This window comes from Kribbella sancticallisti, from assembly GCF_039530625.1.
In the GTDB taxonomy this organism is placed as follows: Bacteria; Actinomycetota; Actinomycetes; order Propionibacteriales; family Kribbellaceae; genus Kribbella; species Kribbella sancticallisti.
This window is the reverse complement of the sequence record NZ_BAAAOS010000005.1, coordinates 1-115,343: the sequence shown is the minus strand read 5'-3', so window position 1 is coordinate 115,343 and position 115,343 is coordinate 1. Positions and strand designations below refer to the sequence as shown.

Here is a 115,343-nt window from a genome sequence, read left to right as displayed (position 1 = left end):
GGCCGACGACGAGGCAGACGCCGGTCTTCGCGTTGCCTTGATCGGCTACCCGGCGTACGACCCCAGGAACGACCGCCACGACCAAGCCCGGTACTTCAAAGGCTTGTTCGAGGTGAAGCGCTTCGCACCCGGCTTCGTCATGCAAGCACTCGGCGGCCAGGCTGCGCTGACTCATGACTGCACGAGTCTCGGCGGGAACTCGGGCTCTCCCTTGATCAGCCTGGAGGACGGGAAGGTGGTCGGACTGCACTACGCGGGCCTCTACGGCGTCGAGAACCACGCCGTGGGCGTCAACACCCTGCGCAGGCTGGCGACCGGTGAACGGCCGGTGCTGGCAGCAGGATTCGAGGCGTCGTCCGAGCAGCACGCCGAGAAGGCGAGGGACGGCTCACACCAGGTCACCTTCTTCGACGGTCGCACCGGCTACGATCCGGACTTCCTCGGCGAGGAGCTCTCCGCGCCGTGGCCGGGCATCGACGTCGCGGTGCAGGAGTCGTTGGCGCGGCCCAGTGACGAGGACGGCGACCGACCCTTCGAGCTGCGCTACACGCATTTCGGAGTCAAGTACCACCAGCCCCGGCGGCAGCCACTGATGACCGCGGTCAACATCGACGGCGAACACTCGGTGAAGGTCAAGCGGACCAACGACAAGTGGTTCGCAGACGAGCGACTCCCGGCCGAGATCCAGCTCGGGCAGGCCGACTACTCCGATCCGCAGATCGATCGCGGGCACATGGTGCGGCGCGAGGACCCGAACTGGGACACCGAGGCGACGAGCAGCACCGATGTGACCGCCGTGGCGAAACTCGCGAACGCCGACACCTTCCACTACACCAACGCCGCCCTGCAGCACTCGCGGCTCAACCAGGGCAACCAGCTCTGGCTTGGCTTGGAGGACTACATCCTCGAGAGCGCCCGGACCGAGGGCTTCAAGGCCTGCGTCTTCACCGGCCCGATCTTCCGCGCCGAGGACCTCAAGCTCGCGAACGGGCTGGCAGTCCCGCAGGAGTTCTGGAAGCTGGTGGCCATGCCGGCCGCCGGCGGTGAGAAGCTGCACGCGACGGCGTACCTGCTCAGCCAGGGAGACCTCATCCGCGATCTCCTGGAGAGCCGATCGCGGGTGGAGGCGGTCGAAGGCTTCGTCCTCGGCGCCTACCGGACCTTCCAGCTCGCCATCGCCGACCTCGCCGAGGCGACCGGCCTCGACCTGGCCACCTACATTCCCGCGGACCCACTGGGCAACAGCCGGATCGGATCAGAAGCCATCACCGCGGGCGAACCGGTCTTCCTGCCGCTCGACACTCTCGATCAAATCGTGGTCTAGCCCGATACCAGACCCAGCTTGCTCCATGTTCTCGGTGATCGACGCGCCCTAAGGTGGTGAGATGAGGCGTAGGGCGCTTCGGGTTGTCGTCACGGCGTACGACCGGCCTGATGGGCTGGCGCGGTTGGTCGACGACCTCGAGCGTGAGGGGCTGGCTGGGTCTCTGGTGCAGGTGTACGACGACGCTTCGCCCTCCCCCGAGGTCGCGCTGGATCGGCGTCTGACCGCGCTCGGCTGCACCCTGCACAGGTCGCAGGTGTGGCACGGCAAGCGGCGCTGGTGGCAGTGGTGGAACGTCGTCCTGGCCGACCTCAGGGCATCCATCGGCAGCGACGACCTGGTCCTGGTCCTCCAGGACGACATCCGTCTCTGCCGCGACTTCACCCGAAGGGCGCTGGAAGCCTTCGATGACATCGACGACCCTGCGAAGGCTTCCTTGTACCTGTACCTGACCGCCGAACGGTCCGCGCTCGGCAGCACCTGCTGGACTTCGGTCCGGGCGGCGCCGTTCGGGCGGGTGACCCGGACCGGCTGGGTGGACATGGGCGCTTTTCTGGCCCACAGCAGACTTTTTCAAGCCTTGGACTGGCGGCTCGATCCCGTTCCTGACACGCGCTGGGACCTTGCTGAGCGAGGGTCCGGTGTCGGGGAACAGATCAGCCTTCGCGCGCATGCCGCGGGCCTCGGCATGTACCAGGTACGCCGCTCGTTGGTGGTGCACGACGACAGTCCGTCGCGGATGAACGCCGAAGCCCGCAGGCGCTGGCCGATGTCCACCACCAGTTTCGTCGACGGCGACGCCGAGGCGGCGCGGCTCGCTTCGGCCCGTCCCGCCGTACTGGCATCGCTGGCATCGGTCCCGGCACGGGTCGATCGGCTCCGTGACGTCGTGGATCGGCTTCGCCCGCAGGTGGACCGGCTCGCCGTCTACCTCAACGGCTACCCAAAGGTGCCGGACTTCCTCGTCGGCGACGACGTCACCGTGTTCACCAGCCAGGAGCACGGTGATCGCGGGGATGCGGGCAAGTTCTTTCCCGCGGGCGCTCACACCGGCGTGCATCTGGTCTGCGACGACGACATCGCCTACCCCGCCGACTATGCCTCGGCGTTGCTGGACGGCATCGAGCGGCACGGCCGGCGGGCCGTGGTCGGCTTCCACGCCAGCACTCTGCGCGAACCGTTCACCCACTACCACCTGTCGCGGTCGATCAGCCACATGTCCCTGGCAGTCCCTGAGGATCTCCCTGTCCATCTGCTCGGGACCGGGACCGCCGCCTTCCACAGCACGACGATCGCCGTACGGCCGCAGGACTTCCCGGCGCCGAACATGGCCGATGTGTGGTTCGCCTTGCTCGGACAGAGGCAACGCGTCCCTTTCGTGCAACTGCGCCGCAGCGCGGGCTGGCTGAATGAGCTTCCCCACCCGGACGGTGCGACGCCGGGCATCTACGCCGTGCGCCGGCGAAGCGCCGTCGACGGGGGCCACCTGAGTCCCGAGACCGACGCCGTTCGGTCCCACCAGACATGGAATCTCTTCGTGGACAGCGCCTCCGAGGAGATGCGTGAGCAGACCTCGGGCCGCCTGTTGCGGATCCCCGTCCGTGGGCCCCGGCGCGGCGCGGTACTGGCGCTGCCCGAGGGGGACCACATCACCATCGCGATCCAACGACTCGGGACGTACTACGAGCGCGACCTGCTGGACGCCATCCTGGCACTCGATCTGCACGGCACGTACGTCGACGTCGGCGCCCATCACGGCAATCACACGACCTTCTTCGCACTCGAGTGCAACGCCGATCGGGTGATCGCGATCGAGCCCGCGGCCGCCGCGGTCGCCGGGCTGCAGGAGACGCTGGTGGAGAACGGGATCCAGGACCGGGTCCAGGTCCGCCAGGTCGCCGTCCACCCGACCTGGCGCCGCGCCTCGCCGATGCCGATCGCGTGGCGTCCGCGCGGTCCGGCCGCGGCCTCGACCAACACCGGCGCACGGCGGTTCCGGTCCGACGACGCCGGCGAGGTCGCCGCGATGCCGCTGGACGACGTCCTGGAGGGGCTGGAGGGCGTCGCCGTGGTCAAGGTCGACACCGAGGGCCTCAGCGGGGAGGTGCTCGGCTCCGGTCAGCGAATGCTCGAGCGAGACAGGCCGGTCGTGATGGCCGAGGCTGCCACAGAGATCCAACGCACCGCAGTACGGATGGTGCTGGAACCGCTGGGATATCGCGAGACCGCCCGGTTCGGCTGGACCCCCACCTGGCTGTGGTCTCCGGGCGTAGTCCGCACGTAGGATCGACGCGTGAGCCCGGCCCCGGCCGCCGCGTCGTCCGTGCGCTCCGCACCGGTGCGCGCGGCCGCTCCGGTGGCGGAACGGGCCGGTCCGCCCCGCATCCGGCTGACGCCTGTCGAGGCGGGTTCGGTGGAGTCCGGGCGCAAAGCGCGAGACCGCGTGACAACACGCGACCGATTGAGGGCCCAGTTGGCGCCGCTCGACGCGGACACCACTCCCCCGGTGCCATCGGCGGAGGCGGCGGGGATAGGCGAGCCGCTTGGCGACACGGTAGTCACGACACGGGACAGGGTGGCCGCGGGCCTGCGCGAAGAGGCCGGGCACCCGGCGCTCGCGCGTGTGGTCGATCTCGCCGGTCGCCGGCGGCCAGCACCGATATCGGCCGACCCGCGCGGCGCTCGCGCACCGGTCATCCCCCTGGTCCCGCGAGCCGCCGGCCCCACGGCCGACAGGGCGCCACTGGCCGACGTGGCGAAGGCGAAGGACATGTCCGTCGTGCAGCCGCCGGGCCGCGGGCCACCAAGCCCGAGCCAAGCCGTACCGACGACGGCGGAATCGCCGTCCCTTCAACCCGCAGCGGCATCACCTGCCGCTGCCGCACCGGAGCGCCCGGTCGCTCCGGCGAGCAGCACGTCGGAGGAAGCACGCGCGTCTCTTCCGACCGCAAGAGGCACGGCCACCCCTGGCGCAACTACCACAAGTCCCGTGCCTCCTGGTGCCCCGGCCACGTTGTCCTCCGCACCGCTGAGACTGATCCGGGGCGGCATAGCCGCCACGCCAACCGCCCTCGCGAAGCCATCAACTCCCGAGGCGACCGCTGCAGTCCCAACCGGCGCGCGCGCCGCCGACCTGGCACCAAACGTCATCGCGTTCCGAGAGCGGGCTGATGCTCTCGCCACGCGTACCACCTCGCATCGGCGCGGCGCGATAAGCGCGGCCAACGCGCAGGACGCATCAGCTCCTGATGCCGACCGCGACATCCGTCGCCAGGGCGCGACGGCGCGCGTTGAGGACATGGGCCAGCAGCAGCCGGCCGACTTCGATCCGGCCGCGTTCAAAGACGCCGTACGCGTGGCCGTCGAGGCGATCGCGCCGCCGGCAACCCTCGACGAGGCAGACCGGTTCGAGGAAACCGGCAAGGCGAACGAGGCCGCGGGCACGGTCGGCCGCCTGATCAAGGGCGGGCAGCGCAGCAGCGAGCAGCCCATCGCCACCAGCACCGCCGCAAAGCCCGATCTGCGGGGGTTGAAGGCCAAGCAGCCAGGTGCCATGGTCAACGATCCGGCCGGACGGCCGGCTGTCACGATCGGCGCCGCCTCCGTGCTCCCCGGGCCACGGCCCGCCGCCGACGTGGATTTGTCAGCCGGACCGGTCCGGGTCGACGCCGAGATGGCCGCGCGCTCGATCAGCGTGGAGCAGCTCGCCGAAGCCAACGAGCCCACCTTCAGCGCTGCGCTGGACGCACGCCGGACCATGGCGGAGCACGCCGCGACCGACCCGGCGGCGTACCGCAGCTTCGAAGCGGGCGTCCTGCCCGAGGTGGCGGCGACGATCGGCTCCGACGAGGCGTCCGCGCTGACCGGCATGCACGGCACCAGGGTCGGGACGCTGCGGAAGGTCCGGTCGGTCAAGGACCACACGCGGGACGACGATCAACGCCGGCGGGACGGGGTCAACAAGGCGATCCTCGACATCCATCGAGATACCAAGGAATCCGTCGAGGAGCTGCTGCGCGGGCTCGACACGAGCGTCACCAGCATGTTCAAGCAGGGCGAGGAAGACGCGCGGTACACCTTCGAGCGGTACGTCGAGTTCAAGATGAGCGAGTACAAGTCGGACCGGTACGGCGGGCTCGGCGGCGGAGCACTGTGGCTCAAGGATCGCTTCTTCGACCTGCCTGACGAGGTGAACGCCTTCTACCGGAAGGGCCGGGAGTTCTACCTGGCGAAGCTCGACCGGGTGATCGACTCGATCGCAGCCGTGATCGCCGTGTCACTGTCGATGGCCACCATCCGGATCCAGATCGGGCGTGCGCAGGTCCGGCAGCTGCTCACCACCCTGCCCGCGGACCTGCTCGAGCTCGGAACGACGACCGCCGGCCAGCTGGACAACCGGTTCGACCTGCTGGCCAGTGACGTCGAAGGCGCCAAGGACCGTCTCGTCGACGCAGTAGCCCGTTCGTACGTCGATGCGACCGGGCGACTGGATGCCCGGATCACCGAGCTGCAGGAAGAGAACAAGGGCCTGACGACACGGGCGATCGAGTTCGTCGAGGAGGTCGGGAACACCATCGCAGATCTCGGCCGCCTGCTCGCCCGGGTCCTGCTGAAGGCCGTCTCCGTGATCGGCGACATCCTGGCCCACCCGATCAGGTTCATCGAGAATCTGGTCGGCGCGGTCGGCGCGGGTGTGCACCTGTTCGCCGGCCGGATCGGCAGGCACCTGGAGGAGGCGCTGCTCGACCTGTTGTTCGGTGACCTGAGCAAGTCCGGGATCACGCTGCCGAGCGCGCTCGATTTCGCGGGCATCTTCGACCTGGTCTGCCAGGTGCTGAGGATCACCTGGCCGGACATCCGGGCTCGGCTGGTGGACCGGCTCGGTCTGGCCGCGGTCCTGCGGATGGAGCAACTGGTGGACGTGATCCGGCTGCTGGCCGACCGCGGGATCGGCGGTCTGTGGGAACTGGCCGAGCAACGTCTCGCCGAGCTGCCGGATCTCGTGGTGGGCGTACTGCGCAAGTACATCGTCGAGCAGGTGATCACCGAGGGAATCGCCTATATCGTCTCGCTGCTGACGCCGGCCAGCGCCTTCATCAAGGCCTGCCAGGGGATCTACCGGATCATCTCCTTCATCATCGAGAAGGCCCGTGCGATCGCGAGTTTCGTGGATGCCGTGCTGGACTCGATAGCAGCCATCGCGGCCGGTGACGTGACGGCCGTCGCCGAGAAGGTCGACGCGGCGCTGGCCGGTGCGCTCAAGCTGGCGATCGGCTTCCTGGCCAAGCTCGTCCGCCTCGACGCCCTGTCGGACAAGGTTCACTCGGTGATCGCGGCGATCCGCACCCCGGTCCGGCGCACGATCGACTCGATCATCGACGGCGCCGTGTCCCTGTATCAGAGCACGCTCGGGGCCGGCCGTGGCCAGGAGCGAATCTCGACGACCGCGGCGAGGCGCACGGCGCAGACGGGCCCGGCGGCGAGTCGCGCACCGCCGCAGGGCGGGCCCGATGCTGTCCCCGGGCAGCCGCGCCCGCAGACCCCCGCGGGCCCCGCGGCCGCGCAGGCATCGGCGGACCCGCAAAGCATCACCATGACCGTGCCAGTGGTGATGGACGACACCGACCACACCCTGAGATTCAAAGTCATCGACGGCGTACCGCAGGTGTTGATCTCCTCGGGCCGCGCCGAGTACTTGCAGACCGCGACCGCTGCCGCGATCTACCAGGAGGAGCACAGAGACAAGAAGCGGCCCAAGCTGATCAAGCGGCTGACGAGGATCGAGCAGGAGTTGACAGGGCTCGGCTTCGACTGGCGCGCCGCGCACAGCAAGGCCGACACCGAGAAACGGCACGCGATCAGCGTGCGCCTGGGACAGATCGCCGACAACCTGCGCTGGATCGGGAAGGAAAACGGGATCGACGACCTGGAGCACCTCGGCCACGCCTCGAAGTACGTCGAAGGTACGCAGCTCCAGCCGAAGTACGCCGAGGACATCCGCGGCTGGTTCTACCCCTCGGGATACCTGAGTCCGACGAGGCGGTGGCGGCAAGCTGAACGCCAGCGCCTGCTGGACCCGACCGATCCGAGCCAGTTCCGGGACGAATCCGTCACCCCGCACACGTACCACCCCGTCTCCGAGATCACCATCGACCACAAGCCTCGGGTCGTGGAGCACTGGAACGCCACCGGCCGGAACTCGCCTCATCCGCGGCGTGTCGCCTTCTACAACGACGTCGACGAGGCCCATCTCCAGCTCGTTGCGCGAAGCAACAACTCGGCGGACGGTGCGCTGGCCCGGGCCATGGGCCACCTGTACTCGCCGTCCGTGGGCAAGGACTTCAGGGGTCCCGATGACGAGTGAGCGCGTGGCGCGGCAGCCCGCCGCCGTCGCTGCCCCGGGGCCCGTGACCCGGGTGGCCCCGGCGCCGATCGAGCGCCGTACCAAGTCCGAAAGGACACCAACCACCCGCGACCGGCTCGAGGCTTCGCTGACAGAGGCCGACCTCGACGAGCCGAACCGGCAAGGACCCCGCGAGCACCGCGGGACCCCGGTGAGCACCCGCGATCGGGTCGAGGCCGCGAGTCGCCTTCACGAGCCACGCAGGCCAGGCCGTCCCCCGCGACCGCGCTTACCGCGGCCCTACCCCGAGCAGCGTCATCGCGACCGCGTCGCGTCGCAGCGGGTAAGGACGCCGGACCGCCCCACCACCGCCGGACCGTCGAGGCCTCAGCGCGCCAGGGCGCCGCCGCGGGTATTCACCAAGCTTCACGTCACCAGCCCGTCGGACCCGTGGGAGGTCCAGGCCGACGCCGTCGCGGCGCGCGTTCTGCGCGGAGACACCGTTCATCAACAGCACCGAAACCATCGCTGCGGAGAAGGGCTCCCGGTGGCCACCGGGAGCGGACTCGGCACCGCGATGGAAGATCGGGTCGCGCTGCGGGTCGACGCGGCGGTCGCGCGATCCGGGGTGGGCAGCTCGATCCCCGAGTCCGTACGACGCCGGATCGAGCCGCTGCTTGGCGCCGACCTGTCGGGAGTCCGCATTCGCCAGGACGCCGAATCGGGTACGGCGGCCCGCGCGCTCGGCGCCCGCGCCTTCACCGCTGGGAGCACAATCCACCTGGCGCCCGAGTCCTCGCCGCACGACGTCGCGCTGATCGCGCACGAGGCGACCCACGTCGTCCAGCAGGGCATGGCGAATCGCCGTGCCCCGCCTGTCGCGATGCGCTCGATCTCCGACCTCTTGCCGGACGTGTCGGTCGACGACCTCATCCCGGACTGGCTGATCGACGGTATCCGCTCGGTCGTGCGAGCCATCCCCGGCTACGACGCGCTCACCTACGTGGTGGGCGAGGACCTGCTGACGGGCGAGCCGGTCAGCGTCGACCTCGAAGGGCTGCTCGACGCCGTACTGACGTACGGACCGTTCGGCCCGGCGGTGAGCACGGTCCTGCGCGGGCTGGCCATCGTGCAGGAGATCTTCGCGGCCGTGACGGCGCAGTTCGCTGCCCACGACCTGACCCTGGCCCGGGTCGGGCGGGACCTGAGCTCGGCCTGGGACGAGGTGTCCGTCGTCAATGGCATCGACGGCAACGCGGCCATCCTGCGCAGGTACGTCGAGGCCTTCCTGGCCGACCTGCGGTCGATGGTGGACGGGCTGATCGAGCAGGTGCTGATCCTGGTCCGCCGGGCCGTCGTCGCGGTGGCCGAGCCGTTCCTGCAGCGACCCGAGATCGCGCCGGTCTGGAACCTGGCCAAGGAGGTCCTGCACTACGACCCGCTGCGCGGCGTCGAGGTGGTGGTGCCGACCGCGCAGATCATCGCGGACTTCCTCACCTTGATCGGCCAGACGCAGCGGCTGGAGCAGATGCGGGAACGTGGCACGCTGCAAGAGACCGCCGACTGGCTGGACCTGCAACTGCTCACCTTCGTCGGCATCGTCACCGACCTCGGCGCACTGTTCGCCGAGGCCTGGGCCGCGATCCAGCCGCAGAATCTGCCGGATCTGCTGGACACCCTGCCCGCGCTGGCCGACCGGGCGATCGGCCTGGTCCGGCGGATCGCGGACTTCGGCCTGACCTTGATCGGCAAGATCCTCGAGCTGGTCAAGAAGGCTTTGCTGGGCCGGCTGAGCGAGCACGCTCACGAGGTGCCCGGATTCCACCTGATGACCGTGATCATCGGGCAGAACCCGTTCACCGGCGAAGCCGTCCCCCGGACCCCGGTCAACCTGATCCGCGGGTTCATCACGCTGCTGCCCAATGGCGCAGCCATCTACGACGAGCTGGACAAGTCCGGCGTCATCACCGAGGCCGCGGAGAAGATCGAGAGCGCGATGGAGCGGCTCGGAATCTCCCTGGAGATGGTCGTCGCCACCTTCCGCGGGGTCTGGGACACGCTCAGCCTCGACGACCTGCTGGCGCCGGTCCAGGCATTCCGGCGGATCGTCGCGCGGTTCGGCGAACCGCTGGCCCGGCTCGCCGAGTTCGTGAGCGTCGTCCTCGAGGTGGTGCTCACGCTGATCCTCAAGCTGATGAACTTCCCGACCGAGCTTCTCGGGCACCTCATCACGAACACCCTGCAAGCGATCGACGACATCCGCCGGGACCCCGTCGGCTTCCTGCGCAACGTGCTGGCCGCTTTGAAGTTGGGTTTCGTCAACTTCTTCGACCACATCGGCGGCTACCTGCTGGACGGTCTCGTCGCCTGGCTGTTCCGCGGCCTCGGTCAGGTCGACATCAAGCTTCCGACGGACTTCTCGCTCGCCTCGATCCTCGACCTGGTTCTGGGCGTGATGGGGCTGAGCGTCGAGCACCTGTGGACCAAGCTCGGCGAGCACATCGGCCCGGAGAAGGTGCTGCTGCTCCGCGGCGCGATCGACACGCTGGGCAGCGCCTGGCAGTTCGTCGCGGACGTGCAGCGCGAGGGTCTGCCGGCAGTGTGGCGGTTCCTGTCCGGCCAGCTGTCCAATCTGTGGCAAACGCTCCTCGGCATGGCCCTGTCCTGGATCACGAAGACCGTGATCGCATCGGCCACGGTCAAGCTGCTCAGCTTCCTCGATCCGTCCGGCATCATGGCTGTGATCAACAGCGCGATCGCGATCTTCAACGCGGTGCAGTCCGCCGTCGAGTACCTGCGTGACCTGCTCGAGGTCCTGGACAAGTACGTCAGCACGATCGCCGCAGTGGCGGTGGGCAACGTGGTGCCGGGCGCGCAGATGCTGGAGCAAGGCCTCGCCTCGATCATCCCCATCGCGATCGGCTTCCTGGCCAACCAGGTCGGCCTGGGCAACATGCCGGACAGGATCGTCGAGATCATCAAGAGGCTGCGAGAACTGGTGGACCAGGCCATCGACTGGCTGATCGAGCAGGCTCTGCGGCTGGGCAAGGCCGCGTTGGACACCCTCGGGCTGGGCAAGAAGCCCGACCCGACCTCACCGGAAGGGGAGCCTTCGGACGTCATCGACGAACTCGTGCCGGTCGGCGGCGTGACGCATCACCTGAAGAACGACGGCCCGAGCGGCGTACTGGCCCTGCACTCCAGTCCGGTCCTGGTGACGACGATCAAAGACACTGCGCTGGAGGCCCTGGTAGGCAGGTTCAATGCCGCCAAGACGAAGAAGGATCGGCAAGCTGCGGCCATGCTGGTGGCGGACTGGATCAGCACCAACATGCCTGCGACCGGCCCCGGCGGCAGCGCGCCCAACCTCGGCAAGATCGAGCGGCATGGGTCGCAGCCGTCGCGACTCGAGGACGCGGGAGTTCCGCTGTGGTCACTGCGTTCCGAGCATGTCGTGCCCTTCGTCGTGGTCCGTGGTCTGTGGGAGGCGCTCGGCGTCGAGGCCAAGGCGAGGCGGAAGAACCTCAGCACCGAGGACGCGTCCCTGACCACGATCATGATCTACAAGGGAGCGGGCAACGCCAAGGACGTCGGTGAAGGCAGCCGCCGGTCCAGCGGCGCGGCTGACCTCGCCGCGATGACGGCCGTCTACGTGCAGCGCCCGGACGCCGACACACCCGCCGCCGACGCCCAGTTCCGGCAGCAGGTGATGGCCTTCCTGCGCGGCGAGCAGCAGTGGTACCAGGCCTTCACCTGGCAGATGGTGCAGGGCGAGCACGTCACCGCGCAGGGCAACACCACGCACGGCGCGTTGCGCGCCGAGGCTGTCGCGGTGCCCTCGTCCGGCGACATCGGCAAGGCGGCCGGCCAGGAGCTCGGCGACGCCGAGCGGATCCTCGATCACGCGCTGGCCCAGCTTGCCCGGCCGTGAGGCGCGGTCGGTCGCTAGCGCAACGCGCGGTAGAACGAGAGATCGTCGGCCGGCAGGAACTCGGGCGCGGCCACCTCGGACCAGCCGGCCGGACCGCGCTCGGCGTCGTAGTTCAGCCGCCACGAATTCGCCTGGTGCCGCACGAGGATGTAGATGCCGTCGTTGACGATCGGCGCCACCCGGCCGCCGCGCTGCATCACCGCGCGCAGCAGGGCGACCTCCTCGCCGATCGAGCAGTCCGGGTAGCCGCCGGTGCTCCGCCAGGCCGGCCGGGTAAAGGCCAGCGTGCCGGCGACGATCGAGGCGTGCAGGTTGCCCTCGTGCAAAGGTGGGCCGCCCTTGTAGAACCGGAACTTGGGCAGGTCCACCAGGTAGCCCTTGAGGATGCCCGCGATGTCGGCGGACCCGGTCGCCAGTGGCGAGACCTGCCGACTCAGCCGGGTCCGGCCGTACCAGTCGTCGTCGTCCCACTGCACCAGCACGTCACCGTCCGCCGCTTCGCAGGCGATCTGACGCTTGCGGCCGATCGTGGCCCGCCCGTCCAGTCGCAGGTAGCGGATGGACGGTTCGTCGCTCGGCACCAGGTCCTCGACCCGGTCCTCGCCGTCGTCCAGCACGACGAGTTCACGGTTCGGATAGTCCTGCTGCAGGTAGTAGCGGATCGCCCGGGCGACGAAGGCGCGCCGGTTGTACGTCGGCATCAGGCACGACACGGCTGGACGCCACGCAGCGGCCGACGTCGCCGTGACCACCGCGACGGCATAGGTCTCCAGCTCGCTGCCGATCAGCGCGGCCACCTCGGCGAGCGAGGCCGGCTCGCCCTCCTCCTCGATGGGCCCCAGCCGCACGGCCAGCTCACCGCGCTCACCCCGCCGGGCGATGGTGCCGAACTGGTCCCAGGCGTGTCGCCGGGCGCAGAGCGTGACCTGCTCGAGCGTTGCGGGATCGCGCAGGGACCGAGCCTCCCGGGTCTGTGGGTCGTACGCCAGTACGGACGGCGCGACCAACCTGTGGGCGTTCGTCGACAGCAGCTCGCTGACCTGCTGGGCGAGCCGGTCCGGGGCGTACCAGGTGGCCGCGTCCCAGGTGGCGACGACCGGACCCTTCGCCTGCTGCAGCGCGTAACCGGCCCACTCGGCCTCGTCCGCGGGCGGCACGACGACCGTGCGGATCCGGTCATCCACCGGCAACACGCTCGCCGTGACACCGGAAGCGGGCACCAGCACGACCAGTTCGCGGTGCGGCCACTGCTGCTCGGCGAACCGCCGGGCCGCCAGCGACAGCAGCTCAGGGTTCGCCGGCGCCCGGATGACGCAGCTGACCATCGGTGTGTCGTCGACGAACGTGACCCGAGGTAGGGCCTCGACCGCCGGGACACCGAGCAGGTCCCCCGCTCCTGCCCTGCCCTCCAGTTGCGCCAGGACCGGCTCCACGAACGCGGCCACCCGCTGTGGGTCCATGACAGGTCCGCTTCCGCGCTCCCGCCACGCCAGCGCATCGTCCAGCAGCGCCACGTCGCGGACTCTGCCGCGGGCCCACTGGGCCCCGGCCGAGCGCCCGCAGAGCCGGCCGGTGTCGAGGTAGTGCATGCTTCGGCAGGCGTTCAGTACCCGGTACCAGCCGGCCGGGCCCGTCATCCGCAGGTCCACCCGCATGGCGCCGATCATCCAGGCCGAGTCGACGTCGGCGAACACCGTAGCCGCCGCCGGGCCGTGCAGGGCGATCGCGTGCTGCCGGCACATCGCGAACATCAACGCCAGCCGGGCGTCGCCGGGCTGCTCCGCCCCGCCGATCAGTTCGCTGTCGATCGCTGTCAGCGCCCAGGCGACGTACCGCGGGTCCGCCCGCGGCTCGCGCGTCTCGGACTCCGGCACCACCCACAGGTCCAGGCCCTTCACCGACCGGGGACGGCGTACTGCGCGGGCCGCCGCCAGCAACGCTCGCCCGCGCTCGGCCGGCACCCAGTCGCGCAGTACGACGAACAGGTCCAGGTCGCTGCGGCCGGGCACGAACCGTCCGGTCGCACCAGAACCGGCCAGGTAAACACCGAGCAGGTCCCCCAACGTCTCGGCCGCCACCGCCGCGCTGACCGACCGCGCGTAGCGGGTGGCCGCGTCGTCGAGTGCTCCCAGCAGTTCCATCTACGCCTGCCGGGCCAGGACGAACTGTGAGGTGAAGTCCGACGGCTCACCCGTCCCGGCGCCATCCAGTGGCCGGCCCTCGCCGTCCAGCACCGGATCGTCGCCGGCCCCGAGCACGCGCACGGTGAAGACCCGCGCAACATCCAGCGCACCGGGATCCGGCCGCAGCAGGGTCGGGTCGTCCGGGGCGAAGGTGATCCGGGAGACCAGCCGTGGATCGGGCTCGAAGGGATAGGGCTGCATCCTGCCCGGCACCCGCGTGCCGTCGCCGGCCTCGTTCTCCGGCCGGACGAAGACCTGCACCGTGTCCGGCGTCAGACTGTCGAAGCGTACGGCCTGGCTGAAGGAGATCATCACGGCGCCGATCTGCGCGTCCGGGGTGATCCGTTCGGCGTCGGCCGGGGTGACGGATTCCACCCGGGCGAATGCCGGTGGGCCGTCCAGGAAAAACCAACTGTGGAAGTCGCCGCCGCGATTGCCGTCACCGGAGGGCAACCTGAGGTCCACGAACGTCTCGTAGCCGTCATCCTGCAGCAGCCCGGTGGCGTCGCCGTCCAGCGGGCGTTCGCCGGCGCGGTCCAGGATGACGTCGGAGGCGAGCCGCACCCGGCAGCGCACGCCACCGCCGAGGGCCTCGGCCCAGTCGGCGACCTGGTTGGCCTGGATCCCCAACGGGACGAAGGTCCAGGTGTGGCCCGCGACGCTGACCGAGCCGTCGACGATCAGCGGCCTGGTCGACCGTGGGCTTCCGGGTTCGGGCACTTCCAGGGTGACCACGAACGACGACGGGCTGGCCGTAGCCGGGTGCATCTCCTCGGAGAATGTGACGCGCAGGCCCTCGCTGAACTGCGACAGGGGCAACGGCCGGTCGTTGCGCCAGCTGATTCCCTTCCCGGCCACCGTCGGCCAGGTCTGCGTCTCCGGTATCCGGCCGTACAACTCTTCCAGCGCCTCCTGCACGGTGTTGCTGCCGGTGCCGACCCGGTCGCCGTCGAAGGCGACACCGTCGGACTCCAGCTCGCACAGGTGGTCGAACCGATCGTCCAGCCAGGCCAGCAGCTCCCACGGACTGTCGTGGCTGGTGCCCGGAGGCGAGGACTCAGGCAGCCGAAGGAGCGCCAGCGGAGCGAACCGCCGTGCCGGACCGTGGGGACTGCGCTGCCACGGCTCGGGCGGCGCCGTCCCGGTGCGGGCCTGGTACTGCCAGTACTGGCCCGGCCGGTAAGTGCCCGCTCCGGTCATCGTGACCCTGACGCCGTCCTCGAGGACATAAGGGCCCCCGGTCGCGGGGTTGCCGCCGGCAAGCTGCTGTGGATCGAGCAGGCCGTGCCAGCGGCGCAGCTTCATCCCGGTTCGCGCGAGGTCGCCGTACCGGTCGTCCAGCGGCAACTGCACGTTCGCGTCGGCGACCTCGGCGAGCCGGAAGCGCACCGTGTCGTCCCCGGCCTGGCTCGTCACCTCGACCAACTGTCCGAGCTGCCCGACGGCGCGCTGCGCGGGCACGAAGGATCCGGGCGCGACCATCGCGTGTGCGTCGTCCCCGAGGTCGATCACCCCACTCAGCACCTCGACCAGGTCACCGGCCGCGAGCGGCGTACCGGCCTCCAGGATCAGGTCGCCGGTCGTGGACAGGGTGGAGGTGAACAGCTCGCTGCCGTTGTCCCGGGACCACTTCAGCTGCAGTTGGGCCAGCGAACCGCCGCGGTGCACCTCGATGCGGTACAGCCGGTTGTCGTCGCCGGAGTACCCGTCGGCTTGCGGTACCGCGCAGGGGTCGGTCGTGGTGGTGCCGGTCGGCACGCTGACCTCCAACTCCCCGCCGGAGGTCTCGACCGCGTTGAAAGCCCGCATCACCTGGCCGATCTGGCCCGGCACCGGGATCGCCGCGCCGACCTCCGCCAGTTTGACCTGGCCGATCAGCTCGGTGCGCACGCTGGTGTCGGTCTCGCCCAACGCGACCTCACGGATGCCCGGGTCCTCCACCGCAGTGATCAGGCGCTCCCACACCTCCAGGTAGGCGACGGCCCGCTCGCCCGCGGTCGGCACCCACGTCAGGCCAGGCAGCGGTGGCGTCGGGGTCGGGCTGCCCTGCCACGCGAAGCCGTCCGACTCCGGGAACGTCGCCGCCGGGAACCGCCCGCCGCGCGTGTGCACGACCAGACCGTCGACCTGGTAAGTGCCTGACGAGATCGCGAACATGCCGTACGGGCCGACCGGCTGGTACTGCTCCAGCTGATACAGCCACACCTCGCCCTCATCCAGTTCGAGCTCGATCCGGCCGATCGTGCCGCCGGTCACCGTGAAGGTCGAAGGCACCGGGCCACCGCCCGACGTCGGTGCGAGGTCGACCGATACGCCGTTGACCGTGAGACTCGTGGCCGACTCGACGATCGCCCACAACGTCAGCCGGATCCCGGCCGGTCCGGCGACGACGGGCTGGATGACCGGTACCTGCACCCGCACCGGACCGGCCGGCGCCGCGAGGTGCAGCGCTGGATAGCGACCGGCGTACCGACGGCGGAAGTCCACCCACGCGTCGGGGCTGCCGGACATCACCTGGAGGCCGCGGGCGACCCGGGAGAAGATCGTGACCAGGCGGCCCGGAGTGATCAGGTAGCCGAGATCGGTGCTGCCCGCGGTGCAACCGAGCGCGCGGGTGGTCGCCCGGACCTCGTCGAGCAGCGAGTCGACGGTGGCCGCGACGTCGCTGTCCAGCACCGGGCGGCCCTGCTGGAGAAGGACCCGACGGTAGTCGCGCCCTCGAACGCGGTCCGGTTCGTGGCCCCGGGAGAAGTCCCCGTGCACGATGCCTCCTCAGTCGACCCTGATGATGCCGGTCACCAGACCGGCGGGAGTGAACTCGGCCAGCCGCCGGCGGAAGCCGGCCAGACGGGCGGTGAGCTGCGCCGACCCGAAGGCCCCGAGCTCGCCGCCGTCCTGTGCGCCCGCGCTGATCGCGCGGTCGCAGTCCTCACGCAGCCGCCACCACCCGGGGTCGCGGCGGTTGCGCGACACGATCCGCAACGGCACGTCGAAAACCACCCGATGCGCCTGCGGCAGGACCGAGTCGCCGGTCGCACGGGCGTACCGCACGCACCCGTGGAAGCGGTCCTGCACCGTCACGTCGCCGTCGAAGATCACCGTGTCGGCCTGCAGTTCGCGGGTGGTGACGGTGCCGCCGACCGAGACCCGGGTGAGCTCTGCCCTGGCCGACGGAACGTCGATCGCGACGCCCGAGGCGGCATCCACCACGCTGTCCTGCACCGCGAGCGTGCCAGGCCCGGTCAGCCGCAGCCCGGCCGTCTGGCACAGCCGTACGTCGACGCGCCCACCCTCGTCCGGCGTGGTGCAGGAGATGGTGTTCTCGGCGTGCAGCATGGTGGTCAGCTCGATCCGGACCTCACGCGACGGCGGCACGACCGGTCCGGCCCAGCCAGGGCCACCCAAAGCGATCCCGCACAGCGCCACCCTGTCGTAGGTCACGGCCGCGGCCGGTGGTGCCCAGCCGGCCACCTTGTCCACCAGCACGATCGGTCGCTGCCGTTCGGCGGCCTGCAGGGTGAGCCGCAGGGTGACTGAGTCTCGCGCTGCCGGGTCGGCGGGACCCCGTGGCCAGCGCGGGGTCTCGCCGGCATAGGTGGCGTCGTCCTCAAACTGCACCACCTCTTCGAACAGCCGGCCGTTCTGATCGCCGGTGAGGGCGGCCCAATCGGCGGAGATCGCGTTCAGGGCTGCTGCGAGCGTGGAGTAGCGCGGGATGGCGTGCCAGTCCGGCGGGGCGTCCCGGTGCAGGACACCGCTGCCACAGACCAGCCGGGTCGGGCGGGGAAGGCGGCGATCCAGCACCGGTTCGCGGGCGGCGGGCAGTGCGCCTAGGTGGATTGTGGCGCCATCCTCGTAGCCGACCGTGACGGCGGCGGGAACGGGCGGCCCTCCGGGAGGCCCGGGCGGCCAGCTGGGCAGTCCGTCGGCTGCGCTCATGGAGACAAGCCCGTGCGCGACGTCTATGTCGAGGCGGCCGGGCCGGGTCGGAGCGAGCAGCAGCGGCGGTGAACTGGTCGGGTCCTCCGCGTCCCAGGCGCACAGCACGCGGCGGTGCACCCTGCGGCGCTGCAGCGCGACCGGTCCGGCCAGCGGCGCGACCTCGCCGAGCGACATCCGGCGTAGGGCCGTCGACCCGCTTGCCCAGGTCGAGCCGTCCGCTCCGATCCGGACCGGCTCGGTGAGGTTGGAGTACACCGGATCGGTCGGCCAGAACTGCGCTCCGGCAACGGGTGCAGTGTCGAGCTGCGGTAGGTGAACGAGCACGGTGCGGCCGTCGTCCGTGGTCCAAGCCAGCTCGCCCGGCCAGGACGAAGCTCCCGTCGACGAGGACTCGAAGCGGATCGCGATGGCGCTGCGGCCGGCCTCGTCCCTGGCCAGCCGGGCAATCGCAGCGACGCGATCGGCCAACTGGGCAGCCGGTACGGCCAGGCCCGCGTCGTCCAGCACGTCCCAGGTGGCGTCGACCGGGTCCGGACCGATCCAGGCGAGGCGTTGGAAGGGCCGGAACACTGCGCCACCAGGTCGCTCCAGTTGGAGCGCCAGCGTGAGCGCGCAGCGGGCGGACGGCGCGATGCCGGCGTACCCCGCAGCGGTACGGCGCACTGCCCGGACGCCGTGCAGGAGTGCCGGGCCGCGGCCCGGTGCCGGGGCCTGGTTCAGCATCACCGGCTCGGACCGCGCCGCACCTGGTGGCCAGGCGGCACCCGGTCCGGTCGTCGCCAGCGCGGACGGCGCCAGCCGACGCTCACCGTCGACCACCGGGTGGTCGACGAGCGCCCCACCTTCTTCGATCCGATAGATGCTGCCGTCGAGTGCGACCAAGGCGAACCACTCGCCGTGTACCTGGACGGGCGGTACCTGGACGTGCAGAGCCCCGGTGAGGAAGCCCTCGCGGGCCAGGTCGGAGTCCGTGGTCTCGGTGCCGGCGGCCGGACCTCCACCCTCGATCGCCACCGTGGCGCCAGGAAAGAACCGGCCCGCGCCATCCGGGGTGGACAGTCGCAGCATGACGACGCGCACGCCACCAGGGTTGGGCGCGGTACTGGAGAACGACTGCACGACGCCGGACGCATCGAGGTCGATGAAGGCTCGCTGCGCGAACGAGCCTGCGGGCGTCGGATGCCAGGCCGTGCCGGTGCCGGACAACGAGGCCAGGCCGAGCTCCAGCCGGACCGTGCCGCGCCAGCCCCGGCTGGGCCGGTCCAGCATCGTGATCGTGACTGTGCCCTGGGCCAAGGCCCGCGTGGCGGGACCTGTCGAGGGGGCCCGGGCGGCACCGGGCACGGGGCCGGACGGCACCGCGACGCCGGCCGCGACGCCGCACAGCCGGACAATGAACCCGCCCTCCGCGTCGAACCATCGCCCCGGGTCGGCGGCGAAGTGCTGCTCAGGGATGCGGTCGGTGAACGGCCGCCGATCTCCGGTGGGACGCCGGGCTCGCAACGCGCGCCGCGACCCCAGCGGGTCGACGACGTACCGCAGGTCGGTGCCTACCCCGGTGCGGTTCTGCGGCGTGGCGGAGGCCAGCGGGAAGGTCAACGTCGGAAACATCCAGTGCGCCAGATGCCGTGGGTGGTTGCGGCCGGTGCGGGCACCGACAGCGCGAATGTCAACCGCGTGCGCGAGCGCATCCAGCGGCCCGCGGGTCTGCTCGGCGACCACAGCCGGCCGGATGTCGACCGCTGTCCGCTCCAGCCGCAACAGGTTCAGGTCCTGCGCGAGCTGCACCCGTTTCCAGCCCTCCTGCAGTACGACGGCCTGGCCGGTGAGCTCTCCGCCCATCTCCTCCAGGGCTGTCGGCGTGCCCTTGCGCCGCCGCCACCCGACCGTGCCGCGCACGTCCCGCCGGTTGGACGCGGCGTCCGGGAAGACCAGAGCGGTACCGACCATCTGGGCCAGATACGGGATCATCGCGTCGCCGGCGGTGTCCACGAACAGGTCGGCATGCAACTCCTGCACGCTCTGCCGGACCGTGGCCAGCGGGGTCGCCAGCACACAGAGCAGCCGTAGCAGGTCGGCGCGGCCCTGCGGCGGCAGATCGGGCAAGCGGTACATCGCGGGGAGCGCCTCGAAGAGCCGCATCGCCAGGTCGGCGGCGACATCCACGTCGTACGGGTGATCTGCTAGCGCCTCGCCGATCAGTCCGGACGGCACGAAGGGCAGGTGCGCGCCGGCAGTCATCGCGGCCTCGCGGCGACCGTCACGCCCAGGTTGCTCGGCAGCAGGCGCAGCCAACCTTCCAGCGCGGGCTGAACGGCGTCGGCGATCCCGGTCCCGCCCAGCGAGGCGAAACGTGTCACGCGGACGGAGAGCACGCCCGGCAGACCCTCCAGCAGCGCGTAGACCTCGCTCAGGAACCCGGGCCCGGCCAATTGCTCGGCGGGGAAGGAGAACCGAGCGCCGAGGGCAGCCCGCACCGCCGAAGCCACCGCATCGGGCAGCCAGTCCGGATCCGACTCGACCTGGACGACGAGCTCGATGTCGTGCGGCGACGGCCCGCGCAACGTCAACGGGACACCGGTGTCGCGGCGTGCGTCCAGGAAGGCCCGCACCGCGCTCATCGGATTCGGCGGATCGCCCTGCGCGGTCGCCACCACCAGTACGGCACCCTGCCGCTGGTCCCACCGCGCCGCGGCCCGGGCGATGCCGGGCATGGTCAAGGCCAGGTCGGCGAGGTCGGAGACCGAGACGGCCCGGTCGAATGTCCGTATCCGGCGCGTTGCCTGCGACCGGACGTCCTGCGAACTCGGTGGTTCCGTGCCGCCGTGGACCGGAGTCAGGTTCAGCACGTGGTCCAGCAGTGGGTGGGCCCGCTTGATCCGGCTGAGCCGCCCGGCGTCGACGTTGCCCACTGTGCCGCGGCCGACCCGGTAGGTGGCCTCGACCACTGCCCCGGCCGGCGGGACGGCACCGGTCCGCCCGTCGCCGAACAGGACCGCGGTCACTCCCTCGGCGTCAAGGACGATGCGGTAGTGACGGTCGTCCGGGCCGCTGCCGGCGAAGTCGGCCACCCGCGCCCAGCGCACGCCGGCGACCCGCAGTTCCAGCTCGGGCTCGGCACCGGCAGCACCGGGCAGATAGGTCAGCCCCGACTCCTTCAACGGCCTCCGCTGGAACGGCGTGACCCCGTCCGACGACGCCAGCTCCTCGCGTACGGTCCTGCCGTGCGAGACCGCCGCTACATTGGCATGCACCACGAGCCGGTCAAGAGTCCAGGCCTGCGGCGGATCGGGGGTCAGCGGATCCCACTCCACCCGGGTCACGTCGGCCTGCTCGTCGAGCTCGACCCGACGCAGCCGGACCACCTGGGCGGCGCCGCTCGACGGGTCGGCGAAGATCATGGCCCGGCCCGGGGCGAGCGCGGGCAGCACCCCCGGCAGCAGCAGGGGCTGGCTGAGCGTGTCGGAATTCGGCACCGCGGCGGCGAGCGGCGCACGCACCTGCCAGCCCGTCGCCCAATCGGTCTCGACCGGCTGAGCCGCACGCCCGACGGCGCGTCCTTGCTGATCGGTGACCCGGACCACGGTGACGGTGCCGGACAGGTGCTGGGTCCGGGTGACGAACTGCTTGACGGTGGCCGGCGCGACGGTGCTCACGAAGCCGCCGTCCTTCGGCGTGATGGTGACGACAGCCGGAGTGACGTCGACCTGTTCGGCCCGATTCAGCACCACGGTGGCGAGGCCTTCCGCGACGAGTCGGAACACGTCCAGCCCGGCGCCGGTCGATCCCAGTACCCAGTCTTGGCCCGCAGGGCGGGACAGCTGGTCGGCCAGATAGATGTCATCGTCCCGGTACGGCGCTTTGTCGGTGCGCGACACGGTGAACCACCAACGGAGGTTGGCGGTGCCCTCGACGTTCGTGGCGGTGCGGATCGCCGTCGGCGGGTAGAGCACCGGATTGGCGCCCATACCGAAGGATCGGCTGCGTAGCTGCGGATGCGCGGTGACCAGCGCACCGCCGGTGGAGCCGATCTCGTCGGCGACGCCCTGCCGCAGGCGGACCATCGTCTGCCCGGACGACTCCTCAGCCGCGTCCACCACGAGTCCCTGCCAGGAGGTTCCGATCAGGACGATCTGGTCGCCCGGTTCCAGCCTGTGCCCGACCCCGTCGAGCACCAGCGACGTAGCGCCCTGCGGCACGGTCTGGCCACGAGTGGCGTGCACGGGCCGCAGCTCGTTCAGTGTCGCGTCGACGGTAACGTCCTCTCGTGTCTCGTAATCCTGGGCCTTGGCCTCGCCGACCGGGATGCTCGCCAGCGGCTGTCGGGCCGGGATCACACCGCTCACCCCGGCCTTCGTGAACAGGGCTGCGTACCCCGAAGCCGCCAGCCCCGGGTCGGGTTCGGTGCCGAGCCGATGTGCGTGCCGGACCAGACTGGACGGCGCCTGCGCCGTGCTGATGAACGCCTCCCGCGCGAACTGCCGCTGGTAGACCGCCAGCACGTGCCCGACCAGCGCCGAAAGCTGCATGAAGGTGTCCGCCACGTCGGCGGTCCGGTTGGTGCCGCGGCCCAGCGCACGGACGGCGACCTGCTGCTCGATGTTGAGCAGCTCGGCGTACGCCAGCGGCAGGTAGTCCAGCCGATCCTGGGCATCGGTCCGCGACCCGCCGGTGGAGCGGTCCGGGTGTGGACGAGGTGGGCGACTCACGGCGTCACCACTTGCGCCGGGCCTGCGTCCACCAGGAACGGTTCGGCATCGACGTCCAGGCCCAGAGCCAGTACCTCGAGGCTGCCGTTCTCGGGGACCTCGGGATCGGCGTCCATCCGGGCGACCGCACTGCGGCCGAGTGCGATCACGTCGCGCACTGCCGGCCCCGCCACGTCGCCGAGCGGGGCGAACCGAGTGGCCTTCACCGCGCGCACTCCAGGGATGCCCTGCACGTACGCAAGCAGGTCGCCGAGGTGGACAGCGTCGCCGAAGCTCAGCCGGTCGGGGTGGAACCAGCCGGGCCGGGCGTCGCTGCCAGGCCTCAGTTCGGCGAGCACCCGCTCCCGAACGACGTCCGCGGGGACTCCGGCGGCCGCGCACACCTCGAGCGCGACATCGAGTGGCACGTACTGCGCGGCCATCACCACCTGCTCGCGGCCCGCCATACGCAACCGGTTCAGGTGCTCCTCGACGGCCTGCCGCAGGCGCAGGTCGAGCTCCTGCGAACCCTGCGGATCGATCAGGACTGTCACGGTATTGAAGAGCCGACCACCGCCCCGCGCGGTGGCTCGTCCCACTCCGGGCACCTGCATGGCCACCTGCGCGTAGTCCTCCAGGGAGACCGCCCGTTGCAGGTCGCCATGGTGCAGCGCGGCCGGTACGTCCTGCCGGATCCGCTCCAGCGACGCTGGTGGCCGGGAGCCGAGTCCGGGCGTCACGTTGGTCACGCGGACATCGCCGAGCGCCTGAAGCGTCACCTCCTCGTCGGTGCCGGTGGCCGGCGGCACGATCCGGGTCAGCGTGTCGAGGCCGGCGTCGCCAGTCCCCGCGGTACCGAGCCGGTAGGCGATCTCGATCAGCGCGGACGGCATATCCGGCGCCTCCAGGGCGACCTCATGTCCGGAGACGCCGTCACCGAAACCGAGCCAGACGGCACCGTCCTCGTCCGCTTGGGCGGTGTAGTGCAGGTCGTAGGAGCGCGAGGCCCGCAGGTGCTCGACCTGGGTCCATGCCTGGCCGGAGACGCTGACCTGCACCGCCGGTGCCGTGCCCACGCCATCCGGCAGATCGTCGTACGCCACTGGCCATTCGGGCACCCGCAGAGAGCGCAGTTGGAGTGCGCCGGTGCTGCTCCGTGCGGCGACGGTGGAAGGATCGTCAAGCGCGAGACCGACCCGGCCCGATGGCGGGACGCCGGGCGCGCTGGTCGCGATGCGGGGCAGCCCGGCCCGGGCGTCGACGAGGTTGGCGTGCAGCTTCAGCCGCGGCCCCTGCCACGGGCTCAGCGCCCGAGTCAGCGGATCGGTCCAGCTGATCCTGGTCACCCGCGTGGGCTGGTCCGTGAGCGGGTCGAAGTCGTCAGCAGGGTCGGCAACCCACCCCGGCTCGACGAATTGCTCGACCGGCCGGTCCAGCGTGACGACCTGCCAGAACGATCCCTGCACCAAGGCGAGCCGGTCGCCAGTGGTCAGGTGCACGTCGTGGCCGAGGACGAGCAGGCTGCGTGCTCCGGCCGGCAGCTGTGCGTCCGGCGCACCGGGAAACGCTGCGGGCACCAGCCGGTCCGAGGCGTGCTCGGCGGCGACCGGCGTACGGGCCGTGACCGCAAACGCCACAGGGACCTCGTCGGGGCCGGTCGGCATCCGCACGCTCAGCCCTTCCGGCACGAATCCGGAAACGGCTGGGTCGAACGCCAGCACGGTGCTCGCCGTACGGCCGTCGTCCAGCCGCTGGCCCAGCAGCGCGGCGTGCTGGCGCAGCGAGAACCGCTGCGTGGCAGTCTCGATGAACGCCTCGGCGGCGACGCGGTCCTGGTAGTAGCTGGTCAAGTCGCCGGCCCACGCGAGCAGCTCGAGCAGCACCTGCTCGAAGGCGGCCGAGGACAGGTCGGTCACGTCGGGCGCGTTGACGCTGACCCAATCGGTGAGCAAGGCGACGAAACCGGTGTAGTCCTTCGTGAGCAGGTCGACCGCAGGAGGCTGCATCGGCTGCAGAGCGGCCTGCGCGGAGCTCGGTCGGCAGTCCCCGCAGGAGCAGTCGATGGTGAACCAGAAGGTGGCCGTGGCGTAGAACGGGTGCAGCGGCGCTCCCCCGCCGTCGGTCAGCGTGAAGGTGTACGGCGCATGGTCGCCCCAGCCGTCGAACTCGACGCGGACCTCGAGCGGCGCCGTTACCGGGTCCACGCGGACCCGGTACCGCGGCGGCGGTCGGCGCATGCCCGAGATCCGGACCTGGTCGGGCCGCAGCGTGCCGACCGGTTGGTTGAGGTGGGCGACCAGGATCACCGGCGGCGTCGCCGATGTCTCGATCGTGATCGACAGGTGCCGGATCCCCTGCCACGGCGTGCCGTCGAGATGGCCGCCGTCCCACACCAGCGCGGTCACAGCGCGATCTCCAGGGTGCGGGCCGCGCGATCCACACGGCGGGTGTAGCTGATGACGACCAGCAACTCCCCCTCAGCCGGGCCTATCTGGGTGTCGACCGCCCCCACCTCGGCCTCGGCGCCCAGCTCACGGCGCAGGCCCTCGGCGATCCGGAACTCCACCGCCGCGGCGGTCAGGTCGTCGAGCTGCTCGAAGACGGTGCGGTTCAGACCGACTCCGAAGCGCGGGTTGTTCACCCGCTCCCCTGGCGCGGTGAACAAGACCGCGAGCACCTTGTCCCGCAGGTGGCGGTCGGCGTCGTCGATGATCGCGATCGCGCCGCGCTCGTCGCGCAGCTTGAACGGCTGGTGGATGAAGGCCATCACGACACCGGCGCCGGCGGTGAGATGACGGGCGGGAAGACCACGATCGTGGTCAGAGCCAGGGCCCAGACGGCCTGCGCCATCCGGTCGGCCCGGTCGGACGTCGCGGTGTCCAGGTCGGCGAACACACCGGTGAGGGCCGTCTGTGCGAGAGCCGGGCCCAGCGGTGGCGATGCGACACCGGGCCCGAAGGCTTGACCGGCCATATAGGCCACGAGCGCCGTGGCCAACAGCGCACCCGCCGCCTCGGCTCGCCCGGCAGCCAGAGCGGCCCCGGCGCTGGAGGCGAGCTGGCCACGTCGCGCCGTCGCAGTCGAGCACGGGTACGGCCCGGCCGTGGCGTTCGCGAACCAGCTGCTGACCGCTGCGGCGAACGCGTCGCCCGAGGCGGTGGCGCTGTCGGCGTACGGGCCGTCATCCGCCGGCAGCCACCGGTCACGCAGGCTGCTCGACAGACTCGCAGAACTCAGTGCCATCGTCTCTCCCTCCCGCTCACTCGGTGGTCACCTTGGCCGACAGTTGGCTGGACGACATCGCCGTCACGGGCGGCCCCGACGGCCCGACACCGGTGGGATGCGTGTGCGCGTTGAAGAAGGTCATGAAGGTGTCGCCGAGCACCACCTTCTCCGCGGCCGACGCCCCCAGCTTGATCGTGTCGGCGCTCACCACGACGGTGCCGTCCTGCTCGAAGCGCACTGAGGTCTTGCCGTTCCCGTTCTTCAGCAGCACGACCTCACCGTCGTCGTCGAAGGTCAGCTCGTGTCCACCAGCCGTGCGCAGTACCCAGCGGGTCGGCGACGGATCCTGTCCGTCCGACTGCGGGGTCTCGGGACCGGTGGCAGAGCCCAGGTCGTCGGCTCCGCCGGTGCTGGTCGGCGCGCCGTAGAAGCAGCCGCTCCAGATCGGCTGGGAGATGTCTCCCGCCGCGAACTCCATCCATACGGTGGCGCCGACCGACGGCAGGAACAGCAGTCCGGTGTCCTTGGCACCACCCGCAGGCAGGCACGGCAGCGCCCACCCGGTCTGCACGTCCTCGCCGAGGACTGCCGGAACGGTCGACCTGATCCGGCCGATCTTCAGTGGGTCGTCGGTGTCCGCGACCACGCCGTGGTACTTGCCGTAGAACCTCGCCACCGGCCACGCGCCGTCCGGATCGTGGTGTCGTGCGTCCTGGATCACGTGGCGGGCACCTCCTCGGCGGATTGGCCGAAGCGTTCCTGCCCGCTCTGACCGGTGGCGTTGCGCAGCGCCGCGAAGGTCTGCAGCAGTCGGTTGTCCTCCATCGTGGTGCGCACCGATTGCACGTAGTAGACGCCCGAGAAGCGTCGCCCCACACCGCGGACCAGGACAGGACGACGGGCCCGCAGCAGACCGCGGTACAGCGCCGGGTCGAGCTCGGCTCGCAGCTCGACCACGAACCGGGCATCATCGGTGGCCGCTGACGCCGCCGGACCGAGCGCCTCGTCCAGCGGCGGCGGAGCGGTCAGCTGCGCGGTCGCCGTGGCAGCACCGGCGGCAGTAAGGCCGGAGGACACCGGTCCTGCCGCTTCGTCGCCGCCCATGACGTCGCGGACGGGATCGCCCGCGGCCCGGATGATGCGCTTGCCTATCGGGTCGATCGCGGCACCGGCCACCGTGACCGGTCCGGTGGCCAGCAGCTGCACGTCGGCCCAGTTCAGGCAGGCACCTTCCTGCAGCAGGACCACGTCGGGTTGGGGCCGGCCACCCACGTCGGGTGCGGTGAAATGCCCGACCAGGCGGCGGGAGTTTTCGTTGTACTCGAACCAGAAGCGCATCCCGTTGCGGTGCGCCAGGTGCTGCAGGAACCGCCAGTCCGTGGCGCGCTGGGTCAGCCGCTGCCGGTCTTCGTCGTACTGCGCCTGGGTATCGTCGGCCTCGGCCGCGATCTGGTAGCCGGACAGGATCTGGCCGACAACGTCGCTGTCCTTGACGTTGGGCCAGGCCGCGATCTTCTCCTCGGCGTCCAGCACCACCGCGGCATCCATCGCCAGGACTTCGAGGTACGCGTTCTCGGCAGCGGTCTCGAAGTGCGGGCGAATGTGCGTGCAGTAGCCATCGAACAGCCGCTGGAGCAACCCGCCGGGCGGCTCCATCTCGAGGGCGATCGCCGCGCCGGGCTCGAACAAGCTGTCGTCCAGCGGGCCGAACTCACCGTTGGCCCGCTGGACCAGGCTGAAGCGCAGCGCCAGCACGCTCGGATCGCAGTCGCTCTCGCGCACCTCGACGCGCGTGAGCTGCGCGAGCACCCCCGAGTCCAGGGCGGTCCCGGCGACGAGGACGTTGATGCGCGGCGACGGCATGGCGGCCTACTTGTCCGGAGGGATGAGAACCGGACGGCCCGGCACCAGGACGTCGAACGGATCCAGGTCCGTCGCGGCGTCGCAGACCCGCCAGAACCGGGTCGGGTCGCGGTAGTAGCGGAAGGCCAGCAGGTCGAGCCGGTCCGCGTCGGTGGCCACGATGCTCAGCACGCTGCTGGTGGGTGGCGTCTCCCGCAGGTCCAGCACCTGTTCGGTGCCGCCCCGCCCGTCATCGGCGGTCAGCACCGGGGTGTGGGTGTAGCGGCTGCGCCGATCGATCACGCCGGAGTCTCCCTTCTCGTGGTGTTCATCTACAGCGGCAGGATGTTCGAGCCCTGCGCCGAGGTGTTGGCGTAGTACATCTGCGCCAACTCGCGGCGTCGGGACCCGAGGTTGTCCAGCGCGGAGCGCACCGCGAGGTCGGCCCTCGCCTCGGCCTCGCCGAGCACCTCCAGCGCGGCCTCCAGCTCGGCCCGAACCGGGTGCAGTTCGGAGTTGTGCACCGACTCGTCGATCTTCAGTGAGGTGATCCGCACCGGCAGGATGCGCTTGCGGCCCCACACCAGCAGCACAGTCGGCCTCGGGCTGGCCGCTCGTACCGCCTCGGTGCCGTCGGAGCTGGCGTCGGCGTCGGTCTGCGCCGGGTACATCAAGTCCTCGATGGCGGCGATCTCCGGCGCGATCCCGTACTGCTCGTCCAAGCTGTTCACGGCTGGATCGCGGTCGGCGAAGTCGAGCCGGATGTGCACTGTGAAGCTCTCCTTCACCGACGCGGCCGCAGCGTCCGCCGGGGCCTCGCCCGCGGGCGGCGGGACTGCACCGCGCCCGCTCTCCACGCCGGCCGGGCGCTGGCCACTCTCGGCCGCGACCGTGCGCGACAGTCCCTCGGGGTTGAACCGGAACGGGATCACCCGCCGTTTGGTCGGGTATCCGCCCGGCTCGTAAGCGATGAACGCGGCCCGCAGGAACTTGGGCTCGCCGCGCGGCGCGGTCCCGGTCGACAGGAAGTTCACCTCAGCGGTCATCGACGCCTCCCGGTAGGGCCGGCCCGTCCAGCAGCCGGCGGTAGAGATGTTCTGCGAGCCTGTCCGCGGCGCCCGGGCCGCCTAGCCACTGCGGGTCGAGCGGACCGACGTCGAGGAATTCCAGCGCGATCGACGGCGCCGAGCCCGCCAGCCCCAGCGGTGCCTGGGACAGCCGCCCGGCCAGCAGGGCCAGCGCCTTGCGGATCGTCTCCTCGGCCTGTTCCGCACGCTGGTCCTGGCCGATCTCGACCGCGATCCGGTCGATCCGCAGCGACACGTGACCCGCGCCCGCGTTCATCGCGCTCTGCCGTTCACGGGAAGCCCGGACGCCTCGGCGAGCTGGCCGAGCACTCCGACGTCGGCAGGACGGCCGGCCTTGAGCAGCTCCCGCTGTGTGGCCCGGGCCAGATGGGCGACCGTGATCCGCCCGGACGGCGTCGCCGCCGCCAGGTGCGCCGCGGCCAGGCCGATGTTGTGAATCGCCCCGCCGCTGAGCTGGAACCGGTCGGCCATGACGTCGAGCGGCAGGTCTCCGTCCCGCCACCGCTGGGGCGGCAGCGACTGGTCCCAGAGGCGGCGGCGCAGGTCGCGGTCCGGCGCGGGGAAATGCACGATGAAGCGCAGCCGGCGGACGAACGCGGCGTCCATGTTGCCTTGCAGGTTCGTGGTCAGGACCGCGACGCCTTCGTACGCCTCCAGCCGTTGCAGCAGGTAGCCGACCTCGATGTTGGCGTACCGGTCGTGCGCGTCCTTCACCTCGGAACGGCGGCCGAAGAGCGCGTCGGCCTCGTCGAACAGCAGCAGGCCGTGCCCGGCCTCGACCTCGTCGAAGATCTGCGCGAGGGCCTTCTCGGTCTCCCCGATGTACTTCGACACCACCTGGCTCAAGTCGATCCGATACAGGTTCAGGCCGAGCTCGTTGGCCAGGCAGCGTGCGGCGAAGGTCTTTCCGGTGCCGGACTTCCCCGCGAACAGACAGGTCAGGCCGGTGCCGACGGGATCGCCCGCGCCAAGCGCCATGTCCCAGCGCACCCGGTGGCTGGTGCGCTGCCAGGCGATGATCTCCTGCATCTGTACAGCGAGCGCGTCCGGCACCACCAGGTCGGTCATTCGGGCGTCACTGGTCACAACGCTGACGTAGCGCCCCATCCGGCGAGCCCCCTGCGCGCGCACCCGGGTTGCCAGCAGGTTGGCGTCGGCCGGATCGCTCAGATCCTCGACCTCACGGATGGCTGAGCTCGCCTCCTCGATCCCGACTCTGAAGCGCAGGGCCATCGCCTCCGCCTGATCGGCCGGGAGCAGGCCGGACCAGATGCGCTTGGCCGCCGGATGGTCGATGACCGGCACGTCGACCACGGCAAGGTCCGCGGTGTCAGCGCTCTCGTCCACGATCACCACCAGCCCGGAGGTAGCCCGGGCACTGCGGCTCAGTGCATCCAGGACTCCTGGATGCGCGGCGGTCAGCGGGTAGAGGTCGACGACTGGCAGGGCTCCACCGCTCCGGTCCGCGGCGCGGGCCAGCTCGGACGCGGCGGGCAGCCGGACCGGTTGGTCAGCCTGCTGGGTAACGGTGATCAAGGCGGCCGCCCGGCCCTGGTCGGTAGCGACGTCGCAGGCCAGCTGCCGCGCTCCCCGCCGAGATATGCCGCGCAGTACCAGCAGGCCACGTCGCTTGAGCAACAGCCGCGCCGGACCGACGACGTCCTCGGTGAACCCAGTGATTCGTTGTGCCGGGACGACGATCGCCCGGAACCCGTCCAGCTCGCCGCCGGTGTCCGCCGCCGTACCCCCGGCGTCGTGTGCCAGCGCCGCAAGCTCGGCCGCGCTGAGGCGGATCGGTTGCTGGCTGTGTGGCACCCCGGGCGGGGCGTCCTGCAATTCGACCAACCCGAGAGCTCGGGCCTGGCCGCCGCCCAGCACCGCAGCCAACGCCTGCCGGTACGGCGTCTCGCGGATCCCTCGCAGCAACCGTGCTGCAACGGTGGGAGTGGGCAGTTGTAGCCGAGCCTCCTCAGTGAGCAGGCTGACCGCGGCCGCCGCTTCGGGATACAGCTCGACCGCGGCGCACAACATCACCAGCCAGTACCCGGAGGCGCTCAGGCCGAGCTCGTCCATCAGTCGCTGCCGTACGGTGTCTGCCTCCCCCTCATGCTGCTGCAATTTCCGGCGCAGCGCGGCACGTGCCTCAGGCTTCGCCCGCCAGCCGTCCTCCGCGGCGGGCACCTGGTTGTGCGGCTCGGCCAGGTGGCAGGCGGCGGCGAGCAACGCCGCGTCGCGCATCAGCACCATGCCGCTCATCGGCTCAACTCCAGTACCACGTACGGGGTGTAACTCTGCCCGGTCAACCGGGCCGCCAGCCGCCAGGTGCGGATCGGGACGGGCAGAAGCGCCAGACCGGCGTCGGAACGCACGGTGACAGCCCCGGCTCCACCAGGGGTGAACGGCAAGCTGTGCACCTCGGTGGGTGTGGCCACGCCTCGATCCGGCCAGGCGACGATTTCCTGTACGGCGCCCAGTTCGGCGCCGGTCAGAACGAGATCAGTTGCCGGGTCGTGGACCGGGTCCGGCGGAGCATCCAGGGTCGGCGTGTCCGCGATCAACTGTGCGGTCGCCGTACGGCTGGTCAGTCCGGATGCGGCGACCGTGAACGGCTGCATCCCCACCTGCAGAACACTGAGCCCGCCACGACTCAGGTCGAGCACGGCCGCAGTTGTGCCCCTGTCGCCGGCAGGCCCGAGGGTGAGTGCCGGGTCGCCCGCGGGAATGTGCAGTCCCGCAGCCCACACGGCGTCCAGGGCCGCGTCGGTGATGACATCCAGCCGGATCCGTCCGCTCGGCCTCGCGGGCTGTGGGGTGATCCGCACAAGCATGGGTCGCTGCCCCACCGGCTCATCGATCGTCAGGCCACCGGGGCGGACCTGGGGCGCCGCCGGGGCGTCCGGCCGGCGGGAGACCAGTTGCACCGGTGCTACTTCGAACAGCGCCCACGGCTGCAACTGCTGCGTGATCGGTGTCCACACCTTGTCGATCTGGTCCAGTGTGACCGGCACTTGCGTGACGGTGAGCTCCCCCAGGCCGAGGTCCGTGAACACGCCCGGCGGCGATCCCGGATTCGTCGACAGCGGCAACTGCAGGGACTGCACGTCGTGGTACAGCGTCATGATCTGGCCCAGTGCGTGGTGTGCCGCGACCGGGTCGTCGGCATCCGCGCCCGAGGTGGTGACCAGATAGAAGCATGACAGCGATAGCGGCGGCGGGCGGCGGTCACCTCCTGCTCCGGCCTCGGCCGGATCGTTGCGGTGACCAGGCTGCGGCGTCGTGTACAACAGGGTGATCCGGGCACCGGGTTCGGTCGTGGCGCTCACCTCGCGTGGCGCGCCCGCCTGCACGTCCTGGATGCCGGTCTCCTCGCGGATGTGCTCGGTCATCACCTGGGCGACGTCGTGGAGGCCGCTGAACAGCGCGCCCACCGTCACCACCCCCCTGAGCGCAGGCGCAGGCCGGGGTCGATGGCATGCCGTCTGGGCGATATGACTCTGCGAGCAGGAGAGGGCGCCGGCCGGGGTGCAGTGCGGATCTGCACCGCACCGATCTCGATCCGAACGCTCCGCGGCTGCGAGGATGCGGCGATCGGCGGGACGGTCGGGCGGGCTTCGGCTGCCGGCCGAGCGGGCCTGCTGGGGCTCGGCCTGGCTGGTGCCGGGACGACCGCCGGCGCCGCGGCTTCTGTGCGGCTCTCGACGCGGCGGGTGCTTGTGGAGGCCGCCTCGTTGTCGGTGGAGGCCTGGCCGGCAGTGGCGGCGACCGCGACAGCATGGGGCTTAGCGTCAGCCCTGTCTGTGCGGCGTTCCACCGGCCGGTCCTCTCGCTCGACCACCTCGGGCGACACAGCCTTCTCTGCTGCGGCCGGTCCTGGAGTCAGCGGTCGGACCGGCTCAATGGGGCCTTCGCGACGGGCGCTGGCGCGTCGGCCCGGTACGGCGGCCCGGTGGACCGGTGCGACCGTCGGCGGCCCGTCGTCCTGCGGCGGTGCGACCGGCGCGGAGCGCCGCTGCGGCATCCCGCTGCGCGGCGGCGGGGGCGGGCTCGGCGCGGTGGCCGGGCTGACCGGTGCGCTCACCCGATGCGGGACAGGGGCAGGCGTTGCGCGATCTGGCGGGCGCGGCGCTGCCTGAGAGGCGGCGGTGCTGCGGGTCGGCCGCGCCGGTCGCGTCGGCAACGCGGGGCGTGGTGCTGGTTCCGGCCGCGATCCCGGATCAACCGCGGGCGGCGTCATCGATCGCCGCGGTACCGGAGGTGCGGCGGCAGGCTCGGAACCGCTGCCTGATAAGCGATTCGGGGAACCGGTCGGCCGGATCGGCAGCGCGATCTCGACGCCCCGGACGTTGCGGCGAGCAACGACCTGCACCGGCTCGAAACGCGCCGGCCACGAAGTGGCGGGACCGCCGCGCGCGGGGCGCAGTACGGGCGTGCGCTCGCTCCGTCCGCGGTTCGCGGGGCGATGGGGTCGCAGCGGCGGAACCGCCAGCCGGTCGACGGCGACCATCAGCGCGCCTCCAGGTGCCCCGGCGTCAGGACAGCTCGTCGCCCCAGGCGGGGTTGGTCAGCCCGGCGAGCAGCGCGGCGTCCGCCTCGGCCTCGAGCTGCAGCAGGTAGGCGGTGCGACGGCGCAGCGGGAGGTCCCAGATCTGGGGTTCCGACCAGTGGTAGGCCAGCGCCAGCCGATGCACGTCGTGGAGCAGACGCCGAGCCTGCCCGGTCATGGCGAAAAAAAAAGCTGGGTACGTCGAACGGCGCTGTGAACGCCGAGCCGCAATGGACGCATTTCAAGGACATCTGCAGGTCCAACTGCGGGAGATGCTCCTCGATCGCGTGGTCCAGGGCGGCTCGGCGACGAACCGGCATGGCCCGCGCCGCGGCGAGGTCGAGGCTCGCCCCGTTGTCGTCTCGCACGCACCGGGCGAGCAACCAGGTACGACGCTCGGCGGGGTTGTCGATGCCGGCGTCCAGCAGGTCCTCTTGGTCTCCTGCCGTCGGCAGCCTGACCTCGACGACGTCACCCGCGCCGAGGTCGAAACGCTCCGACCGCGCGGGGGCGGTGAAGCCGAGGTCGAGCGCGTCCAAGGAGAAGGTCGCCTCGTTGGACCCGCTGCACGACGGACAGGTGACCTCCGCCTCGACGTCCGGACCGAGCGACATCCGCCTCAGCCGGACGAGTTCGCGGTCCCGCTCGGCCACCAGCAACTGGCGGACTCGTTCCCGTACGTCGTCCCCCGGCTCCGCGCCAGGTGGAACGCAGCAGCGCGCGAGCACCTCGTCGCAGACCCGCGCGGTGTTCGGCTCGTGCTGATGACGCTCCAGGTACTCCTCCTCCCAGCCGGTGAGTTCGCGCAACGGAAGCTCGGCAGGCTCCGTCGAACCTGCAGGCACCGGCGAAGCGGTACCTTCGGTGGTGCGCAGCGGGCTCTCGAGCCGTTCGCGGGCCGACATCGGCTCAGGTCTCGATCAGTTCGCGCAGCGCGTCGGAGACGGAGAAGCCCTCGTACTCGATCTTCAAGGTGGAGATCGCCACCGCGTTGGCGTTGGCGTCCATCTCCGGCAGGGCCTGGAACTCGCTGACCCACGCGCGGTGCAAGGTGAACTCGATCACCGGGACGGCCTGCATGTTGAGCACCTCGACGGTGACTTCCTTGCGGTAGTTCTTCAGCGACATGGCCGCATCGCCGCGCGGAGTGTTGACCTGATCGGCCCAGCTCATCAGCTGCGGGTCATGCGTCAGGCCGACCTCGAAGGTGATCGGCTCGAACTTCGTCCGGCCTGGCATCTTGCGGATCACCGACGGCCCGCCGGCCTCGCGCCACTCGATCGTCTCGGTGGTCCGCTTGATCGCCGACATCTTCGACAGCCCCGCGACGTAGATGTTGTCCCACTTCACCCGGAACTTGAAGTTCTTGTACGGGTCGAGCCGGTGGGTGTTCACCGCGAACTGGACCATGACCTCCCCCTAGCTGCCGTCCGCTGAGTCGTCTGTTATGCCGTCGCCTGAGTCTTCTGACTGAGCTGGACGACCACGAACTCGGCCGGCCGCAGCGGTGCGAACCCGACCAGGATGTTGACCACACCCGCGGCCTGGTCAATCGGCGTCGTCGTCTCGGAGTCGACCTTGACCTGGTACGCCTCGTCGCTGGTCCGCCCGGCGAAAGCCCCCCGCCGGAACTGGGTCTCCATGAAGGCGCCGATCGAGGCCCGCAGGCTGGACCACAGCGGCTCGTCGTTGGGCTCGAACACCGCCCACTGGATGCCGTTGTAGATGCTGGTCCGCAGGAAGATCGCCGTACGCCGGACCGGTACGTATCGCCACTCGCTGCTCGGCATCATCGTCCGGCTGCCCCAGACGGCGCGGCCCGCACCCGGGATCGTGCGTAGGGCGTTCACCCCGACCGGGTTCAGCTCGTCGCTGTGCAGGTCGTTCAGCTGGTGCTCCAGACCGACGGTCAGCGCGAGGGTGGCCTCGGTACCGGCCGGGGCTTTCCACACCCCACGGCGCCCGTCGATGCGGGCGAACACGCCGGCGACGAACGGGGCCGGCGGCAGAGTGATGGTCGGGTTGCGGCCGACGCCGGCGACGTCACCCACCACCACGTGCGGCCAGTACATGGCCGAGAAGTTGCTCGCACCCAGGCTGTCGAACGCCAGCAGAGTCGCCGACGTGGCGATGGATGCCGTCGCCGCGGTGCGCTGTCTCGGCAGGTCGCCGACGAAGAACAGGTCGCGGCGTGGCCGGCCCTCGGCATAGGCCACAAAGGCGCTCACGTAACTGGTGTAGTCAGCCGACTGGCTCAGCAATGCGTCGCAGGTCGCGACGAGCAGGGCTGCGTCGTCCACTCCCTCGAGCTGTTCGGCCAGTAGAGCGCTGTACTGCGCGAAGCCGAGGTCCTCACCGCCACCGACGCCCCCGCTGAGGGCGGTCGCTCCGAGCACGATGTCGCTCTCGCTCGGCGCGGTCGAGGGAGGCGAGCCGAGCAGGTCCAAGGTGGGCGCCGTGACCGGCGTGCTGTCATCCCAACGGATGAAGCCGCTGCGCTGCAGGATGTCCACCACGTAGTTCTCGTCGCCGGGAACCACCGACAACCGGTCCCAGGTCTCCACGACGCGGCGTTCCTTGCCCGGGTCGGGCGAGTCGTAGACGACGACGATGCGGAACCGACTCGCGTCCACTCCGCTGGGAGCGAGGAACGCGACAGCAACGGACTCACCCCACACTCCGGGCGAGCTGGCCACGACGCTCTCGCGGCGGGCCGGTAGACCGGCGTCAGCCCCATCCATAGCGCGCAGAACGTAGGCGGTCGAACCACCGTTGGCGTAGAAGGCGTCCATCGCGTACGTCGTGAGGACGCGTGTCGGCTCGGCCGGCGGACTGGCCTCCCGAGCGCGGTAGTAGCCTCCGAAGAGGCGCTCGTAGTCGGCGCGACTGGTGATCTTGGTAGGCCCCAGCGGGCCACGCTCGGTCTCACCGACGAAGATCGTGGTGCTGGTCGGTGCGCCCTCGATCGAACGGAGACCAGCGGGTATCTCCGTGACGTAAACGCCGGGGTGCAACAGCGTCACCATGAGCCGACGGTAATGGCTGATCGAGGCATTATCTAGGTCCAACCAACAATGGCATCGCCCTTCGTCGGGGGCGGCGAACCGTGGCGAGGTGAGCATGGCCGGGCCGAACGACACGCATGAAGTACGCGGCGGGCCCGCGATCGCTGTACAGCAAGGGGTTTCGGAAGAAAGCCGCACTCAACTTGTCAGCTGCCTGTGTGTCACCGAAAGCCGTCGCGCCTTCTGGCCGTGGCTGTGGTGGAACTTCGAGAAGCAGGATCACCCACACCGCGAACTGGTGGTCGTCGACAGCTCGCCTGAGCCGATACCTGTGGCCGATCCGCGGGTGCGCGTGGTGGCTGCGATGCCTGGCTCGACGGTCGGCGCGAAACGCAACATCGCCGTCCGGTCCGCGCGCGGCGCGATGATCGCGTGGTTCGACGACGACGACTGGCAGCATCCTCGTCGACTGTCGATCCTGGTCCGCGCATTGGCCACCCATCGACTGGCCGGTGGACTGGAGAGCTGGTTCGTGGAGCCGGCCGGACGCCGCGCGCGCCCCTACCACTCCCAGCTCGATGTGATCTTCAACGGGCTCGGGGTGCGCAAGGACGAAGTCGCACAACTGATCTTCGACGAGCACAAGCCGCGCGCCGCCGACACGGCCTGGGTGCGCGAACTGTCCCGGCGGGTGGGCGGAGACATCGCCATCGTGCCCGAGGTCCTGACCTGGTGGCTCTGCCACCGCCGCAACATCAGCAACCCGGCCACGAAGTACATGTTCGCCCAGTCGCTGAGCATTCCCCGGGCACGAATCGGCGAATCCGATTGGGCGGACACCGACGTACACCTGGACGCTCTGATCTCGCGCCTACTCACCTGACGGCTGGATCCGACTGCGCCTGCCGTGACCATCAAGATCCAACGCCGAGCCAACGACACCGACCCATGATCCACAAACCACGCCAATGATTGACACCGTGCGTCCCCGCCTACACCAAGCGAACTGGGACTCGAAGGCTCTTTGCCCGACTGGTTTCTGGCCAGCAAACAGTGCTGAGTCTCGTGGACCCCCATACTCGACCGCGCAGGTCTCACTTGAAACACACCGCCAGGGCATCCTTCTCCTGAGAGATCGGCCCGTCAGGGGCGGTGGTTGATGGCCGGGTACGCCGATCTCGCGTCCGCTGGCGATCAGAGAGTGATGCCGGCGGTGAAGAGTTGGGGCCAGATTTCGGATTGGTCTATGACTTCGACGCCCAGTTTTTCGGCTTTGGTGAGTTTGGAGGCGCCGACGTCGGCGCCGGTGATGAGGTAGTCGGTGCTCGCTGAGACCGACGAGGCGATGGTGGCGCCGGCCTTCTCGCAGAGGCGCTGGAACGCGGGGCGGGCGACCTTCTCGCCGGAGCGGGGGTCGCTGATGGCGCCGGTGACGACGAGTGTTTTCCCGGCCAGGGGGGCACCCGCGGCTACGACCGGTGGGAGGTCTTCTTCGCGTACGTCGAGGGACACGCCGGCTTCGCGGAGGCGTTCCAGTTCCGGGCGGAGGCGGGCGAGGTGCTCGACCAGAGAAGCCGCGACCTTCGGTCCGATGTCGTCCACGGCGACCAGGCCGTCTTCGCCGGCCTCGGCTACTTCTTCCAGGGAGCCGAAACCCGCCCGGCACAGACGGGCTGCGGTGCCTTCGGAGGCCATTGGAATGGCGAGCCCGATGAGGGCTCGGCGGAGGCCGACCTGGCGGCTGGTGTCAATGGACTCGATCATCCGGGCGGCTGAGATCTCGCCGATGCGGTCGAACTCCAGCAGCCCTTCCTTGGTCAGGTGGTAGAAGTCCGACGGGTGTTCCAGGATCCCTGCCTCGGCCAGCCGCTCGATCCACACTCCACCGATCGCGTCGATGTCGGCCGCCGCCCGTGAGGCCCAGTGGATCAGCCGTCGTACGGTTTGGGCCGGGCATGCGACGTTGGTGCAGAACAGTTCCCGGCTGTTCCCCTGCTCGGTCAAAGGCTGCTCGCACGACGGGCAGTGAGTGGGCGGCACGATGTCGCGCTCCGCACCGGTACGCCGGGACGCGTCGAGCACGCCGGCGACGAACGGGATCACGTCACCGGCTCGGCGCACCAGCACGGTGTCGCCGATCTTGATGCCGCGGGCCCGGATCACTTCCTGGTTGGCCAAGGTCGCGCGGGTCACCGTCGTACCGCCGACGAAGACCGGTTCGAGCCAGGCGACCGGGGCGATCTTGCCCGTCTTGCCGACATCCCAGACCACGTCGGCCAGCACGGTGGTCTTCTCCTCGGCGGCGAACTTGTACGCCAGCGCACCGCGCGGCGAGCTCGAACGGGTCCCGGCCGCGGCGAAGGCGTCGCGGTCGGCCAGTCGCAGTACGGCGCCGTCGAGGTCGTAATCCAGGTCGTTGCGCTGTTGCTCGATCGTGGTGATCACATCCTGCGCCGCGGCCGCGTCGTCGCAGTGCCGCATGTCGGCGACGGTGAACCCGAGGGTCCGCAGCGCCCTGTCCAGGTCGGAGTCCGTGCTGTCGAGATCGGTGTGCAGATCGAAGGCGAGGAACTGCAGACGGCGCTCAGCGACAGTGGCCGGGTCCTTCGCGCGCAGCGTGCCCGCGGCGGCGTTGCGCGGGTTGATCAGCGGCTTGTCCGCGTGGGCGGCGTTGTAGGCGGCGAAGGTGGAACGCAGCATGACCGCCTCGCCCCGAACCTCGACGCGACCCGGTGCGTCGACCTTGACCGGAACACCGTCGGCCAGTGCCTTCACCAGCGGGGTCACGTCGTCACCGGTCGTCCCGTCGCCGCGGGTGATCGCCCGGGCGAGCTTCCCGTTCTCGTAGACCAGGGCCAGGCTCAGGCCGTCCAGCTTCGGCATAACTACGACCGACCGGCCAGGGAAGCGCTTGAAGAAGGCCTCGACCTGCTCCGGGCGAGTCGCCTTCTCCAGGGACAGCATCGGGCGCGAGTGCCGGACCGGCGCGTGCAGCACGGTGGGCGCGCCGACCTGGTCCAGCGGGTTCGGATCCGGCGTCAGCTCCGGATTCGCCTCGATCAGCCCACGCAACTCGTCCTCGATCGCGTCGTACTCCGCGTCCGCCACTGCCGGCGCACCCCGGTAGTAGGCGTCGCGCAACAGCACGATCTGGTCGGCGAGCTCCTGAATCCGTTCTCCAACGTCCACGACCAGGACGCTACCGGTGGACACCGACAAACACCGACGCCGCCTGCTGTTCCACCGGAGACCGTGGCATGCCGTAGGTACGTGGCATGCCACAGATAGATGTCACGGGCCTGGCCGCCTGCACGGCCACCCCCGGTTTCGCCACCGTGTTGATTGTGCGCAGGCCGCCTCTCAGGTCGTGTCGTCCACCTCAACCCTGTGGTGGGACGAGGCAGTAGGCCATCGGGTGAGAGTCCGAGGCCTCCTGGGCGAGCGCGCGCCGGCCCGAGGTCTCCCAGGTGAGGAAGCCGGCTTCGCCCTCTTCGCGGTTGGGGGGCAGGCCGAGCTTGAACAGGGTCTCCTCCGGGGTGTCGTACCAGGTCCCGATCTTCATGATGTCGCGGGCTTCCTTGGCGGTGGCGATCCGGCGGCCGTAGGCCTCGGAGAGGCGGACCATCTGCTCGACCTGCTGGACGGTGGTGAACCGCTCGCCCTTGACCCGCCAGATGTTGTCCTCGTTGCCGACCCGCACGTTGATGCCCAGGATCACCGCCATCGCGGTCATCGGGATCACGCCGCGCATGATGTTCTCCCAGGTGAGGACCGATCCCTGGGGAGACCGCCGCAGGTATTCCATCCAGTCGAACGGATTGCGCCCGCTGGCGCCGCCGCCGATGGAGACCAGGCAGTGATTGAGTGGGCCCATGTACGCGCCGTGCCGGATCAGCCGCTCCACGATCTCCAACTGGTGAACGTGACCGAGCATGAAGTACGGCTGGATGTCGTGCTCGCGGAGGCGCTTGAGGTGCTCGATGTAGAACGCCGGACCGGCGTCGGCCCACAACCCGGCCCAGGCCTCCTGGACCTTGGGATCCATCAGGTGAGTGCCTTCGATGTCGTCGCGGCTCATCATCTGGATCACGTCCATCATGGCGGTGCCGACCGCGATCGTGACCTGGTCGGGCGCCGGATCCAGCTCGGTGAGCATGTGCCGGGTGTCGTAGCCCAGCCACTCGGCCTTCTTGTCCTCGCCCTTGGGTGCGAACGAGATCGAACCGCCGACCGAGAGAATCATCTCCGGTACGGCGTCCTTCAGCAGGCCGATCAGGTAGTTGAAGTGATCGAAGTCCACCGACAACTGTCCGGTCTGCGGGTTGCGGACGTGGACGTGAAGATGTGTGGCGCCGGCGTTGTAGCAGTCGACCGCGGCCTGGACCGACTCATCCCAGGTCACCGGGATGTCGGCTGCGTCGCCGGGCAGCCACTGCGGCCCGTACGGGGCGGCGGTGATGATCAGCGGCTCCTGGTTCTCGGGATAGAGCGCGTCGTCGGTGTAGTACATGACTCTCCTCCTCCATGAAGCACAGGCCACGGCAGCGCCGCGGGCTACAACTCGGGCCGCAGTACCGGGAAGGCGTCCGGGTCGGACTGCCACAGCGCGAACACGTTGCCTTGGGGGTCGGCGACCACCGCGTACCAGGCGGTTCTCGGTATGGCCGTCTTCTCCCGAACCACCGATCCGCCCAGCTCGGTCACGCGGACCAGGGTGTCGTCCAGCGATTCGACGCTCACGTAGTGGACCCAGCTGCGCGGCTCGGGAATCGCCCGCAGAGTCAGGCCACCGCTCAGCTGGGACACGCCATCCGACCCCGTGTCGATGGTGAAGTAGTCCACCCCGGCGGCTTTCTCGATCTTCCAGTCGAACAAGCTGCGATAGAACCCGGCCAGCGCAGCGGCGTCGTCGGCGAAGATTTCGAAGTGGGTGAGAACGTTCGGCATCGTTGGTCCTCCATCCTGTGTCGCTGAGTTCACCAACAACCCGGGCGGGCCACTTCACCTGTTTAGGGCGACTCGGTTTCTTGGCTGTCGGGGGATTCGCGGTGTGCGAGGGCGGCGCCGAGTTGGGCTCCGACCACTGCCGAGACGACGATCAGGAGGGCGAGGATGACGAGCCACGAAATCAGTGCGATCGCCACGCCGATGACGCCGTACCGCTCGGTGTTCCGCTCGATCAGGTGCGGCACGTACACGGCCCCCGCCGAGCTGACCAGCACCTGGGCCAGCGCGCTGATCACGGCGCCTGGCAACAGCAGATGCCAGGCGACCCGGTGACTCAGCAGCAGGCGGGTGCCCAGCCACCAACCCGGTACTGCGACGCAGGTCTGCGCGATCATCGCTACGACGCCGCCGCCGGGGAGCTTGTCGGCCAGGCTTGCGAGGTAGCCCAGAGCGGCCAGGGCCAGGATCAGCAGCAAGGCGCCCTCGAGACCGTTGAGCGTTCTGTGCAATCCCTGCGCAGGCAGCCGCCACGCCGCCTCATAGGTTCGCTGGATCGACCGGGCGAAGCTGCTCACGGACACCAGGACGGTGATCACGCTGACGACGGTCAGACCTCCGGACGCGGACGGCGGGCGGCCGAACAGCGACACGACCGCGTCGGCCGACGCACCGCTCAGGGAGAACCTGTCGATCAGGAAGTCGCTGATCGCCAGGGCGTCGGAACTGCTGAGCAACGTCGCGAGCACGATCAGGAGCGGAACCAGGGCGATGAAGGCCTGACCGGCGATCGTCAGGGCCCGGTCGTACAGCCTGATCTCGGTCACCTCGAGGACGATGCGCCAGACGAGGCTCTGCCGAGTCCGGTCCACCACCCGCCGTACGCGTGGGTGCTCCGCCCACGTCCGGTTCATGCTGTCCTCGGGATCTGGCGCGTGCGTTCGACGTACGACGCTAGGCGGCTCACCGGTCGGCGTCCTCACCCAGCACGGGTGAGGGCCGGCGGCAGCGCGCGGTCGATCCTGGCAGCGTGACCCAACGCGAGCCGCAGGGCGGGGCCGGATGGCGGCACCCCATCGCCACGTTCGCCGGGCTCATCGTCGCCTACTACGCGGTGCCGATCGGACTCAGGTCGAATGCCGGGTTCTTCATCGGCCTGGCCTTCACGGCGGCCGCCCTGGTCGTCCTCGGCTGGGCCATCACCGGCCAGGTACGCCGTCAACTGCGTGGCGGTACGGAGGTCGCGCTGCAGAGCCTGGTGACCCTGATCGAGCTGGTCGTCGTCGTCTTCGCGTACGGATTCTTCACGCTGGAGCGGGCGGATCCCGGTCAGGTCGCGGACCTCGACACCCGCACCGACGCGTTGTACTTCACCGCGACGACGATGACCACCGTCGGCTACGGCGACATCCACGCGGAGGGACAGTTCGCCCGGGCGATGGTGCTGGTTCAACTGTGTTTCAACGTCGTCTTCGTCGGCGCCCTGGCCACGATCGTGAGCGGCGAGATACGCAACCGCACCACCCGCTGACGGACCGAGGGGTCAGTGGATGAGGATCTCCAGGATGACGATGAGCACGCCGAAGATCCCATTGAGTACGCCGGCCGTCGCCGCCACCGCCCACGACCAGTGGTGTCGACGCGCATAGGTGACACCCCATCCGATCAGCTGCGCGACACCGATCCACAGCGAGAGGGTGACCGCGGCACCCGGGTCCAGCAGGCCGAGGCTGTCCATCCCGAGCGGCAGCAGGCAGGGCAGCGGGCCTAGCAGCAACGGCACCTGATCTGCCATCGCGGCCCGGATCGCGGGCAGATCCAGCCGCCTGCTCCCCTGCAGGTGGTGAGCCAGCGCATCGGCGTAGACGTGCGCCAACCAGAACACGCACAAAGTGCTGAGGGTCAGCTCCAGCGCACGTCCTCGGGTGGGATCGTGCGCGGCGCTCGCGATCACTGCCATCGCCACGATCGTCCCGTAGATGGCCCCGGCCGAGTCCGAGGCAGCGACCAGCCGCGGGCCCGAGTCCTCTGTTGCCTCAGACATCGATACTCCCTCGGCTCTCCTCCCACCGGCATTCATTCTTGCCGGGCCTCGCCGATCTCCGGTCCCCCAAGGAGGGTGATGTCAGCGGGCCGTCGGCGCGGAAGAGTCGAACCCGACGGGGCTCGCGAAAGGGGCGGTACATGGTCAATTACGTCATCCGGGTGAAGGGCCGGTTGTCGCGTGAGCTGACCGACGCCTTTCCGACCATGACGGCCAAGGCCGAGCCGGCGCAGACCGTCCTGCACGGGTACCTCGACGACCAGGCGGCGCTGTCCGGCATCCTCAGTCACCTCGACATGATGGGCATCGACATCCTCGAGGTGATGCAGGTCCCCGAGGCAACCGGGCAACGCCCGGCCGAGGCGTCAAGACCCTCGGTGAACCGGTCACCGCGCGACGACGGCCGCACGAAGGAGACCGGCACCGATACGCCGTGACACAACCCGACGCCGACGGCCGACCGACGCCGACGGCCGACCGAGGCCGGCGTACGGACGATCCCGGCGTACAGACGATCCGGCGTACAGACGATTCGGCGTACAGGCGATCCGGCGTACGGGCCGTCAGGACCTGACCGGTACGGCGGCCCAGGCGGTCGGCACGTCCGCACCGCCCTCCTCGGCCAACCGGGCGCCGAACCGTACGTACCCCGCGTGCGACGCGAGCTTGCCGGCGACGAGCGCCTCCCCCTGCCCGAAGGTGCTCGCGCGCTCGATCAGCCCGCCGGGCACGAACGAGAACACTCCGCGCAGGAACTCCAGGTCCGCCGCCGAGTTCATCCGCATCAGCAGCAGGTTGTCGCACTGCGACAACGCGTTCTCCTGGAGCTTCTGCGGCCGCTGCGTCGAGAGCAAAAGGTACAACCCGAACTTGCGTCCTTCCGCGGCGATCCGGATGACATGCTCGGCGGCGATCGCCGTCACAGCGTCCCGTGGTTCAGCCGGGCAGACGTTGTGCGCCTCGTCGATGACAACCAGGACCGGCACCCGGCGAGCCCGGAGCCGCCACAGCGTCGACAGCACCGCCTCAGCGACCAGAGCCTGCTCCTGTTGCGTGTCGAGCGAACCGAGGTCGACCACCAGACACCGGCGCTCGCCGTGCTCGAGCTCCTGCAGCAGCGATCCCGGATCGTCACGAGCCCAGACCGACCAGTCGAGTACGCCGAGGTTCGCCGCCCGGAGCCCGAGTGCGTGGGCGCCGGGTTGTTCGGAGGTGAGCAGCGCGTTGAGACTGGTGTTCAACTGCCTGCCTTCGACCTGCGTCTCGAGGATCGAGGACAGGGCGGCGTACTCCTTACGGTCCGCGATCGGATCTAGTCCCAGCAGAGCCGCCCGGCTGATCGAGTCGAGCTCGGCGAAACGCAGCCGGATCCGGTCCTCCCCCGCCCCGCCCCGGCGTACGGCGACGCCACGAGCGGCCTCCGCGTACCGCGCGGCAAGGCCGGGATCACCGCCGGCTCGGCCCTCACGGAGCCGGACATGGTCCGAGTTGGGGTCGAGGATGACGATCCGCAAACTGGTCTCGAGCAACAGCCGTTCGAGCACCAGGCCGAGCGAGTACGTCTTTCCCGAGCCGGACTGGCCGCACAGGAACGTGTGCCGGTCGAAGCCGCCCGCGTCGAGGCGCGCAGGTACGCCGGTCGCGAGCAACTGCTCCCCGATCTCGAGACTGGCGCGCCGCGGCTGGATCCGCTCCAGCCACGCCTGAACCTCGTCCGGGCGGGCGGGACGGACAGCCGCGTCGTGGAACGGGGCCGCCGCACCGTCCAGTACGACGCCGTCGCCGCTGGCCGCCCGGACGTGCAGTGACAGGTCGGCAGCGCCCAGCTCTGCGCTGTCCACTCCGGCGAGTCCCAGAGTGAGGATCTGCCCGAGCCGGTCGTCACCGAGGACCACGTACCCACCTGCCTGCAGCCGCAGGTCGTACAGCGACGCCTGGAACGCGAACCGGTGCCCGTCGACCGAGCTGGCGAGCGGGAGTACGCCGCGCTCGATCTCCTCCCGCACCGCGCGGTACGCCGCGAGCCGTTCACCCGAACCGGCCGCCGTCATCTTCTTGCCGCTCCCCCGTCATCAACGATTGACCGGAGCACTAGGCCAGGGCCTTTGCCTTCAAGGTGTCGAACTCCGCCTGGGAGATGGTGCCGGCACTGAGGAGCCGGTGTGCCTCGGAGATCTCGCCTGCCGACGAGGACGAGGAGGAGGTTTCCGCGACCGATCTGATGTACTCGTCCTGCGCCGCCCTCGCCTGGGCGAACGCCGCCGACTGACGGTCGGCCATGCCCTGGCCGCGGGCGACGAGGTACACGATGGCGGTCAGGAACGGGAAGATGATCAGACCGATCATCCACCCCGCCTTGGCCCAGCCGGAGGCGGTCTTGTCGCGGAAGAGGTCCGTGATGATGTTGAACATCACCATCAGGTACGCGATGAACGCGAAGCTGATGATGATGAACCAGACGATGTCCCAGAAACTCATGACTGCATCCCTTCCTACCGCTGCTACCGCAGCTGCTGCGCCTCCCGGCCGTGGACGACGAGGGCGTAGATCACGAACACGTCCAGTGCGATGACGATCGTCGACCAGAGCGGATAGGCGGCCAGGAACCCGAAGTTCACGATCGCGCTGACCGACGCCAGCACCACCCCGACCACCCGGGCCCAGGTCTGGCCCGTGAGGGCGCCGATACCGGCCGCGGCCACCAGGACGCCCAGCAGCAGATGGACCCAGCCCCAGGCGGTGAAGTCGATGCTGATGACGAGCCGGTCGGACTGGACCAGGTAGTACCTGTCCTTGAACAGAGCGACCAGGCCCGCGATCGCGCTGAACGAGCCGTTGATGAGCATGATCACGCCGGCGAAGAGAACCCAGCCGACCCAACCGGTCACCTCGGTGCTCTGGTACTCCTCGCCGCCGTCTGCCGTGCCGGCGCTGTGCCGCATCTCGGTCATGGGTGCTCCCTGCCATCCCTGGTGATGCTGACCCCAGCGTCGGGCGAGTGTGGCCGGGCTGCTTCCCCCAGAACGGGTGAGCGTCCTCGCCCGCCCGCACCCTCCCGCAGCGCCGTACTGCGGGTCGTCGGCGGGCCGGCGCGCGGCCCCTGCCCGGATCACCCGACTCGGGTGATGAATCGACCGCTCGTGGTGGTCAGGCTCGACAGGTGTCGTGGCGCTGCGCGCGGGAGGACGGCGAATGAGTGACGTGGTCCGGAACGAGCCATCTGGCGGCCTTGCCGCGGACGAACGGGCCGAACTGGCCCGGCTGCGCGCGGAGGTCGCCTCGTACCGTCGTGACCACGACCGTGACCAGCGCGGCGGGCGGGGCCGATGGCGGTCGGTCGTGGCGGTGCTGCTCATCGTCATCGGCTGCCTGCTGATGCCCGTGTCGGTGGTCGGTGTCTGGGCCCGCAACCAGATCACCGACACCGAGCGGTACGTCGCGAACGTGGCCCCGCTGGCGTCGGACCCCGACGTCCAGAACGCCCTGACCGACCGGATCACCGCCGAGGTCTTCCGCTACGTCGACGTCGCGGCGATCACCAACCAGGCGGTGGATGTCCTGGCTGTCCGTGGGCTGCCTCCCGTCGCCGCGAACCAGCTCCGCGGGCTGTCCGGAGTGATCGCCGCCGGCGTCCGCGGCTTCGTCCGCGACAAGGTCGGCGAGGTGGTCGCGAGCAACCAGTTCCGCGATGCCTGGGTGACGGCGAACCGCGTCGCGCACGCGCAGCTGATCAAGGCGCTGAGCGGTGAGGGCGGTGCGGCGGTCAGTGTCAGCGAGGGCCGGGTGAGCGTCGATCTCGGAGCCTTCGTGGCCGCGGCGAAACAGCGTCTGGTGGAGGCCGGCTTCACCGCCGCCGAGCGGATTCCCGCCGTCAACCCGCAGTTCGAACTCTTCGCGTCGCGCGACCTGGCCCGGGCGCAGACCGGCTACCGGCTGGTCGAGCGGCTCGGCACGGCGCTGCCGTTCGTCGCGATCGGACTGATCGTTCTCGGCGTGTACGTCGCCCGCAACCACCGCCGCGCACTGGTCGGTGCCGGTCTCGGCGTCGCTGCCGCGATGCTGCTGCTCGGCGCGGGGATCACCGTCGGCCGGACGATCTACCTCGAGCGGATCCCCGAGGACGTGCTGTCGACGACCACCGCGGCGACCGTCTTCGACACCCTGGTCCGATTCATCCGGGACGGCCTGCGGACCGTGCTGGTCGTGGGTCTGGTCGTGGCCGCCGCCGCGTTCGTCTCCGGTCATTCGGTCACCGCTGTCCGGACCCGCCATGGCTTCACCACCGGGATCGGCTGGCTGCGAAGGACCGGCGAGGCAGCCGGGCTCCGAACCGGCCCGGTCGGCAGTTGGGCGCATGCCAACCTCACCGTGCTCCGGATCGTGGTCGTCGGGCTCGCCGCAGTCGTCTTCGTCTTCTGGGACCGGCCGACGGGCAAGACCGTGCTGCTGCTGGCCGTCTTCGTCGTGGTGGCGCTGGCGGTACTCGAGTTCCTCGCCAGACCTCCCCACGCCGGCGAGCCCGCCGTCTAGACGTCGTACAAGGTCCACGCCCCGGCCGATGCGGTTCTTCCGCTGGATTCTCGCGCTGGCTACGGCCGCCGGAGCGTTCCTGCCCTTCGCGGCCGGTGGAACGTTCGGGGCCAAGCTGACGACCGCGCTCATCAACGTGGCCGTGGGGGTGGCGATCGGGACCCTCCTGGCCGGTACGGCGCGCAGTGCGACGCGAGTACGCCGGCCCAGCCGGTGATCGCGACGCTCAGCCCGCGAGGATCCTTGCCTTCTGGGCGGTGAATTCCTGCTCGGTCAAGATGCCCTGGTTCTTGAGCTCGGCCAGGGCCTTCAGCTGCTCGATCGGATCGGCCGCGGGTGGCGTCGCGGCCGGCGGCGGCGGTGTCGGCGGCGGGGCGGCGACCTGTTCCTGGTACGCCCGGTTGCGCTCGGCCGCGATCCGGGCGTCGCGCTCGGCGAACTGCTCGGCCTGGCGACGCGCGACGCGGCCGCTCACCGCGGTCGCCGTTCCTGCCACCGCGGCTGTTCTGGCGATTCCTCGCAGTAGTCCGGGCATCGCACGTCTCCTCAGCTGATCGGTTCGAGCTGGTCCAGGACGTCGCTGACGTCGGCGGCCGGGATGCGGGAGGTTGCGATCATCTGGCCCCCACCGCTACCGGCCGCGGCGACGAAGGGGATGGCCCAACTGTTCTCGTACACGATCACCGCGGCCACGGTGCCCGGCAGCATCGCCGCCCCGGCCTCGAGCAGATCGTCGTCCCCGAGCAGGCCCGAGTGGGCTCCGGCCAAGGACCTGAAGGCCTCGGCGCCCGGGGACTCGGCCAGTTCCAGCGTCTGGACCGCTCCGTCCTTGTCCTTGCTGATGACCATCAGGTCGTAGAGCCGAACGACGCCGCGCTCGACGAGATCCAGCAGGGCCTGACCGGTCTCGGCCGGTACCCGGTCCCCGGGAAACTCGATCATCAGGAAGTCGATGGGGCCGTGCACGTCGGAAACCGTCATGAACACTCACTCCCGGCCGATTGGTCATCCAGACTGGATCCCTGAATCAGACAACCTTCCGGTACGAGACGGGCTCACCTGGTCCGGGTGAGTCCGCGCCCCAGCGACGAGTGGACTCACCCGGACCGGATGAGCTCACCGCGGGCCCTTCGGACTGATGGTCAGCGATCCGGGTCCGACGTACCGCGGCGCTGCTGGACCGCCCACGTCTCTGCCGCTCGGAGAGCTTGCTCGGTCGACTCCCCCACCAGTTCGGTGGCCTCGAAAATCCCGACCGGACCGGAGACGTCCACGTGTCCGGTCCGACGCAGCAGGTCGGCGACCTCGCGGTCGACGCCGCTGAGGTAGAGCCGGCCGCCGACCGCTTCGAGGGCGGCGGAGTACTCGGCCACCACCTTGACGAAGGTGGCGCCGAGGGAGGTGCGACCACGCAGCCGCAGTACCACCGTCGGCGCCTCGGCTCCGACCGGGTCGGGCAGCCGGACCTGCAGCGTGCGCGAACCGGCGTAGAACAGGCTGCCGTAGACGTCCAGCACGGTCACCCGATGGTTGGGCAGTCGCTTCGGCGGTGGCTGTTCCTTCCACCGATCGCCGGGCGCGGGTGACAACTGGACCACCTTGAGATCCATCGCCTCCTGGTTGAGCTGCAGCAGCAAGGACAGTGCCACACCGATCCCGACGGCCGCTGCGACCGGCAGGAACAGCGTTGCGCAGAAGGTGGTGACGACGGCGATCTGGGACGTCAGACCCGTGCGCAGGATGCTGGTGACCTCAGCGAACCTGAGTGCTCTCACGGCGGCGAAGATGAGAACGGCGGCGAGCGTGGGCATGGCGACCAGCCCCACCACGCCGGAGAAGGCCGCCAGAATGGCCAGCATCCACAGACCCGACCAGATCGCCGCCCACCTGGTGCGTCCGCCCGCCGCCCGGTTGATCGCGGTCTGCCCGACCGAGCCGCCCACTGGCTGGCCGCGGAACAACGCGGACACGATGTTGCCCGTCCCCTGCGCGATGAAGTCCTGGTTCGGGTTCGAGGCGGTGCCGTCCCGGTTCGGGGCGGCCTCGGCGACGCCGCTGCCCTGCACGAGGACGATGGCCGCGACGGCCAGCGCACCCGTGACCACCGACGCGGACAACTGGCTCAGGTCGGGCAGTTGCGGCAGCGGGATACCTCTCGGGATGTCGCCGGCATCCTTCACCCGCGCGACCCGGTCCGCAGCGGCGATGATCACGCCTGCGGTCGGGATGGCCAAGGCGACCAGCGCACTCACCGCCGACAGCCGCGTCCGGGACAGGCCGATGAGGATGCCCAGCGCAGCCAGGCCGGTCACCAGGGACGCCAGGTCGATCCGGGACGGATGGGCCACGACGTCGATCGCCTTGGCGACGGCGAACTCACCCCCGGCCTCCGCCCCGGTGAGATCGGCGAGCTGACCGAAGACGATGTTGACCGCGATCCCGGTCAGGAAGCCGATCATGACCGAGTGCGACACGAACCGGGTGTACCGGCCGAGACGTGCCACCCCGGCCAGCACCATCACGGCTCCGGCGATGACCGTCAGCAGGAACAGAGCTTGCGGCCGCTCTGCCGGATTCACATCCTCGATGGCCGAGCCGGCCGCCAGTGACGCCGCCCCTGTCGTCGTGATCACCATCAGCCTGGTGCTCGACGTCAGGCCGCCCCCGACCGGACCGGCGAAGCTCGCGTACAGCCCGTGGATCGGGTTGACACCGGCAAGGACGGCACAGGCCATTCCGTCGGGGACGCTGCTGATCGCCCCGGGCAGCCCGGCCACCGCGTCGGCGCGCAGGTGCCGCCGCTCCGGGCGCACCGACCCCAGCCAACGCAGTACGGATCGTGCGCTCATTCCCAGAGCTGTCAGGCGTTGTAGCGGACGTTGACGTTGTTGATCCGGCCGCTGAACGGGAACGGCGCCCTGTCGTAGTAGTCCAAGGAGACCGGCGCACCGAGGCAGGTGCCGATGTCGAGGCAATCGTTGGCCGTGAAGAGCAGCGGTGCGCTCACGGGTACGACGCCTGAGCCGAACCGTTCCCCGTTGACGGTCAGGGTGATGTCGAGCGGGCCCGCCGGACGCGCCTCGGCGTACGCGGTTGTGATCTCGATCGTGGCCGGCCCGATCGGCAGTGGCCGCTCGGAGCGGATCTTGGTGCGCATGATGATGAACAGGTTGTACTCGTAGCAGAGGACGCCGTCGTCGACGTAGCAGGTGAGTCCGCCACCCGAGCCACCCAACGCGTAGAGAACACCGTTGGCGTCGGCCGGAACGTCGAGGTCGATGGTGACGGTGTTGGCGCGGTTGCCGAGGGCCGGCGCGCAGACCTCGGGCATCCGGACGATGTCACCGCTGAAATCCCACTCCCGGTACGGGCTGGTCATCCGGAACTCGGGATGGAACAGCACAATCCAGAGCCCTCCGCCCACCGGGTACACGCTGTTCCTGGCCGCCTCGATCGCGAAGGTCTCCTTCAGCACCGCCAGTTTGTCGGGCATCTTCTCGGCAAGATCCGTCGCCTGCGACCAGTCCTCGTCGAGGTTGTAGAGCTCCCAGGAGTCCTGGTCAGGGGTCCAGTCCGCGATGCCGGGCGGCAGTCCCGGAACCCACGGAGCCCGCGGCCCGAACGCCGAGGCCATCCAGCCGTCGTGGTAGATCGCCCGGCTGCCCATGATCTCGAAGTACTGCGTCCGGAGTCTTCCCGGCGCGTCGGGTTCGTCGAAGGTGTAGGCGAAACTCGTGCCGTCGATGGAGTCCTGCGGAACGCCGTTGACGACCCGCGGCGGGGTGATCCCGAGGACCTCGTAGATCGTGGGAACGAGGTCGTTGCAATGGTGGAACTGAGCTCGCGGCCTCGCATCCGGCGTGATCCGGGCCGGCCAGCGAACGGCCATCGGATTGCGCGTCCCACCGAGGTGCGACGCGAGCAACTTCATCCCCTTGTACGGCGTACTGCCTGCCCAGGCCCAGCCGGCGTGGTACTGGTTGTCGACCTTCGGGGAGCCGAGCGCGTCGAGGCCACCGAGGTCCTCGAGCGCCGCCATGTGCATGTCGACCGTCGACGGGATGCCGTTCTGCGCGAGGAGTTCGCTGATCGTGCCGTTCTGTCCCTCGCCCGACGAGCCGTTGTCGCCCCAGATGTAGAAGATCAGCGTGTTGTCGCCGTACCCCAGCCGATCGACCTCGTCGACCAGGCGGCCCACCTGGACGTCGACGTGCTCGGCGAAGCCCGCGGCCACCTCCATCAGGCGCCGCTGGAAGGGCCGCTGGTCTTCGGGAATGTCCTCCCACGCCGGCATGGTGGGATCGCGCGGGGTCAACTCGGCGTCCGGTGGAATCCAGCTCTTCTCCTTGGCGCGGGCGAAGACCCGCTCCCGGTAGGCGTCCCAGCCGTCGTCGAACTTGCCTGCGTACTTGTCGGCCCAGGGCTTCGTCACCTGATGCGGAGCGTGCAGGCAGCCGCTGGCCCAATACATGTAGAACGGCTTGTCGGGATCGAACGCCTTGTGCCTGCGCAGCCATCCGATGGCGTCGTCGGCGAGGTCCTCGCTGAGGTGATAGCCCTCCTCCGGTGTCCTGGGAGGCAGGACGGAGGTGGTGTTCCGCACCAGATTCGGCTCGTACTGTGAAGCCTCGCCGGCGAGGAAGCCGTAGAAGTACTCGAAACCGACGTTGGTCGGCCAGTTGTGGAACGGACCGGCAGGCGTGGTCTCGTTGACAGGAGTGTTGTGCCACTTGCCGAACGCGGCAGTCGAGTAGCCGTAATGGTTCAGCACCTCCGCGGCCAGGGCACTGCTCTTGGGGATCTCGCCCGCGTAGCCGTCCCAGTCGTTGGCCAGTTCCGAGATCTGCCCGTTGCCGATCCGGTGCTGGTTACGGCCGGTCAGCAGCGACGCTCGGGTAGGAGAACACATCGCGGTGGTATGGAAGCGGTTGTACCCGATCCCGTCGCTCTGGATCCGGGTCAGCGTGTCCGTGCGAACCTCCCCGCCGTACGTGGCCGGAAGGCCCGGGCCCGCATCGTCGATCAGCACGATCAGGATGTTCGGTGCGTCCTCGGGCAGCCGCTTCGGCCGAACCCGTTGCGCGTAGGTCGAGTCCTGCATGGTCCTGCCCGCGACACTCGCAGACGGCGTCGGCGGGAAGGGCAAAACGTCCGAGGGTTCCACGGGATCCTCCTTCGACGTGGGTACACGCTCACCGCACGATAAGGACGTGCCTGTCGGCGGCGGCTCACCCGCGGCGGGGGATGCCGGACCCGGCGAGTTCCGATTTGACTGCAGCCATCGGTGTGAGTGGAAGGAGTGTCCGATGGCCACGTTGACGGTGTGGAAGTTCCCGACCGCGAAGGGCGCGGAAGAGGCGGAGCAGACGCTCGGGGTGCTGCAGAAGCAGGAGTTGATCCGCGTTCATGACGCCGCGGTGGTCTCCTGGGCGGAGGGCGCGAAGAAGCCGAAGACCCGCCAGTTGCACAACCTGGCCGGCGCCGGAGCCCTCGGCGGCGCGTTCTGGGGAATGCTGTTCGGCCTCATCTTCTTCGTCCCGCTGCTCGGAGCCGCCATCGGTGCGGCCGCCGGCGCCGTGGCGGGTTCGCTCGGAGATGTCGGGATCGACGACGGCTTCATCAAGTCGGTTCGATCGAAGGTGACGCCGGGGACGTCGGCCTTGTTCGTGATGACCAGCGACGCGGTCATGGACAAGGTGCAGGACGCTTTCAAGGGACTGCAGGCCGAACTCATCCACACCAACCTGTCCACCGACCAGGAGGCCAAGCTCCGCGAGGTCTTCAGCGAGTGATCACAAGAGGTGGACACTACGGGCGACCCGTAAGGCAGCGGAGCGCTTCTCCACGCCGAGCTTGCGGTACAGCGCCATGATGTGGGTTTTGACGGTGTTCTCGGTGACGAACAAGGCCTGGGCGATCTCGGTGTACGAGCTACCTAGTGCGAGCTCGTCGAGGACATCCGCCTCGCGCGCGGTCAGCTGGATCCTGGCGCCGTTGATGACGGCGTCGAGCCGTCGAGGCGGTGGTTCGGGCGGCGCTACCGGGCGAGTCCGGTCGAGCATGGTGCTACCGCCGGCTTCACTCCACCCTGGCCGGTAGTCCGAGAGCTTGGTCAGCGCCGTGGACGCGAACGGGTGGGCCTTCAAGGCTTGGGCGTGCCTGCGCAGCAGGTCGAGGAACGCGGGCTCGCGACCCGCCGCGGTGAGCGCGAGGAACGTTCGCTGCGGCGCGACCCGGTTCAGGGCGTCGACCATCGCGACCTCGGCGGCGGTCTCGTCGCCGCTCCTCAGCAGCAGGACCGCTCGCACGGCCACCGCCGAGGCGGCCAGCACCGGATGAACCGTCGGCCGTGCGAGCGCGGCATCGATCGCTTCGATGGTCGCCTCGTTGTCACCCTGCAGGATCGTGCTGAGAGCCCGGATCAGCTCCGCCTCCGAGTCGTTTCCCGTCCTGTCGAGTGCGTCCAGCTGAGCGGCGACGGCCCCGGGGTCCCCGGTGAGGACGGCCACCGCGAAGCGCAGCAGGGCCAGGTCGCGAGCCAGGAACGACGGCAGCGGGCCGGCCGACGCCGGATCGGAGGCCAGCTCGGCCCGCGCCTCGTCGAGGCGGCCGTTCTCCATCAGGATGACCGCACGCAACATCACCCGCAGGACGTCGACAACGGTGTCGGCAGCGCCCACGTCAGCGGACTCCACCAATCGGTACCACCTCGGCGCGGCGGCGACATCGAGCTGGACGACAGCGGCGAGACCCAGCACGACGTGCGCCCGCACGCCGTAGTCCTCGACCATCTCACTGTCCCCGAAGGCATCGAGTGCTGCCAGCGCCGACCGCTCGGCGGTGTGCACCTGACCGCCGACGAACTCTACGACGGCACGATGGGCCAGTCCGCTCCCGATCAGTTGCCGATGGCCGGCCATCCGCGCGCTGACGAGCGCCTCGCCGAGGTGACCGAGCGCGGCCTCGAGCTCACCGGCCCACGTCTCCGCCGCGGCGAGCTCGATCAGCAGCCACGACAGCCGCTCCGGCCCCAGGATCGCCTTGTGCTGCCCGACCGTCGCCGGGCGTTCGAGCACCAGAACCTCTCGGGCCCGGGCGATCGCGTCGTGAACGTCGTACCAGCCGTACCGTGACCGCCACAACCGCAACAGCAGGGCGTCGGCCTCGAGCGCGTCGTCGTCCGGTGTCGCCGCCTCCGACGGAGACGCCGCCGTCGCCTCGTCGGCGGACGCCGCGTCCATCACAGCGCCGGTCATGTCACCCGTGAGCCGCCGCCGCAGCCCGCGAACACCGAGCAGGTGCGGGTGGGTGGCCACGTAGCCGTCCGGAAGGGCCTCGAAACCGGCGGCGACCAGGTTGAGGTCACCACCTGCCATCACGGCCGGGCCGTGGCTGACCAGCACCCGGGCGACCAGCCCGGCGTCGTCCGACGCGATCGCGTTGCGCAGCGCCTCGTCACCCTGCCCGCGATCCTCGTAGTACACCGCCGCTCGATGATGGGCCGCCGTCACCAGCCGGCCGTCCCCGGGGTTGCCGACGACGCGGCGCCGGAGCAACTCGACGAGGAGCGGGTGGAACCGGTACGTCGGCTCGCTCCCCGGGTCGGCGTACATCGTCACCAGCAGGCCGTTGCCGGCGAGGTCTTCCAGCATCGCCCCGGCGTCCGCATCGCCGCTCAGGACCTCGGCCAGATGTCCGGTCACGGACCTGGCCCGGAAAGTGCTCAGCAACACGGCCTGGATCCGATCCTGGAGCTTGCCCAACGTCTCGCCCAGGAGCAGATCCAGCACCGGTTGCTCCGTCGTCAGGATCGCCGCACTGGCTGCCTTCGAGCCGGCAGGACCGGCGATCGCCCGGGCCGCGAGCACCAGGGCGGCCGCCCAGCCGGCCGTCTTCCGCTGCAGCATCGCGACATCCTGGTCGGTGGCGTTCTCCGCATGCGCGTGGACGAGCGCGGCCGCCTCGCTGTCGGTGAACCGCAGGTCGCGGGAGCGAAGCGTCGACGCCTGACCCTTCAACTCGAGCTCGAGAACGGGCAACGGGAGGTCGTGCCGGCTCGCCAGCAGCAGCCGAATCGTGTGCGGAGCGTCGGCGAGTACCTGGGCCAGGGTCGCGACCGTCGCCGCAGGCAGCAGGTGGGCGTCGTCGACGACGACCGGGTCCGGCGCTGCCGCGGGATCCACAGCGTCCACCAGCGCATCCACCAGCGCGCTCGCGGTGTCCGGCTGCGCGGGCCGTCCTGAATCAGGTTCGGCTCGGTTGGCACCAGCCGCCTTGAGCAGCGTCTCCTCGACCGCGCCAGGTTCCTGTGCGGCCACCCACAACACCGCATGACCAGCCGCCCTGTACCGCGCGGCCCAGTCCGAGAGCAGAACCGTCTTGCCGGTGCCCGCGGGCGCGACCAGCATCGTCAGCGCTGAGCGAGATCCCCGATCGAGCGCTGAATAGAGCCGTTCACGGCGCACCAGCATCTGCGGCGGTCTCGGTACTCGCCTCGCGGCCGGCCGCCGTTCGTGCGCATAGCCTGGTGTCGGTATCGCCACCCGCCGCCCCTCCCCCGGCCGACGTGCCCCAGCCTTGTCGCTCCTCTGACTCGTTGCTCCGTGAGTTCCCGTTCCCCGGAAATCAGACTAGGCGGTTTGCGCCCGTTCCGGGAGGATCCACCGCTCGCGCCGACACGGCCCTGCCCGAGCACCATCGGTGGACGTCAACCTGCGACATTAAGCGCCAGTCACCGGCCGCGGCTCACCTGAGACGGGTGAACCGGCCGCGGATCCACCGGCGAACACTGGGCACGACTGCGGGTGCGGTCTCACCGGATGGGGGTGCGGTCTCACCGGAAGGGAGGGTCGGTCCGGATGACACACTCGCTGAACGGGCGGCGGTCCCCCATGAACTGCCCGGATCCGCGCGTACGGGCGGGTATGGCGTTCGGCGGCTACTCGCCGAAGATCTCTCGCAGCCTCGCTTCCTGGTCGGTCGACAGGTTGGTGTGGATGAGCTCGGCCTGCAGTCCCTTGAACACATGAACCCTGATCAACTCCTGCCTCTGCAGCACCTCCAGCGTCCGCTCCGCCTCTTCCGCGCCCTTCGCGCTCGGGAACTTCCACACCGTCAACGTGGCCATCTGGTGCTCCTCCCGCCGGTGACGACCAGAGCAGTCAATCCGCGCCGGCCCGGTGCGGCATCCCCCGCGTCGGGTGAACGGATGGGCGGTCGGCGGCTCAGGTGGCCGGCCGGACTCCTGGTATCGACGCTGGCATGCCTGTTGTTCGTACCTTCTCCGGCATCCGCCGGCATCTCCGACGAGCAGCGACTGGCTGAGCGTTTCGCCCCCGTGGTGGCCCTGGTACACCAGGACACGGAATGCGGGCCGGGCGAGCCGTACCAGCCGAGCGATGTCGACGCTTTCCTCGGCAACGAGAGCGTCGCGCTCCGCGGACCGTGGGACCGCGACGACCTGGTGAAGATCGCACCGACCACCGACGACCTGAGCAAGGGGCTCGCCGGGTATCACCTCGACTTCCCCGGGAACCCGCTCAAGCCGGGCTGTGACTACGAGCTCTGGGCGCGCGTCGCGACAGCCGGCACGCCACCGACGGTCTATGCCCACCTGGCGACCGAGACCGGGCGGAATGACCGGCTCGCGCTGCAGTACTGGTTCTACTACCCGTTCAACGACTACAACAACAAGCACGAGAGCGACTGGGAGACGGTCCAGCTGGTCTTCGCGGCGCAGGACGCGGCGGAGGCGCTCACGCAGCAACCCGTCGAGGTCGGTTACAGCCAGCACGAAGGCGTCGAGGTCGCCCGATGGGGAGATCCGAAGCTCGAACTCGTCGACGGCACCCATCCCGTCGTCCGGGTGGCGTCCGGATCGCACGCGAACTACTACGACGCGGCGCTGTTCCTCGGCCGGTCGTCCCAGCAGGGGTTCGGCTGCGACGACACCCGCACCCCGGCCGATTCGGTCCGGCCTGCGGTCAAGCTCATCCCCAGCGATCCCGCGGCGGCACGCGCGGCCCTTCCGTGGATCGCCTACGAGGGTCGTTGGGGCCAGCGCGAACAGGCCTTCTACAACGGGCCGACCGGTCCGGGCACGAAGGAACGATGGACCAACCCGATCAGCTTCGAGGAGGAGCACGGGCGCGACCGCAGCTACGCCGTACCGGCAGGCGGTCTGCTCGGCACCACAGCGACCGACTTCTTCTGCAGCGGCGTCGCCGACGGCTCGGATGTCGTCCGTAAGCTTGCTGACGACCCGACTCCCCTGCTGATCGGCGCGGGCCTGCTCATTCTCGTGGTCAGCTACCTCATTCGCCGGACCAGCTGGCGCCCGACCGCACCACTCCGCCTGGCCCGGCGTCGCGCGGGCGGTCAGGTCCTCGCGGCCGCGGCTCGCATGTACGTCTCCCGCTGGACGCTGTTCGTGCCGATCGGCCTCGTCGTCATTCCGGCCTTCCTGCTGGCGGGTGCCCTGCAGAGTCTGATCGTGGGGACTCCCAGGATCGCGGGCATCGCCGCGGGGGGCGAGGCCGGCGGGCTCCGCGTCACCGTGGCCGCACTCGTCAGCTACGTCATCGTCGGCATCGTCATCGTCGCGGTGCTGGGCGCGACCACTCGAGCCCTCGTTGAGATCGACGCCGAACGCGAGGTCGGGCCGCGCCGCGCGTACCAACTCTCGTCGGCGCACTGGCGCCGCGTGGTCGGCGCCCTGCTGGTCTCCACGATCCTCGTCGCGCTTCTCAGCCTGACGATCGTCCTGCTGCCGGTCGCGATCGCGTTGATCGTCGCCTTCGCGCTCTTCGTACCCGTGGTCGAACTCGAGGGTGAGTCCGCACCGGGGGCGCTGCGCCGCAGTGCCCAACTGGTTCGGCACCAGATCCTCAAGGTCGCCGCGCTGCTCGCGCTGTCCATCCTCCTCGCGACGGCGGTCGGCCCGCTCCTGGGCACCCTGATGATCCTGGCGACCAACGCTCCGTTCCCCCTGGCCAACGTGATCGCCGGACTCACGTTCGCGTTCCTGATGCCGTACGTCGCCCTCACCATGGCCTACGTCTACTTCGACACCCTGGTACGCGAGCAACTGCGCCGACTGGAACCGGCCGCCCCGCCAACCCTCCCGGCAGAGTTGGTCTCCTAGGCGTTCAGGTCGCGGAGGGCGTTGCTGACTACCTCGGTGAGGGCTGGGTGGATCCAGTAGGGCTGCTCGGCCAGGGTGCGGGCGTCGATGTCCAGTGTCATCGCCACCACCAGCGGCTGGATGAGGGTGGCGGCCTGCGGGCCCAAAATGTGCGCGCCGAGCAGGCGACCGGTGTCGCGATCGGCCAGCACCTTGCAGGATCCGGTGCTGTCCTCCATCGCCCAGCCGTACGCGACCTCGGCGTACTGGGTGCTTGTGGCAACATAATCGCGGCCCGCGTCCCGGCAGTCCTGCTCGGTGGCTCCCACCGACGCGATCTGCGGACTCGTGAAAACAGCCGCCGGTACGGCGTTGTGGTCCGTGGCGCGCAGGTCGTCCGGGTTGCGCAGGTTGTGCGCGACCACCTCGGCCTCCCGGTTCGCGACATGCTTGAGCGGGTACGGCGTACAGATGTCGCCCAGCGCGTAGACGCCGTCCACCTCGGTTCGCTGGTACTCGTCGACGACGATGCGGCCGTCGTCGTACGTGCTGATGCCGGCCTTCTCGAGATCGAGGTTGTCGCTGTTCGGAGTACGGCCGACAGCCACCAGCAGGGTGTCCGCTTCGATGACCGACCCGTCGTCGAGGATCAGCCGTAGCGCGCCGGGCTCCCCTTCGAGACCGGTCAGTTCGCGGCCGAGGTGAAGCTCGTAGCGGTCACTTACCAGCTCGGTGAACGCCTGGCAGATCGCCTCGTCCTGCGGCCCGAGCAGTTGGTCCGCCTGCTCGACGATGACGATCTCGCTGCCGGCCGCGGCGAGCACGTGCGCCAGCTCGATCGCGACGTACCCGCCACCGAGCACGGCCAATCGACGCGGCGGGCTGTCGATCCGCATGATCGTGTCCGACGTCTCGTACGGCAGGCCCGCCTCGGCCACCGGCGGCGGAACACTCGGGCGACCGCCGGCGGCGATCACGATCTGATCGCCTTCGACGGCGATCGATTCCTCGCCCAGCTCGATCTGGAGCTTCTTCGGACCGACGAACCGGGCGTGGCCGGAGTACACGGTCACGAAGTCGCTCTGCTCCCGGCCCGCGCGCCCCTCGGCCTCCTCGGCGTCGAGCCGCCGGAAGACCCGATCCCGCAGTTCGGTCCACCGCACCCCCCGCAGCTCGGCATCGACGTCGTACCGGCCTGCCCCGCGCACCGAGTCAGCCACCTCGGCGGCGTAGGCGAGCATCTTCGAGGGGATACACCCGACGTTCAGGCAGGTACCGCCGAACAGGTCCTCCTCGACGATCGCCACATCGAGGCCCGCGAACGAATCGTCGACCACCATGTTGCCGGAGCCGGTGCCGATGACAATCACGTCGTGATGCCGCATGAACCGGAGTCTACGGACCCGCCTCGCAACAGCCCTTCGACCGCGATTCGATTGCTCGTCGCAGGCCGTTCCGCTGTCTCCTCACAGTCACCGTCGCCACCACACCGAACGCGAGCCGGTCCCCAAAACAAGAACCATGACCCGACTCGGGGCGTTCTGCAGATCGGCCACTCGAGCCCGTCGAACGTGGCGCGGGTGGGATGGGTGCGGGAGACTGCTTCGATGGCTGCTGAGTATGTCCAGAGTGATCAGTTCCGTGGTGCGCGCATTCATCTGTGCGAGCTTGCCGGGCTCGAGATCCGCGATTGCGAGGTCAGCGGGCTGAAGATCGTCGACTGCTATGGCAGCGACGTCTATCTCGGTGGGGCTTTCGAGCGTGTGGTCGTCAACGACATCGACGTGACTGCCTACGTCGAGGCCGAACTCGACCGGCAGCAACCCACACGAGTGCTGGCGCGTGACGCGACCTCCCCCGACGACTACCGGGCCGCTTGGGACGCCATCGAGGGGCTGTGGGAGGCGACGCTCGAGCGCGCCAGGCGGCTGCCCGAGGCCAAGCTGCACGAGCAGGTCGACGGCGAGTGGTCGTTCGTCGAGACCCATAGGCACCTGCTTTTCGCCAGCGATGCCTGGCTCGGCAACGCCGTGCTCGAGGAGGAATCGCCGTACCACCCGTTGGGCTTCCCGGCCGGCGGGATGCCGCCCGACGAGGCGGCGAAGCTCGGCCTCACCCTCGAAGCCACCCCGACCCTCGACGACATACTCGCGCTGCGGTTCACCCGCATGGCCACGATGCGACGCGTCGTCGACGGCCTCACCGAGGCCGAGCTCGACCGGATCTGCGGTCGCAAGCCGGCGGACCCCTACCCCGACCAGGAGTACGTCGTACGCCGCTGCCTCAAGGTCATCCTGAAAGAAGAAGCCGAACACCACCGCTACGCCGTCCGCGATCTCGCCGTCCTCGAGGCCGACGCGTGAGCGAGTGAGGACGCCAACCCGCCGAACTTTTCTCGAAGAGCAGGCGTCTGACCTCGCACGGTGCCCCTTCCGGGGGCCGTTGCCATTTCGTCTGGGGGACGTACATGATTCGAAATCTGGTCGCCGTCGCGGCCACCGCCACGCTTCTCGTCACAGCGCTTCCGGCCACCCAGGCCGCAGCCGCCGGCCCTACCAGCCGGGCGAGTTGCACGAAGCAAGTTCTCAACCTTCCGGCCGACTCCCTGCCCGGGTCGAGCAAGGCTCGCACAGCGGATCCGTCCGGGCGCTACATCCTCGGCGAGGCGAACCGGGAGGGACGCATGCACGGTCAGGCCGTGCTCTGGGTGGACGGCGTACCGCGCTGGCTCGCGTCCCAGCCGGAGGGTGAGTCGTTCGCCTACTCGGTGATCAAGGGTGGGCTCGTCCTCGGCACCACCAGCAGCGAAACGAGAACCGACTACTGGATCTACTCGGTCGAGACCGACTCGTACCGGATCCTCGAACTGCCCGGCAACCTGCAGATCTACCTGCTCACCGGGATGAACCAGAACCAGGACATCCTCGGTACCGCCTGGGACGAGACGCTCGGGGAGCAGGTCCCGTTCGTCTGGCCGGCGGGCGGTCAACCGCGGCTGCTGCCCAAGCCGAGCGGCCAGGTCGTCTACGCCATGGACGACATCTCCGACGACGGTCTGGTCATCGGACGGCTGTACCTCCCGGACGGCCGACACACCAGCTACCTCTGGACGTCCTGGAACGCCGAGCCGACCCGGCTGTCCGGAGTACGCCAGAAGACTGTCTGGGCACGCGACATCGAAGGCCGTTGGATCGCCGGTCAGGAGACCGACGGTGACAACACCACCGGCTTGATCTGGAACACCCAGCACCCCCGCATCGTCAAGCTCGAGGACGGCGTGATCGACCTCAACAGCTCCCGCGACGCGGCCACCGCGGGCCTCTTCGGCCCGCTCGGCGACTACCCGTCCACGATCATCAAGAGCGACGGCACGAAGATCACCTTCCCCGAGGGCACCCTCCTCGAGCACATCTTCGAGCGCGGCACCCAGTGGACTGCCGCCGGGTACGACGTCAGTTCGGGCGTACTCGAGCCGATCGTCTACGCCTGCGAGTAACCACCAGAAACAAGAGCTACCCGCCTGCCCACCGGCCTCCCGGTGGGCAGGCGGCTTGGTTGTGGAGGCCCGCTCAGACGAACGACTTACCTCGTTGCCTCTTCCGGCACCGCCCGAAGGCAGCACGATGACCGATGCGCCGGTCCCGGCTCCGCCGTAACGTCGAGGCATTGATGCCGAGGAGTTGACGGAGGCGAAATCCATGGAACTGGGGATCGGTCTACCCACGTACGGACCGACGGCCGGCCCGGAGGCGATCGGCCGGGTCGCACAGGAGGCGGAACGGATCGGCCTGGGGTCGGTCTGGACGGGCGAGCGGCTGCTGCGGCCAACGGAGCCGATGATGCTGGGCGTCGGGCCGATGCCGCTCCCGGACTTCAACGGGAGCGTGTACGACCCGCTGGAGACGCTGAGCTACGTCGCGGCCAAGACCAGCAGGATCCGCCTGGGCACGAGCGTGTTGGACGCCTTGTTCCACCCACCACTCGTCCTGGCTCGCCGGCTGAGCACGGTGGACCAGCTGAGCGGCGGGCGGCTGATGGCCGGACTGGGGCAGGGCTGGATGGAGCAGGAGTTCGCCGCCGTGGGGGTCCCGGTGAACCGGCGCGGAGGGGGATTTGCCGAGCACATCGAGGCGATGCGCAGCCTGTGGAGTCCGGATCCGGTGAGCTTCGCCGGGCGCTTCTACCAGATCGCCGAAGGCGAGGCCGGACCCAAGCCGGTACGGCCGGAAGGGCCGGTACTGCTGGCGGGCGCGGGTGCGCCGGCCGCGGTGGAACGGGCTGCGCGGATGGGGCTCGGCCTCACCACGGTCTTCTTCGGGTGGGACGCGTTGCGCGGCACCGTCGAGATGTTCCGCGCCGCTGCCGGAGATGCCGCCTTGCCGATCGTGGTCCACGTCAACGGAGCGGTCACGACGAAGCCGGTCGGCGACCGGATGCCGCTGACCGGGGAAATCGACCAGGTGGCCGGGGAGCTGGCCGAACTGGTCTCGCTGGGCGTCGACCACGTCTTCTGGACCTCACCCGACACCGATCCCGACGAACTGCTCGAGGCCCTCGCGCAGTTGCAGGCACGCTGAGGAGAACAGAAATGCCGAAAGTCGTCGCGACCATGTCGATGTGGCCGGACGGATTCGTCGCCGACCCCGCCGACGGGGTGGACACGATCGCGACCGGTGAAGGTCTTCGGTCAGCCGGTGGCGAGGGGGCCGCGGAGGGCTGAGATGGGCGGGGCGAAGAAGTAGCCGCCGCCGGTCGGGGTGACGAGGTCGTCGGCGAGTTCGATCGTGGTGGTCGAGCCGTCGGCGGCCGGGAGGGCGACCGTGCGCCGGCGGTCGCCCCGCAGGTCGCGCTGGCCGATGATCGGGTCGACGCCACCGACGTTGGGCTGTACGGGCGAGTTGGCCCAGCGCCGGGTGACGAACTCGAACTGATCCTCGATCGACGCCATGTACGCGGCGAACAGCAGGCCGCGCTCGGCCGCCTCCAGTTCGGGAGACGGGTCCGCGACGCCGGCGATCGGTTCACCGTACGGGATGCCGCGGCGGAGCATCAGCCGCAGGAACGTGTCCGCGGGCGTGCCGAAGTCGGTGCCGCTGTCCCGCGGGTGGACCTTGCGGATGTGGGCGGCGAACGGACACACCTGGCCGAGCAGGTCCCCGGTCGCGGGCTGGTGCGTGTCGCCGGGGTATCCGGGGAGATCGACCAGCGCGGACGGGCGGGTCTCGTCGTCGAAGAGGAAGTGGTTGTTGGCGAATTCGTCGCCGGCCAGGGCCGCGTCGTCGGCATCGGGCGAGCGCAGGAGCGGAGCCCCGCTCGGCCAGCGACCGACGAGCATCGACGCGAGCCTGACCGGGGTCGTCCCCATCGCCGCGGCGGCGGTCGCCGCCATCTCCCAGAAGCCGACGACGTCCTGGTCGAGGCGTCGGCACACCAGGTACGAGCCGCGCCGGGCCCACTTGGGGAACGCCTTGGTGGGTGGGGCAGGGATCGTCGGGTCCTGATGGTGCTGGCGGGGCTCGCCGAGCAGGAACTGACCGGGCCACACCAGCGGCTGGCCGGGCTTGGCGAAGAGCTCAGCGTGGGGGTCGTCGGCGTCGAGGAAGCGGGGCGTGAGGTGGTCGTCCGGCGAGGTCGCCCGTCGGCCGCGCACACCCGGCTGGGAAATGCCGTCCTTGAACCCGAAGTGCTCGTGGCCCTGCAGGTTCCCGGGCAGAGTGTCGCCGCGCTGGCCGTGGAGCAGCGTGATGCCGTGGGCACTGGCGTGGTCGAGGATCTCGTCGACCGAGGCGGTCAGGTCCTCCGGGTCATCGGCAGCGACGATCACCAAGGCGTCTGCCTCGTTGTCCGGGCCGCCCACGACCCAGTTGGCACGATGACCCCGGTGAGCGGGGTCGGTCGGGTCGCCCAGGTAGGTGGACCGCTCGGCCAGGCCTTGCCGGAAGCTCTGTTCGCCGAAGGTGCGCGCATCGGTGTCGCCGGCGAGCGCCGTGATGGCCGGGAACGAGAACGCGACCGCCGTCCAGGTGGCGCGGAGTCCGGGTTCGCGAACGCCGAGGCGTAGGCGCAGCGCGCGGAACTCGCGCCGGAAGTCCAGCACCTCGTCCATCGCGGTGATACGAGGCGCCAGCCAGCCCACCCACTCACGGGCGCCGTCGACGTCCCCGAAGCGCAGGAACAGGAACTGCTGGTGGTCCTTGTTGAACCCGGGCACGATGTTGCCCTGGATGTCAGCGGCGGCCTCGGCGTCGTAGACAGGCTCGCCGGCCAACGCCCGCGGACGCCGATCGCCGGCGGCCGGCGTCGTCTCCCCCGCCGCCTCGGCTCCCTCAGCCCCGACCGCCTCGGCGCCGATCGGCTCGGCCGCGGCCCGGCCTAGCCGCGCACCCGCACCACCCGGCGAGGCACCACCCGGGGAGGCTTCGATCGGCGGCGTCGCCGGAGCACCGCCGCTGCTTGCGGGGAGTTCGATGCCCGACAGCAGCGCCGTCTGGGTTTCGCCGAGCGCGGCCAGAGCGTTGGCCGCGTCGCCGTTCACAGGGGACCCCGATCGATGACGCCGTGGGCCGACATGATCACGTGCTCGGCGATCTGGCCGCCGTAGGCAATGGGGCGGCCGCCGATGCGGATGTCTCCGACCCGGTACCCCGCTGCCGGCGGCACCTCGTAGACCAACCGCAGCGCCGCGCCCCGCTTGCCACGGACAACAGTCCAGTGGTCATCCACGGGATCGCCGCCGGGATCGGTCCACCCCGAGTCGTCCCAGTCGATGATGAGCGGACCGGGCGGGTCGTCGGTGGCGACAGCGAATCCCTTGCGGTTGATCGACCAGAGGTCGAGGTTGATCCGGGCGTCGGCGCCGGTCTCGCGGCCGTACGGCAGTGCGTCGTAACCGTCGAGCGCGGTGCCGGTGCGCTCGGCCTCCTGCGAGACGCCGAGCAGGTCCTTCATGGAGTTGATCGGCATGATGTAGTGCACGATGCCGTGGGTGGTGTTCCAGCGGTTCCTCGGGTTGTACTTGCCGTGGGCACCGAACAGGTCCTTGGGCCGGACCGCGGGATCGACCAACTCCTGGTACAGCGCCACGACCCGGTCGGGGTCGACCGCGGCGAGCGCCTTCCAGTACTCCGGTGTCTCGGTCGTGAACGTGACCCGCACGATCACGCCGCTGGGATCGCGATCCACGTGCCACTCGAGGTACTCGATCTGGGTGGACCGGTCCTCGCCCTTGGCGAACGCTGCCTCGCGGTCGTCGCGGTGCTGCATCAGCAGGGGTCGCGAGAAGCCGGTCCAGGTGTAGGCCCGGGTGGCGGTGACGTCCAGGTCGCGCTCGCTGGGATCGACGTAGGCGCCGGATCCGCTGAGCGGGGTCGACGGTGCGATCAGGCCGCCGATGGTGGCGTGCCAGCGGTCGAACAGTGGCGAGCCGGCCGGGACGTCGTGGAGCGACCCTGGCGTGCCGAACCTGTCCACCAAGCTCATGGCCCGAAACCCTATGCCAAGTTGGTCACTGTCGGTAGGGGCGTGCCGCGACCGGCTCGACGTGTATCAACGGCGAGTGGCCGGCGGCTCTCGGAAGGAGAGGTGACGACGACCGGCGACGAAGGCGGCACAGATGTCAGAACAGATGTCCAGGTCCGATGTGGAAGTCGAACTGCTCGCGATCGGCGCCGGGCCGTCGAATCTCGGGCTCGCGGTCGCACTCGAGGAGTTGGCGCCGGACCTCGCGGAGAACTCCCTCCTGATCGACCGGAACCAGACGATCGAGTGGCAGCAGGGCATGCTGATGTCCTGGGCCACCAGCCAGGTCTCGTTCCTCAAGGACCTGGTCACCCAGCGGGACCCGCGCAGCAAGTTCTCGTTCCTGAACCACCTGTACGAGACCGGCCGGCTGGACGAGTTCGTCAACATGAGCACCTTCACGCCCTACCGGGTCGAGTTCGCGGAGTACCTGCGCTGGGTGGCGGGCTCACTCGGCAAGGTCCGGATCGAGCTGGGGCGCGAGTGCGTGGGAGTACGGCCGCGACGAGACGAGGCCGGCGCGGTGACGGGCTGGGTCACCACTCTCGCCGACGGTACCGCGATCACCAGCCGGTACCTCGTGTACGGCGGCAGCCGGGAAGCGAACATCCCGCCGGTGTTCGCCGACGTACCGCGCAACCGGATCGTGCACAGCACCGAGTACCGCCAGCGCGTGACCCAGATGTCCGGGGAGCTGCCGTACCGGGTCGCCCTGGTGGGCAGTTCGCAGAGCGCCGCCGAGATGTTCCGCGCACTGCGCGACGACCTGCCCGACAGCGAGGTCACCTGGCTGATGCGGTCCATCGGGCTGAGCTCGGACCAGTCCAGCAAGTTCACCAACGAGTTGTACTACCCGTCGTTCGTGGACGAGTTCTACGACGCCCCGCCCGCGGCTCGCGAGCAGATTCTCCGGGAGCTGTACCGGACCAACTACTCCGTCGTCACTCCCCCGATGCTGGAGCATCTGTACGCCGACCTGTACCTGGACCGGTTCAACGAGCGCACCGAGCGGCGACTCGTCCCGATGGTCGACATCACCGCCGCCCGCGAGGCCGGCGACGAGGTGGTGCTGGAGCTCACCGACCGGCGGACCGGTGCCGTCACCGAACTGGCCCGCGACCTGGTCTTCCTGGGCACCGGTTTCGACACCCGGATGCCGCGGCTGGTCCGCGACCTGGCGAGCGATCTCGAGCTGGACCGGATCGATGTCTCCCGGCAGTACCGGCTGGAGCTCGGCACCGACAGCGCCGCGGCCTGCTACCTCCAGGGCGTCAACGAGGACACCCACGGCATCTCCGACTCGCTGCTCAGTGTGCTGGCCCAACGGGCCGAGGAGATCTGTCGCGACATCGTCGCGCACCGGGAGCGAATCCCGGCAGGGGCTGTATCAGCCGAGGAGTCGGCGACGCTCTAACGGGTGGGAAGCGCCCAGCCTGGAGGAGAACCGGATGACAATGCTCGAACTGGATCGTCCCCCGGCCGACGACGTCGCACGGGCCCGGGACCAGGCGTTCGCAGGTCTGCGAGCAGCGATGCCGCCGGACATCATGGCCGAGGCGTTGCGCTGCAGCGCCCAACTCGTGGCCGAGTTGCCGAACCCGCTGGAGCTCGAACGCAACCTCGTCCTGGTGGCGTTCGGCGGCGGCAAGGACAGCGCGTACACACTGGCCTTCGTCCGCGCGATGCAGCTGATCCTGGACAAGGTGCACGGCCGCACGTTCCGGATGCGGGTGGCGACCAACCGCCATGCGGGCATGCCCCGCGCCGTGCTGGAGAACATCGACCGCGAGTACCGCGCGCTGCGGCTCACCGACGACCCGGACTGCGAACTGCTGCTGGTGGACGGCGACGAGATCAGCGAGTTCGACGTCGACTCGCCGCAGCGCGAGCAGGTGATCCGGCGCAACCGGCTCGACATCCTGATGACCGGCCACCGGACCTTCGCCGACGGACGGCCGACGTTCTGCAACTCCTGCAACCTCAGCGTCTTCAACGCGTTCGGGCTGGCGGCGTCGTACGGCGAGGGCGCCGACGTGCTGATCACCGGCGACTCACCGCAGGAGCAGCGCCAGTACACCTTCTGGGTCGGTCGGCTGGCCCGCCGGCTCCGGACCGGGCCGACCGCCCGGCCGCGCGAAGGCCAGAGCGGGTTCGGCCGGGTGCTGGGCCAGCTCGACGGCATCGCCCAGTCGTACTTCGCCGACATCCACGGTCCGGAGGCGGCCGGCGCGATCGCCGATCGCCGGGTCAGCAGCGACGTACCGGACCGGCTGCGGTTCTTCTCCATCTACGGCGAGACCGCGTACGCCGCCGGCGACCACTTCGAGCTGCTGACCGGGTTCCTCGGCTTCCAGTTCGACGACCTCGCCTTCAGCTTCACCGAGTCCGACTGCGCGAACCCGGCGCTGATGGCCCACCTGCGCGGGCTGAAGGCGGAGCGCCTCTTCCAGCGCTCGTACGACGAGGGCCTGGCCGAGTACGTCGAGTTCGCCCTCGGCCTGATGCGCAAGAAGGACATCCCCGAGAGCTTGGTGGAGATGATGCGCGCCCGCTACGACAGCCCGGACGCGCTGAAGCGGATGCGGGTCGCCGCCGAGGAGTACGCGCTGGAGACCTTCGGGATCACCGAGGACCAACTGGTCTGCATGACCTACTCCCCCTTCGCCGGACAGGGTGAGGGACTCGAACAGTTCCTGGAGCGCGAGCACCCGAAGCTGGCCGGCCGGCTCGCCGAGATCCACCACCTGCTGGCCGGTGAGGCGGCAGATCCGGACCTGCTCTCCGAGCTGGAGCGGATCAGCGGCCTCGAGACCAGCCAGTTGCGCGTGCTGTACAGCCGGACGGTGCAGGCGCCCGGCGGCGGCGGCACGATCGACCTGATCCTGGCGGGCGACCCGCACAAGGCCGTCATCGAGACCCGCCACACCCACGACGGTCCGAACACCTTCGAGCAGATTTCGGGACGGTAACCATGGTCGTACACATCTCCCGGCTGGATCGCGACAACCTCTTGCACGAGTACGGCGTGGACACCCAGCGGCTGCAGCCGTGGCCGGTACTGAACGCCCCGTTCGAGTTCTCGTACGCGGTCTGCCGGGCGGGCACGGTCTCCAAGCTGCACACCCATCACGAGCAGGAGATCTTCGTCGCCGTCGCCGGCGAGTGCATCCTCGAGTGCGGCGGCGAACAGCAGCCCTTCCGGGCCGGCGACGTCACCTACTTCACGCCCGGCCAGCTGCACCGGGTGCACAACCACAACGACGAGGACTTCGTCTTCTGCAGCATCTGGTGGGACCCGGAGATGACCCACCGGTTCCTCGCCGAGCACGCCGGGTCGGAGACCGAGGCGCTCGCCGCGAAGGCGGCCGCGAACGTCGCCGAGAACGCCCAGGCCGCCGAGGCCATCGAGACCGCCGAGCGAGTAGGAGCCAGCGAATGACCCGACTGCTGCCGTCCGACGACGACCGTCCCGTCCTCGTCCTCGGTCCGAACCCGACCCCGAACGGCGGGATGCACCTCGGCCACATCGCCGGCCCGTACCTGGCCGGCGACGTCTACGCGCGGTACCAGCGAGCCCGTGGCCGCAACGTCATCTTCACCTCCGAGACCGACGACAGCCAGACCTACGTGGTGGCCTCGGCGGGCCGGGAGGGCATCACGCCGGAAGAGCTGTGCGAGCGCTCGACGGCGAAGATCCAGGCGGCCCTGAGTGCGATCGGCATCTCGATCGACGGGTTCGGCCCGTTCGACCAGACCTACCGCGCCACCGTGCTGCAGTACTTCAGCGCCTTGCACGCCGCCGGCGTGTTCCGGCTGAAGACCGTCCGGCTGCCATACCTCGAACGGACCGGCGAGTTCATGGTCGAGGGCCTGATCGAGGGCGACTGCCCGGTCTGCCTGACGACCAGCCGGGGCGGTCTGTGCGAGACCTGCTGCCACCCGAACAACTTCGACCAGTTGCTCGATCCACATTCGACGATCGATCCCACCGACAAGCTGACCTACCGCGAGGCCACCATCATGGTGCTGCCGCTGGAGGAGTACCGCGACCGGCTGACGGAGTACCACGAGAAGCTGGCCGCGCACCGCCGGCCGCACGTCCGGCAGATGATCGCCGAACTGCTGGCCCGGCCGCTGCAGGACGTGCCGATCACGTTCCCGCTGAACTGGGGCATCGAGGCGCCGTTCCCGGAGACTCCCGGGCAGGTGCTCAACGCGTGGCTCGAGCTGATCCCGGCCGGCATGTTCACCACGTCCTACGCCGCGATGAAGCTCGGCCGGGACACGGTGCCCGGCGAGTTGTGGCGGACGGCCGAGAACCTGCGGATCGTGCACTTCCTGGGCTTCGACAACGCCTACTACTTCTGCCTGCCGCACATCGCGATGCTGATGGCGCACGGCGACAAGTACGTCTGGCCGGAATCCATCATCAACAACGAGTTCTACGAGCTGGAGAGCACGAAGTTCTCCACCAGCAAGGGCCATGTGCTGACACCCGAGGAGCTCCTGAAAGAGGTGCCGCGCGATGTCGCCCGGCTCTACCTGGCGCTCACGGCACCGGAGTACCAGCGGTCCACCTTCAGCCGGACCGGCCTGGACAAGATGGCCGAGGAGCGGCTGGTCGGTCCCTGGAACCAGCTGGCCGGGACGCTGGCCAAGGCCGTCGCGAACGCCGGCGACGACAGCACCCCGCTGCCGGTCTCGCCCGCGGCGAGGGGCCGGGTCGCCACCATGCTCGAGCGGTTCGACCTCGGCTACGAGATGCCGACGTTCAATCTGAACCGTTCGGCGGACACCGTGCTGGTCCACATCGACCGGTTGCGGCGGCGTGCGGCCGTACTCGACGAAGTCGGACTGGACCAGGAGCCCGAGGCTTGGGGCGACCTGTTCTGCGAGGTGAAGGCGCTGCTGGCGCTCGCTTCGCCGATCCTCATCGACCTGGCCGCGGCAGCGCGCGAAGCCGGCGGCTTCGACGACTTGCCCGACGCCGGGACACTGGTCACCGGAGCTTTCGACGTCACCGAGGTCACGCCGTTCGCTCCGCCACTGCTGCCGGCCGGCCCGACCAGCGGTGACCTCGCCGGAGGCGAGTGATCCCAGATGCGGATCACCGTGGTCGGCGCTGGGGTGATCGGACTGCTCACCGCGATCGAGTGCGCCCGCACGGCCGGCGTGGACCGGGTCGATCTCGTCGACGCCGGTCCGATCCCCTCACCGTCGGCCACCTCGAACGACCGGCTCCGGGCGGTTCGCGCCCTGCATCGCGGCGAACCGGCGTTGACCTCGGCGGCCGTCCAGGCGCAGGCCGGCTGGATGGAAATCGAGAGCCTGGTCGGCTCGCGGTTCTACCATCCGGCCGGGGCTCTTACCGCGATGCCGACGCTGGACGTCGCGACGGAGCTCGCCCTCCTCACCGCGGCCGGTGCGAAGGCCTCAGCGCTGTCGCCGGAAGACCTGGCGAGCCGGTACCCGCAAGCGCGGTTCGCGGCCGGGACCGGTGCGGTGCTGGAGGCCACGGCCGGCGTCGTCCTGGCCGACCACGCGCTGGTCGCGCTGGCGCGCTGGCTGGGCAGCCAGGCTCGGGTCCGGCTGCACCCGCACCGGCGGGCTGTCGAGGTCTCCCAGAACGACCGGGTCGTGATGATCCGGTACGCCGACGGCGGGTCCCATACCGCCGACCGGGTGGTGATGGCAGCCGGTCCCTGGTCCCGCGAGCTAGTACCGGCCGCCATCGCTTCCGACCTCACGCTGTACCGGCAGAGCATGCTGTCGTACCAGCCGCCGACCGGGCGGGATTGGGCCCGAATGCCAACGTTGCTTGGACTCGGGCCGGCCCGCGACGCCTGGCTGATGCCGACGGTGCCGCAGTCGGACGCGCCGATGCGGCTGAGTGCGGCGAGCGCCTGCCGGCCGGTGGCCGAGATGAGCGATCGGGGCACTCCCGACCAGTGGCGCGAACACCTGGTCGGCGTGTTCTCCGAGTTGCTGCCAGGCTTCGATCCGGCCGCGGTGGTCGACTCCACCGACGGCTACTACCTGGCCGAACGCACGCGCGGCGGACCGCTGCTGGCGACGTACGGCGGGGGCAGCGTCCTGGCGTATGCGGCCTGCGGCGGGATGTCCTTCAAGTTCGCGCCGCGGATCGCCCGGACGATCGCCGATCGCGCCGTTGGCACCCCACCCAGCCCGACCGGCCTTGACTCGATCGACAGGCCGCGACAGCTCGCCGCGGTCGGTGAGGAGTAGACGACCATGAAGCTGCTCGCACTCGAAGCCGTCCAGAACGCCGGCTACTACCAGTCCCGCTACCGCCAGGTCGAGGAGTTCGGCGGCACCCTGTTCGTGCTCAACGGCCTCGGCGAACCGGACTACTGGCCGGCCCCGCGGTACCGGATCGCAGGCTCCAAACACATCGACGACATCATCGCTGCCGCCCGCGACTGGCACGCCGCCGAGCGGTTCGACGGCGTGCTCACCTTCTCCGAGTCAGGAGTCCTCACGGTCGCCGCGGTGGCCGAGGCACTCGGGCTGCCCGGTGTGGGCCTCGAGGCGGCCAGGATCAGCCGGAACAAACTGCTGATGCGGGAGGCCCAGTCGCGCGGCGGCGCTCCGGTGCCCCGGTTCCGGCTGGTCCCCGACGTCACCGCGGCGCTCGCGGCGGCGGCGGAGTTCGGCTACCCGATCATCCTCAAGCCGACTTTGGGTGCCGCGAGCAACTTCGTGTTCAGGATCAACGGTCCGGACGAGTTGCGGACCCGGTTCCCGCAGGCGCTCGACGGGATGGCGCGGATGTCGTGGTTCCAGATGGAGGCCGACGGCCTCGACCCCGGGCCGTACGGGCTGCTGGTGGAGTCCTTCCTGGACGGGCAGGAGATGCAGATCGAAGCCGTCGCCTGGGACGACGAGGTGTACCTGGGCTCGATCGTCGACCGGATCACGATCGAGGGCGACACCTTCGACGACGATGCGCACCGGGCGCCGACCACGCTCGCGCCCGGTGACCTGGCCGCCGTGCACGAGGTCGTCACCACGGCGGCCCACGCGCAGGGACTCCGGCGCAGCGTGATGCACGCCGAGGTCCGCTTCCACCAGGGCAGGCCGCACCTGCTGGAGATCGCCGTACGGCCCGGCGGTGGCGGGCTGGACTACTTCGCCAGGCTGAGCACCGGCTACTGCCCGATCCGCGGCGCGATGGCCGCCGCTGCCGGCGTGAAGCCCGACGTCCACCACTACCGCCCGACCGGTGTGCATCTGGCCGGCACCTGCCTCATCAGCGGGCCCGGCCGGATCGAGGAGATCACCGTGCCGCCGGCAGTCGCCGAGTCCGACCGGGTGTTCTTCCTGAAGATCACCGCGAAGCCCGGCGACGTGATCCGGCGGCCACCGGACGGCAACAACATCCTCGGCTTCCTCTGCACCCGCGGAGCCACGTTCGACGAAGCGATCCGGACGGCGTACGAGTTCGCCGGGCAGATCGACGTACGGCTGGCGCAGCCGGCCACAGCCTGACTGACTCATTCCGACGAGAGGTGACCTGGATGTCCACTGCGTTGACCGACCAGCAGTCCGACAAGCCGTCCGAGGACGGCCGGCCGATCAAGGGTGGCACCGTCACCTGGGCCTGCAACCCCGGCTTCCCGCCGGCAGCCATCTTCCCGTTCACGCCCCGGGAACGGATCGGCATCCGGAACCTGTACGAGTTCCAGGTGCTGATGTTCCGCCCGCTCTACTGGCTCGGCTTCGAGGGCCGGCCCGAGGTGGACCCCGACCAGAGCCTGGCCTACCCGCCGGAGTGGAGCGAGGACGGGCTGAGCGTCACCATCACGCTGAAGCCCTGGCAGTGGTCCAACGGTGAGCCGATCTGCGCGGACAACGTGATGTTCTGGGTGAACATGATGGCGGTGAAGGGTGACCGGCTCGGCTACTACGTGCCCGGCTACTTCCCGGACAACCTGACGTCGTACGAGAAGGTTGCCGAGGACAAGGTCCGGTTCACCTTCAACGAGGTGTATTCCAAGACCTGGATCGAGATGAACCAGTTGTCGCTAATCACGCCGATGCCGAAGGCCTGGGACCGGACCGCCGACGGTCCGGCCCGGGCGTCGTTCGGCAAGGACGACATCCCGGCCGTCTACGACTACCTGGTGGCGGAGAACGGCGACTGGACCGAGGAGGCCAACCTGCACCGCGGTGACTGGGCCGACAGCCCCGTGTGGAGCGTGGTCAACGGTCCGTGGAGGCTGAAGAGCTACACCGTCGAAGGCCTCGTCACGTTCGTCCCGAACGAGCAGTACTCCGGCCCGAACAAGCCGCACCTGGACGAGTTCCGGCAGGTGCAGAACGACACCGACGAACTGATGTACGAACGGTTGCTGGCCGGCCCGGACGCACCGGACGGAATCCAGATCGGCTACCTGCCGCCCGGGATGGAGGTCACCGACGGTGGTCCGGACCCGTTGGCGGACAAGTACCGGGTGGTGCCGCAGGACGTGTTCGTGGTCCGCTACATGCCGTTCAACTTCGACAACGACTCCACCGCGGCGAAGATCTACCAGCATGCCTACGTCCGGCAGGCGCTGCAGATGTGCCTCGACCAGGACCGGGCGATCCGGGAGATCTTCAATGGGAACGCCTACCGGATGGACGGCCCGGTGCCGCTGTCACCGCCGAACCCCCACGTGTCGCCCAAGCAACGCAAGGACCCGATGCCGTTCGACCCCGCGGCCGCCAACGAACTGCTCGAGGCGCACGGCTGGGACACCAGCACGCTGCCGGCCGGCTGCGTGCAGCCCGGTGAGGTGGCCGGCTGCGCCGGCGAGGGCGTCGAGATCGGCGACCGGATGACCTTCGCGATCCGCTACGTCGAGGGCAAGTCCGCGCTGCTGCGGATGCTGGAGATGTTCAAAGAGGACGCTGCCAAGGCGGGGATCGAGCTGAGGCTGGAGCCCGTCTACGGCTCGGTGATGGTGGCCGAGGACCACGCCCCGAACGTGGCGAGCAAGCGGCTGTGGGAGATCAACACCTGGAACGGCGGCTGGTCGTACTACGGTCACCTGACCGGCGAGATGCTGTTCCGCACCGGCGGCGGCAGCAACTTCGGCGACTACAGCGACCCGAAGGCCGACGAGTTGATCGACCGGACGGTGCACAGCGACGACCCGGAAGCGATGTTCGAGTACCAGGACTACATCGCCGAGCAGGTGCCGGCCATCTGGTCACCGGGCTTCCCGAACCGGATGTTCGAGGTCGCGAAGAACCTGCGCGGGGTCGAGCCGGTCAACCCGTACGGCCTGATCAACCCCGAGGACTGGTACTACGTCGAGGAGTGACCCACTCCCCCGGCAACGAGAACACCGCCCCGGCCGAGTCGGCCGGGGCGGTGTTCGTCTGTCTGGGCGGTGTTCGTCTGTCCGGGCCGATCAGGACCTCGGCGGAATGGTCGCGGCCGGCAGGTGGTGCATACCGCGCAGCAGCGTGCTGGGCTCCCACTCCAGGTAGCTCGCGTCGGACGTCATCCGCAGATCCGGGAAGCGTTCGATCAGCCGGGTCAGCGCGATGTTCGTCTGCATCTTGGCCAGCGGCTGGCCGATGCAGAAGTGCGGACCGTGGCCGAACCCGAGAACACCGTTGGGACGGCGGTCCAGGTCGAGCTTGTTCGCGTCCGGGAACTGCTCGTCGTCGCGGTGCGCCGACAGGATCGACAGCGCCAGGATGCTGTTCTCCGGGACGACGGTGTCGCCGATCTCGATGTCCTCCAGCGAGAACCGGAAGGTGGCGACGCCGACCCCACCGTCGTACCGCATCAACTCGTCGATCGCCTGCGGCATGATCGACAGGTCGGACCGCAGCCGCCGCATCGCGTCGGGGTTGGTGAGCAGGCTGAGGATGCTGTTGGACAGCGTGTGCTGCGAGGTGATGTGGCCGGCCACGGTGTAGAGGAAGATCATCGCGACGAGCTCGTCGTCGGTCAGCTTGTCGCCGCTCGGCGATCCTTCCAGCATCGCGCTGACCATGTCGTCGCCGGGGTTCTTGCGCTTCATCTCGATGATCGCGTGCCCGTACTCCATCACGTTCTTCGAGGCGTTCTCGACCACCTCCGGCGGGTGTCCGGCGCCGACCAGCTCGACCGCCCACTGCTGGAACCGTTCCCGGTCCTCGAACGGGATGCCGAGCACGTCGCAGATGATCACGATCGGCAGCGGCTGCGCGTACTCGCCGACCAGGTCGATGTCGTCGCGGCCCTCGAGCTTGTCCAGGTACTGCGCGACGAGCTCCTCGATCCGGTCCCGGAAGTTCTCCATCCGGCGCAGCGTGAAGGCCTTGCTCACCAGCGAGCGCAGCCGGGTGTGCCGGGGGGCGTCGGTGTTCAGCATGTGCTGGGACAGCTCGTCGTCGAAGCCCACGTCGGGCTTCTCCTCCTCGACGTAGGTGCCGGTGTGACGGGCGAACATCTCGTTCATCCGCGTCCCGTCCTTGCTCACCCGGGGGTCCTGGAGCAGGGCGCGTACGTCGGCGTACCGGGTGACGAGCCAGACGTCGGCTCCGTGCGGGAAGACCACGTGGTGCACGCGGCCGGCCTTCCGGTAGGGCTCGAGGATCTCGTACGGCCTCTGCATGAAGTCGTCCGGGATTCGATCGAGGTCCCGGTGGATGTCGATGGTCATATGGTCCGATCCTCCTGCCTGCAGGGCATGTCGACAGGGGCGCACGTGCGCTCCGTTACGCGTCGCCGTCACTTCAACAGAGGCAGGGCCGGGCCGGCTCTGATACGCCTTGTTTTGATGCGTTCGAGGTCTGTGCGTGAGCCGGTCGGCGCGGTAGCGTGCGGGACCAAATGTCCACCGGCAAACAGCCGGAACATCTCGTCTGCCCGGATCAAGGGGTGAAGTGTGCGATGAGTGAAGACCTCGACCGCGAACCGGCCTCGGCCGAACAACCGGGCGCCGGGCTCGGCGCGATCGCCACCTGGCGCCAGACGTCGGTCACCTCGAAGGCCCTGCTGTTCGGCGTCTTCGTCAACCGGCTGGGCGCGTTCCTGCAGATCTTCCTGGTGCTGTTCATGACGCACCGCGGATTCACGGCCGGCCAGGCCGGTTTCGCCCTCGGCATCTACGGCGCCGGCCACGTGCTGGGGTCGTTCGTCGGCGGCTGGCTCACCGACCGGCTGAGTGCCCGGGCGGCGACCTTGATCAGCATGCTCGGCTCGGCCGCGCTGATCGTCTCCATCCTGTACATCGACGTCTACTGGGTGATCCTGCTCGCGATCCTCACGGTCAGCACCGTCAGCCAGCTGAACCGGCCGGCCGCGCAGGCCATGCTGGCCGAGCTGACCAAGCCCGGCCAGTTGGTGATGACGATGGCGATGTACCGGCTGGCCATCAACCTGGGCACCGCGGTCACCCCGATCGTCGGCGTCGCCCTGGTCTCGGTCTCCTACAGCCTGCTGTTCTGGGCCGAGGCGTTCGCGGCCGTCCTCTACAGCGCGATCGCCTGGAAGTTCCTGCCCGGCAAGGCCGCACCGGACGCGGCGGCCGACGCCGCCAAGGCCGCGGAACCGAAGCAGGGCTATCGGGCGGTGCTGGCCGACTGGCGCTACGACTTCTACCTGGCCGCCGTGTTCCTGGTGACCATCGTCTACTGCCAGTACATCGCGGTCCTCCCGCTGGCGATCGTCGACCAGGGCCTCAGCCTGTGGTGGTACAGCCTGGTCGTCTCGGCGAACGCCGTCGTCGTGGCGGTGTGCGAGGTGCCGGCGACGAAGTACGTGCAGAAGTGGCCGTTGCGGATCACCGCCATCGCCGGCTTCGGCCTGGTGGCCGTCGGCTACGGCGTCTACGCGATCGCGCTGATCCCGGTGCTGCTGATCCTCGGCACGATCATCTGGACGGCGTCGGAGATCATCGGCGCGCCGACCACCTTCGCCTACCCGGGCATGGTCGCGCCGCCGCACCTGCGCGGCCGGTACTCCGGCGCCATGCTGAGCGTCTTCGGCCTCGGCAACGCCGTCGGTCCGGCCGTTGGTGTCTGGGTGTGGTCCCACATCGGCCAGGCCTTCTGGCTGTGGGCTGGGGCGGTCGCGATCCTGTCCGCGGTGTGCGCCCGGATCGGGATGCGCCGGCCCGACGAGCAGCCGGCCACTGCCTCGGCCGCGCCCGAAGCGGCAACCTGAGCAAACGAAAAGCCCGGCACGGCGTCGCTGATCGCGGCGCCGCGCCGGGCTCTTTCGTGCCCGGCTCGGCTTACTGCTTCCGTACCGGCAGTGCGGTCCCCGGCTCGACGTCCGAGTCCTCGGGCAGGACGTGCAGGCAGCAGCCGACCGAGGCACCGGTGACCAGCCCGACCACCTCGAGGTCGGACTCGACCGACAGCGCCCGGGCGAAGACGCCGCCGTAGCCGTTGACGACGGTGAAGACGCCCCAGTTCACGATCCACGGCTCCGGGTCGCCGTCGGGCATCGGGAAGAGCTCCGGCACCGGCCGGATCCGGCGCTGGACGACCCAGGGGCCGTCGAGTGCCTCCCGGGCGCGCTCCTCCCACAGCTCCGCGCCGGTGTCGTCGCGCCAGCCCAGCAATACCCCTTCCCCAGCGTGACGTGAGGTCGGCTTGAGGACCAGGTCCTCCTGATGGCTGAGCACGTAGTCGAGCAACTCGGCCTGGCTACCGTCCTCCAGAGTCACCGGCCCCGAGCGCACCATCCGGGTCCACGGCAGGATCCGGTCCAGGCTGACCAGGGTCTGCTGGTCGAAGTACTGACGGTTGGCCTCGTCGGACAGCATCGCCAGCGCACCCTTGCTGGCGAACATCTCCGAGTCGAGCGGGGTGAAGATCTTCACCTCTCCGCGAGCCGCGGCGTCCAGGATCGGATCCATCAGCGCCGGCGCGTCCGGGTATTCGAGCAGGTCCTCCAGCATGAACAGCCGCTGGATGATGTCGACCTTCACCTCGCCCAGCCAGACCCCGCCGTCGCGGACCTCGAGCTGCCCGATGTGGCCGACGTGGGCATCGATCCCCATCTCCTGCAGGCGCGTCGCGAAGTGGTGCATGTACGGCTCGAGGGTCTCGTAGCTGCTCGGCCAGTCGACGGTCGCCAGTACCGGCCGCGACCCGTACTCGAACCCGCACTCGACGAACATGTTGTTGACCTGTTCGCGCATCGTGTCCACGTAGCCGAGGCGATGCGTCTGCGCGAACTCCGCCAGCACCGGCTGGTCCAGCAACGCCCGGGCCATGTCGGACTGGTCGATCCCGCCGAGTGCGCTGCCCATGTTGAACTCGAGCAGCTTGAAGCCGGACTCGTCCATGTACAGGTCGGCGCGGCTCTGCTTCGTCACCGACGCGCCACGGCTGCGCAGTACGGCCGAGGTCTGGACGTCGTTCATCCCGACGGAACGGGCGAACGCGGCCAGATCGCCGCCGTACAGCTTGTCGGGAAGGCTGGTCAGCGCGGCGTGCATGGTCAGGATGTCGTTCGCCAACTGCTCGCACTCCTCGGTACCGATGAACAGCGGCCGGGACAGCCATCGGCCGCCGTAGAAGGACCGCAACCCGACGGACTCGGGTTGGGTGCTGACGAGTTCGCCGGCAGAGATGCCGCGTCGCTTGACCTCGTCCAGGTATTGCGCGGTGAGTTCAGCTCGGCTCAAGCGGGTAGACATATCAGACCCTCCGGTGGGCAAGGCGGAGTCAGAGCGCTCCTGCTCGGACAGAGACCCGCACCGGACGCCGGAAATACACTGACCCAGGCAAGTATCTGATCGCGGTCCCCGCGCGCTCTTGTCGGCATGGAACTCATCTCCGAGGTCGGCACCTCGATCGCAACCGCCGAAGCGCCGTACGACGCCGCGACCCGGCGGAGCACCACCCGCCGGTACCTGATGTGCCCCCCGACCCACTTCGACGTCACCTATTCGATCAACCCGTGGATGAATCCCGGCAAGCCGGTCGACCAGCCGATCGCGCTGGCGCAGTGGCAGCGGATCCACGACCAACTGGTCGAGCTCGGCCACACCGTGGACCTGATCCCACCGGTGCCCGGGCTGCACGACATGGTGTTCGCCGCGAACGGCGCCACCGTCCACGGCGACCGCGCACTGGTGGCCCGTTTCCGCCACCCCGAGCGGGACGCGGAGTCGGCCGCCTACCTCGACTTCTTCAGCAGCCGCGGCCTGCAGGTCCGGCAGGCGTCGTCCGCCAACGAGGGCGAGGGCGACTACCTGACCGCCGGATCCTGGCTGCTGGCCGGCAACGGGTTCCGCACCGACCGCCGGGCCCACGTCGAGAGCGAGCAGTACTTCGGCCGCCCGGTGATCGGCCTGACTCTCGTCGACGACCGGTACTACCACCTGGACACCGCGCTGGCCGCGCTGGACGAGCAGACGGTGATGTACTACCCGGCCGCTTTCACACCGGGCAGTCAGGCGATCCTGCGCGAGCTCTTCCCGTCGGCGATCATCGCGTCCGCCGAGGATGCCGGTGCGTTCGGTCTGAACGCCGTCTCCGACGGCCGCCACGTGCTGATGCCGACCGGTGCGACCCACCTGGCCGCGAAGTTGCGGGAGGCGGGTTTCGAGCCGATCGGTCTCGACGTCTCGGAACTGCTCCGGGCCGGTGGTGGGGTGAAGTGCTGCACGTTGGAACTGCACGGTCCGGCAGGTGGCTGATGATCGACTACGACGGCAGGAGGTTCTCCCCTGCCGGGCACGACGCCGGCGACGGCGAGGTACCCGTCGCGTCGTACCGGCAACGCGGTGACCTGCTCTGGGCCGACTTCAGCGGTGGCCGCGTCCGGCGTGGATCGCTCACCGGCGTGTGCCGTCCGGACGACACGCTGGAGTTCGGCTACACCATGGTGCTGGCCGACGGCTCACTCATCGCGGGGCACTGCGAAAGCACCCCCGAACTGCTGCCCGACGGCCGGATCCGGCTGCACGAACGATGGGAGCGGTACGGACCGCAGGCTGCCACCGGCGTCTCGCAGCTGGATGAAATCGGCCCTCGGTGAGCGGCCGCGGGTGGCTGTGTGTATCAGGCCACGGTGGATCGGCGCTCTGCTTGTCATGGATCACGCCGCCGCCGTCGCCGCGGGCCGGGACGTCAGCGTCGGCGACCTGTCCGTTGTGGTGACCAGCGTTTCGTCAGACTCGCACACCTGGAACCTCGTCGTCCTGCAGCTACTGCTCGAGGAGCTCGGTCACCGGGTGCACAACCTCGGCGCCTGTGTGCCGGACGAACTGCTGGTCTCCGAGTGCCGTCGCCTGCGTCCCGACCTGATCGTGGTCAGCAGCGTCAACGGGCACGGCTTCCACGACGGACTGCGGGTGGTCCGTCAGCTCCGCGGCCACGCGGAGCTGGCGGACACCGCGATGGTGATCGGCGGGAAGCTGGGTATCGCCGGCCCCGGCTGTGACCGCAGCCGGGGCGAGCTGACGGCCGCGGGGTACGACGCGGTCTTCGAGGACGGCACCGGACTGACCGCCTTCCGGTCGTACGTCGGCCGGCTGACCACCGGCGAGGCTTCGTGAGCGTCCCGGACACCGGCTCGTTCGGTGACTTCGTCGCGCGCGCCCATCAGGCCGGCCGACTCGTGGTGCAACCGCGGATGGGGGTCAGCGATCCCGGCGCGATGCGGACCGGACTCGTGGCCACCAGCAGGGCGGCGGCGACCGCGGTCGGGACGATCACGCTCGACAGCTACACCCGGATGGGTGACAACGCGAACGCTCGCGCCGCGCTCGCGGCCGGGGTCGAGCTGAACGGCTATCCCATCGTCGCGCACGACGTGACCACCACCCGGGCGGTGCTGGACGGCATCGTCGGTCCCGGCTTCCCGGTGCAGATCCGGCACGGATCGCCCTGTCCCGAACCGATCGTCAGCGCGCTGATCGACGCCGGACTCCACGCGACCGAGGGCGGGCCGGTCTCCTACTGCCTGCCCTACAGCCGGATGCCGCTGGCGGACTCGATCCCGAACTGGGCTCGCAGCTGCGATCTCCTGGCGGAGGTCAGGGCAACCGGCGCCGAGCCGCACGTCGAAAGCTTCGGCGGCTGCATGATGGGGCAGCTCTGCCCACCCGGCCTGCTGGTCGCGCTGAGCGTGCTCGAGTGCCTGTTCTTCCGCCAGCACGGCATTCGCAGTGTCTCGCTGAGCTACGCCCAGCAAACCAATCCTGATCAGGACATGGAAGCGCTGCTGGCGTTGCGCCGGCTGGCCGCCCAGTGGCTGCCGGACATCGACTGGCACATCGTCGTCTACACCTACATGGGCGTGTATCCGCGGACACCGGACGGTGCCACCCGGCTGCTCGAGGAGGCCGCACGGCTGGCTGTCCGGGCCGGCGCGGCCAGGCTGATCGTGAAGACGGTTGCCGAGGGCTACCGCATTCCCACCTTCGCCGAGAACATCGCCGCCCTGGAGACCGCGGCGCTGGCCGCCGATCGGTGCATCACGATCGCCGGCGATGTCGTCGACACCGGCATCCATGCCGAGGCCGGCGCCTTGATCGAGGCGGTGCTCGCGCTCGGTCCGGACCTCGGCAAGTCGCTGGCCACCGCGTTCCGGCGGGGCTATCTCGACGTGCCGTACTGCCTGCATCCGGACAACGCCGGCCGTGCCCGCAGCTACCTCGACAGCGCCGGGCGGTTGCAGTGGGCCTCCATCGGCTCGATGCCGATCCGCGGCGTGGTCGGGCCGACCGGCTCGACCAAGTTGACGGCGGCGGGCCTGCTGTCCTCGCTGTCGTACGTGGAGCGGACCTACGACAACGCCAGCCTCGAGCACGAGTACCGAGCCGCGACCGCGGCAGGGCAAGTCCCCACCCCACCGCCCCGGTCGGGCGACGAACCAGGGAGCACAACAGATGACCGAGACCCGGATCCCGGAGACCGATTCCCGGCTGCCCGCCAGTCCGCGTGAGCACCTGACCTCACCGGTCACCCGGTCGGTGCTCACGATCCAGAACCGGATGCTGGCCGCTGCCCGCGAACTCCTCGGCGGCCGGGGGTTCACCGAGTTGCTGCCGCCGGTTATCGGCCCGGTCACCGACCCGGGTGCGCGCGGAGCCAAGCAGGTCGACGTGGACTACTACGGCCACCGCTACAAGCTGATGACCAGCGCGATCCTCTACAAGCAGGCGGCCCTGACCTCGTTCGACAAGATCTTCTTCATCGCCCCGAACATCCGGCTGGAACCGCTGGAGACCGCGTCGACCAGCCGGCATCTGGCCGAGTTCCACCAGATCGACGTCGAGGTGGCGAACGCGTCCCGGGACGACGCCATCCAGCTCGCCGAGGACCTGGTCCAGTACGTCGTACGGCGGGTGGTGGAGGACCTTCCCCACGAACTGGAAGCCCTCGGCCGGGACACCGGCGAGTTCGCCGAACTGCTGAGTGAGCCGTTCGGGCGCCGGACGCACGCCGACGCGGTCGCCGACCTGCGGGCGATGGGGCACGACCAGAGCCCGGACGCCGAGCTCGACTGGGTCGGCGAGGCGAAGCTGTCGGGCAAGGCCAGCAAGCCGTTCTTCGTCACCGACTACCCGAAGGGATCGCGCGGCTTCTACGACCGGGAGAGCAAGGACCAGCCCGGGATGCTGCGGAACTTCGACCTGGTCGCCGCCGAGGGGTACGGCGAACTGTGCAGCGGCAGTGAACGCGAGCAGGACTACGCGACCATCGTCGCGCGGATGCGGGAGACGGCCGAGAACCCGGCCAAGTACGCGTGGTACCTGCAGATGCTGCGAGACGGCGTACCGCCCAGTGCGGGGTTCGGTCTCGGCCTCGAACGGTTCACCCGCTACGTCGCCGGGCTGGACTCGGTCTGGCAGGCCAGCGCGTTCCCGAAGGTGCCCGGCATCGCTTCGCCCTGACCGCCGGTTCGGGCGAAGATGTCCCGCATGGTGAACCCAACCTCGGCACCGGCCGGCCGGCTCGGCCTCGGACAGGGCACGGCCTTGTACGTCGGAGCCGTGCTGGCGACCGGCGTGATCGCGTTGCCGGCACTCGCCGCCGAGGTGGCCGGCCCAGCGTCGCTGCTGGCCTGGCTGGGTCTCGCGGTGGTGTCCGCTCCGCTGGCGGCGACCTTCGCGGCGCTCGGTGCGCGCTACCCGGACTCCGGTGGCGTCGCGACGTACGCGCGGCTGGCGTTCGGCGACCGGGCAGCGGCGGTGGTCGGCTGGTGCTTCTATCTGTCCGTCCCGGTCGGCGGTCCGGCGGCCGCCCTGTGGGCCGGTGGTTACGTCGAAGCAGGGCTGGGCGGAGGCGAGGGCACCGTCTTGGCGACCATGCTGGCGCTGATGGTGGTCGTGCCGGCCGCCAACGCGTTCGGCATCCAGGTGACCGGCCGGGTCCAGATCAGCCTGGCCGGGCTGCTGACGGTCTTCCTGGTCGCGGCGGTCGCGCTCTCCTTGCCGCATGCCGACCTGGCGAACCTGCAGCCGTTCGCGCCGCACGGCTGGCAGGCGATCGGCCCAGCCGCCGCACTGCTGGTCTGGAGCTTCGTCGGCTGGGAGACGGTCACCTACCTGACCGGCGAGTTCCGCCGGCCGGCCCGCGACGTGCCGCGGGCCACTGCCGTCGCCGTGATCGTCGTCGGCGTGCTCTACCTCAGCGTCGCGTTCGCCACCATCACCGTGCTCGGCCCGCGGGCCGCCGAGACCGACGCCCCGCTGGGCGATCTGCTAGCGATCGGCGTCGGCGGCAACGCCCGGGTCCTGGCCGCCGTCGCGGCGCTGCTGCTCACCTTCGGAGCGATGAACGCGTACTACGCCGGCGCCGCCAAGCTCGGCGCCGCGCTGGCCCGCGACGGCGCACTCCCTGCCTGGCTCACCCACGGCAGCTCGGCCGGAGTGGTGCCACGACGCAGCCTCGCCGTGCTCAGCGCGATGTCCATGGTGACCGCCGTGGTCGTGGCGGCGGCAGGAGTCGGACCGCGCTCTCTGGTCCTGCTCACCACCGGGCTGTTCGTGACCGTCTATGCCGTCGGTGTCGCGGCGGCGGTCAGGCTGCTGCCGCGGGGCAGCAAGGCACGGCTCGCCGCGATAGTGGCGCAGGGGGCGGTCGTGATCCTGCTGCTGATGGCCGGCCCCTACCTGCTCTGGCCGGTGGTCGTCACCGCGGCCGCCCTGCTCTACCTGAGGCTGACCCGCAGAGGTCGCTGAGCGCGGACGTATTTTCGGCGTACCGTCGCGGCCTCTTCCGGGCAGAAGGCCGACCGAAGGAGCGCATCCTGTACGCCGAAGGATTTCCCGAGGCAGCGATCCGCAGCCGCGCCCGAGCCGGTGCTGCCGACGCGTTCCCGCCCGCGGGCGACTACGGAACCGCGTTGTTCGGCGCCGACTGTCCTGACGCACATCCGCCGGCCGATCCGATCGACCGGCTGCGACTGGTGCCGCCCGTTTTCGTGCCGCAGCGGCTGGAACGGCTGGTCGAGCTGGCCCGGGAGCCGGTGTACCGGGACGTGGAGCTCGAGACGACGATCGGTGGGTTCCGGTCCACGGTGCCGCTGTACGTCTCGGCGTTCGGCTCGACCGAGACGGCGAGCACCGCCCTCGGCATCGCGGCCGGCCGCCAGGCCGGGCGACTCGGCATCCCGATGGTCGTCGGCGAGAACGTGATGCCGGTGAACAGCTACGGCCGGCTCGAGGCCGACGCCGAACGTTCGCTGCTCGGCCGGATCATCGCCTACCAAGCCGAAGCGCTGGACGGGTACGGCGGAGTGGTCGTGCAGCAGAGCACCGAGGACGCCGACGCCGAGGTGTGGAACCTCGTGTACAGCGACCCGAACGTTTCGCCACTGCTGGAGTCCGGGCGGCTGGCGTTCGAGCTCAAGGTGGGGCAGGGCGCCAAGCCCGGCCTGGGCGGCATGACGCTGGTAGCCGCCGGCGCGGCCGAACGGCTGGCCGACGCCTACCTCATCGACCCGGTTCTCGGCGGCGACCGGGTACTGCGCAGCAGCAGCCCCGGCACCTTCACCGAGGAGATCCTGCGTCAGCAGATCCGCCTGATGCGCAACAACTACCCGCGAGCCCGGGTCTGGGTGAAACTGCCACCCGCACGGGACGTTGCGGCCGCGGCGCAGGTGGCCTGGACGGCCGGCGCGGACGCGGTGTCGGTCGACGGCGCCGAGGCCGGCACCGGCTGGGCTCCACGGGCGTTCCTCCACCATGTCGGGCTGCCGCTCGGCGAGTGCCTGCAGCGGATCGGCCACGACCGGGCCACGCCAGCTCCCGGGCCGGATCCGTCCTGCCTGCTGGTGTCCGGCCGGATGTGGGAAGGCGCGCGCGTCGCCAAGTGCCTGGCGCTGGGCGCGAACGCGGCCGGCCTCGGCCGGGCCGCCCTCATCGCGGTGGACACCGACCCTGATCACGGCCTGATCAACCTGGTCGAGTGCCTGGCCCTCGAGCTGCAGTTGCTCGTCAGCGCCCTCGGCAAGTACCACGTCGAGGCGCTCGGCTCCGAGGACCTGTGGAGCCCGCCGGAGCGGTGAGCGGATCGCCGAGGGCGAGACCGGGCAGATCACCAGCTTCGAGCCGTGGATCCTGCCGGGTGGCAGGATCCACGGAGCAGAGCTAGGAGACTCGACCTACGCCAGGGTCCCGCCGGTGCGCCAGGCCCCTGTTCCGGTCCAGTCCGAGCATGCCGGACGCATGCCGGCGCGCGTCCAGTCCGGTCTGCCGGCTGCGGACCAGATCCACCAGTTCCGCGGTCGGCTCGACACCGAGCTCGTTGACCAGACTCCCCTGGAAGAACTCGAGCCGGCGGATCGCCTCGACCACGTTGTCCTCGGCCAGGTGGACCTCGATCAGCACCCGGGTCGCGCTCTCCCGCAACGGTTCCAGCCGCACGGCCGCCATCGCTGCCTCGATCGCCTCGGCATACCGGCCGGAGCAGGTCAATTGCTGAGCAGTCATCTCGAGCGCGTGCAACTGGAGCTGGCGCAGGCGTTCCCGCCCGAGCAGCACCCAGTCGTCGTACCAGCCGGGCAGCAGCTCTCCCATCGCGGCGAGCGTCGGCAGCAGTCCCTGGTCGGCTCCGCACTCGCCGTCGTTGATCACCCGGCGGATCGCGGTCACCAGTGTGTTCACGTCGACGTCGACGGACTCGTCGACGCGCAGTGTCTCGTCACCGGTGATGAGCTGGAGTGGAGTCAGCTGGCGCAGCCTCCACAGCGCCGTCCGCAGGCAGGCCTGGGCCTTGGAGTCCGATACCTCCGGCCAGAGCGTGCCGGCCACCTCAGCGCGGCTGGAACGTCCACGCAGCGCGACGAACGCGACCACGCGGCGCGCACTGAGCGGAATGGACAAGGTCTGTTGGTCCGCGACGACCCGGAAGCCGTCGAGCATCCGGAGCTTCACCGATCGGTGATCTCCATCGAACCGGGCCTCGGAATCCGGATCCGGATCCTCCGCCGGTACTGCGCCTGCACGCATCTGTCGATCTCCCCCACTGTGAACGAAATCCTCACTGCCGCCGGCGATCGGCGACATTCCGTGACCGCGAGAACGTCGGGCGGACGGGTCTCCCGGTACAGGCATCGGCGACTCCTCTTTGAGTGACTCCCGAGCTACATCCCGTGAGTCTGAGCCGTCAACTACCTGAGTACAAGTCGTTGGCACGACCAGATGCGGGCAGTTCCGAAGCGGTTCGGTGTATCACCCGCGACGGGTCGCCTCCTCTCGTTCGATAGTGCCGACCCGGGGAGGCTGTGCGTGGACGACAACACCGAGGGTGTCGTGCTGCAGTTCGGTAGCGGCTTCCAGCCGTACCGGGAGTATCTGATGCAGGGCGCGGCGAAACGCCGGCCGCTCTGGCTGATCGACGACGAGCCCGCGACCTGGCAACAGCCGTACGTCGCCGGCAGTTCGGTGGTCGTGCCACTCGAAGGGGCCGGTCTGGTTCTGGACCACGACGGTCTGCTCGCAGCCGCCGAGTCCGTCGCCCGTAGCCATCGCGTCCGCGGCGTCTTCACGTACGACGAACCGTCGGTGATCGCCACCGCGCTGGTCGCGGACCAGCTCGGCCTGCCGGGTCTGACCGCCCAGGGTGCGCAGGGTTGTCGCGACAAGGCGCGGACGAGGCAGGCGCTGACCGCTGCCGGGCTGCCGCAACCGCGGTTCGCGGTGGTCGCGACAGCCGACGAGGCCGCCACCGCCGCCGCGGACATCGGCTATCCGGTCGTGGTCAAACCGCGCGGCATGGCCGCGAGCATCGGCGTCGCCGTGGTGGACGGCAAGGCCGGCATCACCGATGCCTTCGACCGGGCCGACAGCTCCAGCCGCAGCGGTCCGGCCGAGTACCACGGTGGCGCGCTGATCGAGGAACTGGTCGACGGTCCGGAGATCAGCATCGACGGTGCGGTGGTGGCGGGCGAGTACCGGCCGTTCTGCATCGCCCACAAGGAACTCGGCCCACCGCCGTACTTCGAGGAGGTCGGCCACATCGTCGACGGCGACGACCCGTTGCTGGCCGACGCCGAGTTGCGCGAACTGCTCCGGGTCGCGCACGAGGCGATCGGCGCCCCGTACGGCATCACCCACACCGAGATCCGGTTCAGCTCCCGGGGACCGGTGGTGATCGAGATCAACGGCCGGCTCGGCGGTGACCTGATCCCGTACCTGGGCAAGCTGGCCACCGGTATCGATCCCGGCACGGTCCTGGTCGACGTGGCGCAGGGCATCCGTCCCGAGCTGGAGCCTGATCACCGGACCTGCGTCGGGATCCGGTTCTGTTATCCACCCGAGGACTGCCGCGTCGTGGCGATCGCCGTACCGGAGCCGGGGTCGGTTCCCGGCCTGGTGGAGGCCCATCCGATGGTCGCCGCCGGGGCGACGGTCCGGCTGCCGCCGCGGGCCCACCTCGGTCGGTACGCGTACGTCGTCTGCACCGCGGACGATGCCACCACCTGTGCCGACCGGCTGACCGCCGCGGCAGACCTGGTCGAGCTGACCTACGACGCAGTGAACGAGCCCGAGTATTCCGGACGGCCCTGGTGAGCCGCGACCTTTTGGAGCCCGCATGACGAACCGTGAGGTCGAACTGCTCGCCATCGGCGCCGGGCCGGCGAACCTGGCCCTCGCCGTCGCGCTCGAAGAACTCGGCTGCGACGGCCTGGCCGAGAACTCGCTCGTGATCGAACGCAGCCACGCGATCGAGTGGCAACGCGGTCTGCTGCTGCCGTGGGCGAAGAGCCAGGTGGCGTTCGCCAAGGACCTGGTGACGCTGCGGAACCCGCGCAGCGAGTTCACCTTCCTGAACTATCTGCGCAGCGTCGGCCGGCTCGACGACTTCATCAACATGGGCAGCTTCACGCCGTACCGGATGGAGATCTCCGGCTATCTCAGCTGGGTGTCGGAGTCGCTGCGGAAGGTGCGGATCCAGCTCGGCTGTGAGTGTGCGTCGATCGAGCCGGTGCGCAATTCGGCCGGCACTCTGACCGGGTGGCTGACCCGGCTCGCCGACGGCGGCACGATCTCCAGCCGCTACCTCGTCATCGGCGCCGGGCGCGACCCGTACGTTCCGCCGGTACTGGCCGATCTGCCCGCCGACCGGTTGATCCACAGCACCCGGTACCGCAGCCGGATCGCGGACCTCGACAAGGGCCAGCCGCACCGGGTCGCGGTGGTCGGCGCGGCGCAGAGCGCGGCCGAGATGTTCCGGGCGGTGCAGCTCGACCTGCCGAACAGCGACGTGAGCTGGGTGATCCGATCGATCGGGCTGCGCGCGTACGACACGAACAAGTTCACCAACGAGCTCTACTACCCGTCGTTCATCGACAAGTTCTTCGAGGCCAGGCCGGAGGGCCGGGACCAGATCCTGCGGGAGATGCACCTGACGAACTACTCCGGCGTCGAGAGCGACCTGTTGCAGGACCTTTACACCGGCCTGTACCTGGACCGGCTCGGCGGGGTCGAGCGGCGACGGCTGGTGCCGATGACCGACATCACCGGTGCCCGGATGGACGGGGACGAGGTCGTCCTGGAGCTGATCGACCGCAAGACCGGCGCCGTCAGCGAGCTCCGTCGGGATCTGGTCTTCCTCGGCACCGGCTTCATCCGGGAGATGCCCGCTGTCGTCCGTAACCTCGGCGCGGCCATCGGACTGGACCGGATCGAGGTGAACCGGCAGTACCGGTTGAGGCTCGACGAACCGTCGGACGCCGCCTGTTATCTGCAAGGCGTGAACGAGGCGACCCACGGGATCGCCGACTCGCTGCTCAGCGTGCTCGGCAACCGGGCCGCCGAGGTCACCCGGGACGTCCTCGCCCGCCGGGCCGGACAGCGAGTCAACGGGGTGCACCGGGCCACGGCGGAACAGCTGGCTACTGTTCCGCTGTCCGCCGACGGTGCGCTGCGCACCTGAGGCGGCGCTGCCCGGATGCCTGCGCCGGACGGGCCGTTGCTGCCCACCCCCGGCCGAGCGCTGGCGGTCGCTGCCGGTCTGGTCGCCGGCGCGGTCGCCCTGCTCGGTCTCGCCTACGCCGCCGGCTGGCTGACGCCGGAGAGCACCGCCACGGCAGCGTCGGTGCCGCCGGCCGCCGGACCGACGGCGGCCCAGCTGATGTGGCGCCTGCTGCTGGCGATCGCGGTGGTCTGCGCGCTGGCGACCCTGTGCGGCCGGCTCGCCCGGCTGATCGGGCAGCCCGCTGTGGTCGGCGAGATCGTGGCCGGGATCGTGCTCGGACCATCGGTGATCGGAGCGGTGTGGCCCGGGCTGCTCGACGCCGTGCTGCCGACCGAGGTGCGGGCCGATCTGAGCCTGTTGGCGCAGGCCGGGCTGGCCGTCTTCATGTTCACCGTCGGCGCCGACTTCGGCCGTGACCGGATCGGTCGCGACCACGGTGCGATCGCCGCCGCCAGCCTCGCGGTCATGGCGGTTCCGTTCGCCTTCGGCGTCCTCGCGGCGATGCCGCTCTACTCGGCGCTGGCCGGTCCGGCGGTGGACCGGCTGCCGTTCGTCGTCTTCGTCGGTACGGCGCTCAGCATCACCGCGTTCCCGGTCCTGGCCCGGATCGTGCAGGAGTGCGGCCTGGAGGGCAGCCGGCTCGGATCGCTGGCCATGTTGTGCGCCGCCGCCGCCGACGTACTGGCTTGGTGCGCACTCGCGATCGTGATGGCGATGATCCGGCCGGCGGGTGCCGGCAATGCCCTGCTGGCGCTGGCCCTGACCGTGCTCCTCGGCGCCGGCTGCCTGCTGGTCGTCAGGCCGCTGCTGCGACGACTGGCCGCCCGGTACGCCGCCTCCCTGCCCACGCCGATCCTGGTACTGCTGGTGCTCGGTCTGATCCTCGGCCTCGCCGCGGCGACCGACCGGATCGGCGTACACGCGATCTTCGGTGGCTTCCTGGCTGGTCTCGTGCTGCCGAAGGACAGCCTGCCGGTGGCGCAGGTGGCGCAACAGATCGGCGGCCTGAACCGCGCCCTCCTGGTGCCGGTCTTCTTCGCCTCGATCGGCCTGCAGACCGACATCACCGCGGCGGTGACCCAGCCGCCGGTGCTCGCGGCCGGCGCTCTGCTGCTGGCCGTAGCGGTCGCCGGCAAGCTGTGCGGAGCCGTACCGGTGGCCCGGGCCGGCGGTCTGCCGGTCCGGTCCGCAATCGGGCTCGGTGTCTTGATGAACGCTCGTGGGATCACCGAGATCGTCGTCCTGTCCGCCGGACTCGAGGTCGGCATCATCAACCACAGCGCCTTCACGGTGATGGTGGTGATGGCGCTGGTCACCACCTTGATGGCCGCACCGTTGCTGCGCCTGCTCGGCCCGACCCTGCGGAATCCCAGCGCGACCGACCGGTTACCGACGGGTGCGTATGCGAGCGGTGACGCCACACGCATCGTTTCGTGACGGATCGACTACGCCTACGTGACGGCACCGGTGATCGAATAGGCGCCGAAGGCAGCACGGACGGCTACCGCGGGGGACGTGGTGAGGCACAGGGTCGTCCAGCTTCTGCCGACTGGGGGTTTTACCGAGCCCGCTGACAGCGTGGGCTTTCGGCCGGTGGTCCGCCACCACCGGCCGACTATTCCTGTGCCTTTTTGCTCGCCCATCACCGCCATCAGGGGATCAGCGAAAGGACGTGGAGCGTGTCGACAATCTCGCTGCGCAAAACCGCACGGCCGGCCAAGGGAAATCGCCATCACAACGATTCAGGACCCTCGCTGGAGGTCCTTCTCGGCCGGGCACTCAGCTCTGACTGGACGGCCTGGAAGGAGTTGGAAAACCGCTACCGTCCCCTGCTCCTCCACACCGCCCGCGGCGTCGGCCTGAGCCACAGCGACGCCGCTGACGTCGCCCAGCTGACCTGGCTGCGGTTGTGGCAACACGGTCGCCAGATCCGCGACCCCCAGTGCCTCCCGGCCTGGCTGGCCGCGACGGCCCGGCGGGAAGGTCTGCGAGTGGCGATCAGCCGGAAGCGGTACCTGCTGTACGCCGACCCGACGGCCGAGCACAGCGACGGCCACCGCTCGGCCGTGCTCGACGTCTACCCGGTCGACGGCGAGTACGAACCGTCCACGGAGCGGGCCCTGTCCCGGCTGCCCGGGCGGTACCAGAGGCTGATCCGGCTGCTGATGTCGGACAGTTGCCCGTCCTACACGGAGATCGCCGAGACCCTGAACCTGCCGATCGGCAGCATCGGACCTATGCGGATGCGAGCGCTGCAGATGCTGCGCCGCACCCCGGAACTGGCAAGCATCACACGCTGACACGGAGCGGGCGGGGCGACCTCCAAGCCATTCAAGCTATGGCAGTCCCCCGCCCCTCCTCCAACAACTCGACCTCGCCGCACCTGATACACAAACTGCGTCAGGCCTTTCCAGGACTCGCCTCCCCGGACATGGTCTAGCTGTTCAGATGGTCAGCGGGCGGTGAGGTCGTCGGAGTGGCCTGCTTCCAGGCGGGACCATTGGGCGATCGGGCGGCCGTTGGTGGAGAGGATGTGCGGGATCAGCGACATGTCCCACTCCTGTGGCCAGCCGGCCGGTGAGTCCTCGTACGGCTCGCGGCGGCCGTACACGGTGAGGTCCATCAGGTGATAGCTGTTGTCCATCACCTCGACGCCGCGCAGGGTGGTCCAGTAGGTCTCGAACACGCGATCGCCGTCGCGGACGTAGCAGACCAGGTACATCTGACCGATGGTGCGTCCGACGAGCAACTGGTCGAGGGAGCCGACCGCGGAGTACCAAGGCATCGTCCAGCCCATGAAGTCGCGGTAGCGGCGGCTTTCGTCGTACGGGCCCTGGCAGAAGACGGCGTACGTGATGTCGCGGGAGTGTAGGTAGGACAGTTCGCCCACCGCGCCGTTGCACCACGTGCAGCCCGGGCACTGCTCAGCAGCCGGGTGCCCGGTGTGCCACATGTGGTAGTACGCGATCAGCTGCTTGCGGCCTTCGAAGGCGTCGAGCAGGGTGACCGGTCCGTCGGGCCCGGTGACAGTGATGCCGGCATCCACCTCGACCATCGGCAGCCGTCGCCGGGCCGCGGCGATCGCGTCGGCTTCCCGGCTGTGGGCCTTCTCCCGGACCCGCAACTCGTCGAGCTCGACCTCGAAGTCCGCTCGGTCGGCCACCGAAGGCATTGCGTTGTCAGTCATGGCTGATCTCCTTTCCGCCGAGAACGTCGGAACCGTATCTCCGGACTCGACAGCCCCCCGATCACGCCACCGAAACAGGCCGCACTGTATGAGTCTTCGGGAGGCGTGCGCGCAGGCCGCCGACCAGGCACAGCCCTACCCCGAGCGCGAGCCAGCTGACCAGGACGATGACCGAGTGGGTTGCGCCGCCGCCGTCGAAGAACGCGGTGGAGCGCAGCAACTGGCCTCCAGCCCCGGGTGGCAGCAGTTGGCCGAGCGTGCCGGACCAGCCGGGCAGCATCTCGGGCGCGGTCGCCGTACCTGACAAGGGATTGCCGATGAGCATCATGGCGACGCCGCCCAGACCGAAGCCGGCGTACCCGAGCAGTGACTCCAGGCCGAGGATGCTCAAGGCGATGGCAGCGATGCTCAGGGCGATGGCGCCGGCGTTGGCCGGGTAGGAGCCGTTGAGCGAGCCGAACCAGAACTGCAGGATCGCCGCGACGGCCAGGCCGCCGGTGATCGCGAAGGCGAGCGCTCCGGTGACCCGGCGGGCGGAGCCGCGTACGAGTCTGGTCAGCAGTAGCGCGGCGAGCAGACCGCCCATAACCAGTGGAAGTGCTCCAGCGGCCAGGCCGGCGCCGCGCGGGTCGTCGGCCGGCAGGGCGGCGAGGTCGCGTACTGCGGACTGCGCGGTGCCGGTGCCCTGCGCGGTGCCGGTGCCCTGCGCGGTGCTGTTGCCCTGCGCTTGGCTGAGCCCGGTCGCGACGCTCTGCAGGGTCTGGGCGACCGCTGCGCTGGCCGCGGAGGCGGTGATGACCTGTGGGGTGCCGGAACTGACATCGATCGCGCCGTACACCTCCCGGTCGCGGATCAGCTGTTCGGCTGCGGCAGTGTCGGCGACCTCGGTGATCTCGAAGGCGTCCGGCAGACGTTGGTTGAGAGCGCCGCTGAGCTGCTCGACTGCGGCAGCCGGCCCGGCCACTGCGATTGGCACGTCGTGCACCGACGATCGCACCGACGGCCAGGCGAAGGCGGTGAGCAGCAGGCTGATAGCAGCCGTGAGCAGAACGACTGCCCCGGCCACCGCCGGCCAAGATGACGGCGATGACGTGCTTGCCTCAGTAGCCATATCTACTCCTCTACGTGGTGACGTGGCGGAAGGTCGACCACAAGACACCGCGCGAGCGATGATCCTGACACCATGTGAGCGAGGTCACTCCTGAGACCTGACGGCCTGACTTCAGGTCTGAGGGAGTCGGTGCGCTGCCGGGATCTGTCCGGTGTGGGCGTTGCGGAGTAGGAGGACGCCGACGGCGGACCAGGTTGCGAACATGCCTACCAGGGCGACGTCGTGCCACGGGTCGGCCGGGATCGCGATGGCTGCGAACGCCGCGGCCCCGGCGAGTACCAGCAGTTGCCAAACGCCGGGTGCCGGCGAGTGTCGACGCAGGGTCAGTCCCCACATGATGGGGCCGATCGACAGCAGCAGCATGCCCAACGCGAAGAGCAGGAACGACAACTCGAGCGGCGCATCGAGGATCACGCCGGTGACCAGGGCGACCAGACCGAACGCCGTGAGGAGCCCGGCTCCGACCAACGACAGCACGGCCCCGATCCGGGCCGGCCTCGTACGGCGGGCTGATTCTCGTCGCAGGCCGCGCACCGCGACGGTCAGCAGCGCGAATCCGAGCGTGCTCAGGGTCAGCAGCAGCGCGAACGCCGGAGTGTTCGTGACCGTTCCATCGTCGCGCTGAGGGTCCAGCAGCCACTCACCCTGGATGCCCGCCGTCATCAGGACACCGGCCGCGGCCGCTGCCCGCCCGGTGGAAACAACAGTCGGCAACATGATGAAACTCCTTTCGCTTCCGGCGTCCGTCGCCGGTACTCCGACGCTAGGGATCGGAGGCACCTACGGTCGTCGGCCGTGATGGGGTTTCCGTGGTCAACCGTGCGGTGGACGGGAAGGCTCCACGCCTCCACCTCACTGTGGATGTGCGACCGCGACGGAGTCGCTACCTTCGAGATATGCCGCGCGCTCGTTTGCTTGTACTCGCCGACCTGGTGGTCGTGCTGGTACTGGCGCTGTCCGCGCTTGCCGAGCTGTGGACCTCCCCATCCGGCGATCTCCAAGGTGGCCGTGGCGTGCACACCCTCCTGGTGGTGGGCTGCACCCTGCCGCTGATGGTCAGGCGTCGCTTCGCGGTCGCCGTCTTGGCGATCGTGGTCGCCGCCGCCTGGCTTCAGTTCGAACTGGGCGGTGGCCTGGGGCAACCATTCTTCGCGGCGATCCTCGCGCTCTACTCAGTGGGAGCCCAGGCCGCGTGGCCAGTGACGCTGGCAGGACCGGGGGTCGTTGCCTTGATGGCGGTGTTCGTCGACGGCCCGCGTCTGCGGGACGGAGAGCCTTGGGACCAAGTGGTGCCGGCCTGGTTCATTCTCCTCGGTGTCTGGGGATTCGGTCGCTGGATGCGCCGTCGGGTGCGGGAGTCCGCCGCGCTCAACGCACGTGCGGAGGCGGCCGAGCGGGACAAGGAGCAGCAGGCCGCGCGTGCGGTGGCCGACGAACGAGCCCGAATCGCCCGTGAGCTGCACGATCTCGTTGCCCACAGCATGGGTGTCATCGTCATCCAGGCCCAGGGCGCCCAGCGAGCGATCGACAGCGCACCCGAACAAGCTCGCGCCGCGCTGTCCTCGATCGAGACCGCGGGTCGTACCGGGCTCGCCGAGATGCGGCGGCTGCTCGGGCTGCTCAGCACGGAGCCCGAGGACGCCGGCACGACTCCACAACCGACCCTTGAGCAGGTACCCGACCTGATAGCCCGAGTGCGAGAGGCAGGCCTCACCGTCGACCTGAAAGTCGAAGGAGCCGTCCGTGCCCTACCTGCAGGTGTCGAGTTGACCGGCTACCGAGTGGTGCAGGAGGCAACGACCAACGTCTTGAAGCACGCCGGAGCGGCCTCGGTCGACGTCCGGCTGCGCTACGAGCCCGACTGCCTCGACATCGAAGTACGGGATGCCGGCTGCGCGAACAGCAACAGCGCCGACGGCGCGGAGAGCGGCGGCCACGGGCTGATCGGAATGCAGGAACGAGTCTCCCTGTACGGCGGAACGCTGCGCGCCGGCCTCCACGCCGATGGCGGCTTCGCCGTGCACGCACGGATCCCGGTGGACGGGCGACAGACATGATCCGCGTACTACTCGTCGACGATGAGGAACTCGTCCGCACCGGGCTGCGGATGATCCTCGACGCCGAGCCCGACATCACGGTGGCCGGTGATGCCGCCGACGGGGCGGCCGCGCTCGCTCGCCTCGAGGAGCTCGGTCCCGACGTAGTACTGATGGACATCCGGATGCCACGGATGGACGGCCTGGAGGCGACCCGGCGGATCTGCGCCGACGGCTCGGGGGCGAAAGTCATCGTCCTGACCACGTTCGACCTTGACGAACACGTGTACGCCGCCCTGGCCGCCGGCGCCAGTGGGTTCCTGCTCAAGGACGCGCCCGCCAGCCAGTTGGTGCACGCCATCCGGGTGGTCGCCGGTGGAGAAGCGCTGCTGGCGCCGAGCGTGACGCGCCGGCTCATCGCGCGGTTCACCGACCAGCCCTCCACAACCCGGCCGAAACTCCCGACCGACCTGACCCCGCGCGAGACCGAAGTACTCGCCCTGCTTGCCGAGGGCCTGTCGAACACGGAGATCGCGGAGCGACTGGTCGTCGGTGATGCCACCATCAAGACCCACGTCGGCCGCGTGCTCATGAAGTTGGGCGTGCGTGACCGCGTCCAAGCGGTCGTGATCGCCTACCGCTCCGGCCTGGTCAGCTGAAACAGGCTCCGTGCGGGCTGTAGGTTGAGTGCGTCGACGCAGCGAACCCGGAGCGGAGGTCAGTCTGGTGACTTCCGAATCAGCTCAGGGGCTCCTGGTGTGCATCGGTGATCTGGTTGAAGACGTCGTGGTCTGGCCGGACGGTGCGCCGCGGTCCGGGACGGACAACCCGGCGCGGATCCAGCGCGTACGAGGTGGCGCCGCGTCCAATGTCGCCGTTTTCGCAAGCAGCCTTGGTACTCCGGTCCGGTTCGTCGGCCGGGTCGGGAACGACCCAGCCGGCGAGGCACTGGTAAGTGAACTGGTCGCGGCGGGCGTCGATCCCAGGGTTTAGCGACAGGGCCGGACCGGCACGATCGTCATCCTGGTGGATGCTTCCGGAGAACGCACGATGTACCCCGACCGAGCCGCCGCGGCCGAACTCGCCGATGTTCCGGACGCGTGGCTCTCCGGCGCCGCGGTCTACCACCTCTCGGCGTACTCGCTCACCGGTCCGTCACGACGCGTCCTCTGCCGGGCCGCGGAGATCGCTCGTGCGGAGGGGGCGATCGTCACCATCGATGCGGCTTCTGTCGCTCTCATCGATTCCGTTGGAGCCGCGGCCTTCCGTGCCTTGATCGGCACGCTGCAACCGACGTACGTCTTCGCGAACGGGGTCGAAGCCGACCTCGGCTCCCTGCGAGAACTCGCCGGTCCCGGCACGACGGTTGTGGTCAAGAACGGCATGGAGCCCACCGAGATCCATGCCGCCGGCAACAAGTTGTCGACCGTCCGGATCGCCCCGGCCGACGAAGTACGTGACACGACCGGCGCCGGTGATGCGTTCGCGGCCGGCTTTCTGACCGCAATACTCGACAACGCCGAGCCTGTCGAAGCGGTGAAAGCCGGGCACAGCCTCGCCAGAAGGGCTCTCACGCAACCTGGCGCCACTCTGACCACTGATGAAGAGGGAGTTGTTCGTGACTGACAACGCCGGGGCCGTTCTTTCCGATGACGTGGCGCGGGCCTTGAGCGAAGGCCGGCCGGTCGTCGCGCTCGAGTCGACCATCTTCTCGACACTCGGCCTGCCCGCCCCAGCGAACGCCGACGCACTCGAGGTCTGCAAGCAAGCGATCCTCGACCACGGCGCCACCCCGGCTGTGGCCGCTATCCTCGACGGCCGGCCCCATCTCGGGCTCTCGCCGGACGAAGAGAAGAGAGTGCTGCAGGGCACGCGGAAGGTCGCCGAGCGGGATTTGTCAGTGGCGCGGGCCCAAGGGTGGGATGTCGGCGTCACCACAGTCTCGGCGACGGTTGCGCTGGCCCATGCGGCCGGCATCTCAGTCTTCGCCACCGGCGGCATCGGTGGTGTCCACCGCGGAGCCGAACTCAGCGGGGACATCTCGGCCGACCTCGACGCCATCGCCAACCACCCGGTCATCACCGTCTGCGCCGGCGCCAAGGCCTTCCTCGACCTGCCCCGAACACTCGAGTACCTCGAGACCGCCGGCGTCCCGGTCCTGGGCTGGCGGCACGACTGGTTCCCCGCCTTCTACACACGGTCGAGTGGTCTGCCGATCCCCCACCGGGTCGACGACGAGCAAGTGGTCTGCGACGTACTCCGGTACCGCGCGCGGCCGACCACCGGCGTACTGCTGACCGTCCCGATCCCCGTCGAAGACGAGATCCCGGAGTCACGAATCACCGCCGTACTCACTGCCGCCCTGGCGGCGAGCACCAGCGCAGGAGTCACCGGCCCTGCCGTCACGCCGTACGTGCTGGCAAGGATCGAGAAGGAAACAGACGGCCAGAGCATCCCGGCCAACCTCGCTCTGGCCCGGAACAACGCCGGCATCGCAGCCAGAATCGCCGTCGCACTGAATTCTTGACGGGGTTAAGTAACTCACCGTACGGTACCGGACATGCTCCGCTACGAAAGGTGACCCCCGCCATGTCCACCGCTCGTCTCCTTCGCCGCGCACTCGCGATGGCGACCGCCCTCCCCCTCGTACTGACCGCCACATTCGTGTCCACCAGCGCACCGGCGCAGGCCAAGAGCGACTTCAGCGTCAAGCCGTTCATGGGCTGGAGCAGCTGGAGCGTCCAGTCCTCGAGTCACCCCGACTATGGAACGAAGTGGCTCACCGAGGAACACATCAAGAACACCGCCGACTCCATGGCGGCGAACCTCAAGCACGCCGGGTACACCAACGTGAACCTCGACGCGGGCTGGAACGCCAACTGGAACTGGGAGTTCCGCACCGACGCCAACGGCATCCCCGAGGCCGATCCGGAGCGTTTCCCGAACGGCATCGCCAGCCTGGCCGACTACGTCCACGGCAAGGGCCTCAAGCTCGGCCTGTACGGCGGCGCCGGTCTGCAGAAGGCGATCTACGACAAGAACGCCCCGATCGTCGGCACCGACTGCACCACCCAGGACATCACGGTGATGCCGTTGACGCCGACCAACATGTGGGGCGGCGACTGGAAGATCGACTTCACCAAGCCGTGCGCGCAGGCCTACTTCGACTCGATCGTGGACCGCTTCGCGTCCTGGGGCGTCGACTTCCTCAAGGTCGACGGCGTCACCACCGACAACGTCCCGGACATCGAGGCGTGGTCGAAGCGATCGACCAGAGTGGACGCAAGATGTGGCTGACCGCGAGCGCCTGGCCGGTACCGCGGGAGGCCGGCGAGGGCCTGCGGCCCTGGGCGAACAGCGTCCGCGTCGACACCGACGTCGAGTGCTACTGCAACACCGTGTCGACCTGGACCAGTTCGGTCGACAACCGGTGGGAGGACCTGCCGAAGTGGCTCGACGTGGTCGAGCCGAACTACTGGCCGGACCTCGACTCGATGCCGATCTCCAACAACACCGGCGCCGGCATCCAGGACGGCATCGACGACACCGAACGGCAGAGCGTGATGACGTTCTGGTCGATGGCGTCGTCCCCGCTGTACGTCGGCGGCGACCTCGCCAGGATCGACGCCAAGGCGGTGTCGATCCTGACCAATCCCGAGGTGATCGCGGTCGACCAGGCCGGCGTGATCCCGACCCAGGTCACCGGTGGAACCCTGCAGGTCTGGAAGAAGCGGCTGCCCGACGGCCGCCTCGCGGTCGCTGTCTACAACCTCGGCAGCGAGACGTCCGACATCACGGTGCCGTGGAAGCAACTCGGCGTCAGCGGCAATCGGAAGGTCCGCGATCTGGTCAGCAGGCAGAACCTCGGCAAGTCCAACAAGTCCTGGACCGCCAAGGGCGTGCCGGCCCACGGCTCCCGCCTGATCACCCTGTCCTGACCCGTCGCGTATCGGTACGGCTGTCAACGGTGCCACGACTGCGTGCACAGTTGACAGCCGCACCAAGCGGCATGCGGCTTGCTACACCAGCGGCCTCGCGCGCGTTCCGGTAGTCCAGCGCCATCCGCCTTGCCGACCGGCCCAGCGATGTCTCGAGGCTCGGCGGGCGGGTGCGACGGAGTGAAGCCGCGGCAGCATCAGCAAGGCGTCAGCGGCCTCGTCGTCCGGGTTGCTCCGGATATACCGGTGAGGCCTGACGCCGACAGCATGAATCCGCGGCCCACGACTGCCGTCCGGCTCCTGGACGTACGCCACACCGGCAGTCCGGTCGAGCCATTGGAGGAGGTCTTCGATCGAGCTCTCTTCCAACCCACCGTGAGGACTCGCCCACTCAACGCGAGCGATGCCGCGCAGGTCCTCGCGTCCCTGCGACATCGCGACCGCAGTCACCGACAACGCCGTATAACTCGCGAGGCTCATCGATCGACGCACGCTTTCTGGTAGCCAGCCCTCGCATGGTGACACTTTCGCCGCCGAGTCGGAAGAGGTAGACAACCAAGTCATCCACGCCACCGACGCGGTATGCCTCCCCTCCGACCGGGCGACGATCGTCCATCAGATGTCTAGCCGGCTCGGTAGAGCGAGCCGCCGCCGGAGATGGCCACCGCGGTGCGTTGGCCGCCGACGTTCAGGCTGATGATGAAGGTCGTACCGGACCATCGGGTGGTGTAGGTGACCGAACCGGTGGACCGGACCGGGACGACGAACGACAGGATCGACGCGCTCGTACCCGATCGTGCGAGCATCAAGGTCGGTGCTGACTTGCGGACGTAGCTGCTCGGGTAGTACCAGCCCTGGATGGGGCTCGTCTGGGCCTGCTTGAGCAGGGTCGCGCCGGCAGGGAGTGCCTGCTCGAACGGGACCTGGAAGAGGATGGTCCTGGTCGTGTCACCGGGCGCCATCGCGACCGCTGTGGTTCGCGAGTAGACGGTTGCCCGTTGGTCCGGCGGCAAGTGCCACAGGGTTTGGAACGCCTGAGCGGTCTTCGCCGACGCGCGGTCCCACGTGACCAGCAGATCCGGGTCCTTCAACACCAGAACCGACCGGACGCGGCTGATCCCGCTGCCCGGAGCATCGACGAACTGGTACGCCTCCGCATTCGTCCGCACCGACGACGCGGTCAACCTCGTTGCCGGGTTCAGGTCTTTCGAGAGCGGGGTCGTCATCACACTGTGCGCGCTCGGGCTGACGGTCCACGCGCGCCACACGCCGGCGGAGTAGGCGGCGTACCCACCGTCGATGACGATCTCGCGGCCCCTGGCGGTGTACGTGATGCTGGTGTGGTCGCTGTGCCCATGGAACGCCCGCGACGGACCGAACCTGATGCTGTACGTCGATTCGCCCGCGAATCCCCTGGTCGGACTCGTCCCCCAGCCGGTACGGCCGAAGACATAACCGGCCGAGTAGATCCCGACCCGCCACGGTGGCGCCGTGCCCTTCGTACCCAGCGAGCCGGCGTACTCCATCGGCGTGCCCGGCCACGGGTACGGCGCCTGGAGTTCGGTGTCACCGAGTTGGTGCAGCTTGCCGAGCGAGTTCGTCGCCAGCGCCAGCCACTTGGCCAGCAACGCGCGCCGGGTCGACATCGTCGTACCGGGATCGACGCCACAGTTCTGCAGTACGGCGATGGCCCGGCCCCAGAGCGAGTAGTTGAACGCCGCATAGCCGGTCGATTGTTCGTTGGTCGATCCCTGGGCGTCGATCGAGGTGGTGATGCCGGCTCCCAGTCGCTGCTGGGCGAGGTTCTTGTAGTCCGTGCGGTTCAGCGTGCAGCCGACGCCGAACAGCGCGATGCTCTCGTCGGTGCCGTGGTTCCAGGCGCCGCTCCAGTTGTAGGTCAGGAACCGCGCGTGGCTCAGCAAGGCCGCGTCCAGCCACGCGTAGCGCGTCGGCAGCGTCGTGACCTGGAGCCCGGACAGGATCGCCTGCCGCAGGCAGATCAGCACGTTCGTCCGGTGCATGGTGGACTCCCAGGCGCCGACGTTGCCCTTCCACGAGTACGGGTTGTCGCGATGCCAGTCGTACGCGATCGTGTTCACCCGGGTCAGCGCGGTCAGATCACCCTTGCCCGCCGCGATGATGCCGTGGCCGAGCCAGCGCAGCGAGTGGAACCACATGTACCAACTGGCGTTCTTGTACGGGTTCGCCAGCCAGTTGATGTTGCCTCCGCCGTTGCCGACCGTGTACGGCGCATAGGGCCCCCAGGCGAACTGATCCTTGTACAGGTTCGCCAACGGGTTCGTCCGCTCGATCCCGCTGAAGCCCGGACACGCGTAGAAGGGCGCTGCCAGCGTCTGGACCTTGTTCACCCCGATGTCCGTGGCCGGTGGCGCGGTCGTCGGTTCGAAGTTGGTCGCGCCAGGCACGAACTGTGCCTCTTCCGGTCCCGGTGGGGCCGGCACGATCGTGATGCCCGGCGTGGCCGCCGGCGTTCGAGTCCCCCCTGTTGCGGCTCCCGCCCCCAGCACCAGAACGGCGATCCCCACGGCCACACCGGCCGTGCTCTTGTATCGCATGAGGTTGTCCCTCCCCCACGTCGCCGGACAGCGACGTCACGAGGCTCTGGCCGTCACTCGCCAGAGCCGAAGTCTGCGACCTGGGCGGGGTCCCCTCGCCTCCGCCGGGGCCAGATCCGGACAGGACGCTGCCGCCCCACCCAGGGGTCGGCCGTACACGCACCGCGCTCGGAGCGCCACAGCCGGCATTTCTTCCATAGTTGGCTTGATGCGCCCAAGGCGCCAGATGTTGCGCCCAGTTGGAGGAAGTGGCCGTCACCAGGCTTCAGCGTCGACGCCCCGTCAACGGTTGTTGAGGTGGGACTGGGCATCCCGGGTCGTCGGCAGGTAGCCGCCGGTCGTGTAGTACCGCTGCCCGGCGACCAGCAGATCCTCGGCGGGGAACTTGGTGATGACCTCGGCGCCGTCGGCAGTGACGACCAGTTCCTCCTCGATCCGGGCCGCACCCCAGCCGTCCTTGGCCGGCCAGTACGTCTCCAGGGCGAAGACCATGCCCTCCTCGATCACCTCCGGGTGGTCGAGGGAGACCAGCCGGCTGAAGACCGGCTTCTCCCAGATCGACAACCCGACCCCATGGCCGTACTGCAACGCGAACGCCGCCTCCTCGTCCGGAAAGCCGAACTCCTCGGCCCGCGGCCACAAGGTGACGATGTCCGCGGTGGTCCGACCCGGCTTCACTGCCTCGATCGCGACGTCCATGTACTCGCGGCAGCGCTTGTAGGCGTCGACCTGGGCGGCGGACGCACTCCCCACGGCGAAGGTCCGGTAGTAGCAGGTCCGGTAGCCCATGAAGCTGTGCAGGATGTCGAAGAACGCCGGGTCGCCGGGCCGGAGGAGCCGGTCCGAGAAGACGTGCGGGTGGGGCGCGCACCGCTCCCCCGAGATCGCGTTGACCCCCTCGACGTGCTCCGACCCGAGGCTGTAGAGCTTGTTCGCCACCAGCCCGACCGCCTCGTTCTCCCGCACTCCCGGGCGGAGGAAGGCGTACAGGTCGTCGTACGCCGCGTCGACCATGGAGGCGGCCGTCGTCAGCAGAGTGATCTCGTCGCGGGTCTTGATCCGCCGCGCCTCCAGGAACACCTGCTGTCCGTCGACCACGGTGAGTCCCCGGGCCTCGAGCGCCTTGAGCACCGGAATCTCGGCGATGTCGATCCCGATCGGCTCGCCGGTCAGGCCGAAACGGTCCAGTTCGGCGAAGATCTTGTCGGCCAGCGACTCGGCGATCCCCGCCTGCGGGTGGAACGCTCCGCGCAGGACCGAGATACCGGCCCGTGAACCGCTGAAGGCGCGGACCGCGTCGCTGAGCGATTCGTCGGTCCGGTGGTCCAGCCAGGGCGCGTACAGGTCGTGGTGGCGGGCCGCGGACCCGAAGTCCCACAGCACCGGCTTGCCACCGCGCGGCAGGAGCGCGAAGCGGATCAGCTTGTCCATCGCCCAGGTGCCGATATGCGTCCCGGTCATGTACCGGATGTTGTGGAAGTCGAAAGTCAGCAGCGCACCGAGATCCGAGGAATCCAGCTGCTGTTCCAGTCGCGCGAGCCGCTCGGCGCGCAACCGCTCCGGGACGACACGCTCCTCCCAGTCGACGACGTTGATTCCGAAGGTTGCCGTGCCCATCGTTGAGCCTCCGAGCTGCGAATGTTCAGCATGAGTGAAGTCCCGTCTGAAGCATGTACAGCCTAACTGAACACGAGGAGGCTGGGAAGGGCCGCCGGATCAGCCGCGCGCGGACTCCGCGGGCGGGTCGGCTGCGAGCCCCAGGTCGGTGAGGATCCTCGCGACGCCGTTCGCGTCGTCCGCACCGTCCGCGGCCTGCCCGACTTCGTCGCGCTCGCGATTGTCGACGAAGAACACGGCCTTGGCGTCCTGGTCCGTTTCGTTGGAGTAGTAATGCGGCCGGGTGGAGTCGAACGCGATCGAGTCCCCCGGGCCGACCTCGTGAACGTCGAACTCGAGGTGCAAGGTGAGCACCCCGGACAGGAGGTACGCGTACTCCACGCCCAGATGCTGCGTCCACTTGCCTTGCAGGCTGCTGGATGCTCCCGGCGCGTAAGTGACCAGGATCGGCTGGATCGAACGATCGCTGGTGACGATGGCCAGACGCTCCCAGGTCACGCCGTTCTCCATCACCAGCTTCGGATTCTCCTGGGCACGCTGCACCGCCGCACCACCGGGTGCGTGCGCCTGCGGGCGCCGGCTTTCGGCAGGCCTCGGCCGGCCAGTTCCGCTCGGCTCGGGGCCTGCCCCGCTCGGCTCGCGACCGGTGAGCACGGCGTCCATGGAGACCCCGTAGAAGGTCACCAGGCCGTAGAGGGTTCCGACGGAGGGCTGGGTCTTCCCGTTCTCCACCTGCGACAGCAGGCTCGGCGAGATCGCCAGCCGCTTGGCCACCTCGCGCAGGGTCAGCCACTTGCCCTGGCGGATGTCCTTCAACCGGGCGCCGACAGCGATCGGGAGACCACCCTGCTCGCCGGAAGATCCTGTGGCCACGGTGAACTCCCTGCTGGACGCGATGGTCGTCGGTGAACACAATCTTCAGTAGGAGTGTACGCCTTGACCCGGCTCAGGTGCGCAACGACGCGAGGATCAACTGCCGCGCGCCGCTCGCCGAGCAGGAGCCGAGCAACTGCTCGAGAAGCTCCCCACGGGCGGCGAACGGATGGACGGGCCGGCCGCACGACCTCAGGATGCTCGCGAGGTCGTCCCGGCTGAGCAGCCGACCCAACATTGCGGCGTCGTGCGCCGGTTGCGCCACCGGTTGCCGGATCGGCGCGAGTACTGCCCTGCCGGCAACGTGGCCGACGGAGTACACGCCGTACTGCGTCGCGGAGCTACCGACGGCATCCGCGACCGATCGCTCCGGCACCACCAGAGTCACCTGATCGAACACCGCCGCGAGCGCGCCTGCCGCCAACTGGTCGGGATCCGGTCGATACCGGACGAGCCAGGCGCTGGCGCGGCCCGTCTCGATCACCACCACATCGCAGCCCTCCAGCAGTCCGCCGAAGCACTCGCCGGGCACGGTCCGGTGGTGAGCGAGAAGCTCGCGGAGCGCGCGGCGCGCGTCTCGCCGCCATCGCCGGTACTGCGAACTGGTCCCGCTCATCTGCCCGGGTCACCAGTCCGTCGACACGTACTTCTCCTCGGTGAACTCGAGCAGTCCCTCGTGCCCGCCCTCCCGGCCAAGACCGCTCTGCTTGGTCCCGCCGAACGGAGCGGCCGGATCGGACACCACGCCGCGGTTCAGCCCGATCATGCCGCTGTCGAGCGCCTCGCCGACCCGCAGGCCACGGGCCAGATCCCTTGTGTACACGTAGGAAACGAGGCCGTACTCCGTATCGTTGGCGGCGGCAACCGCCTCCTCCTCGGTCCGGAAGGTGACCACCGGAGCGACCGGCCCGAAGATCTCCTCCCGCAGGATCGGCGCGTTGCCGCGAACATCGGCCAGCACGGTCGGTTCGTAGAAGAAGCCGGTCCGATCGGGCCGGCCACCGCCCGTTGCCACCCGTGCGCCGAAGTCGACGGCGGCTGCGACGAGCGAGGCGACCTTGTCGCGGCTCTCGGCGTTGACCAGCGGCCCGAGATCCACGCCGGGTTCCAGCCCGGAGCCGATCCGTAGCGCGTTCATCCGGGCGACGAGGGCGGCGGTGAAGTCGTCGGCGATGCCCGACTGGACGTAGAAGCGGTTGGCCGCCGTGCAGGCCTCCCCACCGTTGCGCATCTTGGCGATCATCGCGCCGTCCACGGCGGCCTCCAGATCGGCGTCATCGAAGACGACGAACGGCGCGTTGCCGCCGAGTTCCATCGCACAGCCGGTGACTGTCTGCGCTGCCCGGGCGAGCAGCAGCCGGCCCACCTCGGTAGATCCGGTGAAGGAAAGTTTGCGGACTCGGGGATCGTCGAGCATGGCGCCGACCACGGCACCGGACCGCCTGCTGGAGATCACGTTGACCGTCCCGGCCGGAACGCCTGCCTCTTCGAGGATCCGGGCGATCGCCAGCGCGGACAGCGGAGTCTCGCTCGCCGGCTTGAGCACCACTGTGCACCCCGCGGCGAGCGCGGGCCCCAGCTTCCGGCTCGCCATCGCCAGCGGGAAGTTCCACGGAGTCACCAGCAGCGAGACGCCGATCGGCTGGCGGAAGGTGAGGATCCGGTTCGCGCCACCCGGGGCCCGCTGGACGGTGCCGACCAGGCGGACGCTCTCCTCGGCGTACCAGCGGAAGAACTCGGCGGCGTAGGCCACCTCGGCCCGGGCGTCCGCGAGAGTCTTGCCGTTCTCGATCACGCAGATCCGGGCCAGCTCCTCGGCCCGCGCCGTCATCAGCTCGAACGCCCGTCGCAGTATCTCGCCCCTTTGCCGGGGCGGCGTTCCGGCCCACCCGGGCAGGGCATCGTGGGCGGCGGCGACCGCGGCGAGCCCGTCAGCGACCGAGCCGGCCGCGACGGTCGCGACCGTCGCTTCGGTGGACGGGTCGGTGACCGCGATCTCTTGACCGGCTTCGCCCTCCACCCAGCGTCCGCCGATCAGCAGCCCGCGAGGTACGCCGGACAGGGCGTCGATCGTGGTGGAGGCCTGAGTCTGTGTCATGGCTCTTCCTTCTTTCTGTGATCGCTCAGCCGTGCGCGTGCAACGGCTTGCCGGCCAGGGCGAGGAACGCCTCACCGATCGCTTCGTTCTGGGTCGGATGCGCATGCACCAACGGGGTGACGTCGTCGGGACGGGCCTCCCAGGCAACCGCGAGCTGGGCCTCCCCGATCAGTTCCCCCGCCCGCGCGCCGACCAGGTGGATCCCGACGACAGGGCCGTTCTTCTCCCGGACCAGCTTCACGAAGCCGGTCGTGCCGAGGATCTGGCTCTTGCCGTTGCCGGCCAGGTTGTACTCGACGCACTCCACCTGATCGGCGCCGAGCGTCTCCTCGGCCTGGGACTGGGTGAGACCGACGGAAGCGATCTCCGGGTCGCAGTAGGTGACGCGCGGAATGTGCGCCTCGGCGACGGGCGCCGGATCGAGACCGGCGAGCTCCTCGGCGACAAAGATCCCCTGCTGGAAGCCGCGATGCGCGAGCTGGAGTCCGTCGACGACGTCGCCGACGGCGAAGACGCCGGGCACCGCGGTCCGGAGCCGATCGTCGACCTTGATAAACCCGCGATCCAGCACGACGCCGGCTTCCTCATAGCCCAGGTCGGCCGTCCGGGGACCCCGTCCGACCGCGACCAGCAGGACATCGGCCTCGAGAACGTCCGACTCACCGGCTTCGAGGGTGATCGAGACCTGCTTCTCGCCCTGCTCGACCTTGCCGACCCGTACGCCGGTACGAACGGTGATGCCGCGTCGCCTGAAGGCACGTTCCAGCGCCTTGCCGCAGGCCCGGTCCTCGTTCGGCACCAGGCCCGGGAGCGCCTCGACGACCGTGACGTCGACGCCGAACGAGTGCCACAGGCTCGCGAACTCCACCCCGATCACGCCACCGCCGAGGACGATCGCCCGGCGCGGTAGCTCCGGCAGACAGAGTGCCTCCGACGAGGAGAGCACGCGGCCGCCGTACGCGAGGCCGGGAAGGCTGCGGGCCATGGATCCGGTGGCGAGGACGACCGCTTTCCTCGCGGTGTAGGACTGATCGCCGACCTGCACGGTGGATGGCGAGGTGAGGCGACCGTGTCCCTGGACCAGAACGATCTTGCGGCTGGCAACGAGTCCTTGCAGGCCCTGGTAGAGGCGGTCGACAACGCCGTCGCGGTAGGCGTACACGGCGGGCAGGTCGATGCCCTCGAAGGTCGCGCGGACTCCGATCGTCGCGGCGTGCCGCGTCGCGTCGGCGACCTCGGCCGCATGGAGAAGCGCCTTGGTCGGGATGCAGCCGCTGTGCAGGCAGGTGCCGCCGAGCTTGTCCTGCTCGATCAGGGCGACGCTGAAACCGAGCTGGGCCCCGCGCAACGCGGCCGCGTAGCCGCCCGATCCGCCGCCGAGGACGACCAGGTCGTACTCGGTGCTCATAGCAAGATCCTGAGCGGGTGTTCGAGCAGGTCGACGTACGCCTTCATCCACTGGGCGGCGGTGGCGCCGTCCACTGGACGGTGATCGACCGCCAGTGTCAGGCGTAGTACCGAAGCGACGATGACAGCGTCATCCTCGACGACCGCCTGCGGACGGATCGCGCCCACAGCCAGGATCGCCGCCTGCGGCGGATTGATGATCGCCGCGAAGTCCTCGGTGCCGTACATCCCGAGGTTCGTGATCGAGATCGTGCCGCCCTCCAGTTCGTCCTGCCGGAGCCGGCGGTCCTTCGCGCGAGCGATCAGGTCCTTCGTCGCCGCAGCCACGCTACTCACGGGCAGGCTGTCCACACCGCGGACCACCGGGGTGACCAGACCGCCGTCGGTCGCCACCGCGACGGCGATGTCGACCTCCCGGACGTGGCGGATCGACGTGTCGTTCCACTGCACGTTCATGGCCGGGACCTCGGCATGGGCCCGCGCGATCGCCTTGACCAGCAGGTCGTTGACCGACACCTTGACTCCCCCGCCGGCGTTGATCTGCCGGCGCAGGTCCATCAGGGCGTCAACGCGTGCGGCGGCTCGCAGATAGAAGTGCGGGATGCTCTGCTTGCTCTCCGTCAGGCGCCGGGCGATGGCCATCCGCATCCGCGAGTTGGGCACCTCCACGACTCCCGGCGCCTCGACCTCAGCGCCGGCGCTCGTCGTCAACGCCGCGTCCCGATCAGCCGCTACTACATCCCAATCCGCCGGTACCGCGTCCCGATCCGCCGGTACCGCGCCCCGATCCGCCGGTACCGCGCCCCGATCCGCCGGTACCGCGTCCCGATCCGCCGGTACCGCGGCGAGGGCCGCCTCGATGTCGGCGCGGCGGATCCGCCCGTTCGGGCCGCTGCCGGGGACGGCAGCCAGGTCCACCCGGGACTCACGGGCGAGGCGTCGCGCGAGCGGGCTCGCGAAGATCCGCTCACCCTTGCTCGGAGCAACCACTTCCGGCACGGCCGGACCAGCGGCAACAGCCTGCTCCGGATCGCCGGTCAGCGACGCCACCAAGGCGTCCACGGCGGACTCCGGCTCGTCCGGTACACCCCAGATCGCGATCGGCGTACCGACCGCGACGGTGGCACCCGCGTCCACCAGCAGGCGCAGGAGGATGCCGTCGGCCTCGGCCTCGACGTCGACCACGGCCTTCTCGGTCTCGACCGTGACGATCGGATCGCCCGCCGAGTAAGGGGTTTTCACCTCGACGATCCAGGACTCCAGGATCCCTTCCGCGGTGTTCGCCGCGACCTCCGGCATCCGCAGGATCTCAGCCATGGAGCCGCTCCTTCGAGAGTTCACGGAGCTTCGCGACGACTTCCTCGGTGGACGCGAACGCGGCCCGCTCCAGCACCTTGCTGATGCTCGGCGACGCTTCACCACCCGTCACCCGCTCGATCGGGGCGTCGAGCCAGTCGAACAGGCGGCGCTGGATCTCGTCCGCGAGCCAGCCGCCGTACGACGTACCGACGGCGCCCTGTTCGGCGATCAGCACGTTGTTCGTCTTCGTCACGGACCGGGTGATCGTGTCCCAGTCCAGGCTGGCCCGGTCCAGCCAGCGAAGATCGATCACCTCCGCGTCCATTCCCGTCTCCTCGACGGCGGCCAGGACCGCGGGCGTCATTGCGAGGTAGGTGATGATGGTCAGCGCCGCGCCCTCACGCCGTACGGCGGCCTTGCCGACCGGGAGGTGGTGGTCGAGGTTCCCCTCCAGCCCCGGACCGGTCGAGTTGTAGAGGTCCACGTGCTCGAGCACCACGACCGGGTCGTCACAGGCCAGCGCGGTGTTCATCAGGCCGACGTAGTCGAACGGCGTCGACGGCGCGACGATCCGCCAGCCCGCCGCCGTCGCGAAGATGCCGGCCGGGTCCATCGAGTGTTGTGACCCGTAGCCCGTGCCGGTGGCCACTTTGCTGCGCAGTACGAACGGCACCTTGCTTTCGCCGCCGAACATGTGCCGCGCCTTGCCGATCTGGTTGAACAACTGGTCCGCCGCCACCCACATGAAGTCGGCGTACATGAACTCGACGATCGGCCGGAAGCGGCCGTCCAGCGCGAGTCCCCCGCCCAGCCCCGCGAACGCGTTCTCCGAGATCGGAGTCCCGAGCACCCGGTCCGGGAAGGCGTCGCTCAGCCCCCGGGTGGCGCCGTTGGTGCCGCCGTTGAGCTGGTGCACGTCCTCGCCCATCACCACGACGCGGGCATCGGTCTCCAGCCGGCGGCCCATCACGGCGGCCACAGCCCCGATGAACTTCACCTCGGTCAGCTCGCCGGCGAAGTCCTCGGCATCGGTGAACTCGATCCCGGCCAGCTCTGACAGATCGCCGCGGATGCCCTGGTCGACGAACGCCGGGTCCGGCCACTCCGACGGCACGATGCGGCGCTCGCCCGGTTTGCCGCCCGGGCGAGGCTCCAGAATCACATCGCCGATCTCGGACATCAGGGCCTTGGCGCGTTTGATCGTCTCCGCGACCGCCTTCTTGGTGAGGATTTTGCGGCGTACCAGGTGCCCCGCCGTGACATCGATCGGATCACGCGCGCGCCACCGCGCTTCCTCTTCCTTGCTGCGATACCGGAACGCCGAGCCGGGGAACGGGCCGTTCTGGTGGAAATAGCGGTACACGTCGGCCTCGATCATGACCGGCCCCTTGCGGCTGCGCAGGTGGGACAACGCCTCCTGTGTGACGAGGTACACGGCCAGTGGATCCATGCCGTCGACCTTCCAGCTCCGGATGCCGAAGCCGGGGCCGCGGCCGGACAGCCTCGGCTCGGCGGTGACCTCGGAGACGTGGGTCGAGACGGCGTACAGGTTGTTCTCGACGAAGAAGCACAGCGGTAGCGACCAGGCGCCGGCCAGGTTGAGGGTCTCCAGCGTCGAGCCGATGTTGGTCGCGCCGTCGCCGAAGAAGGTGAAGGCCACGGCGTCGGTGCCGGACTTCTTGTGGGCCCACGCGGACCCTGCCGCCAAGGGCACGCCGCCACCGACGATCGCGTTGGTGCCGATCGCGCCGGCCTCGTGCCACTGCAGGTGCATGCTGCCGCCCCGGCCGTGGCTGAACCCTCGGTCCAGGCCGCAGATCTCGCGCAGGCTCCGCAGCAACACGTCCCGTACGTCGTCCGGGAACGGCTTCGCCGGGTCGATGCCCTTCGGATGCAGGTGGGCGAGCACCTTGGCGAGGAACTGGTGATGGCCGCGGTGCGACCCGTTCACCGTGTCCTCGGAGGTGAGCGCGAAGCAGGCGCCGACCGCGCCGCCCTCCTGTCCGATGCTCGAGTGCGCCGGGCCGTGGATCAGCCCGTCCGCCGCGAGCTCGAGGACGTACTCCTCGAAGGTCCGGATCAGCACGAGCTGGCTGAACATCCCGGTCAGCAGTTCGGGCGCGGCGGCGTCCCAGTCGTCCTGGGTGACGGCGAACTCCGACCAGTCGGCACTGGCTTCGAGTGGATGTTCCGCAGGCATCGAGAGCCCCCTTCAGAGGATCGGAATGCCTTGAACCTTGCCACATGATTGGATCCATTTTCAAGTGCCTCTCGACACTACTGCTGTCCATCACGCATGATGATGGAACTTATTGGATCCAATGAGAGGAGTGATTGTGACTCTGCCCGGCCTGACCCGCCTGGACCACATCGGCTTCACGGTGCCGGACCTGGAGCAGGCACACGCCTGGCTCGTGGACGTCCTCGGCTGCGAGTACCTGTACTCGCTCGGCCCCTTCAGCTCGGCGGACGACTGGATGGCCGAGCACCTGAACGTCGACCCGCGAACGGTGATGCGGCAACTGCGCTTCTACCGGTGCGGCGGCCAGGCCGTGTTCGAGGTCTTCGAGTACCAGGCGGATCCGCAACAGGCCGTTGTCCCGCGCAACAGCGATGTCGGCGGCCACCACCTCGCCCTGTACGTCGAGGACCTCGACGCGGCCGTCTCGTACCTGAGGGACCGGGGCGTTCCCGTGCTGGGTGAACCGACCGCGAGTTCAGGCCCGTCGTCGGGGCAGCGCTGGGTCTACTTCGTGGCGCCGTGGGGTATGCAGTTCGAACTCGTGTCCTATCCCGCCGGCAAGGCGTTCGACCATGACCCGGCGTCGTTCAGAGGTGACCACTGACCGCTCGGGCGGTGAGCAGATCGATGACCTCGTCACGAAGCCGCGTCATGGTCTGCTGGTCGGCCGCTTCGACGTTGAGGCGGAGCAGTGGCTCGGTGTTGGAGGGCCTCAGGTTGAACCACTCTCCGCCCGGCAGGGTGATGGTCAGACCGTCCAGTTTGTCGGCAGTCGCGCCGTTCGCCGTGTAGAGCGTTTCGACCCGGTCCAGGACGGCAGGGATATCGGTGACGGTGCGATTGATCTCGCCGCTGGCCACGTAGCGGGAGAACTGAGCCGCCAGTGCTGACAGCGGCCGGTCGGTCTGCCCGAGGGCGGCCAGTACGTGGAGCGCGGCCAGCATGCCGGTGTCGGCACGCCAGAACCGCCGGAAGTAGTAGTGGCCGGAGTGTTCGCCGCCGAAGACCGCGTCGTGGTCGGCCATCACCTGCTTGATGAACGAGTGACCGACCCGGGCACGGACGGGTTCGCCGCCGTGCTCGACGACCTGCTCGGCGACAGCCTTGCTGGTGATGACGTTGTAGACAATCGCCGAGCCGGGGTGCCGGGCGAGCTCGCGGGTGGCGATGAGACTGATGATGTCGTTCGCTGAGACGGCGTCGCCGTGCTCGTCGACGAAGAAGCAGCGATCCGCGTCACCATCGAAGGCCAATCCGATGTCGGCTTCGTGCCGGCGGACCGCTGCGCGCAGGTCGACCAGGTTGGCCGGTTCCAGCGGGTTGGGCTCGTGGTTGGGGAAGGTGCCGTCGAGCTCGAAGTACAGCGGCACGATCTCGAAGGCGGGGTTGTCGAGCACGGCGGCGGCGGTGTGTCCGGCCATGCCGTTGCCGGCGTCGACCACGATCTTCAAGGCGCGGCTGCCGTCGAGGCTGACGAGACTGCGCAGATACTCGGCGTACGACGGCAGCAAATCCTCGGACCGCACGGTCCCCGACGGGCCGTCGTACTCCGGCAGCCTGGTTTCGAGCAGGGTCCTGATCTCGGCGAGACCGGTCTCTCGCCCGACAGGTGCCGCTCCCGCGCGGCAAAGCTTGATGCCGTTGTACGCGGACGGGTTGTGGCTGGCGGTGATCATCGTGCCGGGCATCGCCCGCGCGCCGGTGGCGTAGTACAGCATGTCGGTGGAGGCGAGCCCGATCGCGAGCACATCGGCGCCGCGGCTGGTGACGCCGGCGGCGAAGGCGTCGGCCAACTCCGGCGAGGAGACGCGCATGTCGTGTCCGACGGCGATCTGTTCCGCACTGGTGAGGTGCGCGAAGGCCGCACCGACCTGGAAGGTCAGTTCAGCGTCGAGTTGGTCCGGGACCGTACCGCGGATGTCGTTGGCCTTGATCAGTTTGTCGAGCAGGGACTGACGGGAGGTGATCATGGCAGTCGGTCCAACCGGGCTACGCCGATCTTGGCGTCGGCCATGCCGTAGAAGACGTAGTGCACGCCGTCCACCTCCTCGATTGCGGTCGGGAACACGACGTTCCCCACGGTGCCGATTCGTTCTTCCTCGGTTTCCGGGACGAGGATGGGCTCCGCGGTCCGAGCCAGCACTCGGGTGACGTCCGCAGGATCGAGGAGCAGCGCCCCGGCGGAGTAGCTGACCTTCTGCGTGGTCGGGTCGAAGCCCTTGGGCTGCTCCCCGGTGACGCCGTGATGGATGACGAGCCAGCCCTCCGGCACCCGAAGCGGTGCGGGCCCG

General features: G+C 69.5%; 90 protein-coding genes and 1 pseudogene (1 of these 91 running past the window's edge). 41 read left to right on the top strand and 50 right to left on the bottom strand.

The window, feature by feature from the left end:
- The 4 genes from ABD255_RS01595 to ABD255_RS01580 form a co-directional block, all read left to right on the top strand.
- Positions 1 to 1,324, top strand: the 3' portion of a protein-coding gene (locus tag ABD255_RS01595) for a DNA/RNA non-specific endonuclease (protein ID WP_344208932.1). 662 nt of this gene lie to the left of the window's left edge; the window shows 1,324 of its 1,986 coding nt (coding positions 663–1,986); its start codon lies beyond the left edge, outside the window; it ends in the stop codon at positions 1,322 to 1,324.
- Between the two features lie 61 nt (positions 1,325 to 1,385).
- The gene (locus ABD255_RS01590; RefSeq protein WP_344208930.1) at positions 1,386 to 3,608 is read left to right on the top strand and encodes an FkbM family methyltransferase; all 2,223 of its coding nucleotides are present in this window, start codon (positions 1,386 to 1,388) and stop codon (positions 3,606 to 3,608) included.
- Between the two features lie 1,014 nt (positions 3,609 to 4,622).
- Complete coding sequence (locus ABD255_RS01585) at positions 4,623 to 7,688, top strand: phage tail protein (RefSeq protein WP_344208928.1); 3,066 nt, start codon at positions 4,623 to 4,625, stop codon at positions 7,686 to 7,688.
- 526 nt (positions 7,689 to 8,214) lie between these two features.
- Complete coding sequence (locus tag ABD255_RS01580; protein WP_344208926.1) at positions 8,215 to 11,598, top strand: eCIS core domain-containing protein; 3,384 nt, start codon at positions 8,215 to 8,217, stop codon at positions 11,596 to 11,598.
- 14 nt (positions 11,599 to 11,612) lie between these two features.
- Here the strand turns inward: ABD255_RS01580 and ABD255_RS01575 are convergent, their stop codons facing one another.
- From ABD255_RS01575 to ABD255_RS01495, 17 genes are all read right to left on the bottom strand, one after another.
- Complete coding sequence (locus ABD255_RS01575) at positions 11,613 to 13,739, bottom strand: glycosyltransferase (RefSeq protein WP_344208924.1); 2,127 nt, start codon at positions 13,737 to 13,739, stop codon at positions 11,613 to 11,615.
- A complete protein-coding gene (locus tag ABD255_RS01570; protein WP_344208922.1) occupies positions 13,740 to 16,544 on the bottom strand; it encodes a DUF6519 domain-containing protein in 2,805 nt (934 codons plus the stop codon).
- Between the two features lie 9 nt (positions 16,545 to 16,553).
- On the bottom strand, positions 16,554 to 19,964 hold the full coding sequence (locus ABD255_RS01565; RefSeq protein WP_344208920.1) for a hypothetical protein: 3,411 nt from the start codon (positions 19,962 to 19,964) through the stop codon (positions 16,554 to 16,556).
- A complete protein-coding gene (locus ABD255_RS01560; protein WP_344208918.1) occupies positions 19,961 to 22,432 on the bottom strand; it encodes a baseplate J/gp47 family protein in 2,472 nt (823 codons plus the stop codon). The genes ABD255_RS01565 and ABD255_RS01560 overlap by 4 nt, the downstream gene beginning before the upstream one ends.
- Complete coding sequence (locus tag ABD255_RS01555) at positions 22,429 to 24,816, bottom strand: baseplate J/gp47 family protein (protein WP_344208916.1); 2,388 nt, start codon at positions 24,814 to 24,816, stop codon at positions 22,429 to 22,431. The genes ABD255_RS01560 and ABD255_RS01555 overlap by 4 nt, the downstream gene beginning before the upstream one ends.
- Entirely contained in the window at positions 24,813 to 25,178 is a 366-nt protein-coding gene (locus tag ABD255_RS01550; protein ID WP_344208914.1) for a GPW/gp25 family protein, read from the bottom strand. The genes ABD255_RS01555 and ABD255_RS01550 overlap by 4 nt, the downstream gene beginning before the upstream one ends.
- A complete protein-coding gene (locus ABD255_RS01545) occupies positions 25,178 to 25,654 on the bottom strand; it encodes a hypothetical protein (RefSeq protein ID WP_344208912.1) in 477 nt (158 codons plus the stop codon). Before ABD255_RS01545 ends, ABD255_RS01550 begins: the two co-directional genes overlap by 1 nt.
- Positions 25,655 to 25,670: 16 nt before the next feature.
- Entirely contained in the window at positions 25,671 to 26,357 is a 687-nt protein-coding gene (locus ABD255_RS01540) for a phage baseplate assembly protein V (RefSeq protein ID WP_344208910.1), read from the bottom strand.
- Positions 26,354 to 27,499, bottom strand: a complete 1,146-nt coding sequence (locus ABD255_RS01535) for a phage late control D family protein (protein WP_344208909.1) — start codon at positions 27,497 to 27,499, stop codon at positions 26,354 to 26,356. Before ABD255_RS01535 ends, ABD255_RS01540 begins: the two co-directional genes overlap by 4 nt.
- Before the next feature lie 6 nt (positions 27,500 to 27,505).
- Positions 27,506 to 27,781 (bottom strand): hypothetical protein, encoded by a 276-nt coding sequence (locus tag ABD255_RS01530; protein ID WP_344208907.1) that lies wholly within the window; start codon positions 27,779 to 27,781, stop codon positions 27,506 to 27,508.
- A gap of 29 nt (positions 27,782 to 27,810) precedes the next feature.
- Positions 27,811 to 28,524, bottom strand: coding sequence for a hypothetical protein (locus ABD255_RS01525; RefSeq protein WP_344208905.1), 714 nt, complete (start codon positions 28,522 to 28,524; stop codon positions 27,811 to 27,813).
- Positions 28,514 to 28,822, bottom strand: coding sequence for a hypothetical protein (locus ABD255_RS01520; RefSeq protein WP_344208903.1), 309 nt, complete (start codon positions 28,820 to 28,822; stop codon positions 28,514 to 28,516). The genes ABD255_RS01525 and ABD255_RS01520 overlap by 11 nt, the downstream gene beginning before the upstream one ends.
- A complete protein-coding gene (locus ABD255_RS01515) occupies positions 28,819 to 30,822 on the bottom strand; it encodes an ATP-binding protein (RefSeq protein ID WP_344208900.1) in 2,004 nt (667 codons plus the stop codon). Before ABD255_RS01515 ends, ABD255_RS01520 begins: the two co-directional genes overlap by 4 nt.
- Positions 30,819 to 32,003: a Pvc16 family protein gene (locus ABD255_RS01510; protein WP_344208898.1), complete on the bottom strand. Its 1,185-nt coding sequence runs from the start codon at positions 32,001 to 32,003 to the stop codon at positions 30,819 to 30,821. Before ABD255_RS01510 ends, ABD255_RS01515 begins: the two co-directional genes overlap by 4 nt.
- 1,066 nt (positions 32,004 to 33,069) lie before the next feature.
- Positions 33,070 to 34,014 (bottom strand): T4 family baseplate hub assembly chaperone, encoded by a 945-nt coding sequence (locus tag ABD255_RS01505; RefSeq protein WP_344208895.1) that lies wholly within the window; start codon positions 34,012 to 34,014, stop codon positions 33,070 to 33,072.
- A 4-nt stretch (positions 34,015 to 34,018) separates the two neighbouring features.
- Positions 34,019 to 34,519 (bottom strand): phage tail protein, encoded by a 501-nt coding sequence (locus ABD255_RS01500; RefSeq protein WP_344208893.1) that lies wholly within the window; start codon positions 34,517 to 34,519, stop codon positions 34,019 to 34,021.
- Between the two features lie 35 nt (positions 34,520 to 34,554).
- A complete protein-coding gene (locus ABD255_RS01495) occupies positions 34,555 to 36,135 on the bottom strand; it encodes a phage tail sheath family protein (protein WP_344208892.1) in 1,581 nt (526 codons plus the stop codon).
- A 94-nt stretch (positions 36,136 to 36,229) separates the two neighbouring features.
- On the opposite strand from ABD255_RS01495, the gene ABD255_RS01490 reads away from it, so the two are divergent.
- Entirely contained in the window at positions 36,230 to 36,997 is a 768-nt protein-coding gene (locus ABD255_RS01490) for a glycosyltransferase family 2 protein (RefSeq protein WP_344209075.1), read from the top strand.
- A 311-nt stretch (positions 36,998 to 37,308) separates the two neighbouring features.
- Here the strand turns inward: ABD255_RS01490 and ligA are convergent, their stop codons facing one another.
- The 4 genes from ligA to ABD255_RS01470 all read right to left on the bottom strand — a co-directional run bounded on the left by ligA (position 37,309) and on the right by ABD255_RS01470 (position 41,972).
- Positions 37,309 to 39,303 (bottom strand): NAD-dependent DNA ligase LigA, encoded by a 1,995-nt coding sequence (gene ligA, locus ABD255_RS01485; protein WP_344208891.1) that lies wholly within the window; start codon positions 39,301 to 39,303, stop codon positions 37,309 to 37,311.
- A 190-nt stretch (positions 39,304 to 39,493) separates the two neighbouring features.
- On the bottom strand, positions 39,494 to 40,624 hold the full coding sequence (locus tag ABD255_RS01480) for a beta-keto acid cleavage family enzyme (RefSeq protein ID WP_344208889.1): 1,131 nt from the start codon (positions 40,622 to 40,624) through the stop codon (positions 39,494 to 39,496).
- A gap of 44 nt (positions 40,625 to 40,668) precedes the next feature.
- On the bottom strand, positions 40,669 to 41,061 hold the full coding sequence (locus ABD255_RS01475; protein WP_344208887.1) for a VOC family protein: 393 nt from the start codon (positions 41,059 to 41,061) through the stop codon (positions 40,669 to 40,671).
- A 62-nt stretch (positions 41,062 to 41,123) separates the two neighbouring features.
- Entirely contained in the window at positions 41,124 to 41,972 is an 849-nt protein-coding gene (locus ABD255_RS01470) for a YhjD/YihY/BrkB family envelope integrity protein (RefSeq protein ID WP_344208885.1), read from the bottom strand.
- A gap of 116 nt (positions 41,973 to 42,088) precedes the next feature.
- Here ABD255_RS01470 and ABD255_RS01465 point away from each other — a divergent pair, with 116 nt between their 5' ends.
- The gene (locus tag ABD255_RS01465; protein ID WP_344208883.1) at positions 42,089 to 42,589 is read left to right on the top strand and encodes a potassium channel family protein; all 501 of its coding nucleotides are present in this window, start codon (positions 42,089 to 42,091) and stop codon (positions 42,587 to 42,589) included.
- 12 nt (positions 42,590 to 42,601) lie between these two features.
- Here the strand turns inward: ABD255_RS01465 and ABD255_RS01460 are convergent, their stop codons facing one another.
- Positions 42,602 to 43,102, bottom strand: a complete 501-nt coding sequence (locus tag ABD255_RS01460; RefSeq protein WP_344208881.1) for a hypothetical protein — start codon at positions 43,100 to 43,102, stop codon at positions 42,602 to 42,604.
- A gap of 140 nt (positions 43,103 to 43,242) precedes the next feature.
- Here ABD255_RS01460 and ABD255_RS01455 point away from each other — a divergent pair, with 140 nt between their 5' ends.
- Positions 43,243 to 43,539 carry a hypothetical protein gene (locus tag ABD255_RS01455; protein WP_344208879.1) on the top strand — a complete coding sequence of 99 codons (297 nt, stop codon included), beginning with the start codon at positions 43,243 to 43,245 and terminating at the stop codon, positions 43,537 to 43,539.
- Positions 43,540 to 43,665: 126 nt separating this feature from the next.
- Here the strand turns inward: ABD255_RS01455 and ABD255_RS01450 are convergent, their stop codons facing one another.
- Genes ABD255_RS01450 through ABD255_RS01440 form a run of 3 tightly spaced genes read right to left on the bottom strand, consistent with a single transcriptional unit; the run spans position 43,666 to position 46,053 of the window.
- Positions 43,666 to 45,153: an ATP-binding protein gene (locus ABD255_RS01450; protein WP_344208877.1), complete on the bottom strand. Its 1,488-nt coding sequence runs from the start codon at positions 45,151 to 45,153 to the stop codon at positions 43,666 to 43,668.
- A 40-nt stretch (positions 45,154 to 45,193) separates the two neighbouring features.
- Entirely contained in the window at positions 45,194 to 45,580 is a 387-nt protein-coding gene (locus ABD255_RS01445; protein ID WP_344208875.1) for a PLDc N-terminal domain-containing protein, read from the bottom strand.
- Positions 45,581 to 45,603: 23 nt separating this feature from the next.
- Positions 45,604 to 46,053: a DUF7144 family membrane protein gene (locus tag ABD255_RS01440; protein WP_344208873.1), complete on the bottom strand. Its 450-nt coding sequence runs from the start codon at positions 46,051 to 46,053 to the stop codon at positions 45,604 to 45,606.
- Positions 46,054 to 46,294: 241 nt separating this feature from the next.
- Between ABD255_RS01440 and ABD255_RS01435 the strand changes: the two genes are divergently transcribed.
- On the top strand, positions 46,295 to 47,632 hold the full coding sequence (locus tag ABD255_RS01435) for a hypothetical protein (protein WP_344208870.1): 1,338 nt from the start codon (positions 46,295 to 46,297) through the stop codon (positions 47,630 to 47,632).
- Between the two features lie 28 nt (positions 47,633 to 47,660).
- Positions 47,661 to 47,849: a hypothetical protein gene (locus ABD255_RS01430; RefSeq protein ID WP_344208868.1), complete on the top strand. Its 189-nt coding sequence runs from the start codon at positions 47,661 to 47,663 to the stop codon at positions 47,847 to 47,849.
- A 9-nt stretch (positions 47,850 to 47,858) separates the two neighbouring features.
- On the opposite strand, the gene ABD255_RS01425 is transcribed toward ABD255_RS01430, so the two are convergent.
- From ABD255_RS01425 to ABD255_RS01410, 4 genes are all read right to left on the bottom strand, one after another.
- Positions 47,859 to 48,167 carry an SHOCT domain-containing protein gene (locus ABD255_RS01425; RefSeq protein ID WP_344208866.1) on the bottom strand — a complete coding sequence of 103 codons (309 nt, stop codon included), beginning with the start codon at positions 48,165 to 48,167 and terminating at the stop codon, positions 47,859 to 47,861.
- A gap of 11 nt (positions 48,168 to 48,178) precedes the next feature.
- Entirely contained in the window at positions 48,179 to 48,613 is a 435-nt protein-coding gene (locus ABD255_RS01420) for a DUF6325 family protein (RefSeq protein ID WP_344208864.1), read from the bottom strand.
- 161 nt (positions 48,614 to 48,774) lie between these two features.
- A complete protein-coding gene (locus tag ABD255_RS01415) occupies positions 48,775 to 50,481 on the bottom strand; it encodes a SulP family inorganic anion transporter (RefSeq protein ID WP_344208862.1) in 1,707 nt (568 codons plus the stop codon).
- 11 nt (positions 50,482 to 50,492) lie between these two features.
- Positions 50,493 to 52,796, bottom strand: coding sequence for an arylsulfatase (locus ABD255_RS01410; protein ID WP_344208860.1), 2,304 nt, complete (start codon positions 52,794 to 52,796; stop codon positions 50,493 to 50,495).
- Between the two features lie 142 nt (positions 52,797 to 52,938).
- Here ABD255_RS01410 and ABD255_RS01405 point away from each other — a divergent pair, with 142 nt between their 5' ends.
- Positions 52,939 to 53,424: a DUF1269 domain-containing protein gene (locus ABD255_RS01405; protein ID WP_344208858.1), complete on the top strand. Its 486-nt coding sequence runs from the start codon at positions 52,939 to 52,941 to the stop codon at positions 53,422 to 53,424.
- On the opposite strand, the gene ABD255_RS01400 is transcribed toward ABD255_RS01405, so the two are convergent.
- Together ABD255_RS01400 and ABD255_RS01395 are read right to left on the bottom strand one after the other, a co-directional pair.
- Positions 53,425 to 56,103 (bottom strand): LuxR C-terminal-related transcriptional regulator, encoded by a 2,679-nt coding sequence (locus ABD255_RS01400; RefSeq protein WP_344208856.1) that lies wholly within the window; start codon positions 56,101 to 56,103, stop codon positions 53,425 to 53,427. It lies immediately after the preceding gene.
- A 467-nt stretch (positions 56,104 to 56,570) separates the two neighbouring features.
- Positions 56,571 to 56,759 carry a hypothetical protein gene (locus ABD255_RS01395; protein ID WP_344208854.1) on the bottom strand — a complete coding sequence of 63 codons (189 nt, stop codon included), beginning with the start codon at positions 56,757 to 56,759 and terminating at the stop codon, positions 56,571 to 56,573.
- Between the two features lie 141 nt (positions 56,760 to 56,900).
- Between ABD255_RS01395 and ABD255_RS01390 the strand changes: the two genes are divergently transcribed.
- Entirely contained in the window at positions 56,901 to 58,775 is a 1,875-nt protein-coding gene (locus ABD255_RS01390; protein ID WP_344208852.1) for a hypothetical protein, read from the top strand.
- Here the strand turns inward: ABD255_RS01390 and ABD255_RS01385 are convergent.
- Positions 58,772 to 60,139 carry a mycothione reductase gene (locus tag ABD255_RS01385; protein WP_344208850.1) on the bottom strand — a complete coding sequence of 456 codons (1,368 nt, stop codon included), beginning with the start codon at positions 60,137 to 60,139 and terminating at the stop codon, positions 58,772 to 58,774. The genes ABD255_RS01390 and ABD255_RS01385 overlap by 4 nt on opposite strands.
- 222 nt (positions 60,140 to 60,361) lie before the next feature.
- Here ABD255_RS01385 and ABD255_RS01380 point away from each other — a divergent pair, with 222 nt between their 5' ends.
- The 4 genes from ABD255_RS01380 (at position 60,362) to ABD255_RS01365 (ending at position 63,474) form a co-directional block, all read left to right on the top strand.
- The gene (locus tag ABD255_RS01380; RefSeq protein ID WP_344208848.1) at positions 60,362 to 61,117 is read left to right on the top strand and encodes a DinB family protein; all 756 of its coding nucleotides are present in this window, start codon (positions 60,362 to 60,364) and stop codon (positions 61,115 to 61,117) included.
- Positions 61,118 to 61,221: 104 nt separating this feature from the next.
- The gene (locus ABD255_RS01375) at positions 61,222 to 62,250 is read left to right on the top strand and encodes a hypothetical protein (RefSeq protein ID WP_344208846.1); all 1,029 of its coding nucleotides are present in this window, start codon (positions 61,222 to 61,224) and stop codon (positions 62,248 to 62,250) included.
- A 202-nt stretch (positions 62,251 to 62,452) separates the two neighbouring features.
- The gene (locus ABD255_RS01370) at positions 62,453 to 63,331 is read left to right on the top strand and encodes a TIGR03619 family F420-dependent LLM class oxidoreductase (protein WP_344208844.1); all 879 of its coding nucleotides are present in this window, start codon (positions 62,453 to 62,455) and stop codon (positions 63,329 to 63,331) included.
- 11 nt (positions 63,332 to 63,342) lie between these two features.
- On the top strand, positions 63,343 to 63,474 hold the full coding sequence (locus ABD255_RS01365) for a hypothetical protein (protein ID WP_344208842.1): 132 nt from the start codon (positions 63,343 to 63,345) through the stop codon (positions 63,472 to 63,474).
- Here ABD255_RS01365 and ABD255_RS01360 read toward each other — a convergent pair.
- Together ABD255_RS01360 and ABD255_RS01355 are read right to left on the bottom strand one after the other, a co-directional pair.
- Positions 63,442 to 65,289, bottom strand: coding sequence for a Dyp-type peroxidase (locus ABD255_RS01360; protein ID WP_344208840.1), 1,848 nt, complete (start codon positions 65,287 to 65,289; stop codon positions 63,442 to 63,444). The genes ABD255_RS01365 and ABD255_RS01360 overlap by 33 nt on opposite strands.
- Entirely contained in the window at positions 65,286 to 66,233 is a 948-nt protein-coding gene (locus ABD255_RS01355; protein ID WP_344208838.1) for a hypothetical protein, read from the bottom strand. Before ABD255_RS01355 ends, ABD255_RS01360 begins: the two co-directional genes overlap by 4 nt.
- A 133-nt stretch (positions 66,234 to 66,366) precedes the next feature.
- Here ABD255_RS01355 and ABD255_RS01350 point away from each other — a divergent pair, with 133 nt between their 5' ends.
- Genes ABD255_RS01350 through ABD255_RS01320 form a run of 7 tightly spaced genes read left to right on the top strand, consistent with a single transcriptional unit; the run spans position 66,367 to position 75,601 of the window.
- A complete protein-coding gene (locus ABD255_RS01350) occupies positions 66,367 to 67,686 on the top strand; it encodes a SidA/IucD/PvdA family monooxygenase (protein WP_344208836.1) in 1,320 nt (439 codons plus the stop codon).
- A 34-nt stretch (positions 67,687 to 67,720) separates the two neighbouring features.
- Positions 67,721 to 69,241 carry a PqqD family protein gene (locus ABD255_RS01345; RefSeq protein ID WP_344208833.1) on the top strand — a complete coding sequence of 507 codons (1,521 nt, stop codon included), beginning with the start codon at positions 67,721 to 67,723 and terminating at the stop codon, positions 69,239 to 69,241.
- Positions 69,242 to 69,243: 2 nt separating this feature from the next.
- A complete protein-coding gene (locus ABD255_RS01340) occupies positions 69,244 to 69,711 on the top strand; it encodes a cupin domain-containing protein (RefSeq protein ID WP_344208831.1) in 468 nt (155 codons plus the stop codon).
- Positions 69,708 to 71,366, top strand: a complete 1,659-nt coding sequence (locus tag ABD255_RS01335; protein ID WP_344208828.1) for a class I tRNA ligase family protein — start codon at positions 69,708 to 69,710, stop codon at positions 71,364 to 71,366. Before ABD255_RS01340 ends, ABD255_RS01335 begins: the two co-directional genes overlap by 4 nt.
- A gap of 6 nt (positions 71,367 to 71,372) precedes the next feature.
- The gene (locus ABD255_RS01330; protein ID WP_344208826.1) at positions 71,373 to 72,518 is read left to right on the top strand and encodes an NAD(P)/FAD-dependent oxidoreductase; all 1,146 of its coding nucleotides are present in this window, start codon (positions 71,373 to 71,375) and stop codon (positions 72,516 to 72,518) included.
- A gap of 6 nt (positions 72,519 to 72,524) precedes the next feature.
- Positions 72,525 to 73,781: an ATP-grasp domain-containing protein gene (locus ABD255_RS01325; protein ID WP_344208824.1), complete on the top strand. Its 1,257-nt coding sequence runs from the start codon at positions 72,525 to 72,527 to the stop codon at positions 73,779 to 73,781.
- Positions 73,782 to 73,810: 29 nt separating this feature from the next.
- Positions 73,811 to 75,601, top strand: a complete 1,791-nt coding sequence (locus ABD255_RS01320; protein ID WP_344208822.1) for an ABC transporter substrate-binding protein — start codon at positions 73,811 to 73,813, stop codon at positions 75,599 to 75,601.
- Between the two features lie 90 nt (positions 75,602 to 75,691).
- On the opposite strand, the gene ABD255_RS01315 is transcribed toward ABD255_RS01320, so the two are convergent.
- A complete protein-coding gene (locus ABD255_RS01315) occupies positions 75,692 to 76,936 on the bottom strand; it encodes a cytochrome P450 family protein (RefSeq protein WP_344208820.1) in 1,245 nt (414 codons plus the stop codon).
- A 230-nt stretch (positions 76,937 to 77,166) separates the two neighbouring features.
- Here ABD255_RS01315 and ABD255_RS01310 point away from each other — a divergent pair, with 230 nt between their 5' ends.
- Positions 77,167 to 78,441 (top strand): MFS transporter, encoded by a 1,275-nt coding sequence (locus tag ABD255_RS01310; protein WP_344208819.1) that lies wholly within the window; start codon positions 77,167 to 77,169, stop codon positions 78,439 to 78,441.
- A 70-nt stretch (positions 78,442 to 78,511) separates the two neighbouring features.
- On the opposite strand, the gene ABD255_RS01305 is transcribed toward ABD255_RS01310, so the two are convergent.
- The gene (locus tag ABD255_RS01305) at positions 78,512 to 79,927 is read right to left on the bottom strand and encodes a hypothetical protein (RefSeq protein ID WP_344208817.1); all 1,416 of its coding nucleotides are present in this window, start codon (positions 79,925 to 79,927) and stop codon (positions 78,512 to 78,514) included.
- Between the two features lie 126 nt (positions 79,928 to 80,053).
- Here ABD255_RS01305 and ddaH point away from each other — a divergent pair, with 126 nt between their 5' ends.
- From ddaH to ABD255_RS01270, 7 genes are all read left to right on the top strand, one after another.
- Positions 80,054 to 80,932 carry a dimethylargininase gene (ddaH, locus tag ABD255_RS01300; protein WP_344208815.1) on the top strand — a complete coding sequence of 293 codons (879 nt, stop codon included), beginning with the start codon at positions 80,054 to 80,056 and terminating at the stop codon, positions 80,930 to 80,932.
- Positions 80,932 to 81,273 (top strand): avidin-fold protein, encoded by a 342-nt coding sequence (locus ABD255_RS01295; RefSeq protein ID WP_344208813.1) that lies wholly within the window; start codon positions 80,932 to 80,934, stop codon positions 81,271 to 81,273. The genes ddaH and ABD255_RS01295 overlap by 1 nt, the downstream gene beginning before the upstream one ends.
- A 55-nt stretch (positions 81,274 to 81,328) precedes the next feature.
- Positions 81,329 to 81,793, top strand: coding sequence for a cobalamin B12-binding domain-containing protein (locus ABD255_RS01290; protein ID WP_344208811.1), 465 nt, complete (start codon positions 81,329 to 81,331; stop codon positions 81,791 to 81,793).
- Positions 81,790 to 83,184, top strand: a complete 1,395-nt coding sequence (locus ABD255_RS01285) for a methylaspartate mutase (protein WP_344208810.1) — start codon at positions 81,790 to 81,792, stop codon at positions 83,182 to 83,184. Before ABD255_RS01290 ends, ABD255_RS01285 begins: the two co-directional genes overlap by 4 nt.
- The gene (locus tag ABD255_RS01280; RefSeq protein ID WP_344208808.1) at positions 83,129 to 84,136 is read left to right on the top strand and encodes an asparagine synthetase A; all 1,008 of its coding nucleotides are present in this window, start codon (positions 83,129 to 83,131) and stop codon (positions 84,134 to 84,136) included. The genes ABD255_RS01285 and ABD255_RS01280 overlap by 56 nt, the downstream gene beginning before the upstream one ends.
- A gap of 27 nt (positions 84,137 to 84,163) precedes the next feature.
- Entirely contained in the window at positions 84,164 to 85,426 is a 1,263-nt protein-coding gene (locus ABD255_RS01275) for an APC family permease (RefSeq protein ID WP_344208806.1), read from the top strand.
- Between the two features lie 164 nt (positions 85,427 to 85,590).
- Positions 85,591 to 86,754 carry a glutamate synthase-related protein gene (locus tag ABD255_RS01270; RefSeq protein ID WP_344208804.1) on the top strand — a complete coding sequence of 388 codons (1,164 nt, stop codon included), beginning with the start codon at positions 85,591 to 85,593 and terminating at the stop codon, positions 86,752 to 86,754.
- 82 nt (positions 86,755 to 86,836) lie between these two features.
- Here ABD255_RS01270 and ABD255_RS01265 read toward each other — a convergent pair whose 3' ends face one another.
- On the bottom strand, positions 86,837 to 87,697 hold the full coding sequence (locus ABD255_RS01265; RefSeq protein WP_344208801.1) for an AfsR/SARP family transcriptional regulator: 861 nt from the start codon (positions 87,695 to 87,697) through the stop codon (positions 86,837 to 86,839).
- A 279-nt stretch (positions 87,698 to 87,976) separates the two neighbouring features.
- On the opposite strand from ABD255_RS01265, the gene ABD255_RS01260 reads away from it, so the two are divergent.
- From ABD255_RS01260 to ABD255_RS01245, 4 genes are all read left to right on the top strand, one after another.
- Positions 87,977 to 89,260, top strand: a complete 1,284-nt coding sequence (locus ABD255_RS01260; protein ID WP_344208799.1) for an ATP-grasp domain-containing protein — start codon at positions 87,977 to 87,979, stop codon at positions 89,258 to 89,260.
- A gap of 22 nt (positions 89,261 to 89,282) precedes the next feature.
- Positions 89,283 to 90,626 carry a SidA/IucD/PvdA family monooxygenase gene (locus ABD255_RS01255; RefSeq protein ID WP_344208797.1) on the top strand — a complete coding sequence of 448 codons (1,344 nt, stop codon included), beginning with the start codon at positions 89,283 to 89,285 and terminating at the stop codon, positions 90,624 to 90,626.
- Between the two features lie 15 nt (positions 90,627 to 90,641).
- Complete coding sequence (locus ABD255_RS01250) at positions 90,642 to 92,105, top strand: cation:proton antiporter (protein WP_344208795.1); 1,464 nt, start codon at positions 90,642 to 90,644, stop codon at positions 92,103 to 92,105.
- Between the two features lie 242 nt (positions 92,106 to 92,347).
- Positions 92,348 to 92,968 carry an RNA polymerase sigma factor gene (locus ABD255_RS01245; protein WP_344208792.1) on the top strand — a complete coding sequence of 207 codons (621 nt, stop codon included), beginning with the start codon at positions 92,348 to 92,350 and terminating at the stop codon, positions 92,966 to 92,968.
- Between the two features lie 152 nt (positions 92,969 to 93,120).
- Here ABD255_RS01245 and ABD255_RS01240 read toward each other — a convergent pair whose 3' ends face one another.
- The 3 genes from ABD255_RS01240 to ABD255_RS01230 form a co-directional block, all read right to left on the bottom strand.
- Positions 93,121 to 93,855 (bottom strand): DUF899 family protein, encoded by a 735-nt coding sequence (locus ABD255_RS01240; RefSeq protein WP_344208790.1) that lies wholly within the window; start codon positions 93,853 to 93,855, stop codon positions 93,121 to 93,123.
- Positions 93,856 to 93,916: 61 nt separating this feature from the next.
- Positions 93,917 to 94,966 carry a hypothetical protein gene (locus ABD255_RS01235; protein WP_344208788.1) on the bottom strand — a complete coding sequence of 350 codons (1,050 nt, stop codon included), beginning with the start codon at positions 94,964 to 94,966 and terminating at the stop codon, positions 93,917 to 93,919.
- Positions 94,967 to 95,077: 111 nt separating this feature from the next.
- The gene (locus ABD255_RS01230; protein ID WP_344208786.1) at positions 95,078 to 95,683 is read right to left on the bottom strand and encodes a hypothetical protein; all 606 of its coding nucleotides are present in this window, start codon (positions 95,681 to 95,683) and stop codon (positions 95,078 to 95,080) included.
- Between the two features lie 179 nt (positions 95,684 to 95,862).
- Here ABD255_RS01230 and ABD255_RS01225 point away from each other — a divergent pair, with 179 nt between their 5' ends.
- The 6 genes and pseudogenes from ABD255_RS01225 to ABD255_RS01200 all read left to right on the top strand — a co-directional run bounded on the left by ABD255_RS01225 (position 95,863) and on the right by ABD255_RS01200 (position 100,940).
- The gene (locus ABD255_RS01225; RefSeq protein WP_344208784.1) at positions 95,863 to 97,023 is read left to right on the top strand and encodes a sensor histidine kinase; all 1,161 of its coding nucleotides are present in this window, start codon (positions 95,863 to 95,865) and stop codon (positions 97,021 to 97,023) included.
- Complete coding sequence (locus ABD255_RS01220; RefSeq protein ID WP_344208782.1) at positions 97,020 to 97,661, top strand: response regulator; 642 nt, start codon at positions 97,020 to 97,022, stop codon at positions 97,659 to 97,661. Before ABD255_RS01225 ends, ABD255_RS01220 begins: the two co-directional genes overlap by 4 nt.
- Before the next feature lie 28 nt (positions 97,662 to 97,689).
- Positions 97,690 to 98,628: pseudogene (locus tag ABD255_RS01215) on the top strand (carbohydrate kinase family protein).
- Entirely contained in the window at positions 98,621 to 99,529 is a 909-nt protein-coding gene (locus ABD255_RS01210) for a pseudouridine-5'-phosphate glycosidase (protein WP_344208780.1), read from the top strand. Before ABD255_RS01215 ends, ABD255_RS01210 begins: the two are co-directional and overlap by 8 nt.
- Positions 99,530 to 99,591: 62 nt before the next feature.
- Positions 99,592 to 100,299: an alpha-amylase family protein gene (locus ABD255_RS01205; RefSeq protein ID WP_344208778.1), complete on the top strand. Its 708-nt coding sequence runs from the start codon at positions 99,592 to 99,594 to the stop codon at positions 100,297 to 100,299.
- Positions 100,290 to 100,940 carry an alpha-galactosidase gene (locus ABD255_RS01200; protein WP_344208776.1) on the top strand — a complete coding sequence of 217 codons (651 nt, stop codon included), beginning with the start codon at positions 100,290 to 100,292 and terminating at the stop codon, positions 100,938 to 100,940. Before ABD255_RS01205 ends, ABD255_RS01200 begins: the two co-directional genes overlap by 10 nt.
- Before the next feature lie 623 nt (positions 100,941 to 101,563).
- On the opposite strand, the gene ABD255_RS01195 is transcribed toward ABD255_RS01200, so the two are convergent.
- The 8 genes from ABD255_RS01195 to ABD255_RS01160 form a co-directional block, all read right to left on the bottom strand.
- Complete coding sequence (locus ABD255_RS01195) at positions 101,564 to 103,516, bottom strand: heparinase II/III domain-containing protein (protein WP_344208774.1); 1,953 nt, start codon at positions 103,514 to 103,516, stop codon at positions 101,564 to 101,566.
- A gap of 282 nt (positions 103,517 to 103,798) precedes the next feature.
- Positions 103,799 to 105,133, bottom strand: coding sequence for a M24 family metallopeptidase (locus ABD255_RS01190; protein WP_344208772.1), 1,335 nt, complete (start codon positions 105,131 to 105,133; stop codon positions 103,799 to 103,801).
- Positions 105,134 to 105,232: 99 nt separating this feature from the next.
- Positions 105,233 to 106,006: a cupin domain-containing protein gene (locus tag ABD255_RS01185; RefSeq protein WP_344208770.1), complete on the bottom strand. Its 774-nt coding sequence runs from the start codon at positions 106,004 to 106,006 to the stop codon at positions 105,233 to 105,235.
- Positions 106,007 to 106,079: 73 nt separating this feature from the next.
- Positions 106,080 to 106,622, bottom strand: coding sequence for a hypothetical protein (locus ABD255_RS01180; RefSeq protein WP_344208767.1), 543 nt, complete (start codon positions 106,620 to 106,622; stop codon positions 106,080 to 106,082).
- A gap of 9 nt (positions 106,623 to 106,631) precedes the next feature.
- Positions 106,632 to 108,104: an NAD-dependent succinate-semialdehyde dehydrogenase gene (locus ABD255_RS01175; protein WP_344208765.1), complete on the bottom strand. Its 1,473-nt coding sequence runs from the start codon at positions 108,102 to 108,104 to the stop codon at positions 106,632 to 106,634.
- A gap of 25 nt (positions 108,105 to 108,129) precedes the next feature.
- A complete protein-coding gene (gene lpdA, locus ABD255_RS01170; protein WP_344208763.1) occupies positions 108,130 to 109,512 on the bottom strand; it encodes a dihydrolipoyl dehydrogenase in 1,383 nt (460 codons plus the stop codon).
- A complete protein-coding gene (locus ABD255_RS01165; protein ID WP_344208761.1) occupies positions 109,509 to 110,828 on the bottom strand; it encodes a dihydrolipoamide acetyltransferase family protein in 1,320 nt (439 codons plus the stop codon). The genes lpdA and ABD255_RS01165 overlap by 4 nt, the downstream gene beginning before the upstream one ends.
- Positions 110,821 to 113,010 (bottom strand): alpha-ketoacid dehydrogenase subunit alpha/beta, encoded by a 2,190-nt coding sequence (locus tag ABD255_RS01160; RefSeq protein ID WP_344208759.1) that lies wholly within the window; start codon positions 113,008 to 113,010, stop codon positions 110,821 to 110,823. Before ABD255_RS01160 ends, ABD255_RS01165 begins: the two co-directional genes overlap by 8 nt.
- Positions 113,011 to 113,146: 136 nt before the next feature.
- On the opposite strand from ABD255_RS01160, the gene ABD255_RS01155 reads away from it, so the two are divergent.
- Complete coding sequence (locus ABD255_RS01155; RefSeq protein WP_344208757.1) at positions 113,147 to 113,656, top strand: VOC family protein; 510 nt, start codon at positions 113,147 to 113,149, stop codon at positions 113,654 to 113,656.
- Here the strand turns inward: ABD255_RS01155 and ABD255_RS01150 are convergent.
- Positions 113,640 to 115,022 carry a phosphomannomutase/phosphoglucomutase gene (locus ABD255_RS01150; RefSeq protein ID WP_344208755.1) on the bottom strand — a complete coding sequence of 461 codons (1,383 nt, stop codon included), beginning with the start codon at positions 115,020 to 115,022 and terminating at the stop codon, positions 113,640 to 113,642. The two genes, ABD255_RS01155 and ABD255_RS01150, sit on opposite strands and share 17 nt — an antisense overlap.
- Positions 115,019 to 115,343: glycoside hydrolase family 130 protein (locus ABD255_RS01145; protein ID WP_486336040.1), on the bottom strand; the 325-nt coding region annotated here is incomplete at its 5' end. The genes ABD255_RS01150 and ABD255_RS01145, both read right to left, overlap by 4 nt.

What these genes read in the sequence shown, in the direction of transcription:
- ABD255_RS01380 (WP_344208848.1), top strand. Translation starts at nt 60,362, where the DNA reads ATGGCTGCTGAGTATGTCCAGAGTGATCAGTTCCGTGGTGCGCGCATT.
- ABD255_RS01525 (WP_344208905.1), bottom strand. Translation starts at nt 28,524, where the DNA reads ATGACCGCTGAGGTGAACTTCCTGTCGACCGGGACCGCGCCGCGCGGC.
- ABD255_RS01545 (WP_344208912.1), bottom strand. Translation starts at nt 25,654, where the DNA reads ATGGCACTGAGTTCTGCGAGTCTGTCGAGCAGCCTGCGTGACCGGTGG.
- ABD255_RS01550 (WP_344208914.1), bottom strand. Translation starts at nt 25,178, where the DNA reads ATGGCCTTCATCCACCAGCCGTTCAAGCTGCGCGACGAGCGCGGCGCG.
- ABD255_RS01590 (WP_344208930.1), top strand. Translation starts at nt 1,386, where the DNA reads ATGAGGCGTAGGGCGCTTCGGGTTGTCGTCACGGCGTACGACCGGCCT.
- ABD255_RS01455 (WP_344208879.1), top strand. Translation starts at nt 43,243, where the DNA reads ATGGTCAATTACGTCATCCGGGTGAAGGGCCGGTTGTCGCGTGAGCTG.
- ABD255_RS01565 (WP_344208920.1), bottom strand. Translation starts at nt 19,964, where the DNA reads ATGACTGCCGGCGCGCACCTGCCCTTCGTGCCGTCCGGACTGATCGGC.
- ABD255_RS01340 (WP_344208831.1), top strand. Translation starts at nt 69,244, where the DNA reads ATGGTCGTACACATCTCCCGGCTGGATCGCGACAACCTCTTGCACGAG.
- ABD255_RS01395 (WP_344208854.1), bottom strand. Translation starts at nt 56,759, where the DNA reads ATGGCCACGTTGACGGTGTGGAAGTTCCCGAGCGCGAAGGGCGCGGAA.
- ABD255_RS01175 (WP_344208765.1), bottom strand. Translation starts at nt 108,104, where the DNA reads ATGACACAGACTCAGGCCTCCACCACGATCGACGCCCTGTCCGGCGTA.
- ABD255_RS01315 (WP_344208820.1), bottom strand. Translation starts at nt 76,936, where the DNA reads ATGACCATCGACATCCACCGGGACCTCGATCGAATCCCGGACGACTTC.
- ABD255_RS01490 (WP_344209075.1), top strand. Translation starts at nt 36,230, where the DNA reads ATGGCCGGGCCGAACGACACGCATGAAGTACGCGGCGGGCCCGCGATC.
- ABD255_RS01370 (WP_344208844.1), top strand. Translation starts at nt 62,453, where the DNA reads ATGGAACTGGGGATCGGTCTACCCACGTACGGACCGACGGCCGGCCCG.
- ABD255_RS01220 (WP_344208782.1), top strand. Translation starts at nt 97,020, where the DNA reads ATGATCCGCGTACTACTCGTCGACGATGAGGAACTCGTCCGCACCGGG.
- ABD255_RS01355 (WP_344208838.1), bottom strand. Translation starts at nt 66,233, where the DNA reads ATGAGCTTGGTGGACAGGTTCGGCACGCCAGGGTCGCTCCACGACGTC.
- ABD255_RS01250 (WP_344208795.1), top strand. Translation starts at nt 90,642, where the DNA reads ATGCCTGCGCCGGACGGGCCGTTGCTGCCCACCCCCGGCCGAGCGCTG.
- ABD255_RS01335 (WP_344208828.1), top strand. Translation starts at nt 69,708, where the DNA reads ATGACCCGACTGCTGCCGTCCGACGACGACCGTCCCGTCCTCGTCCTC.
- ABD255_RS01400 (WP_344208856.1), bottom strand. Translation starts at nt 56,103, where the DNA reads ATGCTGGTGCGCCGTGAACGGCTCTATTCAGCGCTCGATCGGGGATCT.
- ABD255_RS01425 (WP_344208866.1), bottom strand. Translation starts at nt 48,167, where the DNA reads ATGCCCGGACTACTGCGAGGAATCGCCAGAACAGCCGCGGTGGCAGGA.
- ABD255_RS01435 (WP_344208870.1), top strand. Translation starts at nt 46,295, where the DNA reads ATGAGTGACGTGGTCCGGAACGAGCCATCTGGCGGCCTTGCCGCGGAC.
- ABD255_RS01200 (WP_344208776.1), top strand. Translation starts at nt 100,290, where the DNA reads ATGTGGCTGACCGCGAGCGCCTGGCCGGTACCGCGGGAGGCCGGCGAG.
- ABD255_RS01150 (WP_344208755.1), bottom strand. Translation starts at nt 115,022, where the DNA reads ATGATCACCTCCCGTCAGTCCCTGCTCGACAAACTGATCAAGGCCAAC.
- ABD255_RS01375 (WP_344208846.1), top strand. Translation starts at nt 61,222, where the DNA reads ATGATTCGAAATCTGGTCGCCGTCGCGGCCACCGCCACGCTTCTCGTC.
- ABD255_RS01345 (WP_344208833.1), top strand. Translation starts at nt 67,721, where the DNA reads ATGACAATGCTCGAACTGGATCGTCCCCCGGCCGACGACGTCGCACGG.
- ABD255_RS01450 (WP_344208877.1), bottom strand. Translation starts at nt 45,153, where the DNA reads ATGACGGCGGCCGGTTCGGGTGAACGGCTCGCGGCGTACCGCGCGGTG.
- ABD255_RS01365 (WP_344208842.1), top strand. Translation starts at nt 63,343, where the DNA reads ATGCCGAAAGTCGTCGCGACCATGTCGATGTGGCCGGACGGATTCGTC.
- ABD255_RS01585 (WP_344208928.1), top strand. Translation starts at nt 4,623, where the DNA reads ATGGGCCAGCAGCAGCCGGCCGACTTCGATCCGGCCGCGTTCAAAGAC.
- ABD255_RS01265 (WP_344208801.1), bottom strand. Translation starts at nt 87,697, where the DNA reads ATGCGTGCAGGCGCAGTACCGGCGGAGGATCCGGATCCGGATTCCGAG.
- ABD255_RS01320 (WP_344208822.1), top strand. Translation starts at nt 73,811, where the DNA reads ATGTCCACTGCGTTGACCGACCAGCAGTCCGACAAGCCGTCCGAGGAC.
- ABD255_RS01255 (WP_344208797.1), top strand. Translation starts at nt 89,283, where the DNA reads ATGACGAACCGTGAGGTCGAACTGCTCGCCATCGGCGCCGGGCCGGCG.
- ABD255_RS01520 (WP_344208903.1), bottom strand. Translation starts at nt 28,822, where the DNA reads ATGAACGCGGGCGCGGGTCACGTGTCGCTGCGGATCGACCGGATCGCG.
- ABD255_RS01500 (WP_344208893.1), bottom strand. Translation starts at nt 34,519, where the DNA reads ATGGTCCAGTTCGCGGTGAACACCCACCGGCTCGACCCGTACAAGAAC.
- ABD255_RS01305 (WP_344208817.1), bottom strand. Translation starts at nt 79,927, where the DNA reads ATGTCTACCCGCTTGAGCCGAGCTGAACTCACCGCGCAATACCTGGAC.
- ABD255_RS01330 (WP_344208826.1), top strand. Translation starts at nt 71,373, where the DNA reads ATGCGGATCACCGTGGTCGGCGCTGGGGTGATCGGACTGCTCACCGCG.
- ABD255_RS01180 (WP_344208767.1), bottom strand. Translation starts at nt 106,622, where the DNA reads ATGAGCGGGACCAGTTCGCAGTACCGGCGATGGCGGCGAGACGCGCGC.
- lpdA (WP_344208763.1), bottom strand. Translation starts at nt 109,512, where the DNA reads ATGAGCACCGAGTACGACCTGGTCGTCCTCGGCGGCGGATCGGGCGGC.
- ABD255_RS01290 (WP_344208811.1), top strand. Translation starts at nt 81,329, where the DNA reads ATGGATCACGCCGCCGCCGTCGCCGCGGGCCGGGACGTCAGCGTCGGC.
- ABD255_RS01535 (WP_344208909.1), bottom strand. Translation starts at nt 27,499, where the DNA reads ATGCCGTCGCCGCGCATCAACGTCCTCGTCGCCGGGACCGCCCTGGAC.
- ABD255_RS01235 (WP_344208788.1), bottom strand. Translation starts at nt 94,966, where the DNA reads ATGGCTACTGAGGCAAGCACGTCATCGCCGTCATCTTGGCCGGCGGTG.
- ABD255_RS01460 (WP_344208881.1), bottom strand. Translation starts at nt 43,102, where the DNA reads ATGTCTGAGGCAACAGAGGACTCGGGCCCGCGGCTGGTCGCTGCCTCG.
- ABD255_RS01405 (WP_344208858.1), top strand. Translation starts at nt 52,939, where the DNA reads ATGGCCACGTTGACGGTGTGGAAGTTCCCGACCGCGAAGGGCGCGGAA.
- ABD255_RS01495 (WP_344208892.1), bottom strand. Translation starts at nt 36,135, where the DNA reads ATGGTGACGCTGTTGCACCCCGGCGTTTACGTCACGGAGATACCCGCT.
- ABD255_RS01190 (WP_344208772.1), bottom strand. Translation starts at nt 105,133, where the DNA reads ATGGGCACGGCAACCTTCGGAATCAACGTCGTCGACTGGGAGGAGCGT.
- ABD255_RS01475 (WP_344208887.1), bottom strand. Translation starts at nt 41,061, where the DNA reads ATGCCGAACGTTCTCACCCACTTCGAAATCTTCGCCGACGACGCCGCT.
- ABD255_RS01385 (WP_344208850.1), bottom strand. Translation starts at nt 60,139, where the DNA reads ATGCGGCATCACGACGTGATTGTCATCGGCACCGGCTCCGGCAACATG.
- ABD255_RS01505 (WP_344208895.1), bottom strand. Translation starts at nt 34,014, where the DNA reads ATGTCGGCCCGCGAACGGCTCGAGAGCCCGCTGCGCACCACCGAAGGT.
- ABD255_RS01275 (WP_344208806.1), top strand. Translation starts at nt 84,164, where the DNA reads ATGGTGAACCCAACCTCGGCACCGGCCGGCCGGCTCGGCCTCGGACAG.
- ABD255_RS01240 (WP_344208790.1), bottom strand. Translation starts at nt 93,855, where the DNA reads ATGACTGACAACGCAATGCCTTCGGTGGCCGACCGAGCGGACTTCGAG.
- ABD255_RS01470 (WP_344208885.1), bottom strand. Translation starts at nt 41,972, where the DNA reads ATGAACCGGACGTGGGCGGAGCACCCACGCGTACGGCGGGTGGTGGAC.
- ABD255_RS01280 (WP_344208808.1), top strand. Translation starts at nt 83,129, where the DNA reads ATGACCGAGACCCGGATCCCGGAGACCGATTCCCGGCTGCCCGCCAGT.
- ABD255_RS01445 (WP_344208875.1), bottom strand. Translation starts at nt 45,580, where the DNA reads ATGAGTTTCTGGGACATCGTCTGGTTCATCATCATCAGCTTCGCGTTC.
- ABD255_RS01295 (WP_344208813.1), top strand. Translation starts at nt 80,932, where the DNA reads ATGATCGACTACGACGGCAGGAGGTTCTCCCCTGCCGGGCACGACGCC.
- ABD255_RS01575 (WP_344208924.1), bottom strand. Translation starts at nt 13,739, where the DNA reads ATGGAACTGCTGGGAGCACTCGACGACGCGGCCACCCGCTACGCGCGG.
- ABD255_RS01350 (WP_344208836.1), top strand. Translation starts at nt 66,367, where the DNA reads ATGTCAGAACAGATGTCCAGGTCCGATGTGGAAGTCGAACTGCTCGCG.
- ABD255_RS01205 (WP_344208778.1), top strand. Translation starts at nt 99,592, where the DNA reads ATGTCCACCGCTCGTCTCCTTCGCCGCGCACTCGCGATGGCGACCGCC.
- ABD255_RS01195 (WP_344208774.1), bottom strand. Translation starts at nt 103,516, where the DNA reads ATGCGATACAAGAGCACGGCCGGTGTGGCCGTGGGGATCGCCGTTCTG.
- ABD255_RS01440 (WP_344208873.1), bottom strand. Translation starts at nt 46,053, where the DNA reads ATGACCGAGATGCGGCACAGCGCCGGCACGGCAGACGGCGGCGAGGAG.
- ddaH (WP_344208815.1), top strand. Translation starts at nt 80,054, where the DNA reads ATGGAACTCATCTCCGAGGTCGGCACCTCGATCGCAACCGCCGAAGCG.
- ABD255_RS01225 (WP_344208784.1), top strand. Translation starts at nt 95,863, where the DNA reads ATGCCGCGCGCTCGTTTGCTTGTACTCGCCGACCTGGTGGTCGTGCTG.
- ABD255_RS01480 (WP_344208889.1), bottom strand. Translation starts at nt 40,624, where the DNA reads ATGTACTACACCGACGACGCGCTCTATCCCGAGAACCAGGAGCCGCTG.
- ABD255_RS01160 (WP_344208759.1), bottom strand. Translation starts at nt 113,010, where the DNA reads ATGCCTGCGGAACATCCACTCGAAGCCAGTGCCGACTGGTCGGAGTTC.
- ABD255_RS01415 (WP_344208862.1), bottom strand. Translation starts at nt 50,481, where the DNA reads ATGAGCGCACGATCCGTACTGCGTTGGCTGGGGTCGGTGCGCCCGGAG.
- ABD255_RS01430 (WP_344208868.1), top strand. Translation starts at nt 47,661, where the DNA reads ATGCGGTTCTTCCGCTGGATTCTCGCGCTGGCTACGGCCGCCGGAGCG.
- ABD255_RS01420 (WP_344208864.1), bottom strand. Translation starts at nt 48,613, where the DNA reads ATGACGGTTTCCGACGTGCACGGCCCCATCGACTTCCTGATGATCGAG.
- ABD255_RS01165 (WP_344208761.1), bottom strand. Translation starts at nt 110,828, where the DNA reads ATGGCTGAGATCCTGCGGATGCCGGAGGTCGCGGCGAACACCGCGGAA.
- ABD255_RS01230 (WP_344208786.1), bottom strand. Translation starts at nt 95,683, where the DNA reads ATGTTGCCGACTGTTGTTTCCACCGGGCGGGCAGCGGCCGCGGCCGGT.
- ABD255_RS01310 (WP_344208819.1), top strand. Translation starts at nt 77,167, where the DNA reads ATGAGTGAAGACCTCGACCGCGAACCGGCCTCGGCCGAACAACCGGGC.
- ABD255_RS01515 (WP_344208900.1), bottom strand. Translation starts at nt 30,822, where the DNA reads ATGAGCGGCATGGTGCTGATGCGCGACGCGGCGTTGCTCGCCGCCGCC.
- ABD255_RS01325 (WP_344208824.1), top strand. Translation starts at nt 72,525, where the DNA reads ATGAAGCTGCTCGCACTCGAAGCCGTCCAGAACGCCGGCTACTACCAG.